General features: G+C 62.5%; 111 protein-coding genes, 1 tRNA gene, 2 pseudogenes and 1 riboswitch (1 of these 115 cut by a window edge). Of the genes and pseudogenes, 64 read left to right on the forward strand and 50 right to left on the reverse strand.

Annotated elements, in window-relative coordinates; translation table 11 throughout:
* The 3 genes from B0E42_RS31345 to metK form a co-directional block, all read left to right on the forward strand.
* A partial coding sequence (locus B0E42_RS31345; RefSeq protein ID WP_139213039.1) for a hypothetical protein occupies window positions 1-232 on the forward strand: 232 nt, incomplete at its 5' end.
* 10 nt (window positions 233-242) lie between these two features.
* Entirely contained in the window at window positions 243-1,238 is a 996-nt protein-coding gene (locus B0E42_RS26535; protein WP_077508414.1) for a metalloregulator ArsR/SmtB family transcription factor, read from the forward strand.
* A 19-nt stretch (window positions 1,239-1,257) separates the two neighbouring features.
* Window positions 1,258-2,448: a methionine adenosyltransferase gene (metK, locus tag B0E42_RS26540; RefSeq protein WP_014340628.1), complete on the forward strand. Its 1,191-nt coding sequence runs from the start codon at window positions 1,258-1,260 to the stop codon at window positions 2,446-2,448.
* A gap of 190 nt (window positions 2,449-2,638) precedes the next feature.
* Here metK and B0E42_RS26545 read toward each other — a convergent pair whose 3' ends face one another.
* Window positions 2,639-3,259, reverse strand: a complete 621-nt coding sequence (locus B0E42_RS26545; protein WP_053182677.1) for a LysE family translocator — start codon at window positions 3,257-3,259, stop codon at window positions 2,639-2,641.
* A 206-nt stretch (window positions 3,260-3,465) separates the two neighbouring features.
* Here B0E42_RS26545 and ligB point away from each other — a divergent pair, with 206 nt between their 5' ends.
* Both ligB and B0E42_RS26555 read left to right on the forward strand, forming a co-directional pair.
* A complete protein-coding gene (ligB, locus tag B0E42_RS26550; protein ID WP_077508416.1) occupies window positions 3,466-5,139 on the forward strand; it encodes an NAD-dependent DNA ligase LigB in 1,674 nt (557 codons plus the stop codon).
* A gap of 90 nt (window positions 5,140-5,229) precedes the next feature.
* The gene (locus B0E42_RS26555) at window positions 5,230-5,625 is read left to right on the forward strand and encodes a DUF1090 domain-containing protein (RefSeq protein ID WP_014340631.1); all 396 of its coding nucleotides are present in this window, start codon (window positions 5,230-5,232) and stop codon (window positions 5,623-5,625) included.
* 85 nt (window positions 5,626-5,710) lie between these two features.
* Here B0E42_RS26555 and B0E42_RS26560 read toward each other — a convergent pair whose 3' ends face one another.
* Window positions 5,711-6,160: a cytochrome c gene (locus B0E42_RS26560; protein WP_077508418.1), complete on the reverse strand. Its 450-nt coding sequence runs from the start codon at window positions 6,158-6,160 to the stop codon at window positions 5,711-5,713.
* A 125-nt stretch (window positions 6,161-6,285) separates the two neighbouring features.
* On the opposite strand from B0E42_RS26560, the gene B0E42_RS26565 reads away from it, so the two are divergent.
* Window positions 6,286-7,473 (forward strand): murein transglycosylase A, encoded by a 1,188-nt coding sequence (locus tag B0E42_RS26565; protein WP_018605044.1) that lies wholly within the window; start codon window positions 6,286-6,288, stop codon window positions 7,471-7,473.
* A 154-nt stretch (window positions 7,474-7,627) separates the two neighbouring features.
* Here the strand turns inward: B0E42_RS26565 and B0E42_RS26570 are convergent, their stop codons facing one another.
* Together B0E42_RS26570 and B0E42_RS26575 are read right to left on the reverse strand one after the other, a co-directional pair.
* The gene (locus B0E42_RS26570; RefSeq protein WP_018605043.1) at window positions 7,628-8,011 is read right to left on the reverse strand and encodes an MAPEG family protein; all 384 of its coding nucleotides are present in this window, start codon (window positions 8,009-8,011) and stop codon (window positions 7,628-7,630) included.
* 52 nt (window positions 8,012-8,063) lie between these two features.
* Window positions 8,064-8,897, reverse strand: coding sequence for an EamA family transporter (locus tag B0E42_RS26575; RefSeq protein WP_018605042.1), 834 nt, complete (start codon window positions 8,895-8,897; stop codon window positions 8,064-8,066).
* 202 nt (window positions 8,898-9,099) lie between these two features.
* On the opposite strand from B0E42_RS26575, the gene B0E42_RS26580 reads away from it, so the two are divergent.
* Window positions 9,100-10,260 carry an MFS transporter gene (locus tag B0E42_RS26580; protein WP_053182689.1) on the forward strand — a complete coding sequence of 387 codons (1,161 nt, stop codon included), beginning with the start codon at window positions 9,100-9,102 and terminating at the stop codon, window positions 10,258-10,260.
* Window positions 10,261-10,667: 407 nt separating this feature from the next.
* Window positions 10,668-12,461 (forward strand): patatin-like phospholipase family protein, encoded by a 1,794-nt coding sequence (locus tag B0E42_RS26585; protein WP_077508420.1) that lies wholly within the window; start codon window positions 10,668-10,670, stop codon window positions 12,459-12,461.
* 4 nt (window positions 12,462-12,465) lie between these two features.
* Here B0E42_RS26585 and B0E42_RS26590 read toward each other — a convergent pair whose 3' ends face one another.
* On the reverse strand, window positions 12,466-13,347 hold the full coding sequence (locus B0E42_RS26590; protein ID WP_077508422.1) for a formate/nitrite transporter family protein: 882 nt from the start codon (window positions 13,345-13,347) through the stop codon (window positions 12,466-12,468).
* 184 nt (window positions 13,348-13,531) lie between these two features.
* Entirely contained in the window at window positions 13,532-13,933 is a 402-nt protein-coding gene (locus B0E42_RS26595) for an acyl-CoA thioesterase (RefSeq protein ID WP_053190006.1), read from the reverse strand.
* Window positions 13,934-14,125: 192 nt separating this feature from the next.
* Window positions 14,126-14,233, forward strand: a riboswitch (S-adenosyl-L-homocysteine riboswitch).
* Window positions 14,234-14,256: 23 nt separating this feature from the next.
* On the opposite strand from B0E42_RS26595, the gene ahcY reads away from it, so the two are divergent.
* The 4 genes and pseudogenes from ahcY (at window position 14,257) to B0E42_RS26615 (ending at window position 19,815) form a co-directional block, all read left to right on the forward strand.
* On the forward strand, window positions 14,257-15,666 hold the full coding sequence (gene ahcY / locus B0E42_RS26600; protein ID WP_053182694.1) for an adenosylhomocysteinase: 1,410 nt from the start codon (window positions 14,257-14,259) through the stop codon (window positions 15,664-15,666).
* Window positions 15,667-15,854: 188 nt separating this feature from the next.
* Window positions 15,855-16,700 carry a methylenetetrahydrofolate reductase [NAD(P)H] gene (gene metF / locus B0E42_RS26605; protein ID WP_018605035.1) on the forward strand — a complete coding sequence of 282 codons (846 nt, stop codon included), beginning with the start codon at window positions 15,855-15,857 and terminating at the stop codon, window positions 16,698-16,700.
* A 201-nt stretch (window positions 16,701-16,901) separates the two neighbouring features.
* Window positions 16,902-17,712 (forward strand): annotated as a pseudogene (locus tag B0E42_RS26610) (substrate-binding periplasmic protein); the annotation flags it as partial.
* 231 nt (window positions 17,713-17,943) lie between these two features.
* Window positions 17,944-19,815 (forward strand): DEAD/DEAH box helicase, encoded by a 1,872-nt coding sequence (locus B0E42_RS26615; protein WP_053190008.1) that lies wholly within the window; start codon window positions 17,944-17,946, stop codon window positions 19,813-19,815.
* Window positions 19,816-20,283: 468 nt separating this feature from the next.
* Here the strand turns inward: B0E42_RS26615 and B0E42_RS26620 are convergent, their stop codons facing one another.
* Together B0E42_RS26620 and B0E42_RS26625 are read right to left on the reverse strand one after the other, a co-directional pair.
* Window positions 20,284-20,880: a YceI family protein gene (locus B0E42_RS26620; protein WP_077508424.1), complete on the reverse strand. Its 597-nt coding sequence runs from the start codon at window positions 20,878-20,880 to the stop codon at window positions 20,284-20,286.
* A gap of 32 nt (window positions 20,881-20,912) precedes the next feature.
* Window positions 20,913-21,464, reverse strand: coding sequence for a cytochrome b (locus tag B0E42_RS26625; RefSeq protein WP_018609573.1), 552 nt, complete (start codon window positions 21,462-21,464; stop codon window positions 20,913-20,915).
* Between the two features lie 258 nt (window positions 21,465-21,722).
* Between B0E42_RS26625 and B0E42_RS26630 the strand changes: the two genes are divergently transcribed.
* Window positions 21,723-22,310 (forward strand): hypothetical protein, encoded by a 588-nt coding sequence (locus B0E42_RS26630; RefSeq protein ID WP_256578361.1) that lies wholly within the window; start codon window positions 21,723-21,725, stop codon window positions 22,308-22,310.
* Between the two features lie 413 nt (window positions 22,311-22,723).
* On the opposite strand, the gene B0E42_RS31225 is transcribed toward B0E42_RS26630, so the two are convergent.
* The 3 genes and pseudogenes from B0E42_RS31225 to B0E42_RS31900 form a co-directional block, all read right to left on the reverse strand.
* The gene (locus tag B0E42_RS31225) at window positions 22,724-23,044 is read right to left on the reverse strand and encodes a hypothetical protein (RefSeq protein WP_168188543.1); all 321 of its coding nucleotides are present in this window, start codon (window positions 23,042-23,044) and stop codon (window positions 22,724-22,726) included.
* A 26-nt stretch (window positions 23,045-23,070) separates the two neighbouring features.
* Window positions 23,071-23,159: transfer RNA gene (locus tag B0E42_RS31230), tRNA-Phe, on the reverse strand.
* A 20-nt stretch (window positions 23,160-23,179) separates the two neighbouring features.
* A pseudogene (locus B0E42_RS31900) lies at window positions 23,180-24,475 on the reverse strand (flavin monoamine oxidase family protein); the annotation flags it as partial.
* A 222-nt stretch (window positions 24,476-24,697) separates the two neighbouring features.
* Between B0E42_RS31900 and B0E42_RS26640 the strand changes: the two are divergent.
* Together B0E42_RS26640 and B0E42_RS26645 are read left to right on the forward strand one after the other, a co-directional pair.
* Entirely contained in the window at window positions 24,698-26,104 is a 1,407-nt protein-coding gene (locus B0E42_RS26640; protein WP_024616435.1) for an adenosylmethionine--8-amino-7-oxononanoate transaminase, read from the forward strand.
* Between the two features lie 130 nt (window positions 26,105-26,234).
* A complete protein-coding gene (locus B0E42_RS26645; RefSeq protein WP_018609565.1) occupies window positions 26,235-26,954 on the forward strand; it encodes a 16S rRNA (uracil(1498)-N(3))-methyltransferase in 720 nt (239 codons plus the stop codon).
* A gap of 169 nt (window positions 26,955-27,123) precedes the next feature.
* On the opposite strand, the gene B0E42_RS26650 is transcribed toward B0E42_RS26645, so the two are convergent.
* The gene (locus tag B0E42_RS26650; protein ID WP_018609564.1) at window positions 27,124-27,741 is read right to left on the reverse strand and encodes a hemolysin III family protein; all 618 of its coding nucleotides are present in this window, start codon (window positions 27,739-27,741) and stop codon (window positions 27,124-27,126) included.
* 287 nt (window positions 27,742-28,028) lie between these two features.
* On the opposite strand from B0E42_RS26650, the gene B0E42_RS26655 reads away from it, so the two are divergent.
* Entirely contained in the window at window positions 28,029-28,943 is a 915-nt protein-coding gene (locus B0E42_RS26655) for a LysR substrate-binding domain-containing protein (protein ID WP_053182711.1), read from the forward strand.
* A 119-nt stretch (window positions 28,944-29,062) separates the two neighbouring features.
* Here B0E42_RS26655 and madM read toward each other — a convergent pair whose 3' ends face one another.
* From madM to B0E42_RS26730, 15 genes are all read right to left on the reverse strand, one after another.
* Window positions 29,063-29,806, reverse strand: coding sequence for a malonate transporter subunit MadM (gene madM / locus B0E42_RS26660; RefSeq protein WP_077508430.1), 744 nt, complete (start codon window positions 29,804-29,806; stop codon window positions 29,063-29,065).
* Between the two features lie 5 nt (window positions 29,807-29,811).
* The gene (gene madL / locus B0E42_RS26665; protein ID WP_014340653.1) at window positions 29,812-30,204 is read right to left on the reverse strand and encodes a malonate transporter subunit MadL; all 393 of its coding nucleotides are present in this window, start codon (window positions 30,202-30,204) and stop codon (window positions 29,812-29,814) included.
* Between the two features lie 67 nt (window positions 30,205-30,271).
* Entirely contained in the window at window positions 30,272-31,192 is a 921-nt protein-coding gene (mdcH, locus tag B0E42_RS26670) for a malonate decarboxylase subunit epsilon (RefSeq protein ID WP_077508432.1), read from the reverse strand.
* Window positions 31,189-31,809 (reverse strand): malonate decarboxylase holo-ACP synthase, encoded by a 621-nt coding sequence (locus B0E42_RS26675; protein WP_077508434.1) that lies wholly within the window; start codon window positions 31,807-31,809, stop codon window positions 31,189-31,191. The genes mdcH and B0E42_RS26675 overlap by 4 nt, the downstream gene beginning before the upstream one ends.
* Window positions 31,806-32,609 carry a biotin-independent malonate decarboxylase subunit gamma gene (gene mdcE / locus B0E42_RS26680; RefSeq protein ID WP_018609553.1) on the reverse strand — a complete coding sequence of 268 codons (804 nt, stop codon included), beginning with the start codon at window positions 32,607-32,609 and terminating at the stop codon, window positions 31,806-31,808. The genes B0E42_RS26675 and mdcE overlap by 4 nt, the downstream gene beginning before the upstream one ends.
* Window positions 32,606-33,457: a biotin-independent malonate decarboxylase subunit beta gene (locus B0E42_RS26685; protein WP_018609551.1), complete on the reverse strand. Its 852-nt coding sequence runs from the start codon at window positions 33,455-33,457 to the stop codon at window positions 32,606-32,608. The genes mdcE and B0E42_RS26685 overlap by 4 nt, the downstream gene beginning before the upstream one ends.
* Window positions 33,450-33,749, reverse strand: a complete 300-nt coding sequence (locus B0E42_RS26690; protein WP_018609549.1) for a malonate decarboxylase subunit delta — start codon at window positions 33,747-33,749, stop codon at window positions 33,450-33,452. Before B0E42_RS26690 ends, B0E42_RS26685 begins: the two co-directional genes overlap by 8 nt.
* Complete coding sequence (locus tag B0E42_RS26695; protein ID WP_077508436.1) at window positions 33,749-34,624, reverse strand: triphosphoribosyl-dephospho-CoA synthase; 876 nt, start codon at window positions 34,622-34,624, stop codon at window positions 33,749-33,751. Before B0E42_RS26695 ends, B0E42_RS26690 begins: the two co-directional genes overlap by 1 nt.
* Complete coding sequence (gene mdcA, locus B0E42_RS26700) at window positions 34,625-36,292, reverse strand: malonate decarboxylase subunit alpha (RefSeq protein WP_077508438.1); 1,668 nt, start codon at window positions 36,290-36,292, stop codon at window positions 34,625-34,627. It lies immediately after the preceding gene.
* A gap of 879 nt (window positions 36,293-37,171) precedes the next feature.
* Window positions 37,172-37,654: a chemotaxis protein CheW gene (locus B0E42_RS26705; protein WP_014340662.1), complete on the reverse strand. Its 483-nt coding sequence runs from the start codon at window positions 37,652-37,654 to the stop codon at window positions 37,172-37,174.
* Entirely contained in the window at window positions 37,647-43,574 is a 5,928-nt protein-coding gene (locus B0E42_RS26710) for an Hpt domain-containing protein (RefSeq protein ID WP_077508440.1), read from the reverse strand. The genes B0E42_RS26705 and B0E42_RS26710 overlap by 8 nt, the downstream gene beginning before the upstream one ends.
* Before the next feature lie 186 nt (window positions 43,575-43,760).
* Window positions 43,761-45,821: a methyl-accepting chemotaxis protein gene (locus B0E42_RS26715; RefSeq protein ID WP_018609538.1), complete on the reverse strand. Its 2,061-nt coding sequence runs from the start codon at window positions 45,819-45,821 to the stop codon at window positions 43,761-43,763.
* 202 nt (window positions 45,822-46,023) lie between these two features.
* Complete coding sequence (locus B0E42_RS26720; RefSeq protein WP_024618834.1) at window positions 46,024-46,563, reverse strand: chemotaxis protein CheW; 540 nt, start codon at window positions 46,561-46,563, stop codon at window positions 46,024-46,026.
* Between the two features lie 10 nt (window positions 46,564-46,573).
* On the reverse strand, window positions 46,574-46,939 hold the full coding sequence (pilH, locus tag B0E42_RS26725) for a twitching motility response regulator PilH (RefSeq protein ID WP_018609535.1): 366 nt from the start codon (window positions 46,937-46,939) through the stop codon (window positions 46,574-46,576).
* A 48-nt stretch (window positions 46,940-46,987) separates the two neighbouring features.
* On the reverse strand, window positions 46,988-47,416 hold the full coding sequence (locus B0E42_RS26730; RefSeq protein ID WP_003206467.1) for a PleD family two-component system response regulator: 429 nt from the start codon (window positions 47,414-47,416) through the stop codon (window positions 46,988-46,990).
* A gap of 224 nt (window positions 47,417-47,640) precedes the next feature.
* Between B0E42_RS26730 and gshB the strand changes: the two genes are divergently transcribed.
* The 7 genes from gshB to B0E42_RS26770 all read left to right on the forward strand — a co-directional run bounded on the left by gshB (window position 47,641) and on the right by B0E42_RS26770 (window position 53,672).
* Window positions 47,641-48,594: a glutathione synthase gene (gene gshB / locus B0E42_RS26735; RefSeq protein WP_018609533.1), complete on the forward strand. Its 954-nt coding sequence runs from the start codon at window positions 47,641-47,643 to the stop codon at window positions 48,592-48,594.
* A 76-nt stretch (window positions 48,595-48,670) separates the two neighbouring features.
* Window positions 48,671-49,567: an energy transducer TonB gene (locus B0E42_RS26740; RefSeq protein ID WP_077508442.1), complete on the forward strand. Its 897-nt coding sequence runs from the start codon at window positions 48,671-48,673 to the stop codon at window positions 49,565-49,567.
* Window positions 49,568-49,777: 210 nt separating this feature from the next.
* A complete protein-coding gene (locus tag B0E42_RS26750; RefSeq protein WP_018609528.1) occupies window positions 49,778-50,347 on the forward strand; it encodes a YqgE/AlgH family protein in 570 nt (189 codons plus the stop codon).
* Window positions 50,347-50,784, forward strand: a complete 438-nt coding sequence (gene ruvX / locus B0E42_RS26755) for a Holliday junction resolvase RuvX (RefSeq protein WP_003177497.1) — start codon at window positions 50,347-50,349, stop codon at window positions 50,782-50,784. Before B0E42_RS26750 ends, ruvX begins: the two co-directional genes overlap by 1 nt.
* A gap of 84 nt (window positions 50,785-50,868) precedes the next feature.
* Window positions 50,869-51,375, forward strand: coding sequence for a bifunctional pyr operon transcriptional regulator/uracil phosphoribosyltransferase PyrR (gene pyrR / locus B0E42_RS26760; RefSeq protein WP_014340669.1), 507 nt, complete (start codon window positions 50,869-50,871; stop codon window positions 51,373-51,375).
* 24 nt (window positions 51,376-51,399) lie between these two features.
* Window positions 51,400-52,404, forward strand: coding sequence for an aspartate carbamoyltransferase catalytic subunit (locus tag B0E42_RS26765; protein WP_003177495.1), 1,005 nt, complete (start codon window positions 51,400-51,402; stop codon window positions 52,402-52,404).
* Window positions 52,401-53,672: a dihydroorotase gene (locus tag B0E42_RS26770; RefSeq protein ID WP_053190019.1), complete on the forward strand. Its 1,272-nt coding sequence runs from the start codon at window positions 52,401-52,403 to the stop codon at window positions 53,670-53,672. Before B0E42_RS26765 ends, B0E42_RS26770 begins: the two co-directional genes overlap by 4 nt.
* Window positions 53,673-53,809: 137 nt before the next feature.
* On the opposite strand, the gene B0E42_RS26775 is transcribed toward B0E42_RS26770, so the two are convergent.
* The gene (locus tag B0E42_RS26775; RefSeq protein ID WP_018609512.1) at window positions 53,810-54,235 is read right to left on the reverse strand and encodes a TM2 domain-containing protein; all 426 of its coding nucleotides are present in this window, start codon (window positions 54,233-54,235) and stop codon (window positions 53,810-53,812) included.
* 249 nt (window positions 54,236-54,484) lie between these two features.
* On the opposite strand from B0E42_RS26775, the gene B0E42_RS26780 reads away from it, so the two are divergent.
* Entirely contained in the window at window positions 54,485-55,096 is a 612-nt protein-coding gene (locus B0E42_RS26780; RefSeq protein ID WP_024618828.1) for a C40 family peptidase, read from the forward strand.
* 171 nt (window positions 55,097-55,267) lie between these two features.
* Here B0E42_RS26780 and B0E42_RS26785 read toward each other — a convergent pair whose 3' ends face one another.
* Window positions 55,268-56,302 carry a type IV pilus twitching motility protein PilT gene (locus B0E42_RS26785; protein ID WP_014340671.1) on the reverse strand — a complete coding sequence of 345 codons (1,035 nt, stop codon included), beginning with the start codon at window positions 56,300-56,302 and terminating at the stop codon, window positions 55,268-55,270.
* Between the two features lie 53 nt (window positions 56,303-56,355).
* On the opposite strand from B0E42_RS26785, the gene B0E42_RS26790 reads away from it, so the two are divergent.
* The 9 genes from B0E42_RS26790 to B0E42_RS26830 all read left to right on the forward strand — a co-directional run bounded on the left by B0E42_RS26790 (window position 56,356) and on the right by B0E42_RS26830 (window position 63,074).
* On the forward strand, window positions 56,356-57,042 hold the full coding sequence (locus B0E42_RS26790; protein ID WP_077508447.1) for a YggS family pyridoxal phosphate-dependent enzyme: 687 nt from the start codon (window positions 56,356-56,358) through the stop codon (window positions 57,040-57,042).
* A gap of 35 nt (window positions 57,043-57,077) precedes the next feature.
* Window positions 57,078-57,896 (forward strand): pyrroline-5-carboxylate reductase, encoded by an 819-nt coding sequence (proC, locus tag B0E42_RS26795; RefSeq protein WP_018609506.1) that lies wholly within the window; start codon window positions 57,078-57,080, stop codon window positions 57,894-57,896.
* 10 nt (window positions 57,897-57,906) lie between these two features.
* Window positions 57,907-58,497, forward strand: coding sequence for a YggT family protein (locus B0E42_RS26800; RefSeq protein ID WP_014340674.1), 591 nt, complete (start codon window positions 57,907-57,909; stop codon window positions 58,495-58,497).
* A 217-nt stretch (window positions 58,498-58,714) separates the two neighbouring features.
* Complete coding sequence (locus tag B0E42_RS26805; protein ID WP_018609504.1) at window positions 58,715-59,854, forward strand: homoserine O-acetyltransferase; 1,140 nt, start codon at window positions 58,715-58,717, stop codon at window positions 59,852-59,854.
* Between the two features lie 7 nt (window positions 59,855-59,861).
* On the forward strand, window positions 59,862-60,482 hold the full coding sequence (gene metW / locus B0E42_RS26810) for a methionine biosynthesis protein MetW (RefSeq protein WP_014340677.1): 621 nt from the start codon (window positions 59,862-59,864) through the stop codon (window positions 60,480-60,482).
* A 26-nt stretch (window positions 60,483-60,508) separates the two neighbouring features.
* Entirely contained in the window at window positions 60,509-60,943 is a 435-nt protein-coding gene (locus tag B0E42_RS26815; RefSeq protein WP_014340678.1) for a DUF4426 domain-containing protein, read from the forward strand.
* On the forward strand, window positions 60,940-61,536 hold the full coding sequence (gene rdgB, locus B0E42_RS26820) for an RdgB/HAM1 family non-canonical purine NTP pyrophosphatase (protein WP_018609500.1): 597 nt from the start codon (window positions 60,940-60,942) through the stop codon (window positions 61,534-61,536). The genes B0E42_RS26815 and rdgB overlap by 4 nt, the downstream gene beginning before the upstream one ends.
* Window positions 61,533-62,732, forward strand: a complete 1,200-nt coding sequence (gene hemW, locus B0E42_RS26825) for a radical SAM family heme chaperone HemW (protein WP_077508449.1) — start codon at window positions 61,533-61,535, stop codon at window positions 62,730-62,732. Before rdgB ends, hemW begins: the two co-directional genes overlap by 4 nt.
* A gap of 18 nt (window positions 62,733-62,750) precedes the next feature.
* Window positions 62,751-63,074, forward strand: coding sequence for a DUF3392 domain-containing protein (locus B0E42_RS26830; RefSeq protein ID WP_014340681.1), 324 nt, complete (start codon window positions 62,751-62,753; stop codon window positions 63,072-63,074).
* Between the two features lie 187 nt (window positions 63,075-63,261).
* Here the strand turns inward: B0E42_RS26830 and trmB are convergent, their stop codons facing one another.
* The 4 genes from trmB to B0E42_RS26850 all read right to left on the reverse strand — a co-directional run bounded on the left by trmB (window position 63,262) and on the right by B0E42_RS26850 (window position 65,508).
* The gene (trmB, locus tag B0E42_RS26835) at window positions 63,262-63,987 is read right to left on the reverse strand and encodes a tRNA (guanosine(46)-N7)-methyltransferase TrmB (protein ID WP_018609495.1); all 726 of its coding nucleotides are present in this window, start codon (window positions 63,985-63,987) and stop codon (window positions 63,262-63,264) included.
* 9 nt (window positions 63,988-63,996) lie between these two features.
* On the reverse strand, window positions 63,997-64,791 hold the full coding sequence (locus B0E42_RS26840) for a thiazole synthase (protein WP_003177480.1): 795 nt from the start codon (window positions 64,789-64,791) through the stop codon (window positions 63,997-63,999).
* A 54-nt stretch (window positions 64,792-64,845) separates the two neighbouring features.
* A complete protein-coding gene (thiS, locus tag B0E42_RS26845; RefSeq protein WP_162493984.1) occupies window positions 64,846-65,046 on the reverse strand; it encodes a sulfur carrier protein ThiS in 201 nt (66 codons plus the stop codon).
* Window positions 65,047-65,136: 90 nt separating this feature from the next.
* A complete protein-coding gene (locus B0E42_RS26850) occupies window positions 65,137-65,508 on the reverse strand; it encodes a DUF423 domain-containing protein (protein ID WP_077508451.1) in 372 nt (123 codons plus the stop codon).
* Between the two features lie 73 nt (window positions 65,509-65,581).
* On the opposite strand from B0E42_RS26850, the gene mtgA reads away from it, so the two are divergent.
* Window positions 65,582-66,304, forward strand: coding sequence for a monofunctional biosynthetic peptidoglycan transglycosylase (gene mtgA, locus B0E42_RS26855; protein WP_018609489.1), 723 nt, complete (start codon window positions 65,582-65,584; stop codon window positions 66,302-66,304).
* A 212-nt stretch (window positions 66,305-66,516) separates the two neighbouring features.
* Here mtgA and rpoH read toward each other — a convergent pair whose 3' ends face one another.
* The 4 genes from rpoH to ftsY all read right to left on the reverse strand — a co-directional run bounded on the left by rpoH (window position 66,517) and on the right by ftsY (window position 70,603).
* The gene (gene rpoH / locus B0E42_RS26865) at window positions 66,517-67,371 is read right to left on the reverse strand and encodes an RNA polymerase sigma factor RpoH (RefSeq protein WP_003177476.1); all 855 of its coding nucleotides are present in this window, start codon (window positions 67,369-67,371) and stop codon (window positions 66,517-66,519) included.
* A gap of 114 nt (window positions 67,372-67,485) precedes the next feature.
* Window positions 67,486-68,508, reverse strand: coding sequence for a permease-like cell division protein FtsX (gene ftsX, locus B0E42_RS26870; RefSeq protein WP_018609487.1), 1,023 nt, complete (start codon window positions 68,506-68,508; stop codon window positions 67,486-67,488).
* Window positions 68,505-69,176 (reverse strand): cell division ATP-binding protein FtsE, encoded by a 672-nt coding sequence (ftsE, locus tag B0E42_RS26875; protein WP_003177474.1) that lies wholly within the window; start codon window positions 69,174-69,176, stop codon window positions 68,505-68,507. The genes ftsX and ftsE overlap by 4 nt, the downstream gene beginning before the upstream one ends.
* Window positions 69,173-70,603, reverse strand: coding sequence for a signal recognition particle-docking protein FtsY (ftsY, locus tag B0E42_RS26880; RefSeq protein ID WP_018609484.1), 1,431 nt, complete (start codon window positions 70,601-70,603; stop codon window positions 69,173-69,175). The genes ftsE and ftsY overlap by 4 nt, the downstream gene beginning before the upstream one ends.
* 344 nt (window positions 70,604-70,947) lie before the next feature.
* On the opposite strand from ftsY, the gene B0E42_RS26885 reads away from it, so the two are divergent.
* From B0E42_RS26885 to B0E42_RS26900, 4 genes are read left to right on the forward strand one after another with little or no spacing between them, the layout of a single operon-like run.
* Window positions 70,948-72,303, forward strand: a complete 1,356-nt coding sequence (locus tag B0E42_RS26885) for a pitrilysin family protein (protein WP_024618821.1) — start codon at window positions 70,948-70,950, stop codon at window positions 72,301-72,303.
* Window positions 72,296-73,786 carry a pitrilysin family protein gene (locus tag B0E42_RS26890; RefSeq protein WP_018609478.1) on the forward strand — a complete coding sequence of 497 codons (1,491 nt, stop codon included), beginning with the start codon at window positions 72,296-72,298 and terminating at the stop codon, window positions 73,784-73,786. The genes B0E42_RS26885 and B0E42_RS26890 overlap by 8 nt, the downstream gene beginning before the upstream one ends.
* Complete coding sequence (rsmD, locus tag B0E42_RS26895) at window positions 73,786-74,397, forward strand: 16S rRNA (guanine(966)-N(2))-methyltransferase RsmD (RefSeq protein ID WP_014340689.1); 612 nt, start codon at window positions 73,786-73,788, stop codon at window positions 74,395-74,397. Before B0E42_RS26890 ends, rsmD begins: the two co-directional genes overlap by 1 nt.
* A gap of 31 nt (window positions 74,398-74,428) precedes the next feature.
* Window positions 74,429-75,427 carry a hydrolase gene (locus B0E42_RS26900; RefSeq protein ID WP_024618819.1) on the forward strand — a complete coding sequence of 333 codons (999 nt, stop codon included), beginning with the start codon at window positions 74,429-74,431 and terminating at the stop codon, window positions 75,425-75,427.
* Window positions 75,428-75,564: 137 nt separating this feature from the next.
* On the opposite strand, the gene B0E42_RS26905 is transcribed toward B0E42_RS26900, so the two are convergent.
* Window positions 75,565-76,419, reverse strand: coding sequence for a sulfurtransferase (locus tag B0E42_RS26905; protein WP_077508455.1), 855 nt, complete (start codon window positions 76,417-76,419; stop codon window positions 75,565-75,567).
* Between the two features lie 33 nt (window positions 76,420-76,452).
* The gene (locus B0E42_RS26910) at window positions 76,453-77,124 is read right to left on the reverse strand and encodes a TetR/AcrR family transcriptional regulator (protein ID WP_003206524.1); all 672 of its coding nucleotides are present in this window, start codon (window positions 77,122-77,124) and stop codon (window positions 76,453-76,455) included.
* A gap of 148 nt (window positions 77,125-77,272) precedes the next feature.
* Here B0E42_RS26910 and B0E42_RS26915 point away from each other — a divergent pair, with 148 nt between their 5' ends.
* From B0E42_RS26915 to B0E42_RS26935, 5 genes are all read left to right on the forward strand, one after another.
* Window positions 77,273-78,703, forward strand: a complete 1,431-nt coding sequence (locus tag B0E42_RS26915) for a coniferyl aldehyde dehydrogenase (protein WP_053190025.1) — start codon at window positions 77,273-77,275, stop codon at window positions 78,701-78,703.
* Between the two features lie 27 nt (window positions 78,704-78,730).
* Complete coding sequence (locus B0E42_RS26920) at window positions 78,731-79,276, forward strand: hypothetical protein (protein ID WP_053182763.1); 546 nt, start codon at window positions 78,731-78,733, stop codon at window positions 79,274-79,276.
* Between the two features lie 150 nt (window positions 79,277-79,426).
* Entirely contained in the window at window positions 79,427-81,022 is a 1,596-nt protein-coding gene (locus tag B0E42_RS26925; protein ID WP_018609459.1) for a GMC family oxidoreductase, read from the forward strand.
* Window positions 81,023-81,137: 115 nt separating this feature from the next.
* A complete protein-coding gene (coaD, locus tag B0E42_RS26930; protein ID WP_003177462.1) occupies window positions 81,138-81,617 on the forward strand; it encodes a pantetheine-phosphate adenylyltransferase in 480 nt (159 codons plus the stop codon).
* Window positions 81,618-81,750: 133 nt separating this feature from the next.
* Window positions 81,751-82,002, forward strand: coding sequence for a YfhL family 4Fe-4S dicluster ferredoxin (locus B0E42_RS26935; RefSeq protein ID WP_003206534.1), 252 nt, complete (start codon window positions 81,751-81,753; stop codon window positions 82,000-82,002).
* Window positions 82,003-82,168: 166 nt separating this feature from the next.
* Here B0E42_RS26935 and B0E42_RS26940 read toward each other — a convergent pair whose 3' ends face one another.
* The 3 genes from B0E42_RS26940 to B0E42_RS26950 are packed head-to-tail and all read right to left on the reverse strand — an operon-like array spanning window position 82,169 to window position 84,192.
* Window positions 82,169-82,489: a hypothetical protein gene (locus tag B0E42_RS26940; protein WP_018609455.1), complete on the reverse strand. Its 321-nt coding sequence runs from the start codon at window positions 82,487-82,489 to the stop codon at window positions 82,169-82,171.
* A 44-nt stretch (window positions 82,490-82,533) separates the two neighbouring features.
* The gene (gene mutM / locus B0E42_RS26945; protein WP_003206537.1) at window positions 82,534-83,346 is read right to left on the reverse strand and encodes a bifunctional DNA-formamidopyrimidine glycosylase/DNA-(apurinic or apyrimidinic site) lyase; all 813 of its coding nucleotides are present in this window, start codon (window positions 83,344-83,346) and stop codon (window positions 82,534-82,536) included.
* 30 nt (window positions 83,347-83,376) lie between these two features.
* The gene (locus B0E42_RS26950) at window positions 83,377-84,192 is read right to left on the reverse strand and encodes an HDOD domain-containing protein (RefSeq protein WP_172681187.1); all 816 of its coding nucleotides are present in this window, start codon (window positions 84,190-84,192) and stop codon (window positions 83,377-83,379) included.
* A 191-nt stretch (window positions 84,193-84,383) separates the two neighbouring features.
* Here B0E42_RS26950 and B0E42_RS26955 point away from each other — a divergent pair, with 191 nt between their 5' ends.
* From B0E42_RS26955 to ilvD, 3 genes are all read left to right on the forward strand, one after another.
* Complete coding sequence (locus B0E42_RS26955; protein WP_003206543.1) at window positions 84,384-85,580, forward strand: class I SAM-dependent rRNA methyltransferase; 1,197 nt, start codon at window positions 84,384-84,386, stop codon at window positions 85,578-85,580.
* Window positions 85,581-85,794: 214 nt separating this feature from the next.
* Window positions 85,795-87,000 carry an MFS transporter gene (locus B0E42_RS26960; RefSeq protein WP_077508457.1) on the forward strand — a complete coding sequence of 402 codons (1,206 nt, stop codon included), beginning with the start codon at window positions 85,795-85,797 and terminating at the stop codon, window positions 86,998-87,000.
* A gap of 268 nt (window positions 87,001-87,268) precedes the next feature.
* The gene (gene ilvD / locus B0E42_RS26965; RefSeq protein WP_018609449.1) at window positions 87,269-89,110 is read left to right on the forward strand and encodes a dihydroxy-acid dehydratase; all 1,842 of its coding nucleotides are present in this window, start codon (window positions 87,269-87,271) and stop codon (window positions 89,108-89,110) included.
* A 154-nt stretch (window positions 89,111-89,264) separates the two neighbouring features.
* On the opposite strand, the gene B0E42_RS26970 is transcribed toward ilvD, so the two are convergent.
* A complete protein-coding gene (locus B0E42_RS26970) occupies window positions 89,265-90,320 on the reverse strand; it encodes a hypothetical protein (RefSeq protein ID WP_018609447.1) in 1,056 nt (351 codons plus the stop codon).
* Between the two features lie 243 nt (window positions 90,321-90,563).
* Here B0E42_RS26970 and B0E42_RS26975 point away from each other — a divergent pair, with 243 nt between their 5' ends.
* Window positions 90,564-91,955 carry an L-cystine transporter gene (locus tag B0E42_RS26975; RefSeq protein ID WP_077508459.1) on the forward strand — a complete coding sequence of 464 codons (1,392 nt, stop codon included), beginning with the start codon at window positions 90,564-90,566 and terminating at the stop codon, window positions 91,953-91,955.
* Between the two features lie 134 nt (window positions 91,956-92,089).
* Here the strand turns inward: B0E42_RS26975 and B0E42_RS26980 are convergent, their stop codons facing one another.
* On the reverse strand, window positions 92,090-92,602 hold the full coding sequence (locus B0E42_RS26980; RefSeq protein ID WP_053182773.1) for a dihydrofolate reductase: 513 nt from the start codon (window positions 92,600-92,602) through the stop codon (window positions 92,090-92,092).
* Between the two features lie 86 nt (window positions 92,603-92,688).
* Between B0E42_RS26980 and B0E42_RS26985 the strand changes: the two genes are divergently transcribed.
* Window positions 92,689-94,056, forward strand: a complete 1,368-nt coding sequence (locus tag B0E42_RS26985) for a DUF2868 domain-containing protein (protein WP_077508461.1) — start codon at window positions 92,689-92,691, stop codon at window positions 94,054-94,056.
* Entirely contained in the window at window positions 94,049-95,422 is a 1,374-nt protein-coding gene (locus B0E42_RS26990) for a GTPase/DUF3482 domain-containing protein (protein ID WP_077508463.1), read from the forward strand. Before B0E42_RS26985 ends, B0E42_RS26990 begins: the two co-directional genes overlap by 8 nt.
* A 143-nt stretch (window positions 95,423-95,565) precedes the next feature.
* Here B0E42_RS26990 and B0E42_RS26995 read toward each other — a convergent pair whose 3' ends face one another.
* Together B0E42_RS26995 and B0E42_RS27000 are read right to left on the reverse strand one after the other, a co-directional pair.
* On the reverse strand, window positions 95,566-96,057 hold the full coding sequence (locus B0E42_RS26995) for a DUF523 domain-containing protein (RefSeq protein ID WP_053182783.1): 492 nt from the start codon (window positions 96,055-96,057) through the stop codon (window positions 95,566-95,568).
* Between the two features lie 2 nt (window positions 96,058-96,059).
* A complete protein-coding gene (locus tag B0E42_RS27000; protein WP_053182786.1) occupies window positions 96,060-96,692 on the reverse strand; it encodes a 2OG-Fe(II) oxygenase in 633 nt (210 codons plus the stop codon).
* A gap of 153 nt (window positions 96,693-96,845) precedes the next feature.
* On the opposite strand from B0E42_RS27000, the gene B0E42_RS27005 reads away from it, so the two are divergent.
* A complete protein-coding gene (locus B0E42_RS27005; protein WP_053182789.1) occupies window positions 96,846-97,589 on the forward strand; it encodes a DUF2059 domain-containing protein in 744 nt (247 codons plus the stop codon).
* A 129-nt stretch (window positions 97,590-97,718) separates the two neighbouring features.
* Here B0E42_RS27005 and B0E42_RS27010 read toward each other — a convergent pair whose 3' ends face one another.
* Entirely contained in the window at window positions 97,719-98,666 is a 948-nt protein-coding gene (locus tag B0E42_RS27010; RefSeq protein ID WP_018610789.1) for an alpha/beta hydrolase, read from the reverse strand.
* Window positions 98,667-98,774: 108 nt separating this feature from the next.
* On the opposite strand from B0E42_RS27010, the gene B0E42_RS27015 reads away from it, so the two are divergent.
* From B0E42_RS27015 to B0E42_RS27090, 14 genes are all read left to right on the forward strand, one after another.
* Entirely contained in the window at window positions 98,775-99,350 is a 576-nt protein-coding gene (locus B0E42_RS27015; RefSeq protein WP_077508465.1) for a DUF6436 domain-containing protein, read from the forward strand.
* Window positions 99,351-99,754: 404 nt separating this feature from the next.
* Window positions 99,755-100,678 carry a sigma 54-interacting transcriptional regulator gene (locus B0E42_RS27020; protein ID WP_018610792.1) on the forward strand — a complete coding sequence of 308 codons (924 nt, stop codon included), beginning with the start codon at window positions 99,755-99,757 and terminating at the stop codon, window positions 100,676-100,678.
* Between the two features lie 93 nt (window positions 100,679-100,771).
* Complete coding sequence (locus tag B0E42_RS27025) at window positions 100,772-100,981, forward strand: hypothetical protein (RefSeq protein ID WP_003206573.1); 210 nt, start codon at window positions 100,772-100,774, stop codon at window positions 100,979-100,981.
* A gap of 181 nt (window positions 100,982-101,162) precedes the next feature.
* Window positions 101,163-101,951, forward strand: a complete 789-nt coding sequence (locus B0E42_RS27030; RefSeq protein WP_253278572.1) for a harpin HrpZ family protein — start codon at window positions 101,163-101,165, stop codon at window positions 101,949-101,951.
* Between the two features lie 52 nt (window positions 101,952-102,003).
* Complete coding sequence (sctI, locus tag B0E42_RS27035) at window positions 102,004-102,378, forward strand: type III secretion system inner rod subunit SctI (RefSeq protein WP_018610797.1); 375 nt, start codon at window positions 102,004-102,006, stop codon at window positions 102,376-102,378.
* Window positions 102,379-102,392: 14 nt separating this feature from the next.
* Window positions 102,393-103,280 carry a type III secretion system inner membrane ring lipoprotein SctJ gene (gene sctJ / locus B0E42_RS27040; protein WP_053182802.1) on the forward strand — a complete coding sequence of 296 codons (888 nt, stop codon included), beginning with the start codon at window positions 102,393-102,395 and terminating at the stop codon, window positions 103,278-103,280.
* Complete coding sequence (locus tag B0E42_RS27045) at window positions 103,277-103,867, forward strand: type III secretion protein (RefSeq protein ID WP_077508469.1); 591 nt, start codon at window positions 103,277-103,279, stop codon at window positions 103,865-103,867. The genes sctJ and B0E42_RS27045 overlap by 4 nt, the downstream gene beginning before the upstream one ends.
* Window positions 103,845-104,438 (forward strand): type III secretion system stator protein SctL, encoded by a 594-nt coding sequence (sctL, locus tag B0E42_RS27050; protein ID WP_018610800.1) that lies wholly within the window; start codon window positions 103,845-103,847, stop codon window positions 104,436-104,438. Before B0E42_RS27045 ends, sctL begins: the two co-directional genes overlap by 23 nt.
* A 975-nt stretch (window positions 104,439-105,413) precedes the next feature.
* Window positions 105,414-105,638: a type III secretion protein gene (locus B0E42_RS27065; protein ID WP_024618899.1), complete on the forward strand. Its 225-nt coding sequence runs from the start codon at window positions 105,414-105,416 to the stop codon at window positions 105,636-105,638.
* Complete coding sequence (locus tag B0E42_RS27070; protein WP_053182811.1) at window positions 105,625-106,062, forward strand: type III secretion system chaperone; 438 nt, start codon at window positions 105,625-105,627, stop codon at window positions 106,060-106,062. The genes B0E42_RS27065 and B0E42_RS27070 overlap by 14 nt, the downstream gene beginning before the upstream one ends.
* Window positions 106,055-108,205: a type III secretion system outer membrane ring subunit SctC gene (gene sctC / locus B0E42_RS27075; protein ID WP_077508471.1), complete on the forward strand. Its 2,151-nt coding sequence runs from the start codon at window positions 106,055-106,057 to the stop codon at window positions 108,203-108,205. Before B0E42_RS27070 ends, sctC begins: the two co-directional genes overlap by 8 nt.
* Window positions 108,202-108,411, forward strand: coding sequence for an HrpT family type III secretion system protein (gene hrpT, locus B0E42_RS27080; RefSeq protein WP_024619913.1), 210 nt, complete (start codon window positions 108,202-108,204; stop codon window positions 108,409-108,411). The genes sctC and hrpT overlap by 4 nt, the downstream gene beginning before the upstream one ends.
* Before the next feature lie 5 nt (window positions 108,412-108,416).
* A complete protein-coding gene (locus tag B0E42_RS27085; RefSeq protein ID WP_014340718.1) occupies window positions 108,417-108,794 on the forward strand; it encodes a hypothetical protein in 378 nt (125 codons plus the stop codon).
* 211 nt (window positions 108,795-109,005) lie between these two features.
* A complete protein-coding gene (locus B0E42_RS27090) occupies window positions 109,006-109,455 on the forward strand; it encodes a type III secretion system chaperone (protein WP_053182816.1) in 450 nt (149 codons plus the stop codon).
* Window positions 109,456-109,629: 174 nt separating this feature from the next.
* Here B0E42_RS27090 and B0E42_RS31285 read toward each other — a convergent pair whose 3' ends face one another.
* The 3 genes from B0E42_RS31285 to sctT all read right to left on the reverse strand — a co-directional run.
* Window positions 109,630-110,148: a type III effector gene (locus B0E42_RS31285; RefSeq protein WP_172681186.1), complete on the reverse strand. Its 519-nt coding sequence runs from the start codon at window positions 110,146-110,148 to the stop codon at window positions 109,630-109,632.
* A gap of 117 nt (window positions 110,149-110,265) precedes the next feature.
* Complete coding sequence (sctU, locus tag B0E42_RS27100; RefSeq protein ID WP_077508473.1) at window positions 110,266-111,366, reverse strand: type III secretion system export apparatus subunit SctU; 1,101 nt, start codon at window positions 111,364-111,366, stop codon at window positions 110,266-110,268.
* A gap of 15 nt (window positions 111,367-111,381) precedes the next feature.
* Window positions 111,382-111,808, reverse strand: the 3' portion of a protein-coding gene (gene sctT, locus B0E42_RS27105) for a type III secretion system export apparatus subunit SctT (RefSeq protein WP_024618601.1). 371 nt of this gene lie beyond the right edge of the window; the window shows 427 of its 798 coding nt (coding positions 372-798); the start codon falls outside the window, past its right edge; it ends in the stop codon at window positions 111,382-111,384.

Here is a 111,808-nt window from a genome sequence, read left to right on the forward strand (position 1 = left end):
AATGAATAAAATGGAACTGAAAAAAGGCGAGCATTTTCCCTCACCCACCCACCCCGGGGCAATGACAGATAGTCATCCTTGGGCGTTTTTCCGGTGGATAAAGCCGCATTCACCAGGTGAAACCTTTCCGCTGATGGTTTGTAGAGTCAAGCACACGTCGGGAAGTGCCATTTATCCACCAATATCAAAACTTTTTGATATTGAACTTGCAGGGTTCCAATCCCCTCACTAGACTGCCGCACATGAACTTACCTGCACCTTCCATTCGCCATGACGACTGCGATGAGCTGGCGGCCCTTTGCAAGGCCGGCGGCGATCCGTTGCGGCTCAATGTATTGCGCGCCCTGGCCAATGACTCGTTCGGCGTGCTGGAGCTGGCGCAGATATTCGGCATCGGTCAGTCCGGGATGAGCCACCACCTCAAGGTCCTGGCCCAGGCGGACCTGGTGGCGACCCGCCGGGAAGGCAACGCCATTTTCTATCGCCGCGCCCTGCCCCACACCGAGCTGCTGGGCGGCAAGCTGCACGCGGCGCTGCTGGACGAAGTGGACGCGCTGAACCTGCCAATCGACGTGCAGGCTCGCATCGCCCAGGTACACGGGCAACGGGCCGCCGCCAGCCAGGACTTCTTCGCCCGGGTCGCCGAGAAATTTCGCGCCCAGCAAGACCTGATCGCCGGCTTGCCGCAATACCGCGAAAGCGTCGTGGCGCTGCTCGACAAACTAAGCTTCCAAGCCACGGCCACGGCGATCGAAGTCGGCCCCGGCGATGGCGCCTTTCTGCCGGAGCTGGCGCGACGCTTCAGCCAGGTGACGGCGCTGGACAACAGCCCGGCCATGCTCGAATTGGCGCGCCAGGTGTGTGAACGCGAGGCCCTGGCTAACGTCAGCCTGCAACTGGCCGACGCCCTGGATGGCATGAGCCTGCAGGCCGACTGCGTAGTATTGAACATGGTGCTTCATCATTTCGCCGCGCCGGCCGATGCACTCAGGCACATGGCCGCCCTGCTGCAACCGGGCGGCAGCCTGCTGGTGACGGAGTTATGCAGTCACAACCAGAGCTGGGCCAGGGAGGCCTGTGGCGATCTCTGGCTCGGCTTCGAACAGGACGACCTGGCCCGCTGGGCCACCGCTGCGGGCCTCGTGCCCGGGGAAAGCCTTTATGTAGGCTTACGTAATGGTTTCCAGATCCAGGTCCGCCACTTTCAGCGGCCGACTGGCGACACTCACCAACGGTAACTTGTAGGAAAACATCGAGATGAGCGAATACTCCCTTTTCACCTCCGAGTCCGTGTCTGAAGGGCATCCGGACAAAATCGCCGACCAGATTTCTGATGCGGTGCTGGACGCCATCATTGCTGAAGACAAGTTCGCCCGCGTGGCGTGCGAGACTCTGGTGAAAACGGGCGTGGCGATCATCGCCGGCGAAGTCACTACTTCGGCCTGGGTCGACCTGGAACAGATCGTCCGCGACGTGATCCTGGGCATTGGCTACAACAGCTCCGACGTCGGCTTCGACGGCGCGACCTGCGGCGTAATGAACATCATTGGCAAGCAGTCCCCCGACATCAACCAAGGCGTTGACCGGGCCAAGCCGGAAGACCAGGGTGCCGGCGACCAGGGCCTGATGTTCGGCTACGCCAGCAACGAGACCGACGTGCTGATGCCGGCCCCGATCACCTTCTCGCACCAGTTGGTTCAACGCCAGGCCGAGGCCCGTAAATCCGGGCTGCTACCTTGGCTGCGCCCGGACGCCAAGTCCCAGGTGACCTGCCGTTACGAAGGCGGCAAGGTGGTCGGTATCGATGCCGTCGTCCTGTCGACCCAGCACAACCCCGATGTGTCCTACAAAGACCTGCGCGAAGGCGTGATGGAACTGATCGTCAAGCACGTGCTGCCTGCCGAGTTGCTGTCCAAGGACACCCAGTTCCACATCAACCCGACCGGCCAGTTCATCATCGGCGGCCCGGTGGGCGACTGCGGCCTGACCGGTCGCAAGATCATCGTCGACAGCTACGGCGGCATGGCCCGTCACGGCGGCGGCGCGTTCTCCGGCAAGGACCCTTCGAAGGTTGACCGTTCGGCGGCCTACGCCGGCCGTTATGTCGCCAAGAACATCGTCGCCGCCGGCCTGGCCGAGCGCTGCGAGATCCAGGTGTCCTACGCCATTGGCGTGGCCCAGCCTACGTCGATCTCGCTGAATACCTTCGGCACCGGCAAGATCGGCGATGACAAGATCATCAACCTGGTCCGTGAAGTGTTCGACCTGCGTCCATACGCCATCACCACCATGCTCGACCTGCTGCACCCGATGTACCAGGACACTGCAGCCTATGGCCACTTCGGTCGTACGCCGCAGATCAAAACCGTGGGTGACGATACCTTCACCACCTTCACCTGGGAAAAAACCGACCGCGCCGACGCCCTGCGCGCCGCTGCCGGCCTGTAACACCGGCGTGTAAAGAAAAGCCCCTGGCGACTGTGTCGTCAGGGGCTTTTTCATGCCTGGCTCTTGAGGCGAGAGAATTTATCTGTGGGAGCAAGGCTTGCCCGCGATGAGGACAACGCGGTCCTTGCGGTAACGAGGCGCCTGCATCGCGGGCAAGCCTTGCTCCCACAAAACTCCCTCGCCATGCCGCTCAAGCCCGTCGTGCCACCAGCAAAAACGAAGCCGCACTGGCCAGCAGCCCAGCACACATCCGATTGAACAGGCGCTTGCCACTGGGCCGGGAAAACAAACGCCGCGCGTAAATACCCATGTAGCAATACAAGCCGATGGCGATGCACTCCAGCGCCAGGAACAAACCACCCAGCACGGCGAATTGTTGGGTGACGGTGCCTGTACGGTCGACGAATTGTGGCAGGAACGCGGTAAACAACAGAATCGCCTTCGGATTGCCGATCGCCACCAGGAACTCCTGGCGCGCCAGGCCGGCCCGGCTCATCGACGCGACCGCGGCTTCGCTGCCGGCCTCGGGCTGGGCCCGCCACAATTGCACCGCCAAATAGAACAGGTAACCGGCACCGACGAGCTTGATCCCCAGGAACAGCAACTCCGAGGTGTGCAGCACCGCAGTGAGCCCTACCGCCGCCAGGGCGATCATGATTGCAAACGCCAGCAACCGACCGATGCCGCCGCTGCACGCCCGGACGAAGCCATAACGCGAGGCATTACTGATGGACAGCAGGTTGTTCGGCCCCGGCGCCATGTTCAGCGCAAAGCAGGCCGGGATGAAAACAGCGAGCGTCGACAGTTCCATCGGGAGCATTCCAGGCAGCGGCGAATCGAAAGCCCATTCTGCGCCGGCCGCTGACGAGGGCAAGGCACAGTTGCGCGGCTAAATCACCTCGCACTGTACCGCCGCGACTTCGCCACCAGGCCCCGCAAAATCCGGTAACGCTCCAGGCCTCGCAACTTCCACGACAGTGGCTAGCCTTCAGTACTCAACCAAGCAAGGATGCTTCGATGCCACCGTTTTTGTATGCACTCGCCTGTCTTGTATTCATTGCCATTCCTGCGATTGCCGCGCCCTGTCCCGATTGGCCCACTGAACGCGCCCGGGCCGAGATCGCCGCGCTGCAACAGCAAATCGACACCTGGGACGACAGTTATCACCGCCTCGGCCAATCCCTGGTGGCCGACGAATTGTATGATCAATCCCGCACACAGTTGGGCCAGTGGCGCCGCTGCTTCAACCTCGCAGCCCCCGAAGATCCGCTGCGTTCAGTGGGCGCAAAGGTGCCGCACCCCGTTATCCATACGGGCCTGGAAAAACTGAAGGATGCCGACGCCGTGGGGGCCTGGCTGCACGGTCGAGAGGACGTCTGGGCCCAACCGAAAGTCGACGGCGTGGCGGTAACCCTGGTCTATCGCAAGGGTCGCCTGCATCAGGCAATCAGCCGTGGCGATGGCGTCCTCGGACATGACTGGACCACCAATGCGCGCAAGATCGGCGCCATCCCGCAACAACTGCGCCAGCCCGTAGACCTGGTCGTCCAGGGCGAGCTGTACTGGCACCTGGAGGCTCATGTCCAAGCCAGCAGCGGCAGCGTGAACGCCCGCGGGACCATGGCAGGCTTGATGGCACGCAGCAATTTGACGGTACACGATGGGGTATCTATCGGCCTGTTTGTCTGGGACTGGCCGGAAGGGCCGGAGACCCTGCCCGAGCGAATGGCCGCGCTGAACGCGTTGGGCTTCGCTGACACCCTCGACTACAACCAACCTGTGCGGACATTGGTCGATGCCGAGCAGTGGCGCGATCACTGGTACCGCACACCGCTGCCATTCGCCAGCGACGGGATCGTCCTGCACCAGAGCCGCCGCCCACCCGCCGACCGCTGGCAAGCCAGGGCGCCATTCTGGAGCGTCGCCTGGAAATACCCGTATGCCCAGGCGCTGGCCGAAGTGCGCAAGGTGCACTTCAAGGTCGGGCGTACCGGGCGCATCACGCCCGTACTGGAGCTTGAACGCATCCGGCTCGACGACCGGTGGATTCGCCGGGTAAGTGTCAGCTCCCTCAAGCGTTGGGAGGAGATGGACATTCGTCCCGGCGACCGGGTCGCCATCAGCTTGGCCGGGCTGACCATCCCACGGCTCGACAGCGTCGTGCTGCGCAGCGTCGAGCGGCAGGACCTCAACGCCCCTGCGGCAGCCGATTATCACTTCTTGAGTTGCTGGCAACCGACAACCGGCTGTGAAAGCCAATTCCTCGCACGACTGGGCTGGCTGAGCGGCAAACACGGGCTTGCCCTGCCCCACGTCGGCCCGGGCACCTGGGAAAAGCTGCTGGCCGCCGGACGAGTCGACGGATTGCTGGATTGGATGACCCTCGATGCCGCCGAGCTTGCTAACATTGCCGGCTTCGGCGAACACAGTAGCGCCCGCCTGCTCGCCAGCCTGGACAGCGCCCGGCAACGCCCTTTCGAGCAATGGCTCAAGGCCCTGGGCCTGCCGCCCGCGGGTGAGGCCCGGCTGGAGGGACCGTGGCGGGTGCTGGCCGAACGCACTACCGAACAATGGCAAGCCGAGGCCGGCATCGGACCGGAACGCGCCGCGCAACTGAGCGCATTTTTTCGCGACCCGCAGGTGCTGGCCTTGAGTGACGAACTACGCTCCGCCGGGGTCGACGGTTTTTAATCCGGGCCCTGTGTGGTTGAACCCAAGGGGCAAGCATGCGTTCCAACAGCGCATCTGTACCGACCGCTCGCGATTTTTTACGGAGTTGCTATGAATTTCCTGTCCCCCGTTGCCCTGCTGGTTTTATGCAGTGCCATGGCCGCCCCTTTGATGGCGGACGAGCAAACCCCGGAGCTCACCGGCTGCGCGGCCAAGCGCCAGGGCATCATCAACCAGATCGAACTGGCCAAGTCCCGTGGCAACCAGGACCAGCAGGCAGGCCTGGAAACCGCGTTGAGTGAAGTCACCAGCCATTGCACCGATGCATCCCTGCGCAAGGAGCGTGAAAACAAGGTGCTTGATGCCAAGCACGAGGTCAGCCGGCGTCAGGCCGACCTGGAAAAGGCCATGAAGAAAGGCGACGCCGAGCGGATCAACAAACGCAAGGACAAGCTGGCGGCCTCCCGCAAGGAACTGCAGGAAGCGGTGGATGAGTTGGATAAGTGAACATTGAAAAGATCGCGGGCTCCTACAGGTTGAATGCGCCCCCCTGTAATTGGAGCTGGCGAAGCCTGCGATCTTTCAAGACATGTCAATGATCCCGAAACTCCTTGTGACAGGCACTGCACGCATCCTCGACCTTTTGCACCGCCGGCCCCAAGTAACTGGCCTTGTAGGGTTGGACGTTGCTGGCAATCACCAACTCACCGGTAGCGGCTTCAAGGTTGCGGGCCAGCGCCTGGAAACGCGCCTGCTTTTGCCAGACATCATCCAGGGCGCTGGTGTGGTCTTGTTCGCGCACCTGCGGGAAGTGTTTCCACGGTTCATGGGAGAGTTGATCCAGTTGCGTCGCTCCCTCGGCGAATCGTGCGCCATCGAACGGGACTCGACCGCGCAACATGCCGCCCAACTCTTCGTTGGTCTTGAGCATCTGCTTGAAGATCGCCTTGCGCTGGCCAAGGGGAGAATTGGGATCGACGCCGCCACAGGCGGACAACATCAGGCAGGCCAGCACGGCCATGGAAAATCGTTTTACAAACATCTTGGCCTCGGGACAGGAAACGGCAGTTAGTATCCTCGGGTCATCGGTAAAGACCAATGCCCCTATCAACAATACGGGTTGTTCGAGCACCTGACAGCGCCCGGATGACTGCAAAGGAAATCTTCATGAACAGCCGCATCAAGACCTGGCACAAAGGCCTGGCATTGACCCTACCGCTGATCGCACTGTTGGCCGGTTGTAATCGCGGAGAAAAGGTCGAAGCACCTCAGACCCACGCCCTCGCCACCTATGTCAGCGCACCGTGGGAGGCACTGCCGTCGGTGTCCGATGCAGACCTGCTGGCCGGTTTCGGCTCCTGGCGCAGTGCCTGCACCCGGCTCAAGGCCGATGCGACCTGGGGCCCGACCTGCGCGGCAGCGGCCAATGTGCCGCAAACCCCACAGGATGTACGCAATTTCCTGAAACAAAACCTGGACGTCTATGGCCTGCGCTCAGGGGACAACAGCCCCAACGGCCTGATTACCGGCTATTACGAGCCGGTCTACCCCGGCAGTCTCACCCAGACCGCCACGGCGAATATCCCGGTCTACGGTGTGCCGGAGGACATGATCGTTGTGTCGCTGGACAGCATTTACCCTGAGCTCAAGGGCAAACGCCTGCGTGGCCGCCTCGAAGGCCGGGTGCTCAAGCCATACGACGACGCGGCCACCATCGAAACCAACGGGGTGAAGGCGCCGGTCATCGCCTGGCTGACCGACCCCATGAACCTGCAATTCCTGCAAATCCAGGGTTCGGGACGTATTCGACTCGCCGATGGCCGCCAACTGCGCATCGGTTATGCCGACCAGAACGGCCACCCTTACCGCCCCATCGGGCGCTGGCTGGTTGAACAGGGCGAGCTGAAGAAAGAAGACGTGACCATGGGCACCATCAGTGCCTGGGCCAAGGCCAACCCGAACCGTATTCCCGAATTGCTGGGCAGCAACCCCAGCTACGTGTTCTTCAACCGTAACCCCGACAGCAACGAAGGCCCGCGAGGCTCGCTGAATGTACCGCTGACAGCCGGCTACAGCGTGGCGGTGGACCGCAAGGTGATTCCGCTGGGCAGCCTGCTGTGGCTATCCACCACGCGCCCTGACGGCAGCACCTTGAACCGGCCCGTCGCCGCCCAGGACACTGGTGGTGCAATTGCCGGTGAAGTGCGGGCGGACCTGTTCTGGGGCACGGGCGAGGCGGCCGGGCAACTGGCCGGGGACATGAAGCAACAGGGCCAGATCTGGATGCTCTGGCCCAAGGGCATGGCGTTGCCGCAAGTACCGCAGGTGGCAAATGCGGTGACCGCCAACCCCTAAAGAGATGCGTTGATTGTCCCGGCCCCATCGCGAGCAAGCCCGCTCCCACAGTTGATATCAGTGAATACATATTTTGTGTACACACCAGATCCATTGTGGGAGCGAGCCTGCTCGCGATGGGGCCAGCACAGACACCGAAAATCAAAAACCAGGCTCAGACCGAAACAAAGAAGAAACTCAAGACCAACCCCACCCCCACGAACCACACCAGCGAACGCAGGATCGCCCAGTCCGCCAGATAGCAAATGATGTAGAGCAGGCGACTGGTGATGAACAGCACCGCCAGCACATTGATGGTCACCAGCTCGGCATTGCCGGCCAGGTGCGCGACGATCACGGCGGCGGCGAAAAACGGGCTGATTTCAAAGCTGTTCAGTTGCGCAGCGAAAGCGCGCCGGGGAGCACCTTCGAGTGAGTCGAGAAAATCCCGAGGGTCGTGGTTATCCCGTAACCGGTATCTGCCACCGGCCTTGGCGATCCCGACACACAGGTAAGGCAGGAGAAAGGCAATCAAAATACACCACAGGGCAACCGTCATTGACGCAGTTCCTTCTTTGAGTTTTATAGAAAATCGCGAGTCCGGACACTGGTCAGAACTTCATCACCAGCATGCCAACCAACACCAGCCCGCAGGCTAAGAGCCGCGGCAAGCCAAAAGGTTCTTTCAGGTAACGCATGCCGAACAGCACCACCAGGATCACGCTGATCTCCCGCAGCGCCGCCGCTTCGGCGATCGAGCCCAGTTGCATGGCCCACAGCACCAGAGCGTAGCTGAACAATACGCAGAATCCGACCGCCAACCCCAACCGCCACTGCTCACGCCAGAACCGCATGAAGGCCGGCCGCTTGCTCACCAGCGCCAGCAACGGGAACGGCCAGGCACTGAGCAGCGTGACCCAGACCAGGTAATCCAGCGGATGGGACCAGCGCCGCAGAGCGTGACCGTCGATATAGGTGTAGCAACCGATGCACAGGCCAATCAGCGCCACCACCGGCAGCATCGACCAGGGCAGCCGCTCGCCACCGCCGCCCTGCCACAACAGGCAAAGCATGCCGAACGGGATCAGCAAAATGCCGATGACCTGCTGGGTCGTCAGCGCTTCACCGGCGAACATAAATGTCAGCGCCAGCACCACCAGCGGCGACAGGCCGCGCATCAGCGGATAGACCAGCCCCAGGTCACCGACCCGATACGCCTGGATCAGCAAATAGCGATAGAGCAGCTCGAACGCCGCCGACGCCAGGATCCACGGCCAGATCTCCAACGGCGGCAAGGCCACGAAACCCAGTGCCAGCGCGACGAACAGCAAGGCGACGCTGTCCATGCACGCCACCACCAGCAAACGCTCGCCACTGAACTTGATCAGCGTATTCCACGCCGCATGCAACAGCGCTGCTACCAACACCAAGGCCGTCGCAAGCACGGCACGCTCCTTGTCCCCGATCCTACGATCATCGGGCTCATGAATTGATTCGCTATCGTTTATACTGCAAACCGACCACGCCGCACTCAGTTGCGCATACACCTATTCCAATAATCTCGCTGTTGCCCCGCTCATTCGAAGGGGGGCGCCGGCATGCGTATGCCTGATCAGAGCGTCAAGACTACAGACAGAGACCTTGCGCATGCCACTCGCCTTGCTTGCTTTGGCCGTTGCCGCTTTCGGCATCGGCACGACTGAATTCGTCATCATGGGCCTGTTGCCCGATGTCGCCCGGGACCTGGCCGTAAGCATCCCCCAGGCCGGCCTGCTGATCACTGGCTACGCCCTGGGTGTGGTCTTTGGCGCACCGATCCTGGCGATTGGCACCGCCAACATGCCGCGCAAGGCCACGCTGCTGGGCATGACCCTGATGTTCATCCTCGGCAACGTGCTCTGCGCCCTGGCGCCGAACTACGCCACGCTGATGGCCGCCCGGGTCATTACTGCGCTGTGCCACGGAGCGTTCTTTGGCATCGGTTCGGTGGTGGCGGCCGGGTTGGTGGCGCCGAACAAACGGGCCCAGGCGATTGCCATGATGTTCACCGGCCTGACCCTGGCCAACGTGCTGGGCGTACCGTTGGGCACGGCCCTGGGGCAATACGCCGGCTGGCGTTCGACGTTCTGGGCGGTATCGGTGATCGGCGTGATCGCCGCCATCGCCCAATGGGTCTGGCTACCCAAGGAAATCCCCATGGACAAAGCCAACCTGGCCAGCGAGTTCAAGGTGCTGGGCAAGGTCAACGTGTTGCTGGCTCTGGGCATGAGCGTACTGGCCTCCACCAGTTTGTTCAGCGTGTTCACCTACATCGCGCCGATCCTGCAGGACATCACCGGGGTCAGCCCCCACGGCATCACCGTCATGCTGCTGTTGTTCGGTGTCGGCCTGACGGCGGGCAGCTTCCTTGGCGGACGCCTGGCGGACCGGCGCCTGCTGCCTGCGCTGGTGGGCATGGCCCTGGCCGTGGTGCTGGTGCTGGCCGCGTTCAGCCAGACCAGCCGGTCGGTGATCCCGGCGGCAATTACCCTGGTGCTGTGGGGCGTCTTCGCCTTCGCCCTGTGCCCGATCCTGCAATTGCTGATCATCGACCAAGCCCACGAAGCACCGAACCTCGGCTCGACCCTGAACCAGAGTGCCTTCAACCTCGGCAACGCAGCCGGGGCGTGGATGGGTGGGTTGGTCGTCGCCAGTGGTGCCGACCTGGCGGATTTGCCGTGGACCGGGGCATTCGTCAGCGGCCTCACGGTATTGACCGCCTTGTTCTTTATCCAACGACAGCGACGCTTGGCGGCCGTCGTTGTTTGAGTGCCTGGGAAATCGGCCCTGCTCCTGAGCGAATGGGCGACGCTTTCAGTAAGAATGTTTCCCCATTCGTGCGGGCTGTTTTTACCTGTCGTCCAGAAGCCTTGTTCCAGAGCGCCTGCCATTAAAATCCGCCGAGGGCTGTTCGCAGCCGGCGGATGTTTGTCCAATTAAGTCGCAACGCAATCAGCCTGCAGATTTTGCTTAGAGTTCGGCCCCCACACTCGGTACAAGGACGAACCAGAATGCCAGGCCCAATCTCGCAACAATCCCTCCCCCCTAGCTCTCTCAAGAACAGCGACCAGACCGTAAAACAGGCGAATCCCGGAAATGCCTGCCTACTGGTAGACCGCGCTACAGACCGGTCTATATCCATCATTCGATATGGCGACGGTAGCGTCGAAGTCACTATGGATCGCCCCACCATTAGCGACCTGATCCTCAGTGGTGGTGGCGCCAAGGGAGCGGCCTATTCCGGACTCCTCAAAACCCTCGAAGCCAACGGCCTCATGGACAATATCAGAACGATTTCAGGCTCTTCTGCAGGGGCCATATCGGCCGCCGTACTCGCAAGCGGCATGAGTCACGCGCGTTTCGACCAGATTCTTGACGATATTCCCCTCACGTCGTTGCTCGACAGCACCAACGTTATCGTTAAAGCACTCCAGAATGTCTCGTCGAAGCTGGGCGAAAAACTGAAAAACCTTCCGCTGGCGCAATTGCTGTGTGATCTGTTGCCACGCCTGGGTTCCAAGGGGATGCCGCTGGAGAACTTGATCCGGGAGGAATCCTGCAAGGCGCTTCTACAACGCTGCAAAGATCACCCGGAACCTCTTTCCGAAAAAGCGCAACAAGCCGTTGCCAATGTGAGACGGAACGAATACGTCACCTTCGCCGACCTGGCCGTCCTGAGCAAAGAAATCCCACCGATCAAGACCGTGGAAATCACCGGCACCGCCATGTTCGAGGAAGACACGCAATTGCTGGTGTTCAGCGAGAAGACCACGCCTGACATGGACATTGCCGTGGCAGCGCTTATCTCCGCGTCGCTGCCGGTGGTGTTCAGCAAGCTGACCCAGCAAGGACTACCCTTCCAACAGAATGATGAGAAACGCACTGAAACCACGGCGTTTGCCGATGGCGGCATCCTGAACAACACACCGGTACCTGACATCTATAATCCGGCGACCTCCATGAGCCCGATCCCGGACAGAGAGTCTTTGATCCTGATATTCGAGGCGGAAGAATCGAACCAGGAAAACCAGCGAGGCACGGGCATCACGGCCCTGATCGACAAATTTCTCAATGCACCCCATACGGCCAGCTCTGTATGGAATGCCGAACAACTGAAGCGCTTTGCTGACCAGACCGTCGTGGTGCCGCTGAAATCCAATAAAGGTGATTACCGCGGCCTGTTGAGCGGGACAGTCAACTTCAGCATGTCCAAGGAGATCAAGGATCATCTCCAGGAAGAACTGCGCAAGAAAGTCCAAACCCATCTGGACGAGCACAACGCCACTCGACAAACCTTTTGGTTTGACTCAATCGAGGATGCGCTGTTGGCGTTGGGTGACAAGGCATTCGAGCAACTGAGCATAGAACTGGAAGACGACGAAACCTGCGCCGAGGCGATCACCTTCAGGCACCACGCACAACGGGCGTTGACGCAATTGAAGGAAGCGATCCAAGAGGCCGACAAGGCATCCACCAAACTTGAACCCACCCCACCGATGCACATGGCCATCTGGACCCTCGATCAGCTTGCGGACCAGCCCGGCAGGCTGGAATGGCTGGCAAAACGCCTCAATCACGGCAATGACCCGGACTTCATGCAGTTCCTCCAGGCCGCCGCCGAGTGGGACAGAGGCGCGCCGAATGCAACTTCCGAGGTGACCGGCCACGCCGTCGAGAAAATGCACCTGCAGGACATTGCCACCCGTATATCTAACGTCGTGCAACATGTGCTGAATCCCGCATGCTTTCTCGGCGGCCAACCCGACGCGAACATCAAGTTGATAAAAGGAGTCATCCGGGACCTGCTGGAACTGCAAGATCCAAAAGCATCCAAAAATTCGCTGGAGCAGAAGATCACATTCAGCAATTCACTTGAACGGGTTATCGCGAATTACAGGTCGCGCTACACCGGGATGCTTGATCCAAAGTCAACAACCCTCAAGATCTTGCGTAACATGCTATTCAAATAACCGCCTACTCCGAGTCAATGCGCTGCGCAGGCTTATCTGGGCGCTTATCTTTGGGCAGGCCCACTTCACTGCGGATCTGCGCATGGCTGATCAACGCGAAGATAAAGCTCCCGCCAACGATATTGCCCGACAACGTCGGCCCGGCAAACACCATCCAGAAATCCTCCCAGGACAACTGGCCGGCAAACACCAGGTAGGACACTTCGGCCGAGCCGACGACGATGTGGGTGAAATCCCCGAGCGCCATGAGGTAGGTGATCAGAATGATGATCCACATCTTGGCGCTTTCCATGGACGGGATCATCCAGACCATGGTGGCGATCATCCAGCCGGAAATGATGCCCTTGGCGAACATCTGGCCGGTGTCGTTCTCCATGACCTTGCGGCCGATTTCCAGGAAAGCCTGGTCGGTGCGCTGATCGAAGATCGGCAAGTGCAACATCACGTAGGCCACCAGCAAGGTGCCGCACAGGTTGCCCACCAGCACCACGCCCCAGAGCCGCAACAGCCGGCCGAAGTTGCCCAGCGTGGGTTTGCTCATGATCGGCAGCACGGCGGTCAGGGTGTTTTCGGTGAACAGTTGCTGGCGGGCCAGGATCACCGCGAGAAAGCCGGCGCAGTAACCGAAACTGGCGATCACCTTGAAGCCTTCGTGGTCCGGCAGCCGGGAGTTGAGCAAGCCCATCGCCATCAGCGACAGGCCCATGGTCAACCCCGCCGCCAGGGCCGACCACCAGAGCGCGGCGATACTGCGCTCCAGCTCCTGATTGCCCTGGGTGCGGATGATTTCGTGCAGCACCGCAGCCCGCGGTGGCTGGTTGCGGTCGACTTCGTGCTGTTCCTGAGCCGAAAGGTCAGGGGTCTTGCCTTCTTCATGAGTGTCCATACAGCTCCTGAACCGGTGGCGTGATGTACCTACGACACGCGGCGATCAGCGCTGTTCAGTGCGGTCTTAAACCGCCATCGCGAGCAGGCTCGCTCCCACAGTTGATCTTCAGCAAACGCACATTTTGCGCTCAACAGAAACCAGTGTGGGAGCGAGCCTGCTCGCGATAGGGGCACCGCCGATCTCACTCGACCACATCGTCCTTGAACTGATCCTTGACGTATGTGATCTCGGTCCGCCCATGAGGCGCGGGCAAGCCATCTTCGCCGAGGTTGACGAAGACCATCTTCTCCACAGTCAGGATGCTCTTGCGGGTGATTTTGTTGCGCACCTCGCAGGTCAGCGTGATGGAAGTACGACCAAACTCGATGGCGGTGATGCCCAGCTCGATGATGTCACCCTGGCGCGAAGCGCTGACGAAATTGATTTCCGAGATGTATTTGGTGACCACGCGCTGGTTGCCGAGCTGGACGATGGCATAGATCGCCGCCTCCTCGTCGATCCAGCGCAACAGGCTGCCGCCGAACAGCGTGCCGTTGGGGTTGAGGTCTTCGGGCTTGACCCATTTGCGGGTGTGGAAATTCATGATCACTCCTGAGTGTCTGGCCGTTGGATTGCTGCATCATGGCAGACCGCACGGCCAGGCTCTACGTCGTGGGCCCTATGACGGTCATCGGCAATTTCGATTTGCCGACAGAAACCCTTTTGGAAGATCCGATTAGCCCGTTATAATCGCCACCGTTTTACCTCGGTCCACGCTTTGGACCGTTCCCGCCACCTGTCCGAGGGGCGCTGCAGCAGGCTCGACCTGTCAGGCTCGGATGGGGCGTTGTTTGTACGGGGGCTCCCCGCACGGACACTAAACGCACAACGGCGCCCATTCGCATACATTACGAATGGAGACTCTTCATGAGCGCTGTTATCACGCCTGCCGATTTTACCGACTACAAAGTCGCCGACATGTCCCTGGCTGCCTGGGGCCGTCGCGAAATCATCATCGCCGAATCCGAAATGCCAGCCCTGATGGGCCTGCGCCGCAAGTACTCTGGCGAACAGCCATTGAAGGGCGCAAAAATCCTCGGCTGCATCCACATGACCATCCAGACCGCCGTGCTGATCGAAACCCTGGTTGCCCTGGGTGCCGAAGTGCGTTGGTCGTCCTGCAACATCTTCTCGACCCAGGACCAGGCCGCTGCCGCCATCGCTGCCGCTGGCATCCCGGTATTCGCCTGGAAAGGCGAGACCGAGCAAGAGTACGAGTGGTGCCTGGAGCAGACCATCCTCAAGGATGGCCAGCCGTGGGACACCAACATGATCCTCGACGACGGCGGCGACCTGACCGAGCTGCTGCACAAGAAGTACGCAGCCGTGCTGGAAAACGTCCACGGCGTGACCGAAGAGACCACCACTGGCGTGCACCGCCTGCTGGACATGCTGGCCAAGGGTGAACTGAAAATCCCGGCCATCAACGTCAACGACTCGGTGACCAAGAGCAAGAACGACAACAAGTACGGCTGCCGTCACAGCCTCAACGACGCCATCAAGCGCGGCACCGACCACCTGTTGTCGGGCAAGCAGGCGCTGGTGATCGGCTACGGTGACGTGGGCAAGGGTTCGGCCCAGTCCCTGCGTCAGGAAGGCATGATCGTCAAGGTCTCCGAAGTCGATCCGATCTGTGCCATGCAGGCCTGCATGGACGGTTTCGAGCTGGTTTCGCCGTTCATCGACGGGATCAACGACGGCTCCGAAGCCAGCATCGACAAGGCCCTGCTGGGCAAGATCGACCTGATCGTGACCACCACCGGCAACGTCAATGTCTGCGATGCCAACATGCTCAAGGCCCTGAAGAAGCGCGCCGTGGTCTGCAACATCGGTCACTTCGACAATGAAATCGACACCGCCTTCATGCGCAAGAACTGGGCATGGGAAGAAGTGAAGCCGCAGGTCCACAAGGTGCACCGCACCGGCACTGGCAGCTTCGACCCACAGAACGACGACTACCTGATCCTGCTGGCCGAAGGCCGCCTGGTTAACCTGGGTAACGCCACTGGCCACCCAAGCCGCATCATGGACGGTTCGTTCGCCAACCAGGTCCTGGCCCAGATCTTCCTGTTCGGCCAGAAATACGCCGACCTGTCGCCAGCCCAGAAAGCCGAGCGCCTGACCGTGGAAGTACTGCCCAAGAAACTCGACGAAGAAGTGGCCCTGGAAATGGTCCGCGGCTTCGGCGGCGTGGTCACCCAACTGACCAAGCAACAGGCTGACTACATCGGCGTCACCGTCGAAGGCCCGTTCAAGCCGCACGCTTACCGCTACTGATCGGCGCTATTGCCTGCTCTCCCTGTGGGAGCGGGCTGTGTGGGAGCAAGGCTTGCCCGCGATGAAAACGCCGCGGTCTCTCGAGGACCGCAGCGCCTGGATCGCGAGCAAGCTTTGCTCCCACACAGCCCACTCCCACATTGTGATGCGCAAGGCGTCCAGGCTTACGAGTTTCCAAGGATATGACCATGTCCCAAGACCGTCGCTACAGCTTCGAGTTCTTCCCGACGAAGACCGATGCTGGGCATGAAAAACTGATCGCCACTGCCCGTCAGCTGGCCAGCTACAACCCCGACTTCTTCTCCTGCACCTATGGCGCTGGCGGTTCGACCCGTGACCGCACCCTGAACACCGTGTTGCAGCTCGAAAGCGAAGTCAAAGTCCCGGCCGCCCCTCACCTGTCCTGCGTGGGTGATAGCAAGGACGACCTGCGAAGCCTGCTGACCCAGTACAAGGCCGCCGGCATCAAGCGCATCGTTGCCCTGCGCGGCGACCTGCCGTCAGGCATGGGCATGGCCAGCGGCGAGCTGCGCCACGCCAACGAACTGGTTGAATTCATTCGTGAAGAAACCGGCGATCACTTCCACATCGAAGTGGCTGCGTATCCGGAAATGCACCCCCAGGCGCGCAATTTCGAAGACGATCTGCGCAACTTCGTGCGCAAGGCCAACGCTGGCGCCAGCAGCGCGATCACCCAGTACTTCTTCAACGCCGACAGTTACTTCTACTTCGTCGAGCGCATACGCCAGTTGGGCGTCGACATTCCTGTCGTACCGGGAATCATGCCGATCACCAACTACAGCAAGCTGGCGCGCTTCTCCGACGCGTGCGGTGCAGAAATCCCACGCTGGATCCGCAAGCAACTGGAAGCCTACGGCGACGACTCCTCCAGCATCCAAAGCTTCGGCGAGGAAGTCATCACGCAAATGTGTGAGCGTCTGCTGCAAGGCGGTGCACCGGGGCTGCATTTCTATACCCTAAACCAGGCCGAACCCAGCCTTGCGGTATGGAACAACCTCAAGCTGCCGCGCTGAATGACTTAATGCGGTGGTACAAAGAGGCCTTGGCGAACACCAAGGCCTTTTTCATTCAGTGATCGAGCCTTACCCTGCAATGCGCTTGCATCGGTGATTGCCGCCGAGCCATCCATGAACACCGCAGGCAGGCAAAGGGCGACTGAGGCGCAGGCCAGAGCCCTCTAGCTATTTGATGAGCTCTCGTCGTAACCTCAGGCCATGCCCGTCATTGTCCAACTGCTGACCGCCCTTCTTTTCCTGTGCCTGAGCATGACTGCCCGGGCCGAAAAGTTGCGCATTGTCACCGAACCCTGGGCCCCGTACGTCTACGAAGAGAACGGCAAGATGCTCGGCCTGGACTACGAAACCACGGCCATTGTGTTCAAGCGCCTGGGTATCGATGTGGAATGGCAGTTCCTGCCGTGGAAGCGCTGCCTGGCGATGCTGGAGCAAGGGTTGGCGGACGGTGCGCTGGACATTTTCCACAGCAATGAACGCGATTCCACGCTGCTTTACCCCAGCGAACCGCTGTCGGACGTGGAGTTCGTGATGTTCTACGCCAATGCCCGACCCCACCCGTTCCGCACGCTCGATGACCTGGACGGCCTGACCGTCGGCACCTCGCCCGGCTATCTGTACAGCCAGGCCTTCAGTGAGTCGACGCTGTTCGCCCGTGAAACCGCGCCCACCCACGAAGCCAATTTCGGCAAGCTGCAACTGGGTCGGATCGACCTGCTTATCACCGACCGCAGGGTCGGCCGACATGTGCTCGAACAAATGCAGTTGGGCGACCAGATCACCGAAAACCCGATGGTCGTGAGTCGTCAAAGCCAATATCTGGCGGTTCGGCGCAGTGCCGGGATGGATTTGCTGGTGCAACGCTTCAGCGCCGAACTCAAGCGCTTCAAGCGCGAACCGGCCTATGCCGAACTGAGCGCTCGCTACGGCGCCGGCCCGACGGCCAAGGTCACCTCGCCCGGCCAGATCAACGTTGAAATAAACCGTTGAGCAGCAGGAAAGCGGCGCGCGGCGTTTGCTCTGTTATACTCCGGCCTTCCCGCCAGGCTCACGCCCGGACGCCCGGTCTTGCAAAAGGCATCCCGACACCGCTACAGCGCCGCCTACAGCCCGCGCGAGCCTTGTCCGGACCCGCCTTCGAGGCCCGGCAGGACCGGACGGGATGACGTCTTTTGGTTGAACGTCATTCGCGCCCGGCAAGACTATCCCATTGGGCCAGGCCCTCACTAAAACAGGATTACTCATGTCCTTTGCTTCCCTCGGTCTCTCCGAGGCTTTAGTCGGCGCCATCGAAGCCGCCGGCTATACCCAGCCTACCCCGGTGCAACAGCGGGCCATTCCCGCCGTGTTGCAAGGTCGCGACCTGATGGTCGCGGCGCAGACAGGTACTGGTAAAACCGGCGGTTTCGCCCTTCCGATCCTGGAGCGGTTGTTTCCCAACGGTCACCCAGACAAATCCCAGCGTCATGGCCCGCGCCAACCGCGCGTACTGGTCTTGACCCCTACCCGCGAACTGGCGGCCCAGGTTCACGAGAGCTTCAAGGTCTACGCTCGCGACCTGAAGTTCGTCAGCGCCTGCATTTTTGGCGGCGTGGGCATGAACCCCCAAGTCCAGGCCATGTCCCGTGGCGTCGATGTACTGGTCGCCTGCCCCGGTCGCCTGCTGGACCTGGCCGGCCAGGGCAGCGTCGACTTGTCCCACGTTGAAATCCTCGTGCTGGACGAAGCCGACCGCATGCTCGACATGGGCTTTGTCCATGACGTGAAGAAAGTCCTCGCCCGTCTGCCCGCCAAGCGTCAGAACCTGCTGTTTTCGGCGACGTTCTCCAAGGACATCACCGACCTGGCCGGCAAGCTGCTGCACAACCCGGAGCGCATCGAAGTCACGCCACCGAACACCACGGTCGAGCGCATCGAGCAACGCGTGTTCCGCCTGGCGGCTAGCCACAAGCGTGCCCTGCTCGCTCACCTGATTACCGCCGGTGCCTGGGAACAGGTCCTGGTGTTCACCCGCACCAAGCACGGCGCCAACCGCCTGGCCGAGTACCTGGACAAGCACGGCCTGCCGGCTGTGGCGATCCACGGCAACAAGAGCCAGAACGCCCGCACCAAGGCCCTCGCCGACTTCAAGGCCGGCGAAGTACGCATCCTGGTGGCCACTGATATCGCCGCCCGTGGCCTGGACATCGACCAGTTGCCTCACGTGGTCAACTTCGAGCTGCCAAACGTCGATGAAGACTACGTGCACCGTATCGGCCGTACTGGCCGGGCCGGTCGTTCGGGCGAAGCGATCTCGCTGGTCGCGCCGGACGAAGAAAAGCTGCTCAAAAGCATCGAGCGCATGACCAAGCAGAAAATTGCCGACGGCGACCTGATGGGCTTCGATGCCAGCACCATCGAGGCCGAGAAGCCTGAAGTACGCGAACGTCCGGACGTGCGCAATCCGCGCAATGCCCGCGGCCCACGCGGCGACGGTCCGAATGGCGGCGGTGGTGGTGGCGGCGGCCGCAAAGACAAAGGCAAGGACAAGGGCAAGGAAAAAACGGCCAGCAACAGCAATGGCCGCGGCGAACGCCCTGCCCGCGAGCAGAAGCCTCGCGAAGGCACACCCGCTCGTGAACAGCAGCGTCCAGCCCCACGCGCCGCAGCCGATCGTGCCCCGGATGAGTTCCTGGACGACGACGTCGACAACTTCGGTAACCGCGTCGACTACGTGCCGCAGCAGAAACCGGCCCAGGGTCGTGGTCGTCGCCCGGGTGCCCCCGCACAGGGTGCAGCTGCAGGCGCGCCGCGCAGTGGCCAGCCACAAGGCCGCCAGAACGGCCCGCGCAACAGCAACGGCTCGTCCACCGGTACGCCACCGGCCAAGCGCAGCGGCCCACGCAACGGTGCCCCGCGTGACGGCCAGGCTCGTCGCGATGACACCCGCCCGCGCCGCCCGGCCCATGACGACCAGCCTCGCCAGGAACCCGCCGTGCAGAACCCGCGCGGCAGCCAGCCGAAGATCATGCACAAGGAGTCGAAAGCCGATCGCTTCCCGACGCCTGAGCAACTGGATCAACTGCCAAGCCGTCCACGGGGCGAAAAACCGGCATTGCTGACGCGCAATCGCTGAGTTTTTCCAAGCTGTAAAAAATGCCCCGGGTCTCGCGACCCGGGGCATTTTTTTGGCCCAACACAATTCCAAAGGTGGGAGCGAGCTTGCTCGCGATAGCGGTGTATCAGTCAACATTGAAGTCGGCTGGTATGACGCCATCGCGAGCAGGCTCGCTCCCACATTGGATCTTCAGCAGCCACAAAATCCATGTGCACCTAGCCCCCCCTGTGGGAGCGAGCCTGCTCGCGATGGCGGCCTGAGGGCCAACTTCAAATTGCTGGCCGACCACAAATTCGTGGCGAGGGAGCTTGCTCCCGCTGGGGCGCGAAGCGGCCCCAACAGCAACGACTCCATCCATCTTGACGCACCGAGGTATCAGATTTAGGGGCTGCCCGCACCCACAGTTTTTTGTATCGCCGGAATCCGCGCAATAAAAAACGCCCCTGATCGCAAGACCAGGGGCGTTTTTTTTGTCAGGCGCGAAAGTTACTTCGCTTTGACACCTTCAAACGAGACATACAGTTCGACCGCGTCGGAGGTTGGGCCCAGGTCTTTCTGCTTGCCGAAGTCCGAACGCTTGATGCTGGTGGTGCCTTCGAAACCAGCACGGTAGCCGCCCCATGGATCCTTGCCTTCACCCAGGAAGGTGGCCTTGACCACCACCGGCTTGGTCACGCCCAGCAGGGTCAGGTCACCGGCCACATCGGCGGTTTCCTTGCCATCGGCATTTTTGCCGGTGGATTTGACGCTGGTGGAAACGAAGGTGGCCTTGCCGAATTTGCCCACGTTCAGGAAATCAGCGCTGGCGATGTGCTTGTCGCGCTCGGCGTGGTTGGTGAACACGCTGGCGGTGTTGACGTTGAACTCGATCTTGCTGGCTTCAGGCTTGGCGGCGTCGAAGCTGAACTTGCCGTCGATGTCCTTGAAGGTACCGGTGATGTAGCTATAGCCCAGGTGACTGATCTTGAAGTCGACGAAGGCGTGCTGGCCTTCCTTGTCGACCACGTAGTCGGCGGCCATGGCCTGGCCAGCGGACAGCAGGGCAGAACCGATTGCCAGGGCGGCGAGCGTCTTTTTCAACATGCTTTCTATTCCTTTGGAGTCGAGGTTGAACATCAGGCTTGGCGCCCCAGCATTCGCTTGAGGGTCGCGTCACGGTCGATAAAGTGGTGTTTCAATGCTGCCAACGCATGAAGGCCGGAGAAAATTACCAACGCCCACGCCAGGTAGAGGTGAATCTGGCCAGCGACGTCTGCCTGATCGGGCAGTCCGGACACCAGCGCGGGTACTTCAAACAGGCCAAACACCGGGATCCCGACACCGTCTGCGGTGGAAATCAGGTAACCGGCAATCATCACGGCGAACAACCCGAGATACAGTGCGCTATGGCCGAGCTTGGCGCCGACGCGGGTCAGGCGACCATAGGTTTGCAGGGTCGGTGGCGGCGGGCTGACAACGCGCCAGATCACCCGTAGCAACATGACCGCCAGCAGCACCAGGCCAATGCTCTTGTGCAGGTCCGGTGCGTCTTTTCGCCAGGTGCTGTAGTAATCCAGGCCAACCATCCACAGGCCCAGGGCAAACAGCCCGTAGACCGCCAGCGCAACGCCCCAGTGCACAGCGATACTGACCCAGCCATAGCGAGAAGAAGAGTTGCGTAGCTGCATTGCTCATTTCCTGTAAAAACTGCGATCAAGACTAGCGAGTTATCTATCGATTTAAAGCGGAAAATTTCGCTTTGAAATATCGAGAAATACGATCATCAGTCTGGAGGGGGTGGGTTAAGGAAAGATTAAAGGGGAAAAGATGGGTGATGGCGAGGGGGGCAGGCAGCCTTTAAGGGCCTGCATGGACCTCATCGCGAGCAGGCTCGCTCCCACAGGAGACCGCGCAGGGGCTGTCACCGCCGCCCAACTATTTTTGCCATGCAATATATATGTATCGCCATTTCTGTCTCCCCTCTTGATCAAATGAGCGCTCAACAACTCATTGAACAAGGTAAAAACATGGCTGTTCCTTACACTCCATTTCGAACCAGTGGCTCGCCGTTGCTGCCACCCAATCAAACAATGTCGCCAGGGCAGTACCTTCAGTCTCCAAACGGGCGATTTCGATTGATATTGCAGGCTGATGGGAATTTGATCATCAAGGATGGTGAGGCTGTCATCTGGATTGCAGATAGCAAACAACGTTATAGTGCGACCTTGCATCCAAAAAGAATGCGGGAACCTCTGCAGTTTGTAATTGCCAACAGTGGTTTTCTTTATGACCCGTCCAGAAGACGTGTATGGATCGCTGAAAGCACTCATAGTAGAGATAAATCACTTTGGTACAACGCCTGCCTGGCGATCCAAGACGATGGCAACCTGGTGATCTACGACAGACGGACAGGAAATCTATGCTGGGCCCGCTTTGGATTCGCTCCAGGACGCTTTTCAAAGCCAAAGCGGGTCAAGATCCTGTTTGAGGAGGTACCGATATACACGTACCATTTTTCATTAGGCCCCCTCTGACTTCATTTCTTAAATTAAGGAGCCATGACGGTTTGAGTTACTAATTCACCGAGCACTCGGGTTTATATGGATCCATCGTGCACTTATATGCCAATTGAGGATCTCTTTTTGGAATCATTGGGATTTCCATAGGGTCGCGACACCCACCATACACACATCCATAAATTGAAACCAACACGCCTATTGCAATTAGCATTTTCATAAACGCTCCTTTTTTTGAGGAGCCTAAACTTATGACATGGAGGGTTCTATCGCCTGCTTCCTATTGACTAGTGGGAAGTTTCCGATAAATCGCCGAGGTGTGTAGGACGTCAGCACTTCATTGCGCAACGCAGAGCGCTGAGCGTCGAAGCCAATGCTCCTGATGCTGAAAAAAAGCGCGGCCCTTGAGCCGCGCTTTTTTCTTCTGGAGGTTACTGAGCTTTGGTTTCAGTAGTCGCCGCCGGCTTGGCGGCGGGTTTCTTCACCGGTTCAGCCTTTTTCACCGGAGCCTTGGCTGGCGCTTTTTTAGCCGGTGCCTTGGCGGCTGGTTTTTTCGCCGCTGGTTTGGCTGCTGCTTTCTTGGCGGGCTCAACCTTCGCCGGGGCTGGTGCGGGTGGTTCCACCGGCGCCGGCGCAGGAGCGGGTGCTGGAGCAGGCGCTACCGGTTCCGGTGCCTTGGCCGGCTCTGGCTTCTTGTCATCGTCCGAGCCACCAAACAGGTTGCTGAAGAAGTTGCCCTTCTTCGCCGCCACTGCACCAGCAGCCGCCGCCGTTGCAGCAGGCGCGACCTTAGGAGGTTCGAACGACTTGCCCGCCGCCAGGTCTTCAACCTGACTGGCCGCGCGCTGACCACTGCGCAACGCGCCTTCCAGGGTACCTGGGTACAGGGTGTCGGTGTGTTCACCGGCAAAGGCTACGCGTTGCAATGGCTTTTCCCACAGGCGCCAGTACTTGCTGATCTGGCCCGGGCCAAAGGCCAGGTACGCGCCGCCCATGGACGGGTCGGTGCTATAGCGGCGGATTTCATAGCCGGTGAACGCGCCACGGGCCTGTGGATAAAACGCGTGCAGACGGATCAGTACCTGATCGACCATCTGCTTGTCGCCGAAAGCCTGCATCACCCGGGCGTTGTCGCCGGACAGGTTGATGACCACGTTGGCACCGCCCTTCAAGGCCGGTTCGATCCACATCATGCCCAGGCCGGCGTTGCTGTAGATCTCGCCCGACATGCGCGCCTTGCTGTCCCAGACCGGGGTCTTGAACTTGAGCATGATCTGGTCGCGCCAGCCGTAATTGGTGCTCTTGATCGCGCCTTGATGCTGGGCGTCCAGGGCCGGGGTCAACTGGATCTTGTTCAGCGCCCGCAACGGCACCGCCAGCACCACGTAATCCGCCTGGTAGCCAACGGCGCCAACTTTGACGGTTACACCGTCCTTGTCTTGGGAGATGGCCGACACAGGCGAACTGGTCTTGATGGTTTTCAGTTGCTTGACGAACGCCTGGGCCAGTACCGGACTGCCACCGAGCAGGCGCGAGGCCCGCCGGTCGCGGTCGGAGACGCCGCGATAGACGCGATTCTGCTGGGCAAAATACAGCAGCGACAGGCGCGAAGGTTCGTCATACCGGGTGCGAATCTCCTGGTTCACCAACTGCCGCGCCGTGGCCGGCAGTTGCAGGCGGTCGAGCCAGTTGGACACGGTGATCTGGTCCAGCGCATGCAGCGTGCTGGTCGCCGCCGGGTTCAGCGGGTCTTCGATGGAGCGCGCCAGGTCGTCCAGGGTGGTTTCGTAGCGCTTGAGGGCTTCGGCGGTGGCCGGCTGTTTGCTCGCCAGGTCCGCGGCGGTGAAGTAGATGCCGTCGATCAGGTAGCTGGGGGTGCGCACGAACTCCGGGGCCGGCGTGGTGCTCAGCTTGAAGGTGGAGACGTACTTGTTCAGCACTGGCTGCGTCTTCTCGTTGCCGATCCACTCGCTGGTGGCCATGCCCGAACGACCGCCCAGGCTCGGTTTGGCTTCCAGCAGCGTCACGGCCCAGCCTTTGTTCTGCAATTCATAGGCCGCCGTGAGCCCCGCCAGGCCGCCGCCGATGACGATGGCCGTCGGTTGTTTGTCCTTGGCCAGCGCCGAAACGCTGAACAGCCCTATCATCACCAGCGCACAGGCGCGCAGCCAACCAGCAGACATTCAACGAACTCCGGATTAAACGTAGGAAATTTCAGCTTTCGAGCCAGCCGGCTCAGGGAACGGCGAAGAATACGTCAGCCATCAAAACGCCGCCAGCGACGTCTATCGCCTCGTTCAAAGTAGTGGGAATGACACAATGGGTTGTCCGCCGGGCCGCCATTGCATAGGCTTGCGCGATTGTTTTGCCCGCGCCCGCCGCGAGCCGCCTCGAGGAGACTGTACATGGGCCTGAATAACCAGTGGATGCAACGCGACCTTGCGGTGCTATGGCACCCCTGCACCCAGATGAAAGACCACGAACAGCTGCCGCTGATCCCCATCAAGCGCGGTGAAGGCGTGTGGCTGGAAGATTTCGAAGGCAAGCGCTATCTCGATGCCGTCAGCTCCTGGTGGGTCAACGTATTCGGCCACGCCAACCCGCGCATCAACCAGCGCATCAAGGACCAGGTCGATCAGTTGGAGCATGTGATCCTCGCCGGTTTCAGCCACCAGCCGGTGATCGAGCTGTCCGAGCGCCTGGTGAAGATGACGCCCGAAGGCCTGACCCGGTGCTTCTACTCCGATAACGGCTCGTCCTGCATCGAAGTGGCGATGAAGATGAGCTTCCACTACTGGATCAATCGCGGCCGGCCGGACAAAAAACGCTTCGTCACCCTGAGCAACAGTTACCACGGCGAAACCATCGCGGCGATGTCGGTGGGCGATGTACCGTTGTTCACTGAAACCTACAAGGCGTTGCTGCTGGACACCATCAAGGTGCCGAGCCCCGACTGCTACCACCGCCCTGAAGGCATGGATTGGGAAGAACATTCGCGCAACATGTTCGCGGCCATGGAACAGACCTTGGCCGAGCACCACGACACGGTGGCGGCAGTGATCGTCGAACCGTTGATCCAGGGCGCCGGCGGCATGCGCATGTACCACCCGGTGTACCTGAAGTTGCTGCGCGAGGCCTGCGACCGCTACGGCGTACACCTGATCCACGACGAAATCGCCGTTGGCTTCGGCCGTACCGGGACGATGTTCGCCTGTGAGCAGGCCGGCATCACGCCGGATTTCCTCTGCCTGTCCAAGGCCCTGACCGGCGGTTACCTGCCGCTGGCCGCGTGCGTGACCACCGATGAGGTCTACAGCGCGTTCTACGACGACTACCCGACCCTGCGCGCCTTCCTGCATTCCCACAGCTACACCGGCAACCCGCTGGCCTGCGCGGCGGCCCTGGCAACGCTGGATATCTTCGAAGAAGACAACGTCATCGAGAACAACAAGGCCCTGGCCCAACGCATGGCGAGCGCCACCGCGCACCTGGCCGACCACCCGAACGTGGCCGAAGTACGCCAGACCGGCATGGTGCTGGCCATCGAGATGGTCAAGGACAAGGCCAGCAAAACCGCTTATCCGTGGCAGGAACGGCGTGGCCTGAGTGTGTTCCAGCATGCCTTGGAGCGAGGTGCCTTGCTGCGTCCGCTGGGCAGCGTGGTGTATTTCCTGCCGCCGTATGTCATCACCCCGGAGCAGATCGATTTCCTCGCCGAAGTGGCCAGCGAAGGCATCGACATCGCCACCCGGGACAAGGTCAGCGTGGCGGTGCCGAAGGACTTCCACCCGGGTTATCGCGATCCGGGCTGAGCCTGGGCCACCGCCATCGCGGGCAAGCCTTGCTCCCACAGAGAAATGCGAACCCACTGTGGGAGCAAGGCTTGCCCGCGATGAGGCCGCGAGCTTCAACCACGATCATTTTTTCTTGCAGAGACTCCACATGAGACTGTCCCGCTTCTTCATCGACGCGCCCCTGAGCCTCGGCGACCACGAACTGCCTGAAGCCCAGGCCCATTACATCGGCCGTGTGCTGCGCATGGCCGAAGGCGATGCCGTGCAGGTGTTCGACGGCTCGGGCCAGGAGTTTCGCGGCACCCTGGCCGAGGTCGGCAAGAAACGCGTGCGGGTGCAATTGGACGAGCAGTTCGCCGGGCAAGCTGAATCGCCGCTGCGCATCCACCTCGGCCAGGGCCTGTCCCGGGGCGAGCGCATGGATTGGGCGATCCAGAAAGCCACGGAGCTGGGCGTCAGTGAGATCACGCCGATTTTCAGCGAACGCTGCGAAGTACGCCTCAAGGACGAGCGCGCCGACAAGCGCCTGCTGCACTGGCGCCAGGTGGCAATCAGCGCCTGCGAGCAGTGCGGGCGCTCAAGCGTGCCGGTGATCCACCCACCGCTGCTGCTGGCTGACTGGCTGAAACAGACCGAGGCCGAGCTGAAGCTGGTGCTGCATCCGGTGGCCGAGCCGCTGGTCAGCCATGACAAACCGTCGACGTTGGCGTTCCTGATTGGTCCCGAAGGCGGGTTGTCGGATGCCGAGGTCGAACAGGCCAAGTCCGCCGGCTACCACGCCGCCCGCCTTGGCCCCCGCGTGCTGCGCACCGAAACCGCGCCGGTTGTGGCACTGGCGGTGGCGCAGCAGCTATGGGGGGATTTCTAATCCCCTGCGGCCACTGAAGATCAATTGTGGGAGCGGCGGTGCGGCGATCCGACTTGCTCGCGAAAGCGGTGTATCAGTCAATATTGTGCTGGCTGACACACCGCTTTCGCGAGCAAGCCCGCTCCCACAGTAGATCAGTGGTGTTCAGAACTCGGTGCGGGGTCATGGATTAGAGCACGTAGAACAGAATCGCCACGAAGTGCAGCAAACTGCCGGCGATGACAAACAGGTGCCAGATGCCATGGGCGTGGCGCAGCCGGTGGTCGAGGGCGAAAAAGATAATGCCCACGGTGTACAACACGCCGCCCGAGGCCAGCCAGGCAAACCCGGCGCTGCCCAGGGCCGCCAGCAGCGGCTTGACAGCCACCAGCACGATCCAGCCCATCACCGCGTAGATCACAATCGACAGGATCCGCGCTTCGGAGCGCGGCTTGATCTCCTGCAGTATCCCGATCAGCGCCAGCCCCCAGACGATCCCGAACAACGTCCAGCCCCACGGCCCGCGCAGGGTCACCAGGCAGAACGGGGTATAACTGCCGGCGATCAACAGGTAGATCGAAAAATGATCGACCTTCTGCATGATTGCTTTTTTGCGCCCGCGCACGCTGTGGTAAACCGTCGACGCGCTGTACAGCACCAGCAGGGTGAACCCGTAGATCGCCACGCTGACGATCTTCCACGGATCGCCCGCCATCCCGGCAATCACCAGCAACCACACCGCCCCGATAAAAGCCGCCACCGCCCCGACCAAGTGCGTCCAGGCGTTGAGTCGTTCCCCGTGATACATCCAGTCCCACCTCACATTCCAGAACAGACGCCAAGGCTCAGGCCTGGCGCTTTAAAGTGCAATGTTTTGCTTTTAAACCTGGAGACATACCTTGTGGCGAGGGGATTTATCCCCGCTGGGCTGCGAAGCAGCCCCAATGCAGCTAAGTGCGATCAGCCTGACACGACGAGATGACAGGATTTGGGGCCGCTTCGCTGCCCAGCGGGGCGGTGCGACGTTTCGCTAAATCCCCTCGCCACAAAGGCTTCTTGGGGCACAATCGGGCGATACGAATAAGAGTCCGCCCCATGCTGATCGACGAAGAATTGACCCTGAAGAAACTCGAGGTGTTCCTGGCCTTCATGCGCACCGGCAACCTGGCGCGGGCGGCGGCCGAGTTGCAGACCAGCAACGTCAGTGTGCACCGGGCCATTCACTCGCTGGAAAGCGCCCTGCGCTGCCCGTTGTTCAAGCACGAAGGCCGCAACCTCACGCCGCTGGAAAGTGCCTATGTGCTGGAAGAGCGGGCGCAGAAGCTGATCCAGGACGTGGTCGAAAGCGTACGCCTGACCCGCGAAGCCGCCGGCTTCTCCGCCGAACGCTTCAAGCTCGGTTCGTTGTATTCGTTGACGGTCAAGACCGTGCCGCAACTGATCATGGGCCTGAAAATCCGTCGCAGCGAGCTCAACATCGACCTGATCCTGGGCTCGAACATCGACCTGCTGTACAAGCTCAAAAACATGGAAGTGGACGCGATCCTGATCTCCCTGGACGACAGCGTGAACGACCCGGACTGCGAGCATATCGAGCTGTTCTCCGACGACATCTTCCTCGCCACGCCGGCCGACTCACCCTTTGCCCAACGCAGCGAGGTCGATCTGGCCGAGGTGCGCGACGAGACGTTCATCACCCTGACCCAGGGTTTTGCCACGCACCAGGACGGCATCCGGGTGTTCAAGCAGGCGGGGTTCGAGCCGAAGGTGGCGATGCAGGTCAACGACATCTTCACCCTGCTGAGCATGGTCAGCTCCGGGGTGGGTTATGCCTTGCTGCCGGGCAGGATCGCGGCGGTGTATGAGAACCGGGTGAAACTGATCCCGTTGCAGGAAAGGTATCGGCTACAACAGCGCATTGGCGTGGTGTTCCTGAAAGCCAAGGAGCGTGATCCGAACCTGCTGGCGCTGTTGGCTGAGTGCCGGATGTATGCCAATCGTCAGAGCTGAAACCGAGTCGCCCTTATCGCGAGCAGGCTCGCTCCCACATTGGATCGGTGTTCACAAATCCCCTGTGGGAGCGAGCCTGCTCGCGATGAGGACAGCCCTCTCAGCGCAAATTCAAAGCCCTACCCCATCAACCCCCGCATGATCAAAAACAACAACGAAGGCCCCAACAAGCACCCAAGCGCCGTATAGAACGCCGCCGTCAGGCAGCCATACGGCACCAGCTTCGGATCGGTGGCCGCCAGCCCCCCGGCCACGCCGCTGGAGGTGCCCATCAAGCCACCGAAGATCACCGCACTGCGTGGATTATTCAGGCCAATCATCGGTGCCACGAACGGCGTCGCCACCATCACCAGGATCGCCTTGATCAACCCGGCGGCAATGGACAGCGCCATCACTTCGGAACTGGCACCAATCGCCGCCCCGGTCACCGCCCCGGCGCCAATGGTGGTCAGGCTCACCACATCGGTGTAACCGAACGCCATCGCCACGCCCACGCCAGCAATGAACGACGTCCCGACCCCGACGAACAGCGCCAGCACCCCAACGAAACCGGCGCGCTTGAGTTCTTCGATACTCACGCCAAACGCCGTGGCGACGATGGCAAAGTCCCGCAGCATCGCACCGCCGAGCAAGCCGATCCCGGACAGCAGTGGAATGTCCACCACGCCCTTCTGCCCACCGGTCATTGCCCCGCCGATGTAGGAGAGCACCAGTCCCAGGAGAATGGCGATGGCCGAGCCATGCAGGCGGCCTTTAGTGAAGGTGTTGCTGATCCAGTAGGACACCCACATGGTGATGCCGACAATCGCAAAACCACTGATCAGGCCGTAGCCGGTGATGACTTTCATCATGGATTCGTACATGGCAATCACCCGACCGTCTTAACGGAAACGTCGCCCTGGGGCCCTTTGTTGCCAATGCGCACCAGCACGGGCACCAACGCAAAGGCAATCACCACCGCCAGGGTCCCGGCCAGGATCGCCATTGGCCCGCCCTTGAGCGCGCCGTAGACGTTTTGCTGCGCCGCCATCGCGACCACGATGGGGATGTAGACCGCGCTCCAGAATTCCACGCCGGCCTCGGATTTGCCCTTGAACAGGCCACGCTTGCTCAGGTAACTGCCCAGGCCGATCAACAGCAGCATCGCAATGCCGACGCCGCCGACGTTGGCCGGCACGCCGATCAATTTGCCCAGCAGCTCACCGATAAAAATACCCGCCAGGGTACAAAAGGCCAAAAATGCCACACCGTAGATAATCATTGTCGTATTCCTCAAAGTGCATCGTCGAAGTTGTTGTTTTTGTGCTTCGCCAGCTTGAGTCGGTGGTTTAGGGTTGGCGGTTTCCCTCCTCACGCAACAGCGCCTGCAAGGTGTCGAGCCGGGCGCCGTCGAAAGCCATGACAGTGCCCTGCTCGAATACCCGACGCGCCAGGGCGGTCAGCACCGCACCGGGCGGCAGTTCGATCTGTAGTCGCACGCCGCGCTCGTAGGCGCTTTGCACGGTGCCGCGCCAATCCACCACGCGGCACATGTTGAACGCCAGGTCGTCGCGCAAGGCCTCGGTGTTGATCAGCGGTCGCGCGCGGCTACCGCTGAGATAACCCAAGGCCGGTGCTTTCAACGGCACGTCGGCAAATGCCTGGGCCAATGCCCGGGCCGGTGTTTCCAGCAACGGGCAATGAGACGGCACGCTTACCGCCAGCCGACAGGCCTTCCCGGCACCCAGGCTTCGCGCTAGTTTGGCAACGTTGCTCATGGCCGCGTCACTGCCGGCGATGACCACCTGGTTATCCGCGTTGATGTTGGCCAGGTAGACCGGTGTGCGGTCGCCGTGCACTTGCGCCAGCAACGCTTCCACTGCCGCGAGCTCCAAGCCGATGATCGCGGTCATGCCGTAGCCTTGCGGATACGCCCGCTGCATCAATTCGCCCCGCAGGCTGACCAACCGTAAAGCATCCTCGAACCCCAGCGCCCCAGCCACCACCGCCGCGGGATAAGCACCGATGGACAGCCCCGCCACGTAGTCCGGGGCAGGTGCCTGCTCCAACAGTTGCCGGGACGCCGCCACGCCGGCGATCAACAGGCACAGTTGTACCGCGCGGGTCGATTGCAGCGCCTCGGCATTGTCCAACTGCAAGACGTCCTCACCAAGCACGTCACCCGCCTCGTCGAGGATTTTTGGCGCCAGGCCATGGAGCATGCCCACGCGCTGCGCACCCTGGCCGGGAAAGACGAAGAGGCTGCTCACGCGACTTGCTCCAATGAAGGCTGCCAAGGATCGCTCACCAGCCGTGCCTGAACATCATCCTTGAGCAAGACCCGCCGCGACGCCCCCGCCCACTCGCGCAAGGCGACGGCACCGCAGGGCGTTTGCAATTGCATATCCACGGCGCAAACCGAGGCATCCAGTTGCGCCAGCAAATCCCTGGCCTGGAGACGATCGAGAAAATGCGGCACCCGCAGAATCAAATCCAGGTCGCTGCGTTCATGCAGCGCCTCGATACCCGTGGCGAGCTCAAAGCCGGCGCTGCCGCTGACGCCCCAGGCCCAGCCACTGGCATCGAGCAGCGGACGCAGGCGGGACAGCGCTTGCAGGGCTGGCAAGTCGCGGGTCGACGGGACGTGACAAAGGTCTTCCGGCCTGACGCGACGGGAAATCGCCATAACCGCCATCGACGTTGCATAACGTTGCTCGCGCAAGCGTCCACGCACTCCGACCGCGATGTGATCGGGTGCCGTCAGCGAGCGCCGAACCACCACCGGTTGACCGGCGTTGATCGCGTCGGCCACCCACACCGGCGCATCCGCCGGCAACTGTTGTGGGGTCAGCCCCCACAGCAGGTCATGGACCAGATACGTACTCACCACTGCTCTCTCAGCAGTTGGCGAACCCGGCTCGACGCGATGCGGTTGAACGCACCCAGACGACTGCTCAGATCACGCGGCCCCGCCGCTACAGCTTCAATCGCCTGGAGCAGACACTCATTCACCCGCGCCAGATCCTCCGCCAACGGCTGTTCAACCTGTTCCACTGACAAGGTTTCCCACAGCAGACCCAGGCTGGCAAAGCTGTCGATGTCATAGGCCATCGGTGGCACGCTGGCGGCCAACGCCTCAAGCTCCTCGACGCTGCGCAAGGTCACCCGCGCCGCCGAGGCCTTGCCCATGGCGTGAACCATCACGCCCGGGTCGCGCAGGGCAATCAGCCGGTTGGCCTGGTAGCCGTGGGCCAGGAACGCCCCCGACATGGCCTTGCCCACCAGCAAACCGATCACCGGATGCCCGGCCAGTCGCGCACGGGCATAGCTGTCCGCCGCACCGGCCAAGGCCTGATGAATGCCCAGGGCTTCTTCGCGCCGGCCGTAGGCCTGGCTCGGTACATCGACAATGGCGATCAGCGCACGCTTGTTGACTGCATCCCGGTCGGCGTCGATGGCGTCGTCCACCGCTTTAGCCAAGCCCCAGCCTTCCAGCAATCCGACTTCGCCGTTGCGCGCCCGCGGGAAACGGTTGTCGGGATCGGCCACCACCGCCAGCAGGCGCACGGTTTGCTCGCCCAGCCTGGTGTCAGCGACTTTCAACGAAGCCGGCAGGCCTTCCAGCGGTTTGGCGTCGCCAGCCAAGGCTTCGAACCAGCGCAAGCCTCTCAATGAATAGGCACTCATGAGCGTTCTCCCTGATACAGCTGGCGAACCGTGGCCGGTTCGATTTGCACGTCAGTGTCCAAGCGAGCCAGGCGTTGCAGGAACAGCTCGGCCTGGCCGCTGCGGTGTTGCGCGGGAACGCCCAGGTGCAACAACTGGCCGACCTGTTGGCGGATCTGCGTCACATCGTCGGCCACATAACGGTCCACCAATCCCGTGGCGAACCGCTGTTCACCGCCGGTCAGGCTCCAGATGAACGGCCGGTCGCGGGAGTCGTATTCGTCGATCCCGGCCTCCTGTTCGATCACTTGTGGGCCGTTCAGGCCCAGCCGCGCTTCCTGGGTCACCAGCAGATAACTGCACAGCCCGGCGGCGATGGACATGCCACCAAAACAGCCGACGCTGCCGGCCACCACACCGACCACCGGTTGGTATTGGCGCAGGTCGACAATCGCCGAATGAATCTCGGCGATCGCCGCGAGCCCGAGGTTGGCCTCCTGCAACCGCACGCCACCGGTTTCCAGCAGCAGCACGGCGCGGGTCGGGATGCCCTTGCGGTTGTCCTCGGCGGCCAGTTCCAACGCACCGGCAATCTTCGCCCCGCCGACTTCGCCGAGGCTACCGCCCTGGAACGCGCCTTCGATGGCGGCGATCACCACGGGCAGGCCATCGAGCGTGCCCTTGGCGATCACCACGCCGTCGTCGCTTTGCGGCACCACGCCCTGGCGCAACAGCCACGGCGACATGATCCGCTGGAACGGGTCGAGCAGTTCACGGAAAGTGCCCTCATCGAGTAAGGCCTTGGCCCGCTGCCGGGCGCCGAGTTCGACGAAGCTGTGCTTGTTGAGCAACGCTGCACTGTCAGTCATGGCCGATCTCCTCGAAGCCTTGCTCCAGGCGCAAACGCACCACGCCGGGGGTGGCGCCGAAATCGTGGATGTCGATAGACAAGGCCGGCGGTGTCTGGCCGTCGAACAGGCGGGCGAACAGGTGCTGCCAGCGTTGTTCACTGCCGTTGACCGAGGTCTGCACCTGGATGGTCAACTTGCCCGCCAGACCGGGTTCGATCAGCACTTCCAGGTCGCCCGAGCCGACACAGCCCACCAGCGCCCGGCCCCGTGGCGGCTGCCCGGCGGGGAATTCAAAGGATAAGGTTTCCATCAGCACACTCCAGGGAAGAGGCCATCGCCGCGTTCGATTCGATCGAGGAACAGGCAGGCGGCGAGCAGGTCGGCAGCGCCGCCGGGCGAGGCGTTCAAGGCAATCAGTTGTTGATCCAGCGCGTGCAAGTGGCGGCGACCGCCCAGGCTCGCACTGCCACCGGCATCGAGCACCGCCTTGGCGCCCTGTTGCATGGCCTGCAAACCCGGCTCGCCGGCGCGATAGAGCACGCAGGTATCGGCCAGGGTGGTCATGATCGCCAGCAAGGCATCAAGCCGAGCGTTCTGCTCGCCCACCCCCGCCGCGCGACTGCGCTTGAGTTGCGGCAGGCCGAGGCCGGTCACCGCCGGGAACGCCAGTTGCGCTTCTTCCCGGGCACCGCGCACACCGTAGCGCTGGGCGACCTGGGCGCCATGGCTCAAGGGTTGGGGCGCATAGCGGTCGTTGAGCAAGGCCAGGCGGGCCGCACGTAAAGTCACGGCACCAGCGACGCTGGATTCAGGTTCCAACGCTGCCGCAGCGACCAACAGGCCCAAGGCCCAGATCGCCCCGCGATGGGTATTCACCCCACCGGTGGTGGCGAGCATCGAGGCTTCCCCCTCACGGCCGATGCGCCCGAGGGCTTCGCGTAGCGGCAAGCCGATCTCGCCACAGTCGAGGGCGGCTTCGGCCATTTCCTTGAACGCCGGCCACAGCGACAGTGCCGAAGCATGCATCAGGCCCAGGTGCAGATCGGTGTGGGCGCCATTGCCACGACGGTCCACCAAGGCCGGTTTAGGCGACAGGTCGGCTTCGTCGATCAGCGCGTCCACCGCCATATCCGCCAGGCGCTCGGCCAAGGACAGTTTTTTCGGTTGCAGGTTGAAGGCGTGCATTTACCAGCTCCTGAACTTGGCGGGCGGGTTGTAGAGGCCACCGGACCACTCCACCAGATCGGCCACGCTCTTGGCCGCGAGCAACTCGCGGGTGGCGTCGGTGCGACGGATCCCGAGGTCTTCGGGCAAGGCGATCAGCCCTTCGCGGCGCATGCGCGCGGTGTCTTTCGGGTCATGGCGCAGGCCAATGGCAGTGACGCCGGCCACGGCGGCGATCATCGCCTGGCGCTCTTCCAGGGAACGGGCCTTGTACAGGTAGGCGATGCCCTCTTCGGTCAGCAGGTGGGTGACGTCGTCGCCGTAGATCATGATCGGCGCCAGGGGCATGCCGGCTTTCTTCGCCACATCCACCGCGTCGAGGGTGTCGACGAAGGTCGGTTTGCCGCCCTCCTGGAACGTCTCGACCATTTGCACCACCAGCTTCTTGCCGCGTTCGAGCAACGGCGCCTCGCCATCGCCATGGCGCATGTCGAGCCAAGCCGGCGTGCCGTGACGACGACCACGCGGGTCGTGGCCCATATTCGGCGCCCCACCGAAGCCGGCCAAGCGGCCACGGGTCACGGTGGAGGAATGGCCATCGCCGTCCACTTGCAGGGTGGCGCCGATGAACAGGTCCACCGCGTACTGCCCGGCCAGTTGGCAGACCATGCGGTTGGAGCGCAGCGAGCCGTCGTGGCCGGTGAAGAACACGTCCGGCCGGGCGGCGATGTAGTTTTCCATGCCCAGCTCGGTGCCAAAGCAATGCACGCTCTCGACCCAGCCGCTTTCGATGGCCGGGATCAGGGTCGGGTGCGGATTGAGCGTCCAGTTGCGGCAGATCTTGCCCTTCAGGCCGAGGGATTCGCCGTAGGTCGGCAAGATCAACTCAATCGCGGCGGTGTTGAAACCGATGCCGTGATTGAGGGATTGGACGTTGTGTTTCTCGTAGATCCCGCGGATCGCCATCATCGCCATCAGCACATGCACAGGCTTGATGTGGCGCGGGTCGCGGGTGAACAGCGGCTCGATGTAGAACGGCTTGTCGGCCACCACCACGAAATCGACCCAGGACGCCGGGATGTCGACGCGCGGCAGGTCGCTGACGTCATCCACCAACTGGTTGACCTGGACAATGACGATGCCGTCACTGAACGCCGCCGGCTCGATCAGCGCCGGTGTGTCTTCGGTGCTGGGGCCGGTGTAGATATTGCCGGCGCGGTCGGCCATGAAACCGGCCGAGAGCACCACATTGGGGATCAGGTCCACCACCAACCGGGCATAGAGTTCGATGTAGGTGTGGATCGCGCCGATTTCCAGCAGGCCGTCTTCGAGCAACTGGCTGATGCGCAGGCTCTGGGTGCCGGCGAAGGAGAAGTCGAGCTTGCGGGCGATGCCGCGTTCGAACAGGTCCAGGTGCTCGGACCGCCCGACGCTGGGCATGATCATGTGCAAATCGTGCAACTTCGAAGGGTCGACTTTCGCCAGGGAGCGGGAAAGGAAGTCCGCCTGCTTCTGGTTATTGCCCTCAAGCACCACACGGTCGCCGGGCAGGATCAACGCCTCCAGCGCAGCAACGATCTTGTCGGTGGGCAGCACCACACCGTCGGCAAGCCCCTTCACCAGCCCGAGACGCCGCTGCTTTTCGCTGCGCCGCCGCGTCCAGCGCGAGTCGGGGGATATTGTTGTCATGACCACTCCACGGGTTTGCTGTCGTGGGGGTCACCTTAGGAGTGTTGTGGCGGGGGCATCAATCAAGCTCAACGACGGATCGTTACGGTTGGAGTAATGGTTGAACGCCATCCTTGTGGGAGCGAGCTTGCTCGCGATAGTGGTGGGTCAGCCAAAGGAGATGTCGAATGTGCTGCCGCCATCGCGAGCAAGCTCGCTCCCACACAGGTCGTTTATAAGATCAGTGCCCACCGCTAATCCTGTGGGAGCCAAGCTTGCTCGCGATAGCGATGGGTCAGATTGCAAATGCAGAATGTGCCGCCTTCGCGAGCAAGCCCGCACACAATAGGATTGGGGTACACCTGCCAATAGCAGGTCGGCTGTCAGGCCGCCTCGCGAGCAAGCTTTGCTCCCACAGGTTCTGCTCACACAAGTCTGGTTGGGGTACAGCTGCATGAGCCAGGTCGGCTGTCAGGCCGCCTCGTTTTTGATCTTGATCTTGATCTTGATCTGGGGCGCCCCGTTAACCACGCTGGCCGAACGCAGGCATTGTGGAGTGGGCAACCCGGCATGGATGCCGGGTTAGCCGCGCTGGGCCATGGATGGCCCTTCGCGGCGGCCCACGGAGCAATGCCGGAGTGAGGGCATGCCGAGCCTAAGCGAGGCACCGAGTGGTGGGGCAAAGCCTTTTTGGTTACTTTTTTGGCGTCTGAAAAAAGTGACCCGCCGTAAGGGCGGAACCCTAAGCCGCCGTTACCGCAGCAATGGATATGTACCCGTTCAACAAAATCCTGGCCCGCTGTCAGGCAGCCATCGCGAGCAAGCTCCCTCCCACAGTTTGATCGAAGTACAACCGGGAGAAACAGCTCGGCTCGCTCCCACATCGGAACTTCGTATGCCTCAGGTGTTGTAGGGTTGAATCAGGCCCGCAGCCATCACCAACTCCTCCAGCGCCAACAGATCCGGCACTTTCGCCACGTGCTCCCCAACTTGCACTGCAGCCTGTTCCAACCCGCACAGCGGCACGTCGACGTAGCTCAATTGGCTGTCGAGCTTGTAGGAGCGCGGGATGCCTTGCACCAGCAGGGCAATGAAACGCAGCTCCGGCCGCCCGCCGAGGGCGTTGAGCACGACGATGCGCACGCGCTCGCCAATCACGGTCTTCTGGCCGCAGGCCGACTCGAAGCTCAGCAATGGGATTTGCCGTTCGCGCCAGCTCACCCAGCCCAGGAACCACGGCGGGGTGTCCATATCGAATACGCTGCTCTGGTAGTCGATCAGTTCGGCCACGGCCACGTTGGGTAACACCAGGTGCCGGTCGGCCAATGGCAACAGCAGGCCGGTGAGCGGGCTGGTGCGCGAGTGAAGATGCAGGTCATGCATGGGTTTTGCTCCAGTACGCGATGCTGTCCAGCAGCACCGATTCCTGGTACGGCTTGCCCAGGTAGTCATTGACGCCGATGGCCATGGCGCGGTCGCGGTGTTTCTGGCCGGTGCGGGAAGTGATCATGATGATCGGCAAGTGCGCCAGGCGCGGGTCGTTGCGCACTTGGGTGGCCACTTCGAAGCCGTCCATGCGCGGCATCTCGATGTCCAGCAGCATCAGATCAGGCGCATGTTCGGCCAGCAGCGCCATGGCGTCCACGCCATCCTTGGCGGTCAGGACGTGCATGCCATGGCGCTCCAACAAGCGGCTGGTAACCTTGCGCACCGTCACCGAGTCGTCCACCACCAGCACCAGCAACGGCCGTTGCGGTTCGCCCTCGCCTTCAGCCAGCACCTGGCGCCGCGGGACCTGATGGGGCAAAGCGCGGATCGGCGCCAGCAGGTCGAGAATCAACACCACCCGGCCGTCCCCCAGGATCGTCGCCCCGGACAGGCCCTGTACCGCCGAGAACTGCGGGCCGAGGCTCTTGACCACGATCTCCCGGGTCCCGACGGTAGCGTCCACCTGCACCGCGACATGCCGCTCGTTGCACTGCACCAGCAGCACCGGCAAGGGTTGGCTCTGGCCCAGCAGTTTCGGCCGGGCGCCGGTTTTCAATAGCTCACCGAGGTAGCACAACTCGTAACGCTGCCCGGCGTAGGTGTAGGTCGGCGGATCGAGCTGGTAATAGCCGTCCAGTTCGGCGGGCAACACCCGGACAATGCTCTCGATGGTGTTCAGCGGGATCGCATACTGGTCTTCATGACAGTGCACCATCAACGCCCGGTTCACCGCCACGGTAAACGGCAGGCGAATGCGGAAATGCACGCCCTGCCCCGGCGTGGAATCGATGACCATGCTGCCGCCCAATTGCCGCACTTCTTCGTGGACCACGTCCATGCCGACGCCGCGCCCGGAGATCTGGGTGATTTTCTCGGCCGTGGAAAAGCCTGGTTGCAAGATGAACTGCAGCACGTCGCGGTCGCTGATGTCGCTGTCCGGCGCCAGCAAGCCACGCTTGATCGCCTTGTTCCGCACCGCCTCCAGCGGCACGCCGGCGCCGTCGTCGCGGATGTCGAAAATGATGTCGCCGCCTTCCCGGGACAGGTCGAGGCTGATACGTCCTCGTGCCGGCTTGCCGGCGGCAATGCGCACGTCGGCCGGCTCCAGGCCGTGGTCGACGGCGTTGCGCAGCATATGTTCAAGCGGTGCAGCCATGCGCTCCAGGACGTTACGGTCCATTTCGCCGTCGGCATTGCCGACCAGGAATTCCACATCCTTGCCCAGTTCCTGCGCCACTTGCCGGACGATGCGTTTGAGCCGTGGCAGCATGCGCTCGAACGGCACCATGCGCGTACGCATCAGGCCTTCCTGGAGCGCGGTGTTGATCCGCCCCTGCTGTTGCAGCAGGACCTCGGCATCGTGATTGCTGCGATCAAGGGTTTCCTTGAGCTCGAGCAAGTCCGAGGCGGACTCGAACAGTGCCCGGGACAACTGCTGCAACTGGGAATGGCGGTCCATCTCCAGCGGGTCGAACTCTTCATAGCCCAGGCGCTCGGCCTCGACCTGTTGCCGGCTGAGAATCCGCCCCTGGGTTTCGGTATCCAGGCGTCGCAACTGATCGCGCATGCGCTCGATGGTGGTTTCCATTTCGCCCAGGGCCACGTGCGCGTCGTTGACCTGCTGTTCGATGCGCCCACGGAAGATCGACGTTTCGCCCGCCAGGTTCACCAGGTCGTCGAGCAATTCGGCGGAGACCTTGACCATGTCCGCACCGTCGCCCGGAGCACTGGGATCGGGTCTTGCGGGCGCCGTTGGCGGTGCCACGACGGGCACCGGTTCCGGCGCCGATTCAGCCTGCGGCGCAGCGTTCTCCTGGGGATGATTCACCGCCTGGATCTGTGCGATCAGCCGGTCCGCCAGCGGGCACGGGTGGCCGGCGCGCACGGCGTCGAGCATCTGCGCCAGCCGGTCATGGCTGCTTTGCAACAAGGTGAACAGCGCCGGGGTCGGTTGAAGCAGACCAGCCGACAGGCCTTCATAGAGGTTTTCCAACTCGTGGGCCAGGTCGCCGATGGGGACGATTTCCACCATGCGCGCACCACCCTTGAGGGTGTGCAAGTCCCGCAGCAAGGTTTCCACGGCCTGGCGATTCGACGGTTCTTCCTGCCAGCGCAGCAGCGCCGCGCCCGAGCTGTCGAGGATGTCGAAGCCTTCCTCAAGGAAGATCTCCAGCAACTCGGGATCATGGCCGGCGCCGTCGGCCTGGGCCGCTGCGCTCGTCTCGATGGCGTTCGGCTTGTCCTGGCGAAACCTTCGAATGGCGTCGATCAGCGCAACCGGATCGCCCAACGGCTGGCCCTGTTGCAACTGCCCGAGCAACAGGTCGAGGCGTTCATGGCTGCTGGCGAGCAGTTGTGCCAGTTCCTCGCTGTAGCTGTAGCGCCGGTCTACCAACCCTTCGTAAAGGTTTTCCAGCTCCTGGGCCAGGTCGCTCACCGGCCGGATGTCGGCCATTCGCGCACCGCCCTTGAGGGTGTGCAAGTCACGTTGCAGCGAGGACAGCGGCGCACCGTTGTCCGGATCGGCCAACCAGCGCTGCAAGGCCTGGGCGGCGCTTTCGAGGATGTCCTGGGCTTCTTCGAGGAAAATCGCCGCGAGGTCATCTTCCATCGAGGTATCGACGGGCGCGTCACGCTCCATTTCCGCCGTCGCGTGGCCCAGTTCGCGGATGCTCAGGGTGCGGCTGCCGTCGCTGCGGATCAGGCCGGTGGCCGACGGATCGAGGCTCTCCTGGAGCAGGCGGCGCAAGGCTTGTACCCGCTCGGGCTGCGGATGCACATGCTGTCCGGCCGCCAGCTCATCGAGCATGTCGATCAGCGCTTCATGGGCGCGCTGGGCTTCCTGGAAAAATTCGTCGCTGACCGCCAGGCTGCTTTCCTCTACCGCACCGTAGAGGTCGAGCAAGGCTTCGCAGAGTTCGTCCACCGGGTGCAAGTCGGCCAGGTGCGCGCCTTCGCCCAGGGTGGTCAGCTCATCGAGCAGCGCACTCAGTTCCTGGCCTTCGCCGGGGTGCTGCTGCCAGCGCTGCAAGAGGCTTTCGGCGTCCAGCAGGATGTCCATGCCCTGGGCGAGGAAGTTGTTGATCAGTTGCGGGTCGCGCTTGGTCCGCAGCGCTTTGTCCGGCGCACTGTTGGCGGCGTGCAGGCGCTCGGCCAGCAGGGCCTGGGCGCGCAGGATCAGATCCTCAGCCCCGGGGATCGCTGCCAGCGGCTCGCTGTGCAACTGGCGCAAGCCACGGCGCAGCAGCCCTTCGGCTTCCAGCAGCAATTCGACCTCATCCAGGTCGAGGGCAATCAGATGCGCCCGGTATTCCCGGGCCAGCTCATCCATCGCCCCGGCCAGTTCGGCGATCGGCAACACGCCGGCCATCGACGCGCTCCCCTTGAGCGTATGCAAGGCCCGCTGCAATTCATCACTGGCCTGCAACGGCAGGTGGTCGGCCGACTGATCGAGAAAACGATTGAGGCTGGCGAGGTGACCCTGGGCTTCGTTGTCGAAGATCTTCAACAGCAGCGGATCGAGAGCGGCCACGTCCTGTTCGTCTTCATCGTCCTCGTCGCCGCCCTTGGCCAGGACATGGGCGCGGGCGGCCAAGCGGTCGACGTCGTCGCGCTGGCGCTGGTGATTGGCCGCGAATTCGGCCACCAGGGCCGGCAACAACTGCACCGTGTCTTCGATCAACTGGCGGACCGAGGCCTGCGGCTCGACGCTGCGCTCCAGCACCCGGTTGAGCAGGTTTTCCACGGCCCAGGCCAGTTCACCCAGCACCAGCGCCCGGACCATCCGGCCACTGCCCTTGAGGGTGTGGAAGGCCCGGCGCAGTTCGCTCAGGGCGCCGTGATCGTCAGGATGCGCACTCCAGCGCGGCAGGTATTCACGCAGGACGTCCAGCACCTCGCCGGTTTCCTCGAGGAAGACTTCGCGTAACTCGTCGTCCACCGGACTTTCATCCACCGGTGGCGGCAACAGGCTGCCCGGGGTGCTCCTGGCCGGCGGATTGACCGCCGAGATCGGGCTGGCCAGCACCTCGGCCAAGGATTGCACCGTCTGCGGGTCGTCCAGTTCCTGCAAGTCCTGCATGACCTGGGCTTCGTTGGGGCTCAACACATCGTCGAGCACCGGCACCCGCGCTTCGTCAGGGAAATAACCGAGCGCAGCCAGGCTCCGCTCGACCCCATCGAGCAACGGCTCGCCAGGGGTTTGCGGGTCCTCGCTCAAGCGCTCCAGGTAGTATTCGAGGCCGGTGATCACGTCGGCCAAGTGGTCGAGTTCTTCCCAACCCGGCTGGGCCTGGTCCAGCAGCAGATGCTCGCGGATGAAACCGTTGCAGGCCTCCACCAGGCTGGCGGCACGGCTCAGGGGAATCATCGCCAGCGCGCCGCGCACTTGGGTCAGCAGCGCGGGCAAGGGCTGCAGTTGTTCGCTGTTCCAGTCCGCGTCGATGTAGTCGACGATCATGTCCTTGGCCTGTTGCAGGCAGGTGTGGGCTTCCTTGATGACGATCTGGTGGATCTGGGTCAGGTCGGTGGTGGGCAGGTGGGTGTCTTCGCGGCTCTCGGGCTCGACGGTGCCGACCATGCCGGCCAGGGTCGCCTCGACGTAGAGCAAGGCCCCGGCGACGTCCATGAGGGTCGCGTCATCCGGCTCGCGCTGGCCCTGGGCGAGGCTCAGGACCACCGCCAGTTGATCGATGATGACCTTGCGCGGCTGGCCGAAACCGAGCACCGCCAGGGTGTCGGCGATCTGCCGCAGCGGCGCCAACAGGCTGTCCAGTTCCGAGGCGTGCTGGCGATCGCTGCGCACGAACAGGTCCAGGCGCTCCTTGACCCGTACCAGTTCCTCGCACAGCGCGGCGAGCACCGAGCGCATGGCATCGCGGTCGGGCCCGGCCAGGCGCGCGCGTTCTTCGTCGACCATGGCGCTGTCGGGCAGCGCGTCGTCCAGTGAGTAGCGTTCTTTCATGATCTGCATCTGCCCGCTGGGATGTTCGGCCTTGGCAATATAGAACAACAAACTCTTGAGCAGGTGGGGCGGTGCCGGCTGATTGATGCCAGGCATGCCTTGCTCCAGCAGGCGCTTGAGTTCCTTCTCGGCTTCCTTGAACAGGCTGCGCAGCGCCGGGCTGTTGGTGATACGCCCGTCACGCATGCCTTCGACCAGCGCCGAGGCCACCTGCCATAACGCATTGAGCGGCGCCCCAGTACACAAGGTTTCCAGGCGATGGAAGACCTTGGCCAGGTAACCGAGGTGGGTCGCGTCATCCTGTTCGCGCAGCAGGCCCACCAGGGCCATTTGCAGGGTCTGGCGCAATTTGCGCAAGGTGTTTGGCAGGTCAGCGGGTTCGAGGCGCTGCAAGTCCTGGTCGCTGAGCGGCGCAATATCGGGCAACTCGGGGCTGAACAGGCTGGTTTCCGACAACAGGCTCTCGCCCCGGGCACTGCGCAGGTCGTTGATCAGGGGCAGCACCACCAGCGGCAGGTCGCGACGGGCACCTTGTACGCGGTCCAGGTAGATCGGCAACTGCCCCAGGGCCTGGCTCAACAGGCTGATGGCTTCGTCGCGATGGGTGACGCGGTTGTCCTGCAGGGCGGCGCACAGCTGCTCCATCTCCTCGGCCAGCAACGCCGCACCGTAGAATTCGACCATCTGCAGGCCGCCGTGGACCTGGTGAATACAGGCCAGGCATTGCCCGAGGGCATCCGACGCCTGCGGATCGTCCACCAGGCGGTTGAGGGCCAGATGAGCCTGCTTCAGCGTTTCGGCAATCTCGCCCTTGACCCATTCCAGGGCCACGTAGTCGTGCCGATCACCCATAACCACTCCAATCAGGAGAACACAACACGCCTGCGGGGAAGGGATTTACCTGTGGGAGCAAAGCTTGCTCGCGATGCAAACACCTCGGTGCCCGAAGTACCGCGTTATCTTCATCGCGGGCAAGCCTTGCTCCCACAAAAACCTCCTCGCCACAAAAAGTCTTTTCCAACGGATGAATCCGGTTGGTCACGCTTTTTCCTCATCGTCAGCCGCTGCCGTCGGCAACGTGAACCCCGACACCGAACGACGCAGCTGGCTGGCCATTTTCGCCAGGTTGCCAATGCTCTCGGCGGTAGCGGTGGAACCGGACGAGGTCTGCGAGGTGATCTGCTGGATCACGTTCATGGTCAAGGAAATCTGCCCAGCCGAGGTGGTCTGTTGTTGCGCCGCGTTGGAAATGCTCTGGATCAGCGCCGCCAGGGTCTTGGACACGCCTTCGATTTCCTCCAGGGCGACACCGGCGTCCTGGGCCAGTCGCGCACCGCGCACCACTTCGGTGGTGGTCTGCTCCATGGAAATCACCGCCTCGTTGGTGTCGGCCTGGATCGCCCGCACCAGGGTCTCGATTTGCCGGGTCGCCGCCGAAGAGCGCTCGGCCAGGCGCTGCACTTCATCGGCCACCACCGCGAACCCGCGCCCGGCATCACCGGCCATGGACGCCTGGATGGCGGCGTTGAGGGCCAGGATGTTGGTCTGGTCGGCGATGTCGTCGATCAGGCTGACAATGTCGCCAATTTCCTGGGATGACTCACCCAGGCGCTTGATGCGCTTGGCGGTGTCCTGGATCTGCTCGCGAATGTTGTCCATGCCATGAATGGTGTTGTGCACCACCTCATTACCCTTGTTGGCAATCTCCACCGACCGCTCGGCCACCGCCGACGACTCGGCGGCATTGGCCGACACCTGGTCGATGGACTGGGCCATTTCATTAATTGAAGTCGAAGCTTCGGAAATTTGCTGGGCCTGGTGCTCGGAGGCCTGGGCCAGGTGCATCGCCGTGGCCTGGGTTTCCTGCACCGCAGCGGCGACCTGGCCGGCGGTGAGGTTGATGGTCGCCACCAGGTCGCGCAGTTGGTCCACCGAGTAATTGATGGAGTCGGCGATGGTGCCGGTGAAGTCCTCGGTGACCGAGGCCGTGACGGTCAGGTCGCCATCGGCCAGGTCTTCGATCTCATCCAGCAACCGCATGATCGCGTTCTGGTTGCGCTCGTTCTTTTGTGCGGTTTCGTGCAACTGGCGATTGGTTTCGCGGACCATCACCAAGCCAATCAGGATGATCGACATCAGCGCCAGCAAACCCAGCACATAGCCGCCGATGGTATTGATGGAACGCCCACCGGCGAGGTTTTCGAAGGCCGTGGCCAGGTGCGAAGCCTCATCAAGCAGGGTCTGCGACAGGTTGAAGATGTTGCCGGCCGATTCGCGGACCTTGAACAGCTCCGGGGAGGTCTCGAGGATTTCGTCCACCGAACCGGAGACGAACTCGAAGAGCTCGCTGATTTCGCTCAGGCGTGCCCGGGCATCGCGGTCCTGGACCTGGGATATCTTCAGGGCCGGATCACCTTGCAACATGCCATTGAGCACCTGGCCAAAACGCGCGGCGTCGCGACCGAAGGTGTCGGCGGCCTGGCTGGCGTTTTCGTCCCCCGCCAGCACGGTATTCACCGCGCCGAGGATCCGTTCGGCCAGCAACGACTGGCGCTGGGCCATGGCCACCTGGGCGGCCGGCGCACCGCGTTGCAGCAGGATCTCGACGACTTTTTCGTACTCGACCTGCAACTGCGGCACGGTTTCGGCCAGGGTCGCCGCCACCTGGTGCAGTGACAACACGGTCTGTTCGCTGGAGAGGATGGCATCGGTGTTCTTGAGCAGGCGCTCCCAATCCAGCTGCACGGCGCGCATCTGCGGACGCAGGGTGGCCGGAGCAGGGGGCAGGCCGGTCACCGGGTCGCCCTGTTTCAGGGAGCCCCAGCGCTGAGCGAAGTCATTGCGCGCATCGCTCAGCAGCTTGAACGCCGCGGGCTTGCCGGCGGCGGCCTCGGTGGCGTTCTTGGCGATGCGCTGGGACAGCACCCGCAGCTCACCGGCATGGCCGATGTACTGTTTGTCATAGGTGGATTGGGTGTTGAGGTAGGCGAAGTTGGCGAACAGCAGCATGATGAAGACGATCAGCGCGACGAACAGCACGATGATCTGCGAACGACTGCGCGACGCTTCCAGTGGCTTGCCTGTTTTTGCTTTGATCATCGGTTCTCGCCTGTACTGCCCAATCCAACTTACTGCCATTAACTGTAGTGTTGTGCAGTCTGCTCAATCAGTGTGGCTCTGTGGGAGCAAGGCTTGCCCGCGATGAGAACGACACAGTTTTTTCGTCAACCGAGGCGCCGCCATCGCGAGCAAGCTTTGCTCCCACAGGTTTGCTCCCACAAGGGGCCTGCGCTGCATCTCGTTAAATCGCCACATCCATGAACCCCGGCGACCGCGCCAGGGCAAACGGGCTGAACACTTGCCACTCGCGCTCGCCGCCAAACCGGCCCTTGACGAAGGCCGCTTCCGGGCCGTCGAGGTCGTCCACCAGCGTCGGTTCCAGGCTGTCCTGGGAGAAATGCTGCAGCCCAAGGACCTCGTCCACCAACAACCCGGCGAACACCTCGTCGTGGTCCACCACCAGCACGCGCCGCTGCTTGCGCACGCTCGACAGCTCATGGCCGAAGAACCCGCACAAGTCCATCAACGGCAACAAACGCCCGCGCAGGTTAGCTACGCCACGCACCCACGGCTTGACCCCGGGCAAATGCGTGTGTCGTGGTTCGTGCAGCACTTCACTGACTTCGCCCATCGGTGCCACGTACCAGTGCTCGCCCAAGCGAAAGCCGATGCCGCTCCAACCGGCGCGATGGGTCGGCTGGGAGGGCAGGTCCGCCCCCAGCAACCGGCAGCGCCGGTCGATCTGCAGCAGCAGTTCGAATGCGGTCAGGGATTGGCTCATGGCCGCGCCGTCAGCCCGCCAGCACTTTGTTCAGGGTCGCGATCAGGGTTTCTTCGTCCACCGGCTTGGTCAGGTAGTCCTTCGCCCCTTGGCGCGTGCCCCAGACCTTGTCGGTGTCCTGGTCCTTGGTGGTGATGATGATCACGGGGATGTGGCCGGTGTCCGGGTCCTTGGTCAGCTGGCGCGTGGCCTGGAAACCGTTGAGGCCGGGCATGACGATGTCCATCAGCACCGCATCGGGTTTTTCCTGGCGGGCCAGGGCCACGCCATCGGCGCCATTCTCGGCCTTCAGGACCTCGTGGCCGTGCTTTTCCAGCATGCCGGTCAGTTTGTACATTTCAGTCGGCGAATCATCGACGATCAGAACTCGTGCCATGGTGTTCCCCATTTTCTTGTTGACCCCAGGCCCGTTGGCCAAGTGTCATTAATGTGCCTGGTGCGGCTGGACAGCGGCAAAGCCCGGAACATGGGCCTGTATCGCGCCCAGCAGTTCTTCCTTGCTGAACGGCTTGGTCAAAAACTGATCGGAACCGACGATGCGTCCCTTGGCCTTGTCGAACAACCCGTCGCGGGACGACAGCATGATCACCGGCGTGGCCTTGAACGCACTGTTGTTCTTGATCAGGGCACAGGTCTGGTAGCCATCCAGGCGCGGCATCATGATGTCGACAAAAATGATGCCCGGATGATGGTCGGCGATCTTGGCCAGGGCATCGAAGCCATCGACGGCCGTGATCACCTCGCAGCCCACGTTGCGCAGCAAGGTTTCGGCGGTGCGGCGGATGGTCTTCGAGTCGTCGATGACCATGACCTTCAAGGCGCTGGGTTGCTGCTGCGTGAGATGCTCTGCCATTGCCACTGCGAACCGGTTTTTAACGCGTAAGTGTGATCGACAGCGCAAACCCTTGATGTTCAAGGCCCGCACGTCACATGGCAGCCTTTTTAGCACAGTCTCCATCGCCGATCTATCGGCCGCTCGGCGCGGTGGTTTTTCCTTGACCGCCAATCTTCCGGGCGCCACTCTGACGCCACTTTTTCGCACCAATATGTGCCCATCACATTTCGAGGAACCAAGCCATGAGCGTACGCGTCGGCATTGTCATGGACCCTATCGCCAGCATTTCCTATAAAAAGGATAGCTCGCTGGCCATGCTGCTGGCCGCTCAGAAGCGCGGCTGGGAACTGTTCTACATGGAGCAGCGCGACCTCTACCAGGCCGAAGGCCAGGCTCGGGCGCGGATGAAACCGCTGAAAGTCTTCGCCAACCCCGAGAAGTGGTTTGAGCTGGGCACCGAAAGCGATGCACTGCTGAGCGACCTTGACGTGATCCTGATGCGCAAGGATCCGCCGTTTGACATGGAGTTTGTGTACTCCACCTACCTGCTGGAACAGGCTGAAAACGCCGGCGTGCTGGTGGTCAACAAGCCCCAGAGCCTGCGCGACTGCAACGAAAAGCTGTTCGCCACGCTGTTCCCGCAGTGCACGCCGCCGACCATCGTCAGCCGTCGCCCGGACGTGTTGCGCGCATTTGCCGACCATCACGGCGACGTGATCCTCAAGCCCCTGGACGGCATGGGCGGCTCCTCGATCTTCCGGCACACCGCCGGCCACCCGAACCTCTCGGTGATCCTGGAAACCCTGACCTTGCACGGCAAGCAGCAGATCATGATCCAGGGTTACCTGCCGGCCATCGTCGATGGCGACAAACGCATCCTGATGATCGACGGCGAACCGGTGGACTATTGCCTGGCACGCATCCCGGCAGCCGGCGAAACCCGCGGCAACCTGGCGGCTGGCGGGCGTGGCGAGGCGCGTCCGTTGACTGACAAGGATCGCTGGATCGCCGCCCAGGTCGGCCCGACCCTGCGCGAAAAAGGCCTGCTGTTCGTGGGCCTGGACGTGATCGGCGAGCACCTGACGGAAATCAACGTCACCAGCCCGACCTGCATCCGCGAGATCGACAATGCCTTTGGCACCGACATCGGCGGCATGCTGATGGATGCCATCGATCAGAAGCTCAAGGCTCGTTGATCCAGATCTGCTGAAGGAAACCCACATTGCGTTATCATGCCCGGCCTGAAAAAAACGCGATGTTGGTTTCCTTGCCATGACACTCCCGTCCGATCTGCCCCAAGAGCTCGCCCATCGTGGCGTGCGCCCGGCTGATCGCCTCGGTTTTACCCTGTTCCTGGCGGCGCTGATCCACTTGGCCCTGCTGCTGGGCGTCGGTTTTGCCACGGTCGAGCCCAAGCAGATCAGCCAGACCCTGGAAATCACCCTGGCCACCTTCAAGAGCGAGACCAAGCCCAAGAAGGCCGACTTCCTCGCCCAGGAAAACCAGCAAGGCAGCGGCACCCTGGAAAAAAAGGCGATCCCCAAGACCACCGAGATCGCGCCGTTCCAGGATACCAAGGTACAAAAAGTCACCCCGCCGCCAGCCGCCAAGCCCGAGGTGCAGGAGACGGCGCCCAAGGCAGCCGTGACCACCGTGGCGCCGAAGCCGAAAAAGGCCCCGGTCAAGGAAGAGGTCAAGCCTGATCCCAAGCCCAGGGCCCCCGAACCCACCTTCGACAGCTCGCAGTTGTCCAGCGACATCGCCAGCCTGGAAGCCGAACTGGCCCAGGAGCAACAGCTCTATGCCAAGCGCCCGCGTATCCACCGCCTGAGCGCCGCCTCGACCATGCGCGACAAGGGCGCCTGGTACAAGGACGAATGGCGCAAGAAGGTCGAGCGCATCGGCAATCTCAACTATCCCGACGAAGCGCGGCGCAAACAGATCTACGGCAACCTGCGGCTAATGGTCTCGATCAACCGTGACGGCTCGCTGTATGAAGTGCTGGTGCTCGAATCCTCCGGTCAGCCGCTTTTGGACCAGGCCGCCCAACGGATCGTGCGCCTGGCCGCACCGTTCGCGCCGTTTACCGGGGACCTGTCGGACATCGACCGGCTGGAAATCATCCGCACCTGGAAGTTCGCCCGGGGTGATCGGCTTTCCAGTAACTGAGCCGCATCGATGATGGCAGGGACTTGTGGGAGCGGGCTGTGTGGGAGCAAGGCTTGCCCGCGATGAAAACGCCGCGGTCTCTTGAGGACCGCAGCGCCTGGATCGCGAGCAAGCTTTGCTCCCACAAAGCTCGCTCCCACAGGGGATTGGTGACAGTCTCAGGTATTTCCTGGCTTGTCAGTTCGGCCCTGCGCCGCCACACTAGCGCCTATGAAAAACGTCAGCCCCACCTACCTCAAGCATCACTTCCTGATTGCCATGCCGCACATGGCAGATCCGAATTTTGCCCACACCTTGACCTACATCGTCGAGCACACGGCCAATGGGGCCATGGGGCTGGTAATCAATCGCCCGCAGGAATTGAACCTGGCGGACATCCTGGAGCAGTTGCGCCCCGACGTGGAACCGCCACTCTTGTGCCAGCACGTGCCGATTTTCATCGGCGGCCCGGTGCAGACCGACCGCGGTTTCGTGCTCCATCCGTCGGGCCCCAAATACCAGGCCACTGTGGATCTGGACGGGGTATCACTGTCCACCTCCCAGGACGTGCTGTTCGCCATCGCCGACGGCGTCGGCCCGGAGAAAAGCCTGATCGCCCTCGGCTATGCCGGTTGGGAACCCGGGCAACTGGAAGCCGAGCTGGCCGACAACGCCTGGCTGACCTGTCCGTTCGACGCCGACATCCTGTTCAACACCAGCAGCGAACTGCGCCTGGAAGCGGCGGCCAGCCGGTTGGGGGTCAACCTCAGCCTGCTCACCAGCCAGGCAGGACACGCCTGATGGCCCTGCGCTTGCTGCTGGGCTTCGATTACGGCACCAAACAGATCGGCGTAGCGGTCGGCCAGGTCATTACCGGCCAGGCCCGCGAGTTGTGCACCTTGAAGGCGCAGAATGGCGTTCCGGACTGGAACCAGGTCGAAGCGCTGATCAAGGAATGGAAACCCGATGCCGTGGTGGTCGGCCTGCCGCTGAACATGGACGGCACGCCCAGTGACATGTGCCTGCGTGCCGAAAAGTTCGCCCGCCGTCTCAATGGCCGCTACAACCTGCCCTTCTATACCCATGACGAGCGCCTGACCACTTTCGAGGCCAAGGGCGAGCGCCTGGTGCGCGGCGGGCAGAAAGGCAGTTACCGCGACAACCCGGTGGACGCCATCGCCGCTGCCCTGCTGCTGCAAGGCTGGCTCGACGCCAACGCTGCCCTGTTCGAAACCTGATTTTTTGAAAGCGCCGCCAAGGCGCTTTCTCTTAGCGATAGACCGCGCCATTCACCACCGGCCCGGGAACCTGAAGGAGCCAGCATGAGCCTGCCCAATCCTGCCGAACTGATCAGCCAGATGGCGATTCGTCTCAAGGCACACCTGGAACACCGCGGCATCAGCGAGCCGCGCTACATCGGTATTCGCACCGGTGGCGTCTGGGTCGCCCAGGCCTTGCTCGAAGCACTGGGCAGCCAATCGCCACTGGGCACCCTGGACGTGTCCTTCTACCGCGACGACTTCAGCCAGAACGGCCTGCACCCGCAAGTGCGCCCCTCGGCCCTGCCATTCGAGATCGAAGGCCAGCACCTGGTGCTGATCGACGACGTGCTGATGAGTGGCCGGACCATCCGCGCCGCCATGAACGAACTGTTCGACTACGGCCGCCCGGCCAGCGTGACGCTGGTGTGCCTGTTGGACCTGGACGCCGCCGAGCTGCCGATCCGGCCGAACGTGGTCGGTGCGACGCTGACGTTGGCTGCCCACGAGCGGGTCAAGCTCTCCGGCCCGTCGCCGCTGCAACTCGAACTGCAAGACCTTGCCCTTTAACTGCCCTTGTAAGAGTCCATCGCGATGACGCCTCTCGAAACCAAGCGCCCGCTGCAGCTCAACGATCAGGGCCAGCTGCGGCACTTCCTGTCCCTCGACGGCCTGCGCCGCGAGCTGCTGACGGAAATCCTCGACACTGCCGACTCGTTCCTCGAAGTCGGTGCCCGGGCGGTGAAGAAAGTCCCGTTGCTGCGCGGCAAGACCGTGTGCAACGTGTTCTTCGAAAACTCCACCCGCACCCGCACCACCTTCGAACTGGCGGCCCAGCGGCTGTCGGCGGACGTGATCACCCTCAACGTGTCCACGTCCTCGGCGAGCAAGGGTGAAACCCTGCTCGACACCCTGCGCAACCTCGAAGCCATGGCCGCCGACATGTTCGTCGTGCGCCACGGCGACTCCGGCGCGGCGCACTTCATTGCCGAACACGTCTGCCCGCAAGTGGCGATCATCAACGGCGGTGACGGCCGTCACGCCCACCCGACCCAGGGCATGCTGGACATGCTGACCATCCGTCGGCACAAGGGCAGCTTCGAAAACCTGTCGGTGGCCATCGTCGGCGACATCCTGCACTCGCGGGTGGCCCGCTCCAACATGCTGGCCCTCAAGACCCTCGGCTGCCCGGACATTCGCGTGATCGCACCGAAAACCCTGCTGCCCATCGGCGTCGAGCAATACGGCGTGAAGGTCTACACCGACATGACCGAAGGCCTCAAGGATGTGGACGTGGTGATCATGCTGCGCCTGCAACGCGAGCGCATGACCGGCGGCCTGCTGCCCAGCGAAGGCGAGTTCTACCGCCTGTTCGGCCTGACCACCGCACGCCTGGCCGGGGCCAAGCCGGACGCCATCGTCATGCACCCGGGGCCGATCAACCGCGGCGTGGAGATCGAGTCGGCGGTGGCCGACGGGCCGCACTCGGTGATTCTCAACCAGGTGACCTACGGCATCGCTATCCGCATGGCCGTGCTGTCCATGGCCATGAGCGGGCAAACGGCCCAGCGCCAATTCGACCAGGAGAACGCCCAGTGAAGCTCAGCATTCTCGGCGCACGCGTGATCGATCCAGCCAGTGGCCTGGATCAAGTGACTGATATCCATATCGATGCCTGCAAGATCGTCGCCCTTGGCGCGGCGCCAGCGGGTTTCGTCGCGGTCGAGACCCTCGACGCCCAAGGCCTGGTGGCCGCTCCCGGCCTGGTGGACCTGAACGTCGCCCTGCGCGAACCGGGCTACAGCCGCAAAGGCAGCATCGTCAGCGAAACCCGGGCCGCCGCTGCCGGTGGCGTGACCAGCCTGTGCTGCCCACCGCAGACCAAACCGGTGCTGGACACCTCGGCCGTGGCCGAACTGATCCTCGACCGCGCCCGCGAGGCCGGCAATACCAAGGTCTTCCCGATTGGCGCACTGAGCAAGGGCCTGGACGGCGAGCAACTGGCCGAGCTCATCGCCCTGCGTGACGCCGGTTGCGTGGCGTTCGGCAACGGCCTGAACAGTTTCCGCAACACCCGCACCCTGTGCCGTGCCCTGGAATACGCGGCGACCTTCGGCCTGACGGTGATCTTCAACTCCCAGGACCACGACCTGGCCGAAGGCGGCCTGGCCCACGAAGGCCCGACCGCCAGTTTCCTCGGCCTGCCGGGCATCCCGGAAACCGCCGAGACCGTGGCCCTGGCCCGGGACCTGCTGTTGGTGGAGCAAAGCGGCGTGCGCGCCCACTTCAGCCAGTTGACCAGTGCTCGCGGTGCGGCACTGATCGCCCAGGCCCAGGCCCGCGGCTTACCGGTGACCGCCGATGTGGCGCTGTACCAGTTGATCCTGACCGACGAAGCGCTGATCGATTTCAACAGCGTCTACCACGTCCAGCCACCACTGCGCACCCGCGCCGACCGCGATGGCCTGCGCGCGGCGCTGAAGTCCGGGGTGATCTCGGCCATTTCCAGCCATCACCAACCCCATGAGCGCGATGCCAAGCTGGCGCCGTTCGGCGCCACCGAGCCGGGCATCAGCAGCGTCGAACTGCTGCTGCCGCTGGCCCTGACGCTGGTGGAAGACGGCTTGCTGGACCTGCCGACCTTGCTGGCACGCCTGAGCGCCGGCCCGGCCCAGGCGCTGCAACTGCCGGCGGGGAAACTCGCGGTTGGCGCCGCGGCGGACCTAGTGTTGTTCGACCCTGCCGCCTCCACCGTGGCCGGTGAAGCCTGGCGCTCCAAGGGTGACAACTGCCCGTTCCTCGGCCATAGCCTGCCGGGTGTGGTGCGTTACACCCTGATGGATGGGCGGATTACTCACCAGGCCTGAAAAACTGCGTCGCCTGCTTCGCGAGCAGGCTCGCTCCCACATTGGATTTGAGGTGTTCACAAAATAATGTGTTCACTGAAGATCCCTGTGGGAGCGGGCTTGCTCGCGAATGCAGGCGACTCGATCTGCCGGTCTTACTAAAAAGCCCCACGCTTCTGCGCATTACGAATCGACACCTGATCATTCAGCGTCCAGAAGTCATACAGCACCCCCAGGAAAAACACCCCGCCAGTCAGCAGGTAAAGGATCCCGCTGAGCCATTTGCCCTGGTACATGCGGTGTACGCCCAGCACCCCGAGAAACGTCAGCAGAATCCACGCCACGCTGTATTCGATAGGCCCCGGAGTGAAACGCAGGTCCGCTTCACGATCCATGGCCGGAATCAGGAACAAGTCGATCAGCCAACCAATGCCCAGCAGGCCGAAGGTGAAGAACCAGATCGTGCCCGTGACCGGCTTGCCGTAATAGAAACGATGGGCCCCGGTGAACCCGAAAATCCACAGCAGATACCCAATGACCTTGCTGTGAGTATCGCGGATTGCATCCTGCTGATAGCTGTTCATGAATGGCCTCTTTTGCCTCGATAGATAAATTTTTTCTGACTTTGTGTGACTTTTTCGTGTCTGCCCGACAAGCGGTCCTGGGCGCCACGAACCGACGAAAGCCCCGTAGCATAGGGGTTCTGTCGGACAATCAGGTCAAGTTGTCGCATTTTGCTGGGTTTCGCGCTGCGTTTCGAATCGACAAACGGCCTCGGAAACGCAAAAAAAGCTGTTATAAAGTTGCGCGCCAACCTTTAAGAGCCTTGCCTAATGCGTCCATTTTTCAAGACATGGCTAACCATCTGCCTATTATTGCCACTGGCTGCCCACGCCACCAATCGTGAGCAACGTCTTCCCAACGTCAACGGCTATACCCCGAAATCCCATGTTTCTGCTTCCTTGAGCAAGAACAAGCCAAGCGTCCAGCGCGTGAGCACAGCCAACAGCAAGCTGGTCCCGCCGATGGCGACCAAAGCGAGCAGCAACGTGTTGAGTCGCGCCGTGAATGTACTTGGCACACCTTATCGTTGGGGCGGCAGTAGCCCAAGTAAAGGGTTCGATTGCAGCGGGTTGGTGAAATACGCCTTCAACGACGCCACCTTCGATCTGCCGCGCACCTCCAACGCCATGGCCGCCGGTCATGGCGAGAAAGTCGAGCGCAAGGACCTCAAGCCCGGTGACCTGATCTTCTTCAAGCTCAAGAGCCGCCGGGTCAACCACGTGGCCATCTACCTGGGCAACGACCGCTTCATCCACGCCCCGCGCCGTGGCAAGTCGGTGAGCATCGACACCCTGAACAAACCGTACTGGAACAGTCACTACGTGGTCGCCAAGCGCGTGCTGCCGAAAGAGCCGGGCGCGATGCGCGTGGTTCAGCGCTGATCACCGGCCTCTGTGGCGAGGGGATTTATCCCCGCTGGGGCGCGAAGCGCCCCCCCCCAACAATGCAGAGGCCCACACCTCTATTTCGAGCTAGCCATTTTGGGGCTGCTTCGCAGCCCAGCGGGGATAAATCCCCTCGCCACAAGGCTTGCACCAACCTCCCCGCCCCCTCTAGAAGTTATCCGGCGTACGCGCCCGCTCCCGCGCATGTTCGCGGCTGATCAGCCCCTTGCTCACCAAGTCCTTCAGGCACATGTCCAGCGTCTGCATCCCCAGCGAACCGCCGGTCTGGATCGCCGAGTACATCTGCGCCACCTTGTCTTCGCGGATCAGGTTCCGAATAGCCGAGGTGCCCAGCATGATTTCATGCGCCGCGATCCGGCCGCCGCCGATTTTCTTGACCAGGGTCTGGGAAATGACCGCCTGCAACGATTCCGACAACATCGAGCGAACCATGGACTTCTCGTCACCGGGGAACACGTCCACCACCCGGTCAATGGTCTTGGCCGCCGACGTGGTGTGCAGGGTGCCGAACACCAGGTGCCCGGTTTCCGCGGCGGTCAGCGCCAGGCGGATGGTTTCCAGGTCGCGCATCTCGCCCACCAGGATCACGTCCGGGTCTTCCCGCAGGGCCGAACGCAGGGCCGTGGAGAAACCCTGGGTGTCGCGGTGCACCTCACGCTGGTTGATCAGGCATTTGCGCGGTTCGTGAACGAATTCGATAGGGTCTTCGATGGTGAGGATGTGATGGTGCTTGTGGCTGTTCAAGTAATCGATCATGGCCGCCAGGGTGGTGGACTTGCCTGAACCGGTCGGCCCGGTCACCAACACCAGCCCGCGCGGCGATTCGGTCACTTTGCGAAACACCTCGCCCATCCCCAGGTCTTCCATGGTCAGGACTTTCGACGGAATGGTCCGAAACACCGCCCCCGCACCGCGATTCTGGTTGAAGGCGTTGACCCGGAACCGTGCGACGCCCGGCACATCGAAGGAAAAATCGGTCTCCAGAAACTTTTCGTAATCTACTCGTTGCCGGTCGTTCATGATGTCGTAGATCAGTTCATGAACCTGCTTGTGGTCCAGCGCTGGCAGGTTGATGCGCCTGACATCGCCATCGACACGGATCATCGGTGGCAGCCCGGCGGACAGGTGCAGGTCCGACGCGCCCTGCTTGGCGCTGAACGCCAGTAACTCAGTGATATCCATAGCGCTCCTCAATTCCAGTAGAATGCCGCGAACCTCACCGCTGGCGCTTCTTTATGTCCACGATAGCAGACAACATCGCTCAGGTTAGTTCGCGCATCCGTGCTGCGGAGCAGGCCGCCCAGCGTGCCGAACACAGTGTCAAACTGCTGGCCGTGAGCAAGACCAAACCCGTCCAGGCCTTGCGCGAAGCCTATGCCGCCGGCCTGCGGGACTTCGGCGAGAACTACCTGCAAGAAGCCTTGGGCAAACAGCTCGAACTGACCGACCTGCCCTTGATCTGGCACTTCATCGGCCCCATTCAATCGAACAAGACGCGCGCTATCGCCGAACACTTCGACTGGGTGCATTCCGTGGATCGCTTGAAAATTGCACAGCGTCTGTCCGAGCAGCGTCCGGCCGACTTGCCACCGCTGAACATCTGCATCCAGGTCAACGTCAGCGGTGAAGCCAGCAAATCCGGCTGCACCCCGGCGGACCTGCCCGCCCTGGCCAGCGCCATCAGCGCCCTGCCCCGCCTGAAACTGCGCGGGTTGATGGCGATTCCCGAACCCACCGAAGACCGCGCCGCCCAGGATGCTGCCTTTGCCGCTGTCCAACGCTTGCAAGCCAGCCTCGCACTACCGTTGGACACCCTTTCCATGGGCATGAGCCACGACCTTGAGTCAGCCATCGCCCAAGGCGCCACTTGGGTACGCATCGGTACGGCCCTGTTTGGCGCCCGCGACTACGGTCAATCCTGAAACATGGCCGACTCATCTTTTTATAAGGACCTGTCATGAGCAACACGCGTATTGCCTTCATCGGCGCCGGCAACATGGCCGCCAGCCTGATCGGCGGCCTGCGGGCCAAGGGTCTGGACGCTTCTTTGATCCGCGCCAGCGATCCGGGTGAAGAGACCCGCACCCGGGTGAGCAGCGAACACGGCATCGAAACCTTCGCCGACAACGCCCAGGCCATCGACGGCGCGGACGTCATCGTGCTGGCGGTCAAGCCGCAGGCGATGAAAACCGTCTGCGAAGCCCTGCGCCCAAGCCTCAAGCCTCATCAACTGGTGGTGTCGATTGCCGCCGGCATCACGTGCGCCAGCATGAACAACTGGCTCGGCGAGCAGCCGATCGTACGCTGCATGCCCAATACCCCGGCACTGCTGCGCCAGGGCGTCAGCGGCCTGTTCGCCATTTCCCAAGTGTCCGCCGCACAACGCCAGCAGGCCGAGGAACTGCTGTCGGCTGTCGGCCTGGCACTGTGGCTGGACACCGAACAGCAACTGGACGCCGTTACCGCCGTCTCCGGCTCGGGCCCGGCGTACTTCTTCCTGCTGATCGAAGCCATGACCGCCGCCGGCGAGAAACTCGGCCTGCCCCGGGAAACCGCCGCCAGGCTGACCTTGCAGACCGCCCTCGGTGCCGCGCACATGGCGGTGTCCAGCGACGTCGATGCGGCCGAGCTGCGTCGTCGCGTCACCTCGCCGGCCGGCACCACTGAAGCGGCCATCAAATCGTTCCAGGCCGGGGGCTTCGAAGCCCTGGTGGAAAAAGCACTCGGCGCCGCCGCGCACCGCTCGGCCGAAATGGCCGAACAACTGGGCCAATAAGGAGTTATTCATGATTGGATTGAACACTGCAGCGGTCTACGTGCTGCAAACCCTCGGCAGCCTGTACCTGCTGATCGTGCTGCTGCGCTTCGTGCTGCAACTGGTGCGCGCCAACTTCTACAACCCACTGTGCCAGTTCATCGTCAAGGCCACCCAGCCGCTGCTCAAGCCCCTGCGCCGGATCATCCCGAGCCTGTTCGGCCTGGACATGTCATCGCTGGTCCTGGCGATCCTCGTGCAACTGGCGCTGATGGCCCTGACCCTGCTGCTGACCTACGGCACCACCGGCAACCCGCTGCAACTGCTGATCTGGTCGCTCATTGGCGTGACCGCGCTGTTCCTGAAGATTTTCTTCTTCGCCATGATCATCAGCGTGATCCTGTCGTGGGTTGCGCCGGGCAGCCATAACCCGGGCGCCGAGCTGGTGAACCAGATCTGCGAGCCGGCCCTGGCGCCGTTCCGCCGCATCCTGCCGAACCTTGGCGGCCTGGATATTTCGCCGATCCTGGCGTTCATGGTGCTCAAGCTGATCGACATGCTGGTGATCAATAACCTGGCGGCGATGACCATGATGCCGGAAATCCTGCGGTTGCTGATCTGACCCGATACCGGTCTGATCAGTCAGCACCTCTCTCTGTGGGAGCAAAGCTTGCTCGCGAAACAGGCACCTCGGTCCCCAAAAGACCGCATCGTCCCCATCGCGGGCAAGCCTTGCTCCCACAGGGTTTACGTCCACCGAAGAATCAGCGCCGCCCTTTGCTTGCCGCCTACCCCAGCGGTCTTTAGACTTACGCCTCATTTCAACGCGAGCAGGGTCGATGCCAGCTGCCTTTCCCCCCGATTCCGTTGGTCTGGTGACGCCGCAAACGGCGCATTTCAGCGAGCCCCTGGCCCTGGCCTGCGGCCGTTCGTTGCCAGCCTATGACCTGATCTACGAAACCTACGGCACCCTCAATGCCACGGCGAGCAATGCCGTGCTGATTTGCCACGCCTTGTCGGGGCATCACCACGCCGCCGGCTACCACAGCGTCGACGACCGCAAGCCCGGTTGGTGGGATAGCTGCATCGGCCCGGGCAAGCCCATCGACACCAGCAAGTTCTTCGTGGTCAGCCTGAACAACCTGGGCGGCTGCAACGGCTCCACTGGCCCCAGCAGCCTCAACCCGGACACCGGCAAACCTTTCGGCGCCGATTTCCCGGTGCTGACCGTGGAAGACTGGGTTCACAGCCAGGCACGCCTGGCCGATCGCCTCGGGGTCGGCCAGTGGGCCGCCGTGATCGGTGGCAGCCTGGGGGGCATGCAGGCCCTGCAATGGACCATCACCTACCCGGACCGCGTGCGCCACTGCCTGGCAATCGCCTCGGCGCCCAAGCTGTCGGCGCAGAACATCGCCTTCAACGAAGTGGCACGCCAGGCGATCCTCACCGACCCGGAATTCCACGGCGGCTCGTTCCAGGAGCACGGCGTGATCCCCAAGCGCGGGCTGATGCTGGCGCGGATGGTCGGGCACATCACCTACCTGTCCGACGACTCCATGGGCGAGAAATTCGGCCGTGGCCTCAAGAGCGAAAAGCTCAACTACGACTTCCACAGCGTCGAGTTCCAGGTCGAGAGCTACCTGCGTTATCAGGGTGAAGAGTTCTCCGGGCGCTTTGACGCCAACACGTACCTGTTGATGACCAAGGCACTGGACTACTTCGATCCGGCAGCGAACTTCGACGATAACCTGGCGAAAACCTTCGCCAACGCCACCGCCAAGTTCTGCGTGATGTCGTTCACCACCGACTGGCGCTTCTCCCCGGCGCGCTCGCGGGAGCTGGTGGACGCGCTGATGGCCGCGCGCAAGGACGTCTGCTACCTGGAAATCGACGCGCCCCAGGGCCACGACGCCTTTTTGATCCCGATCCCGCGTTACCTGCAGGCGTTCGGCAACTACATGAACCGTATAACGCTGTGAGGACGCCATGAGAGCCGATCTGGACATCATCCAGGAATGGATCCCCGCCGGCAGCCGCGTGCTCGACCTGGGCTGCGGCAACGGCGAACTGCTGACCTGGCTGCGAGACAACAAGCAAGTCAGCGGCTACGGCCTGGAAAACGACCCGGACAACATCGCCGAGTGCGTCGCCAAGGGCATCAACGTCATCGAGCAGGACTTGGACAAGGGCCTGGGCAACTTCGCCAGCAACAGCTTCGACGTCGTGGTCATGACCCAGGCCCTGCAAGCGGTGCACTACCCGGACAAGATCCTCGACGAAATGCTGCGGGTCGGTCGCCAGTGCATCATCACCTTCCCCAACTTCGGCCACTGGCGTTGCCGCTGGTACCTGGCGAGCAAGGGCCGCATGCCGGTCTCGGATTTCCTGCCCTACACCTGGTACAACACGCCGAACATCCACTTCTGCACCTTCGAGGATTTCGAAGCGCTGTGCCGCGAACGCGAAGCCAAGGTCATCGATCGCCTGGCCGTCGACCAGCAACACCGCCACGGGTGGGCCAGCAAGCTATGGCCTAATCTGTTAGGTGAGATAGGCATCTATCGGGTCAGCAGCCCAGGCCTTACCGATCATCAGGTCGCGGTGTGAGCCCCCGACCTCACCAGGAGCACGACATGAACCGTCTAGCGTTGTTTCTCATCACCGCTTGCCTGAGCGTTGGCGCCATGGCCGCCGACGCGATCAAGGGCGAGCGCAAGGAAGTGTTCGGTGATATCACCGTGCACTACAACACCTTCAACTCCACCTTCCTGACACCGGACATCGCCAAGGGCGCCGAGCTGATTCGCAGCAAGCAACAAGGTGTGATCAACGTCTCGGTGCTCAAGGATGGCAAGCCCTTGATGGCCCAGGTCAGCGGCACGGTGAAAGACCTCACCAGCCAGAGCGTCCCGCTGCAATTCAAGCAGGTGACCGAGCAAGGCGCGATCTACTACATCGCCCAGTATCCGGTGCCCCAGCAGGAAACCCGCACCTTCGAGATCAAGGTGCAGACCGGCGACAAGATCAACACCATCAACTTCAACCAGGAACTGTTCCCGGGCCAATGATCAATTTCACCCAACTCGTACTGGCCAGCCACAACGCCGGCAAACTCAAGGAACTGCAAGCCATGCTCGGCGGGTCGGTGCAGTTGCACTCGATTGGCGAGTTCAGCCAGGTGGAGCCGGAAGAGACCGGCCTGTCGTTTGTCGAGAACGCCATCCTCAAGGCCCGCAATGCCGCGCGCATCTCAGGCCTGCCGGCGCTGGCCGACGATTCCGGGCTGGCCGTGGACTTCCTCGGCGGTGCGCCGGGCATTTACTCGGCCCGTTACGCTGACGGCAAAGGTGACGCGGCGAACAACGCCAAGCTGCTCGACGCCCTCAAGGACGTGCCCGAAGCCGAGCGCGGCGCGCAGTTCGTGTGTGTGCTGGCCCTGGTCCGCCATGCCGATGATCCGCTGCCGATCCTCTGCGAAGGCCTGTGGCACGGGCGCATTCTCACCGAAGCCAGCGGCGAGCACGGTTTTGGCTATGACCCGTTGTTCTGGGTGCCGGAGCGCAATTGCTCCAGCGCCGAGCTGGGGCCGGTGGAAAAGAACCAACTGAGCCACCGCGCCCGCGCCATGGCCCTGCTGCGTCAACGCCTGGGCCTGCAATGATCGACGACGCTCCCGCACCGCTGATTCATGGCGGTGTACAAACGCCTCGGGCACCGCTGCCGGTGCTGCCGCCCCTGGCGTTGTACGTCCACATCCCGTGGTGCGTGCGCAAATGCCCGTATTGCGACTTCAACTCCCACACCGCCAGCCCACAGTTGCCGGAAGAGGAATACGTCGACGCCTTGCTGGCCGACCTCGACCAGGACTTGCACGCGGTTTATGGTCGCCCGTTGAGTTCGATCTTTTTCGGCGGCGGCACCCCGAGCCTGTTCAGCGCCCAAGCCCTGGGCCGATTGCTCAAGGGCGTGGAAGCGCGGATACCGTTCGCCCAGGACATTGAAATCACCCTGGAAGCCAACCCCGGCACCTTCGAGCAAGAAAAGTTCGTCGCTTACCGGGCCTTGGGCATCAATCGCCTGTCCATCGGTATCCAGAGTTTCCAGCAGGCCAAGCTCGAAGCCCTGGGCCGGATCCACAACGGCGACGAGGCGGTGCGCGCCGCTGGCATGGCCCGTCAGGCCGGTTTCGACAATTTCAACCTGGACCTGATGCATGGGCTGCCCGACCAGTCCCTGGAAGACGCTTTGAGCGACCTGCGCCAGGCCATCGCCTTGAAGCCGACCCATTTGTCCTGGTACCAGCTGACGCTGGAGCCGAACACGGTGTTCTGGAACCAGCCGCCGACATTGCCCGAAGACGACACGCTGTGGGACATTCAGGAAGCCGGGCAAGCCTTGCTGGCCGAACACGGCTACGCCCAATACGAGGTTTCAGCCTACGCCCAACCCGGTCGGGCGGCGCGGCATAACCTCAATTACTGGAGCTTCGGCGACTTCATCGGCATCGGTGCCGGCGCCCACGGCAAGCTCAGCCATCCGGACGGGCGCATCGTGCGCACCTGGAAGACCCGCCTGCCCAAGGACTACCTCAACCCGGCCAAAAGCTTCCAGGCTGGCGAGAAAACCCTGGCCAATGAAGAGCTGCCGTTCGAGTTCCTGATGAACGCCCTGCGCCTGACCGCAGGCGTGGAAGCGCGGCTGTACCCGGAGCGCACCGGGCTGTCCTTGCAAAGCCTGGCCGAAGGCCGGCGCGAGGCCGAACAAAGCGGGCTGTTGCAGGTCGAATCGACACGTCTGGCGGCCACCGAGCGCGGACAGCTGTTTCTCAACGACTTGCTGCAGACATTTCTGAGCTGATCAACACAAGGAAATCGAATGGATCTGGTACTCGACCTGCTGGCCACCGTGTCCCGCTGGAGCCGCAGCAACCTGTCGGAAATCTCCCTGGCATTGGTAGGCTGCCTGCTGGTGCTGTTTGGTGCCGATATCAAGGGCTGGGTCGAACAACGCCTGGGCAGCATCGCCGGCGCCTTGCGCGTCCCGCTGATCGCCCTGCTGTGCATGATCGGCAGCGGTGCGGCACTGATTTACGCCACGCCGTGGATCGTCAGGGGCTTGAGCCAGTTCAACAACTACAGCCTGGCGCCGGTGTTGTTGGTGGTGCTGGTGTTGATAGGTGTAGTCGCGGATCGACGCTGATCCGGTCACCTAAAACAACGGTGGGAGCGAGCTTCTGTGGGAGCAAAGCTTGCTCGCGATGCAGGCAACTCGGGTTCAAGTGGTACCGAGGTGTTGCTGTCGCGAGCAAGCTTTGCTCCCACAAGGTCTTGCTCCCACAGAAGCTCGCTCCCACAGGGGATCCCCTTTCAGCAGGGATTTCTGGTGTTTAAGCCAGCTTCTCGAACTTCAAATCCCAAACCCCATGCCCAAGCCGTTCGCCACGGCGCTCGAACTTGGTGATCGGCCGTTCAGCCGGGCGCGGTACGCACTTGCCGTCTTCGGCCAGGTTGCGATAGCCCGGGGCGACGTTCATCACTTCCAGCATGTATTCGGCGTAGGGTTCCCAGTCGGTGGCCATGTGCAGCACACCGCCGACCTTCAACTTGCTGCGCACCAGTTCAGCGAACGACGCCTGGACGATACGGCGCTTGTGGTGGCGGCTTTTGTGCCAAGGGTCCGGGAAGAACAGCATCAGCCGGTCGAGGCTGTTGTCGGCCACGCAGCGGTTGAGCACTTCGATGGCGTCGCAATCGTAGACCCGCAGGTTGGTCAGCCCTTGGGTCAGCACGCCGTTGAGCAGCGCACCGACGCCGGGACGGTGGACTTCCACACCAATGAAATCCTGTTCCGGCGAAGCGGCAGCCATTTCCAGCAACGAGTGGCCCATGCCGAAGCCAATTTCCAGCGAGCGCGGGGCCGAGCGGCCGAAGACCTGGTCAAAATCCACCGGGGCATCGGCAAGTGGCAGGACAAACAGCGGCGCGCCCTGCTCCAGGCCGCGCTGCTGGCCTTCAGTCATGCGCCCGGCGCGCATCACGAAACTCTTGATGCGGCGGTGCTGGCGCTCTTCGCCTTCTTCCGGCAGGACCGGCGTGTCGTTCGATTCAGTCATCAATGGCTCTTACTTGATCAGACCATCCAGCGGCGAGGAGGCGCTGGCGTAAAGTTTTTTCGGCATGCGGCCAGCCAGGTACGCCAGGCGACCGGCGACGATGGCGTGCTTCATGGCTTCGGCCATCAGGATCGGCTGCTGGGCGTGGGCGATGGCCGAGTTCATCAGCACCGCTTCGCAACCCAGTTCCATGGCGATAGTGGCGTCGGAAGCGGTACCGACACCGGCATCCACCAACACCGGGATCTTGGCTTCTTCCAGGATGATCTGCAGGTTGTACGGGTTGCAGATCCCCAGGCCGGTGCCAATCAGGCCGGCCAGCGGCATGACCGCGATGCAGCCGATTTCCGCCAATTGACGGGCGATGATCGGGTCATCGCTGGTGTAGACCATCACGTCGAAGCCTTCCTTGACCAGGGTTTCAGCGGCCTTGAGGGTTTCGATCACGTTGGGGAACAGGGTTTTCTGGTCCGCCAGCACTTCCAGCTTCACCAGGTTGTGGCCGTCGAGCAGCTCACGGGCCAGGCGGCAGGTGCGCACGGCCTCGATAGCGTCGAAGCAACCGGCGGTGTTCGGCAGGATGGTGTAGCGGTCCGGCGGCAGGATATCCAGCAGGTTCGGTTCGCCCGGGTTCTGGCCGATGTTGGTCCGGCGCACGGCGACGGTCACGATTTCGGCGCCCGAGGCCTCGATGGCCAGACGGGTTTCTTCCATGTCGCGATATTTGCCGGTACCTACCAGCAAACGCGACTGGTAGGTACGACCGGCCAGGACGAAGGGCTTGTCGCTACGAACGATGCTCATGGGAAATCCTCTGTTGGGGTGAGGTTCTTGCGAAATGCTGCGAAACCGAGGCGACTAGCCGCCGCCGATGGCGTGGACCACTTCGATGCTGTCGCCATCGTTCAACGTGGTTTCGGCGTGCTGGCTGCGCGGGACGATATCCAGATTGAGCTCCACCGCGACGCGGCGTCCGGTGAGTTCCAGACGGGTCAGCAGGGCCGCAACGGTTTCACCGTCGGGCAATTCAAGGGGGTCGCCGTTCAACTGAATGCGCATGCCGGATGCCGCCATCATTTTTAGGGGCTGGCATTCTAGCCCGATCAGTCTGGGTGACCCAAGCCATTCGTCATGAAATGGACCGCCCGGTCAGCCCAGCCGCCAGGCGGCAAGCCCCAGGCACACCCAACCGATCAGGAACGCCACGCCGCCCACCGGGGTGATGATGCCCAGCTTGCTGATGCCCGTGAGGGTCAGCAGGTACAGGCTGCCGGAGAACAACAGGATGCCAACCACAAATGAAACCCCGGCCCAGGTGACGATGCGACCGGGAATGTGCGTGGCCAGCAGCGCAACACCCAGCAACGCCAGGGTGTGCACCAGTTGGTAGGTGACGCCGGTGTGGAAAATCGCCAGGTAGTCGGCGCTCAGGCGGCCTTTCAGGCCATGGGCGGCAAACGCCCCCAGTGCCACGCCCGTGAAGCCGAAAAAAGCAGCCAGCATCAGAAAGCTACGCAGCATGAGAACTCCAGTCAGACTCGGGGGACAGGGTCTGTATAATGGCCCGCTCGACGGGTTCGGCCAAGCCATCTCTATGCTGCGTTTATTATTTCGACGATTCCTTAAAGCCCTGCTCTGGTTCGCCGTTGGCAGCGTTGTGCTCGTGCTGTTGTTTCGCGTGGTGCCGCCGCCGTTCACGGCGCTGATGATCGAGCGCAAGGTTGAATCCTGGTTCGGCGGCGAACCCATCGACCTGCAACGCACCTGGCAGCCTTGGGACCAGATCTCCGACAGCCTGAAAGTCGCAGTGATCGCTGGCGAAGATCAGAAATTTCCCGAGCACTGGGGCTTCGACATCGGCGCGATCCAGGCCGCGTTCGCCCACAATGGGCGTGGCGGTTCGATTCGCGGCGCCAGCACCCTCAGCCAGCAAGTGTCCAAGAACCTGTTCCTGTGGTCGGGCCGCAGCTGGCTGCGCAAGGGGCTGGAGGCTTGGTTCACCGCACTGATCGAAGTGCTCTGGCCCAAGCAGCGGATCCTCGAGGTGTACCTCAACAGCGTCGAGTGGGATGACGGCGTGTTCGGGGCCGAAGCCGCAGCACGGCATCATTTTCGTATCAGCGCCGACGCCTTGTCCCGGCAACAGGCCAGCCTGTTGGCGGCGGTACTGCCCAACCCGCGGAAATGGAGCGCCAGCCGGCCCAGCCCCTATGTGCTACGGCGGGCGGGCTGGATTCGCCAGCAGATGAGCCAGTTGGGGGGCGACAGTTATTTGCTGGAACTCAATAATTCGCGGCGAGCGCCTTGGGCGCAGTAGCCGGACGCTGAAGCCTCTCCCTGCATGATCGTTCCCACGCTCTGCGTGGAAATGCAGCACGGGACGCTCCGCGTCCCAAAGCGTGACGCGGAGCGTCACAGGATGCGTTTCCACGCAGAGCGTGGGAACGATCACAGCAGGGGATTGCATCGCACAAACAAAAACGCCCCGATCATCACTGATCGGGGCGTTTTTTATGGCCGCTATCGCAGTCAGGCAGCAATCGACACCTTGAGCTTGTTCATCGCGCTCTTCTCAAGCTGGCGAATCCGCTCGGCCGACACGTTGTACTTCTGCGCCAGGTCGTGCAGCGTGGCTTTTTCCTCGGCCAGCCAGCGCTGGTAGAGGATGTCGCGGCTGCGCTCGTCCAGCACTTCCAGGGCTTCGTGCAGGTTGGTGTTGGAGTTGTCGCTCCAGTCGGCGTCTTCCAGTTGACGCGCCGGGTCGTACCGGTGGTCTTCCAGGTAGTTGGCCGGCGATTGGAAAGCGCTGTCGTCGTCCGCTTCGGCGGCCGGGTCGAAGGCCATGTCATGGCCGGTCAGGCGGCTTTCCATCTCGCGCACTTCCCGCGGCTCTACGCCCAGGCTTTCGGCGACACGATGGACTTCTTCGTTGTTCAGCCAGGCCAGACGCTTCTTCTGGCTGCGCAGGTTGAAGAACAGCTTGCGCTGGGCCTTGGTGGTCGCGACTTTCACGATGCGCCAGTTGCGCAGGATGAACTCGTGGATTTCCGCCTTGATCCAGTGCACCGCAAACGACACCAGGCGCACGCCCATTTCCGGGTTGAAACGCTTGACCGCCTTCATCAGGCCGACGTTGCCTTCCTGGATCAGGTCGGCCTGGGCCAGCCCGTAGCCGGAATAGCTGCGGGCGATATGTACGACAAAACGCAGGTGGGCGAGCACCATCTGCCGAGCCGCCTCAAGATCCTGCTCATAATAGAGACTCTCGGCCAGTTCACGCTCCTGCTCGGGGGTCAGCAAGGGAATGCTGTTGACCGTGTGCACATAGGCCTCCAGGTTCGCACCCGGGACCAGAGCATAAGCAGGTTGCAAAGAAGTGGTCATACGAAAAAACCTCCGACTCACATAACTCGTGCAGTTCAGCACTGCGAAAATTGACCGGGAACCCTAGGACAAGTTCCCACAAAAATTGAAAGGTCAATACACGCAAAAAAACACTTATTTTGGCGCAAGCTCACGCAAGTGGCGTGCGACCGCAATCCATGCACCGATATAACCCAACAGCACCGCGCCAAGCAAGAGCGACAGACCGTCGGCGGCTGGCACACCGGCCAGCGAGAAATCACTGCCGTACAAACCGGCCAACCCTGTTACCGCATCGTTCAGCCAGTCCAGGCCGAACGCCAATACACCCCAGGACAGAATCCCGGCACCGAAGCCATACAGCGCGCCCATATAAAGGAAGGGCCTGCGTACATAGCTGTCCGTACCGCCGACGAGTTTAATCACTTCTATCTCGGTGCGGCGGTTTTCAATATGAAGACGAATGGTATTGCCTATCACCAAAAGTAATGCAGAAACCAGCAGCACCGTCAGGCCGAAGACAAACCGGTCGCCGAGCTTGAGGATCGCCGCAAGACGCTCGACCCAGACTAGATCAAGTTGCGCCTGTTGTACCTTCGGCAACTCGGAAAGTCTTTGTCTTAATGCTTCAAGGGTCGGCTTGTCGACTTCGTTTGGCGTCACCAGCACCACGCCCGGCAGCGGGTTCTCCGGCAGTTCCTTGAGGGCTTCGCCCAAGCCGGACTGCTGCTGGAACTCCTCAAGCGCCTGCTCGCGCCCGATGTATTCGGCATCGGCCACGCCCGGCATGGCCTTGATCTGCTCGCGCAACGCCTGGCCTTCGCCGGGGCTCGCGTCCATCTGCAGGTACAGGGAAATCTGCGCCGCGCGCTGCCAGGAACCGCCCAGGCGCTCCACATTATTCAGCAATAATGACAGCCCCATGGGCAGGCTCAAGGCAACCGCCATCACCATGCAGGTAAAGAAGCTGCCGATGGGTTGCTTGCCCAGGCGCCGCAGGCTGTCCAGCAGGCTGGCGCGATGGCTTTCGATCCAGGCGCGCAGCAGCGTGGCGAAGTCCGGGCCGTCGTCATCGTCGCGTTTTTTCTTTTGCGGCTGCGGATCGGAGGCCTTCGGGGCCACGCGTTCGGCCACTTTCGGGCTGCGAGTAGCACTCATACGCCAGCCTCCCCGTCACCAATCAGGCGTCCGCGCTGCAACGTGAGCATGCGGTGACGCATGCGCGCGATCAACGCCAGGTCGTGACTGGCAATCAGCACGCTGGTGCCCAGGCGGTTGATGTCTTCGAATACGCCCATGATCTCCGCCGCCAGGCGCGGGTCGAGGTTACCGGTGGGTTCGTCCGCCAGCAGCAAGGCCGGGCGATGGACGATGGCACGGGCGATGCCGACGCGCTGTTGCTGACCGGTGGACAGGTCGCCCGGGTACAGGTCGGTCTTGTCCGACAGGGCCACACGCTCCAGGGCCGAGTCCACGCGCTTGATGATCTCGGCCTTGGACAGGCCCAGGATCTGCAACGGCAACGCCACGTTGTTGAACACCGTGCGGTCGAACAGCAATTGGTGATTCTGGAACACCACGCCGATCTGCCGTCGCAGGTAGGGAATCTGGGCATTGCTGATGGTGCTCAGGTCCTGGCCGGCCAGCAGCAGTTTGCCGGTGGAGGGCCGCTCCATCGCCAGCAGCAGGCGCAGCAAGGTACTTTTACCGGCGCCGGAATGGCCGGTGACAAACAGAAACTCGCCCCGACGGACCCGAAAGCTCAGCTCATGCAAGCCGACGTGACCGTTCGGATAGCGTTTACCGACCTGTTCGAAACGAATCATGCATGCTCCCGTTCGGCAAACAGTGCCTGGACAAAGGGCTCGGCTTCAAAGGCGCGCAAGTCGTCGATGCCTTCACCCACGCCGATATAGCGGATGGGCAGGCCGAACTGCTTGGCCAGGGCGAAAATCACCCCGCCCTTGGCGGTGCCGTCGAGCTTGGTCAGGGCCAGCCCGGTCAGTTCGACAGTCTGGTTGAATTGCTTGGCCTGGTTGATGGCGTTTTGGCCGGTACCGGCGTCCAGCACCAGCAGCACTTCGTGGGGTGCGTCGGCGTCGAGCTTGCCGATCACCCGGCGCACCTTCTTCAATTCTTCCATCAGGTTGTCTTTGGTGTGCAGGCGACCGGCCGTGTCGGCGATCAACACATCGATGCCACGGGCCTTGGCGGCCTGCACGGCGTCGAAGATCACCGAAGCGGAGTCGGCGCCGGTGTGCTGGGCGATCACTGGGATCTTGTTACGCTCGCCCCACACTTGCAGCTGTTCGACCGCGGCGGCGCGAAAGGTGTCGCCCGCCGCCAGCATGACTTTCTTGCCTTCGAGCTGCAGCTTCTTGGCCAGCTTGCCGATGGTGGTGGTCTTGCCTGCACCGTTGACGCCGACGACCAGGATCACGAACGGCTTGTTCTGCGAGGCGATCACCAGCGGTTTTTCCACCGGCTTGAGCAGGCTGGTCAGCTCGCCTTGCAGGGATTTGTACAGTGCATCGGCGTCGGTCAGCTGCTTGCGCGCGACCTTCTGGGTCAGGCTCTGGATAATCACCGAGGTGGCCTCGACACCGACGTCGGCGGTCAGCAGGCGGGTCTCGATGTCTTCCAGCAATTCGTCGTCGATGACTTTCTTGCCCAGGAACAGGCTGGCCATGCCTTCGCCGATGCTGGCGCTGGTCTTGGACAGGCCTTGCTTGAGGCGGGCGAAGAAACCGACCTTGTTTTCCTCGGCGCTACGGACGGGCTCGACGGGGGCAATGGTTTCCAACAGGGCAGGTGCCGGTTCGGGCGCGACTTGCGCAACCACGGGCGCAACGACGACCGGCGGCTCAATGACAGCGTCGACGACTGGCGCCTCGACAACCTGCGTCGGCGCGGGAATCGGCGGGGTGATATGGGGCGCCGCTTCCTCGACCAGCGCGACCGGCTCTTCCGCCACCGGCAAGGTCAGCCAGGGGGTTTGCTCGACGGGCGGGGTCAGCGGCTGCTCGGCCACCGGCTCTACAACGGTCTCAGCCTCGACCGGCTGCAGCACCGGCTCGGCAATCGGCAGGACGATGGGCGCAGTTGCTTCGGCCACGGCCTCGGCGGCGGGCTCAGGCAGCGGTTGTGGCTGTTCGACGACGGTTTCCTGCGGCTTCTTGCGCAGCCATCCGAACAGGCCTTTTTTCTCGCCAGCCGCAGCTGGGGTCTTCTTGTCGTCGTTGGAACCAAACATGGAGGACGGCTATCTCACGGTAGCGACGCGCCACAAGGGCGCCTCGGTGATAAATATTCAATGCTGAACAGACTGCGTTTCATCCAGCTTGTTCACGCGCAACATTTTGTCGAGGCGTCCCGAGGACACCCCAAAGTCGATTTTTTCGAAGGACTGGTACGGCATCATCGGCGAAAACGCCGGGATCAACGAGCAAACCCGATGTTTCTCCGGGGAACCCAGACAACCCCGGGCCGATAAAAGGCCCGATAGGCGTGGCCGCCAGTAAAACGGATCAGTATCCTAGCACCTCCTCGCCTGCTGAGGCTAAGGCCAAGCAGGCAACCCAACAGGTTTAAACACGAATGAATGCTCTTGCCCGCCGCGCCGCAGGCCTGCTGCTCAGCACAGTTTGTCTGCCCTTTTCAGCCTTGGCTGCCGACCCACAACCCACCCACGAATTTACCCTCGACAACGGCCTGAAGGTCGTCGTGCGCGAAGACCATCGTGCGCCGGTGGTGGTCTCCCAGGTCTGGTACAAGGTTGGCTCCAGCTACGAAACGCCAGGCCAGACCGGTTTGTCCCACGCCCTTGAGCACATGATGTTCAAGGGCAGTGAAAAAGTCGGTCCCGGCGAAGCGTCGCTGATCCTGCGCGACCTCGGTGCCGAAGAGAACGCCTTCACCAGCGATGACTTCACCGCCTATTACCAGGTCCTGGCCCGCGACCGCCTGGGCGTGGCCTTCGAACTGGAAGCCGACCGCATGGCCAGCCTGCGCCTGCCACCGGAGGAGTTCAGCCGCGAGATCGAGGTGATCAAGGAAGAGCGCCGCATGCGCACCGACGACAAGCCCATGTCCAAGGCCTACGAGCGCTTCAAGGCCATGGCTTACCCGGCCAGCGGCTACCACACGCCGACCATCGGCTGGATGGCCGACCTGGACCGGATGACCGTCGAGGAGCTGCGGCACTGGTACGAATCCTGGTACACCCCGAACAACGCGACCCTGGTGGTGGTCGGCGACGTGACGCCGGACGAGGTCAAGTCCCTGGCCCAGCGCTATTTCGGCCCGATTGCCCGGCGCGCGGTGCCGGTGGCGAAAATCCCCCTGGAGCTGGCCGAACCCGGCGAGCGCCAGATCACCCTGCATGTGCAGACCCAACTGCCCAGCGTGATGCTGGCCTTCAATGTGCCGAGCATCGCCACCGCGACGGACAAGGGCTCAGTCAACGCGCTGCGGCTGATCTCGGCCCTGCTGGACGGCGGCTACAGCGGCCGGATCCCAACCCAGCTGGAACGCGGCGAAGAGCTGGTGTCCGGCGGTTCGTCGAGCTACGACGCCTTCACCCGCGGCGACACGCTGTTCACCTTGTCGGCGACACCCAACACGCAGAAAAACAAAACCCTCGCCCAGGCCGAGGCCGGCTTGTGGCGCTTGCTTGAGCAGTTGAAAACCACCGCCCCGACCGCCGACGAACTGGAACGCGTGCGCGCCCAGGTCATTGCCGGCCTGGTGTATGAGCGCGACTCGATCACCAGCCAGGCCACCGCCATTGGCCAGTTGGAGACCGTCGGTTTGTCCTGGAAGCTGATGGACACCGAACTCGCCGAACTGCAAAGCGTGACCCCGCAAGATATCCAGAAGGCAGCCCAGCTGTATTTCACCCGCTCGCGCCTGAGCGTTGCGCATGTCCTGCCCGAGGAGAAAGCTCATGAGTGAGCGCAAATCACGGCGCCCGGTGCTGATCGGCCTGGCGCTGATCGCCCTGGCCGGCTCCCTGGCGTTCTATCTGTCGCCGACCACCGACGTCACCGCCAGCCAGGCATTGGATAACGCCAAGTCCGGCAACAAGCTGCAATCGTTGACCGAACTGAATGACAAGGCGCCCAGCCGGCGCCAACTCGACGTGCAAACCTGGACAACCGCTGACGGCGCCAAGGTGCTGTTCGTCGAAGCCCGGGAATTGCCGATGTTCGACCTGCGCCTGACCTTCGCTGCCGGCAGCAGCCAGGACGGCAATGCCCCCGGCCTCGCCCTGCTGACCAACGCCATGCTCAACGAAGGCGTGGCCGGCAAGGACGTCAGCGCCATTGCCCAAGGGTTCGAAAGCCTCGGCGCGGACTTCGGCAACGGTGCCTATCGGGACATGGCCGTGGCGTCCCTGCGCAGCCTCAGCGCAGCCGACAAGCGTGAGCCGGCATTGAAGCTGTACGCCGAAGTCGTCGGCAAACCGACCTTCCCCGCCGACTCCTTCGCCCGGATCAAGAACCAGATGCTCGCCGGTTTCGAATACCAGAAACAGAACCCAGGCAAACTGGCGGGCCTGGAACTGATGAAGCGCCTGTACGGCGAGCATCCTTATGCCCATTCCAGCGACGGCACCGCCGACAGCATTCCACCAATCACCCTGGCCCAGGCCCGGGCTTTCCACGCCAAGGCCTACGCCGCCGGCAACGCCGTGATCGCGCTGGTGGGGGATTTGTCCCGCGCCGAAGCCGAAGCGGTTGCCAACCAGGTATCCGCCGCGCTGCCCAAAGGCCCGGCCCTGGCGAAAACCCCGCCACCGGTGGAGCCCAAGGCGAGCATCGGCCACATCGAATTCCCGTCCAAACAGACCAACCTGATGCTCGCGCAACTGGGCATCGATCGCGACGATCCGGACTATGCCGCCGTGTCCCTGGGCAACCAGATCCTCGGCGGTGGTGGCTTCGGCACGCGACTGATGACCGAGGTCCGGGAAAAACGCGGCCTGACCTACGGCGTGTACTCCGGCTTCACGGCGATGCAATCCCGCGGCCCCTTCATGATCAACCTGCAGACCCGTGCGGAAATGAGCGAAGGCACCTTGAAACTGGTGCAGGACGTGTTCGCCGACTACCTCAAGAACGGTCCCACCCAGAAAGAACTCGACGACGCCAAGCGTGAGTTGGCCGGCAGTTTCCCGCTGTCCACCGCCAGCAATGCCGACATCGTCGGCCAGCTCGGTGCCATGGGGTTCTATGACTTGCCGCTGAGCTACCTGGAAGATTTCATGCGCCAGTCCCAGGAACTGACGGTCGAGCAGGTCAAGGCCGCGCTGAACAAACACCTGAGCACCGACAAAATGGTCATCGTCACCGCCGGCCCGAGCGTGCCGCAAAAGCCGTTGCCGCCCCCCACTGACAAACCTGCCGAGCAGCCGCTCGGGGTTCCGGAGCACTAATGGCCCGTCCATCGAATTCCAGCAAGAAACCCGTGCACAACGGTGTGAACCAGTTGCGCATCATCGGCGGCGAATGGCGCAGCCGGCGCCTGAGCTTCCCGGATGCCCCGGGCCTGCGCCCCACTCCCGACCGCGTGCGCGAAACCCTGTTCAACTGGCTCGCACCCTATGTGGCAGGTGCCCGGGTGCTCGACCCGTTCGCCGGCAGCGGCGCGCTGTTTCTCGAGGCCCTGTCCCGTGGCGCCGCCATGGGCCAGGCGCTGGACGCCAGCAACCTGGCGGTCTCCAGCCTGAAAGAACACCTGGGCACGCTGCGCTGCACCGTCGGCCAGGTGCAGACCGCCGACGCCCTGCGCTACCTGGACAGCCAACCGGCGACGCCTTTCGACCTGGTGTTCCTCGACCCGCCTTTCAACCAGAACCTGTTGCCGACGGTCTGCGCGCTACTTGAGGACCGTCAGTGGTTGGCCGAGGATTCCTGGGTCTACACTGAAAGCGAGACCGCCCCGTCCACTCTGGGCTTGCCGGGCAATTGGCGCTTGCATCGCGAGCAGAAATCCGGACGGGTGTATTACGCGTTGTGGCAGCGTTCGGCAAAGGACATTGGCTGAACGGCTGACCAGTGCATCGAGAATAATAATGATGTCCGCCGCATCCGAACGTTTCGTCCCTGCCCCGGGCCTTGGCAACCCGCATTTGCAAACGCTATGGGGCCCGTTGTGGCGCCAGACCACCCACATCGAGCGCCAACGCGAGCGTTTGTGGCTGGAAGACGGTGATTTCCTCGACCTTGACTGGCACGGCCCCCACAGCGCCGAGGCACCACTGGTGCTGGTGCTTCACGGGCTGACCGGCTCTTCCAACTCGCCTTACGTGGCCGGCCTGCAACAGGCTCTCGGTCGCCAGGGCTGGGCCAGTGCGGCCTTGAACTGGCGTGGCTGCTCGGGTGAGCCGAACCTGTTGCCCCGCAGCTACCACTCGGGCGTCAGCGAAGACCTGGCCGCCGCCATCACCCACTTGCGCGCCCGACGGCCCTTGGCGCCGTTGTTTGCGGTGGGTTATTCGCTGGGCGGCAATGTGTTGCTCAAACACTTGGGGGAAGCCGGCCGCGACAGCCAGTTGCAAGGGGCGGTGGCGGTCTCGGTGCCGTTTCGCCTCGACCAGTGCGCCGATCGCATCGGCCAGGGATTTTCCAGGTTCTACCAGGCGCATTTCATGCGCCAGCTCGTGGCCTATGTGCGCAACAAGCAACGCCAGTTCCAGCACGACGGACGCCACGAGGGCCTGGCGACCCTGGCGGCGCTTGGCCCTTTGGAAAACATGCGCACCTTCTGGGACTTTGACGGCCGGGTGACGGCGCCGCTGCACGGGTTCTCCGATGCCGCGGATTACTACCGCCGCGCCTCCAGCCGTTATTTCATGGCGGGCATCAGCACGCCGACCCTGGTCATCCAGGCCGCCGACGATCCCTTTGTGTTTCCTCACAGCCTGCCCGAACCGCGCGAATTATCCGCTTCGACCCGGATTGAACTGCACGCCCGGGGCGGGCATGTGGGGTTTGTCGACGGAACCCTGCGGCGCCCGGGGTACTACCTGGAGCGGCGGATTCCCGATTGGCTGGCCAGCCTGGGCCACGGCTGAGCATGATGGTTCATGACCAACACACATCCCCTGTGGGAGCGGGCTTGCTCGCGAAAGCGGTGGGTCAGCGACATTGAAGTTGACTGACACACCGTCTTCGCGAGCAAGCCCGCTCCCACATTGGTTCCGGGTGTTTGTTATTCGCCCGTTGCCACGCCCCGCTGGGGATCATTGATCCACTCACTCCACGAGCCAGCGTACAGCCGCCCCAGCGGATACCCTGCCAGGCACAAGGCAAACAGGTTATGACACGCCGTCACGCCGGAGCCGCAATAGGCCACCAGGTCGGTGGGCGAGCGCTCGCCCAGTTTTTCGGCGAAGCGCTGCTTGAGCTGGTCGACCGGCAGGAAGCGCCCATCGGCGCCAAGGTTTTCAGTGAACGCCGCGCACTGTGCGCCTGGGATATGCCCGGCTATCGGGTCGATGGGCTCGACTTCCCCTTTGAATCGCGGCAACGCCCGGGCATCCAGCAGGGTCATGTCCGATTGGCCAAGGCGTTGTTGCAGCGCTTGAGCACTGAGCACCACGCTCGCATCCGGCGCCCCGCTGAAGGTCCCGCGAGTGTTCTGCGGCGGATCCAGGCTCAAGGGCAAGCCAGCGGCATGCCAGGCCTTGAGCCCACCGTCGAGGATATACACGTCCTCGCGCTTGCCCAGCCAGGCCAGCAACCACCAGGCCCGCGCGGCATAGGCGCCGGGACCGTCGTCGTACAGCACGACATCGCTGTCGTTATCGATCCCCCAGGCCTTGAGGCGCTCGATCAACGCCTCGGGCTCCGGCAGCGGATGACGCCCGGTCACGCCTTTGGTCACCAGCCCACTCAGGTCGCGTTCAAGGTCCGCGAACGATGCACCGGCGATGTGGCCCTCGGCATAACTGCGCTGGCCATAATCCGGGTCTTCCAGGGCAAAACGGCAATCGAGAATGACCAGCCCGGGTTGTGATCGCCGCTCTTCGAGGGCGTGAGGGCTGATGAGTTGCGCAATGGGCATGGTGAACTCCTGTGGCTAAGTCGGGGGTCGGTCCTACTGCCCTTCCTCCAGGGTCTGGGCCAGGGGGACGTAATACTCTTTGAACAGTGCATCCACCTCTTCGCGGGCCTGATCGGTCACGAAACCGGCCTCCAACACCAGTACCTGATACACGCCTCGCTTGATGGCCTGCTCGCTCAGGTGGCTGAAGTTTTCCCGCGTGGTGCAAAGGAACCGCACCCAGGACGTGAGAATGATCCAGGCATTGAGGGTCAGGGACTCGATCTGCACCCGGTCCATCTTCAGGATGCCGGCGGCAACGAAGCCTTCATAAATAGCGGTACCGTGGATCAGGCTGCGCTGGGAAAACCGTCGATAGCGCGCCGCAAGGTCCGGGTCGCTGTCGAGCAGATGCTCCAGGTCCCGGTGCAGGAAACGGTAGCGCCACATGGCCGCCAGCAGCTCCTGCAAATAGAAGCGTTTGTCCTCCACCGTGGCCGCACGACCCTGGGGCGGGCGCAAGAAACTGTCCACCAGGTTCTCGTACTCACTGAACAACACGGCGATGATCGCCTGCTTGTTGGGGAAGTGGTAATAGAGGTTGCCCGGGGACATGTCCATGTGGGCGGCAATGTGGTTGGTGCTGACGCTGCGCTCGCCTTGCTGGTTGAACAGCTCGAGGCTGTTTTGCACGATGCGCTCGCTGGTTTTCATTCGTGGGGCCATGGTTTGGGCTTTAATTCGACGAAGGCATTGATCGGCATCTTACGACCTATCGGTCACAGGAAAAACCCATCGCCGTTACGGATGCCATTGACTTTATAGAGTATAAGCTCTAGAAAACACCCACTCTAATAATATCCGGTGCCCGACGATGCCTGCCGACGTTGCCTACCTGCACGAGTCGCAACAACAACTGGACGAGCTGCGGTCGCTCTTCGATGCCCAACGCCAGGCCTACGCGGCCCATCCGATGCCACCGGCCGAACAGCGCCAACAATGGCTCAAGGCACTGCGCGAGGTATTGAGCAACGAACGCCAAGCCTTGATCGACGCCATCAGCCAGGACTTCAGCCACCGCAGCGCCGACGAAACACTGCTGGCCGAGTTGATGCCGAGCCTGCACGGTATCCATTACGCCAGCCGGCATCTCCAGGGTTGGATGAAACCCTCCCGGCGCAAAGTGGGCATGGCCTTTCAACCGGCATCGGCCAAAGTGATCTATCAACCGCTGGGCGTGGTCGGCGTCATCGTGCCGTGGAACTACCCGCTGTTCCTGGCCATCGGGCCGCTGGTCGGGGCTTTGGCGGCGGGCAACCGGGTGATGCTCAAGCTCAGCGAATCGACACCGGCAACCGGCTTGCTGCTCAAGCAATTGCTGGCCCGGGTCTTCCCCCAGGACCTCGTCTGCGTGGTGCTTGGCGAGGCGGAAATCGGCATGGCGTTTTCCAAGCTGCCCTTCGATCACCTGTTGTTCACCGGCGCCACCAGCATCGGCAAGCATGTCATGCGTGCCGCTGCCGAAAACCTGACGCCGGTCACCCTTGAGCTGGGTGGGAAATCACCGGCCATCGTGTCGGTCGATGTACCGATCAAGGACGCCGCCGAACGCATTGCCTTCGGCAAGACCCTGAATGCCGGGCAAACCTGTGTCGCCCCGGACTACGTGCTGGTGCCGCAGAACCGCGTCGGCGAGTTCGTCGAGGCGTATCGCGAGGCGGTTCGCGGGTTTTATCCGACCCTGGCGGACAACCCGGACTACACCGCCGTCATCAACGAACGACAACTGGCGCGGCTCAACGGCTACATCAGCGACGCCACCAGCAAAGGCGCGTTGCTGATCGAGTTGTTCGAGCAAGGCCAGGGCCGTCGCATGGCCCACAGCCTGCTGCTCAACGTCAGCGATGAGATGACCGTGATGCAGGACGAGATTTTCGGCCCGCTGCTGCCCATCGTGCCCTATGACAATCTGGACCAGGCGTTTGCCTACATCAATCAGCGACCCCGCCCGCTGGCGCTCTACTACTTTGGCTACAACAAGGCCGAACAGAATCGCGTGCTCCACGAAACCCATTCCGGCGGCGTCTGCTTGAACGACACGCTGCTGCATGTCGCCCAGGACGACTTGCCGTTCGGCGGCATCGGCCCCTCGGGAATGGGGCATTACCACGGGCACGAGGGTTTCCTGACCTTCAGCAAGGCCAAGGGCGTGCTGACCAAACAGCGATTCAACGTCGCGAAGCTGATTTATCCCCCTTACGGCAAGCCTTTGCAGAAACTGATCCAGAAGCTGTTTGTCCGCTGACGCGTCTCTTCCCGGGTAATAACAATAATGAACCCAAGCCTCACCGATACACCCGCGTTGTCACGGCGCGGCCTGTTGAAGTTCAGCCTCGGCGCCAGCGCCTTCCTGGCCACCGTCGGCCTGGGCGCCAGCCTGAGCGGTTGCTCGCCAAGCCAACCGGCCAACGGCCTGGCGGCCCTGCGCGACAGCGACCTGCCATTTTTACGCAGCGTCATTCCCGTGATGCTGGACGGCGCAGTGGCCGTCGGACAGATCCCCGCCGCCACTGACGCAACCCTGCGAAGCCTGGACAGCAGCCTGGCCCACCTGTCCCCCGCCATGCTCAAGCTCACGCGCCAGCTGTTCGACGTGCTCACGCTGGGCATTACCCGCGGGCCGCTGACCGGGGTCTGGGGCCCGTGGGAAAACGCCAGCGCCGATGACATCCGCCTGTTCCTCGGACGGTGGGAAAACAGCTCGCTGGACCTGTTGCGACAAGGCCATTGCTCATTGCTGCAATTGGTGATGATGGCCTGGTACAGCCGACCCGAGGCCTGGGCGCATTGTGGATATCCAGGACCGCCCAAGATTTGAAAGCCAGGCCCAACTCCTGTGGGAGCGGGCTTGCTCGCGAAGGCGGTGTGTCAGCTTGCATAAATGTTGAATGTACAGCCGCCTTCGCGAGCAAGCCCGCTCCCACAGGGTTCTTCATCGTCCATCCATAACAATAAGAGAGCCCTGAACATGCCCGTACCCGATCCCTTCCGCGAAGGCCTGGCCCGTGGCTGGACCACCTACAACGGCGCGCAGTTGTCCCAGGACCTGACCCTGGAAGCGGACGTGGCCATCGTTGGCAGCGGTGCTGGCGGCGGCACCACGGCGGAAATTCTCAGCGCCGCCGGCTACCGCGTGTTGCTGATCGAGGAAGGTCCGCTCAAGACCAGTCATGACTTCACGCTGCTCGAAGACCAGGCCTACAGCAGCCTGTATCAGGAAGGCCTCGGGCGCATGAGCAAGGACGGCGCCATCACCATTCTCCAGGGCCGGGCCGTCGGTGGCACGACGCTGATCAATTGGACCTCCAGCTTCCGCACGCCCGATCAGACCCTCGACCACTGGGCCGCCGAGCACAACGTAAAAGGCCACGGCCGCGCTGAAATGGTGCCCTGGTTTGCGCAGATGGAACAACGCCTGGGCGTGGCACCGTGGCTGGTTCCGCCCAATGCCAACAACGACGTAATCCGCAAAGGCTGTGAACAATTGGGCTACGCCTGGCACGTCATCCCGCGCAACGTACGCGGCTGCTGGAACCTGGGCTATTGCGGCATGGGCTGTCCGACCAACGCCAAGCAATCGATGCTGGTTACCACCATCCCGGCCACGCTGGACAAGGGCGGCGCGCTGCTTTACCTGGCGCGGGCCGAGCGTCTGACGATCAAAAACGATGCCGTCATCGCCCTCGAGTGCCAAGCCATGGATGAACGTTGCGTGGCGCCGACCGGGCGGCGCATCACCGTCAAGGCGCGGCATTACGTGCTGGCGGGCGGCGGCATCAATAGTCCCGGGTTGCTGCTGCGCTCCGATGCGCCAGACCCGCATGAACGTGTGGGCAAGCGCACCTTCCTGCACTTGGTAAACATGTCCGCCGGGCAATTCGACGAGGTCATCAACCCGTTCTACGGCGCACCGCAATCGATTTATTCGGATCATTTCCAATGGCAGGACGGCACCACCGGCAAAATGTCCTACAAGCTTGAAGTCCCGCCCTTGCACCCGGCCCTGGCCGCCACGCTATTGGGCGGGTTCGGCCCCGAGAACGCTTTGCACATGTCCCGACTGCCCCATACCCACGCCATGCTGGCGCTGTTGCGCGACGGTTTTCATCCGGACAGCCCCGGCGGCAGCGTCGAGTTGCGCAGCGACGGCACGCCCGTGCTCGATTATCCCGTTACGCCGTATGCCTGGGATGGCTTGCGCCGGGCCTTCCACAGCATGGCCGAGATCCAGTTTGCCGGTGGCGCCAAGGCAGTCATGCCTTTGCACAGCGATGCCCGCTACGTAACGACCCTGGCCGAAGCCCGCACACTGATCGACGGACTCGACCTGGCTTTGTACCGCACACGCCTGGGCAGCGCCCACGTAATGGGCGGTTGCGCCATGGGTGAAGACCCGAAAACCGCCGTCACCGACAGCCTTGGCCGCCATCATCAACTGGGCAACCTGTCGATCCATGACGGCTCGCTGTTCCCCACCAGCATCGGCGCCAACCCGCAGTTATCGGTGTACGGACTGACCGCGCAATTGGCGACGGCCCTGGCCGAACGCCTGAAAAATCCATGAATAGCCGGATTATTCGCAGCGTCTATAGTGCTTTCTTACGCAACAGCCGACTTGGCCGACCGAGAAGGCTGCGATACCATCCGACTCCCCAACGGACTCCCGCCAGGACGACGCGATGAACCGAGTGTTGTACCCAGGTACCTTCGACCCTATTACCAAGGGCCATGGCGATCTGGTCGAACGCGCCGCGCGCCTGTTCGACCATGTGATCATTGCCGTCGCCGCCAGCCCGAAGAAAAACCCGCTGTTCCCGCTGGAACAACGTGTAGAACTGGCCCGCGAGGTCACCAAGCACCTGCCCAACGTGGAAGTGGTCGGTTTCTCGACGCTTTTGGCACACTTTGCCAAGGAAAAGAACGCCAATGTGTTCCTGCGTGGCCTGCGGGCGGTCTCGGACTTCGAGTACGAATTCCAACTGGCCAACATGAACCGCCAACTGGCACCGGACGTCGAGAGCCTGTTCCTGACGCCGTCGGAGCGCTATTCCTTCATTTCCTCGACGCTGGTCCGGGAAATCGCGGCGTTGGGCGGAGATATCACCAAGTTCGTCCACCCGGCCGTGGCCGATGCGCTGACCCTACGCTTCAAGAAATAACCGGCTGGCGCTGCGAGCCACCTCGCAGCGCGGCGCAGTCCATCGCGCCCGCGTGCACTGCGCTCGCCAATGCGGCACAATTGCGCCCATACGTTTTCATATGCCCGGGCCCAACGCCCCGGCAGGAGCCTGCATGTCCCTGATCATCACCGACGACTGCATCAATTGCGACGTCTGCGAACCTGAATGCCCGAACGAGGCCATTTCCCAAGGCGAGGAAATCTACGTCATCGACCCGAACTTGTGCACCCAGTGCGTCGGCCATTACGACGAACCCCAGTGCCAGCAGGTTTGCCCGGTGGATTGCATTCCGCTGGACGAGGCCCATCCGGAAACTGAAGAACAGTTGATGGCGAAATATCGCAAGATTACTGGCAAGGCATGAGCCAGGTGGTTTTGTAGCGTCTGTACCGGCCTATCGCGAGCAGGCTCGCTCCCACAGGGAATCTACTGAGTTCACATAATCTGTGTCCTGAGCAAATTTCTTGTGGGAGCGAGCCTGCTCGCGATAGGGCCATCAGCCACACCACAAATGTACATGCCTTGACGCCTCACTCCTGCCGCTCAAACCCCTCCCCAATACACCCCAGGCACCGCACAAACGTGGCCTTCGCCGGGTCCACCACCAACGCCTTCCCCGCATCACCGACCCCGCCGCCCAGCGCGGTAAAGGGCAACGACACCACGAATGCCCCGGCGCCAATCACTGTGGCGGCGAGCAGCAGTGGACGGGCAATCAGCAGGTCGCCGATCATGGCGAAGGCCGGCGGGTTCTGGATGGTGTAGCGCGGGTCGCCGCTGCCGTCGCTTGCCAGGGCAGGCAAACCGACACTCAGCAGCAGCGCTAGAACGACAGGTCGAAGCAGTTTCATGGGCGATCCTTCGGCTAAATACTGACTATAGACCGTAGGACAAATCAGCTCTGACAGCGTGGACACCAGACGCTGGCGCGCTGGCCGAGGCGGATTTCCCGCAGCCCCGTACCACACACCTTGCACAACTCCCCGCCCCGGCCGTAGACGAACAGTTCCTGCTGGAAATAGCCGGGTTGGCCATCCCCGCCGATAAAGTCCCGCAGCGTGGTGCCACCGCGCTCGATGGCATGGGCGAGGATGCGCTTGATCTCGATCGCCAGCTTCAGGTAACGCGCCCGGGAAATGCCCCCGGCGGCCCGGCGCGGGTCGATGCCGGCGGCGAACAGGGCCTCGGTCGCGTAGATATTGCCCACGCCCACCACCACCGCGTTATCCATGATGAACGGCTTGACCGCCATGGACCGCCCCCGCGAGAGCTGGAACAACCGTTCGCCATCGAACAGGTCGGTCAACGGCTCGGGACCCAGGCGAATCAACAGCTCGTGATTGAACGGGTCGAGGCTCCAGAGCATCGCGCCAAAGCGGCGCGGGTCGGTGTAGCGCAAGGCCAGGCCGGACTCCAGCTCGATGTCCACGTGCTCGTGCTTGGCGGCCGGCATGCCGACTTCCACCAAGCGCAGGTTCCCGGACATGCCCAGGTGGCTGATCAACGTGCCGACCTCGGCATTGATCAACAGGTACTTGGCCCGCCGCTCTACCTGCACGATGCGCTGGCCCGACAGCCGCACGTCGAGATCTTCCGGGATCGGCCAGCGCAGGCGGCGGTCGCGGACCACCACGCGGCTGACCCGCTGGCCTTCAAGATGGGGCGCGATTCCGCGACGGGTGGTTTCGACTTCCGGCAGTTCTGGCATGAGGCTCTCGAGTCAGGCGAAGCCCCGCACTCAACGAGTGGCGAGGTCGCGAATTTCCTGTTTCTGGGTCTGGAAGTCGTATTCCGACAACCCGATGTAATCGAGCACAAGGCTCCCGACGCAATCCCACTCGTGGTCTTCGGCCTGATTGCCGAGCACCCGGTGGGACGCACAGATGTTCTCGGACATTTTCAGGATCGCCAGCAGGTTCTTCAACGGGCTGTTGTTGCGTGAAGACTCGTCGCTGAAGATCGCCAGGGCATTGTGGTGGTTGGCGATGGCCTGGCTGACGTGATCCGGCAGGCGCCAGGATTTGGAAGTGTAGTAACCGACCACCGCATGGTTGGTGTTGAACTCACGGTTCTCGGTGTCCACTACCCGGCACTCGGCGCTGGCATTGGCGTAGGCCTCTTCCAGCACGCCCATGTAGCTGGGGAACTGCTTGAGCATCAACGGCACGCCGCAATCGTGGAACAACCCCAGCGCATAGGCTTCGTCACCGTTCTCCAGGCCGACGCGCTTGGCCAGGGTCAGGCAGGTCATCGCCACGTCCTGGGCGGTATCCCAGAAGCGGTTCAAGGTGACGATAGCGTCGTCGTGCAACTCGCCCTTGATCGACAGCGCATTGATCAGGTTGATGATCGAACGGCTGCCCAGCAGGTTCACCGCGCGCTGGATCGAGGTGATCTTGTTGCGCAGGCCGTAATACGGCGAATTGACGATCTTGAGCAGGGCCCCCGAGAGGCCCGGGTCTTGGGAGATCAACTTGGCGATGGTCTCCAGGTCCGGATCGGGCATGTACTGCTCCATCTGCAGATCCACCATGATCTGCGGCTGGGGCGGCACACTGATGCCTTGCAGGGACTGTTGGATCTGTTCAGCGGAAAGTTCTTTGGACATGCGTACACACTCCAGGTCAGGCGGGGATTCTAACCCTTAAAGATGGATCCGATACACCGCCGGGCCACCGATCGTCCTTCAAGCCCGTCAACCCTTGCAACACGGTATACTCCCGCTCTTTTTTCCGGAGCGACGTCATGTCCCTGCCTAGCCTGCGCCTCAAAGCCAACGCCGACCGTCGCCTGCGCGCCGGCCACCTGTGGGTCTACAGTAACGAAATCGATGTAGCCGCCACCCCGCTGCACGGCTTCAAGGCCGGCGACCAGGCCATCCTCGAAGCCGCCGGCGGCAAGCCGCTGGGCATCGTTGCGATGAGCCCCAACAACCTGATCTGCGCCCGGCTGCTGTCCCGCGACGTGAAGCTGCCGCTGGACAAATCCCTGCTGGTGCATCGCCTCAACGTGGCGTTGTCCCTGCGCGAGCGGCTGTTCGACAAGCCGTTCTATCGCCTGGTCTACGGTGACTCCGACCTGTTGCCAGGCCTGGTGGTCGACCGTTTCGGCGACATCCTGGTGGTGCAGATCGCCTCGGCCACCATGGAAGCCCACAAGGACGACGTGATCGCCGCCCTGACCCAGGTGCTCAAGCCCAGCGGCATCCTGTTCAAGAACGACTCCGCGGCCCGTGACGCCGAAGGCCTGAACCGCTACGTCGAGACCGTGTTCGGCCTGGTGCCGGAATGGGTCGCCCTGGAAGAGAACGGTGTGAAGTTCGAAGCGCCGGTCATGGAAGGCCAGAAAACCGGCTGGTTCTACGACCACCGCATGAACCGCGCACGCCTGGCCCCGTACGCCAAGGGCAAGCGTGTACTGGACCTGTTCAGCTACATCGGCGGCTGGGGCGTGCAAGCCGCCGCGTTCGGCGCCAGTGAAGTGTTCTGCGTCGATGCCTCGGCCTTCGCCCTCGACGGTGTCGAGCGCAACGCCGCGCTGAACGGCTTCGCCGAGAAGCTGACCTGCATCGAAGGCGACGTGTTCGAAGCCCTGAAGGAGCTCAAGGCCAGCGAAGAACGTTTCGACGTGATCGTGGCCGACCCGCCCGCTTTCATCAAGCGCAAGAAAGACCTGAAAAACGGTGAAGGCGCCTATCGCCGCCTCAACGAGCAAGCCATGCGCCTGCTCAGCAAGGACGGCATCCTGGTCAGCGCGTCGTGCTCGATGCACCTGCCCGAAGACGATCTGCAAAACATCCTGCTGACCAGCGCCCGTCACCTGGACCGCAACATTCAACTGCTCGAACGCGGCGGCCAGGGGCCAGACCATCCGGTACACCCGGCCATCGCCGAAACCCGCTACATCAAGAGCATCACCTGCCGGTTGTTGCCCAACAGCTGAGGCCGGGCGGGGCCAGTGCCGTAGCGCTGCGCCCCGCACACTCCAATTGCATGCTGATCGCGGCCTTGGCTGCGATTTTTTTTGCGCGTCTGAATAAGTCTGTAGGAGAACCCCCACGCAATTACCAGAGCCGTCCTACTCAATCTCCCCGTGACGGGCGGACATGACGCATTAGGATTGAAAGCGACCCCTCAGGGACGCCCTGGAACGCCTCATGACTGATCCGCAAAACCGCCTGGCTACCCGCAAACCGGCCACCGTCGGCTTGTTGCTGATGCTGACATTGCTCGGCGTCTTTCCAATCGATGTGGTGCTGCCCTCGTTCCCTGCACTGTCCGAGCATTTTCAGAGCCCATCCTCCGATATCGCCCTGTCTGTCAGCCTGTTCGCAGTGGGTATCGCCCTTTCGCAACTGCTGATCGGTCCGCTTTCCGACGTCATGGGGCGAAAAAATCTACTGCTGATCGGGATCACCGTTGCAGCCATCGGAGCAACAGGTTGCGTGTTCGCCGACAGCTACTGGACCTTTCTCTTCTTCCGTGTCGTCCAGGCCTTGGGGTGCGGTTGTTTCGTGCTGTCCCAGGCGCTGATCCAAGACCTGTTCACTGGCCGGGAACAGCAGCGACTGCGGCTTTTCCTGGTCACCTGCGGGGGGATTTTCATTTCCGTTTCACCCCTGGCCGGCACCGGGCTGCAAAGCTGGATGGGCTGGCGTGGCAGCTTCCTGGTGTTCATTGCCCTGGCCATGGGTGTATTCGCAAGCGCCTGTCTTTTACTTGAACGCTCCACGGCAGGTAGCCATCCCAGGCGCCTGAATTTCATCGCAGCCTATCGAACGGTCTGCGCGGACTTCAGCTTCATGGCCTATTGGCTAACCTCGGCGCTGGCTTTTTCCTGCCACTTTTCGTTCATTGTCATTTCACCGTTGGTCCTGATCGACCAGTTGCACCTCTCCTCCGAGGCTTTTTCACTGGCGCTGCTGGGCTATGGGCTGGCCTATATTGGCGGGGGCGCGGTGGCGTCCGTGCTGAGCAATCGCATCGACTCGCAGACGCAAATCATCACCGGCCTGGTCCTGATCCTCTCGGCGGGAGTCCTGATGCTGGGGCTCTCCAGCCACCTGGGCTTGTCAGTCACCACCCTGTTGCTGCCCATGATCGTGTGCACCGCCGGAACGACCATCGCCCGCGCAGCCGCCCACACCCAAGCCATGAACAGATTTCCCGAGCGGGCCGGCACATCGGCCTCGGCCGGTAGCGTGTTGATCTTCATCCTCGGCGGGCTGACCAGCGCCGCGATCAGCCTCACCCCGCTGGACTTGCAGCTCACCCTGGCCCTCTGCCTGGTCCTGCTCAGCCTGCTGGGGCTGGCAATCAATGCCCTGGTCCGGCATCGCTACAAGGGGTTGCTGGCCGACTGAACCCTGCCAGTCGTCATCCCGCGCACGACATTGGCGCCCGATCGGCGCTTTGCGTCATTTCATCCTGGCTCCAGCGGTGTAGAATCGCGTCATTCATCGCCATTCATCCCCGGCGGGTTTATGAGCTCATGCTGAGGCGCGCAGTGATCCTGCAAAGTCATCAGCCACTTGCGGACACACGGCCAAACCCGGGTGCTCCAGACGTCGACAGAAGCTCACTTCCCCATTGATACCTGATAAGTACCTGATTAGCCGCCCGGAGTGCTCCATGCCTGATTACCGCTCGAAAACATCCACCCATGGCCGCAACATGGCCGGCGCCCGTGCCTTGTGGCGCGCCACGGGGATGAAGGATGACGACTTCAAGAAGCCGATCATCGCCATTGCCAACTCCTTCACCCAGTTCGTACCGGGCCACGTCCACCTCAAGGACCTCGGTCAGCTGGTTGCCCGGGAAATCGAGCGCGCTGGCGGCGTTGCCAAGGAATTCAACACCATCGCCGTGGACGACGGCATCGCCATGGGCCACGACGGCATGCTCTATTCGCTGCCGAGCCGCGAGATCATCGCCGACTCCGTCGAGTACATGGTCAACGCCCATTGCGCCGACGCCATCGTGTGCATCTCCAACTGCGACAAGATCACCCCGGGCATGCTCATGGCCGCCCTGCGCCTGAACATCCCGGTGATCTTCGTCTCCGGCGGCCCGATGGAAGCCGGCAAGACCAAGCTCGCCAGCCACGGCCTCGACCTGGTCGACGCCATGGTCATCGCCGCCGACTCCAGCGCCTCTGACGAGAAGGTCGCCGAGTACGAGCGCAGCGCCTGCCCGACCTGCGGTTCGTGCTCCGGCATGTTCACCGCCAACTCGATGAACTGCCTGACCGAAGCCCTGGGCCTGGCCCTGCCGGGCAACGGTTCGACCCTGGCCACCCACAGCGATCGCGAACAGCTGTTCCTGCAGGCCGGCCGGACCATCGTCGAGCTGTGCAAGCGCTACTACGGTGAGAACGACGAGTCGGTGTTGCCACGCAACATCGCCAACTTCAAGGCGTTCGAAAACGCCATGACCCTGGACATCGCCATGGGCGGTTCCACCAACACCATCCTGCACTTGCTGGCCGCTGCCCAGGAAGCCGAGATCGATTTCGACCTGCGCGACATCGACCGCCTGTCCCGTCACGTGCCGCAACTGTGCAAGGTCGCGCCGAACATCCAGAAGTACCACATGGAAGACGTGCACCGTGCCGGCGGGATCTTCAGCATCCTCGGTTCCCTGGCCCGTGGCGGCCTGTTGCACACCGACCTGCCGACCGTGCACAGCAAGACCATGGCCGAAGGCATCGCCAAGTGGGACATCACCCAGACCACCGACGAGGCCGTGCATCACTTCTTCAAGGCCGGCCCGGCGGGCATCCCGACGCAAACCGCGTTCAGCCAGTCGACCCGTTGGGAAACCCTGGACGACGACCGTGAAAACGGCTGCATCCGCAGCGTCGAGCACGCGTACTCCCAAGAGGGCGGCCTGGCCGTGCTGTACGGCAACATCGCCCTGGATGGCTGCGTGGTGAAAACCGCCGGCGTCGATGAGTCGATCCATGTGTTCGAAGGCAACGCGAAGATTTTCGAAAGCCAGGACAGCGCCGTGCGCGGCATCCTCGCTGACGAAGTGAAGGCCGGCGACATCGTGATCATTCGCTACGAAGGTCCGAAAGGCGGCCCGGGCATGCAGGAAATGCTCTACCCAACCTCCTACCTGAAGTCCAAGGGCCTGGGCAAAGCCTGCGCCCTGCTGACCGATGGCCGGTTCTCCGGCGGTACCTCGGGCCTGTCCATCGGCCACGCTTCGCCGGAGGCTGCGGCGGGCGGCGCCATCGGCCTGGTGCGCGATGGCGACAAGGTCCTGATCGACATTCCGAACCGCTCGATCAACCTGTTGGTCAGCGACGAAGAACTGGCCGGGCGCCGCGTCGAACAGGACAACAAGGGCTGGAAACCGGTGGAAGTACGTCCACGCAAAGTCACCACGGCCCTCAAGGCCTACGCCCTGCTCGCCACCAGCGCCGACAAGGGCGCGGTGCGGAACAAGGCGATGCTTGACGGCTTGTAAGCGCTGCAACCGCCCATAAAAAAGCCCCGCCAAGTGCGGGGCTGATCGTTCCCACGCTCTGCGTGGGGATGCCGCAAGGGACGCTCTGCGTCCAGTGACGCGGAGCGTCACGGTATGCATTCCCACGCAGAGCGTGGGAACGATCATTACCGGCTTACTGGATGTCTTCAGGCTTGACGATCACCCAGTTCTTGTCCGCCGTCACCGGCAGTCCTTCCTTGGCCTGGGCCGCGGCGTGCTTGGCCATCATGCCGTTAATCTGGGTCATGTACTTGTCCTTGCGGTTGACCCACAGGTGGATACCGCCCTTGGCCACGTCCACATCGTGGAACAGCATGTAGCCGTCACTGGTCGGCGTGTCACCCGCCACCAACACCGGTTTTTTCCATTCGTCGATGTACGTCAGGATCGCCGCGTGCTTGCCGGCCATCCAGGTCGCCGGGGTCCACAGGTAAGGCGTGTACTCCAGGCCGAGGTTGGCCTTCTCGTCATATTTGCCGTTGGTGATCTGCTTGCGCGCGGTGGTCAGTTCGCCGGTCTTGCGGTCCTTGAGCAGCGTGGTCACGCCGATCACGTTCTGCGGCTTGAGGTTGTAGCCGTACTTCGGATCGGAAGCGACCATGCGCACCAGCTCTTCGGAAGCGGCGGTCATGACATAGACCTCAATGCCGTTTTCCATCAGCTTGTTGTACAGCTCAGCCTGGCCGGTGAAGACTTTCGGTGGGTTGACGTTGTACTGGACCACCTTGTCGCCGTCGTAATACGTGGTCGGCACTGGCTTGCCGGACGCCATCAGCTCGTCGACATAGCCCTTGAGCTCCTTGAGGGTAAAGCCGGAGAACACCTGGGCCACCCATGGGTAGCAGACCATGTCATCCACTTCGCACAGGCGGTAGTAGTAGCTGAACAGGCTTTCCTTGTGGTCGGCGGTGTCCTTGAACGGCATCAGCTTCAAGGATGGGTCCAGGGTTTCCCGGGTGATGAGGCCCTTGTTCTCCATGAACGGCAGCAACGACTCTTCCAGATCGTAGCGGTAACTGGTGTTGTCCATGTCGAACACCGCGTAGTTACCCTTGTTGGCGTTGGCCGCGATCATCGTCTCCAGGGCCTTGGCTTGTTCTGCCGGCCAGTGTTTGAGATCGGTGGCGAGTGCCTGGCCAGCGAGACCAAGACTCAAGGCGACAGCGAGAAAACGAGGTGCGAGTTTCATCGGCATTTCTCCCGGGTTCAAAAGAACTCGACGCTAACAAATGCTTGTGACAGTCCTCGCCTACCCGCGACCGCTTGCGTCTTGATAGCGCCAGCGACATATCCGTAAACGCCGCTGCCATATTCCATAAACGACAATCTACATGCGTTTTTAGTATTAATTCATTAGTTATCAGGCTGTTAGGCTTCCCGACTCACAGTCGCGGCTTCGGGCGACTGGCACGTCTTATCGGAGTCTCTTTTGATGAATCTGCCGCTGTTCCTCAATCTTCTGGTGTTCCTCGCCTTGCTGTTCGGCCTGGCACAAACCCGTCACCGCACCTGGAGCCTGGCCAAGAAAGTGCTGCTGGCATTGGTACTGGGCGTGGTGTTCGGTCTCGCCCTGCACACGATTTATGGCGCCGGCAACCCGGTGCTCAAGGCCTCGATCGGCTGGTTCGACCTGGTGGGCAACGGCTACGTGCAGTTACTGCAAATGATCGTGATCCCGCTGGTCTTTGCCTCGATCCTCAGCGCCGTGGCCCGCCTGCATAACGCCTCGTCCCTGGGCAAGATCAGCTTCCTGACCATCGGCACGCTGCTGTTCACCACTGCCATCGCCGCGCTGATCGGCATTGGCCTGACCAACCTGTTCGGCCTCACCGCCGAAGGCCTGGTGGCCGGCACCCAGGAACTGGCGCGCCTGCAAGTGATCCAGAACGACTACGCCGGCAAGGTCGCCGACCTGAACATCCCGCAATTACTGCTTTCGTTCATCCCACAGAACCCCTTTGCCGACCTGGCCCGGGCCAAGCCGACCTCGATCATCAGCGTGGTGATTTTCGCCGCGTTCCTCGGGGTCGCGGCGTTGCAGTTGCTCAAGGACGACGTGGAGAAAGGCCAGAAAGTGATCAACGCCATCGACACCCTGCAAAGCTGGGTGACGCGCCTGGTGCGCCTGGTGATGAAGCTGACGCCGTACGGTGTACTGGCGCTGATGACCAAGGTGGTGGCCGGTTCCAACCTGCAGGACATCATCAAGCTCGGCAGTTTTGTCGTGGTGTCGTACCTGGGGCTGGGCCTGATGTTCGTGGTCCATGGCCTGCTGGTGTCCGCTGCCGGGATCAACCCGTTGCGCTTTTTCCGCAAGATCTGGCCGGTGCTGACCTTCGCCTTCACCAGCCGCTCCAGCGCGGCCACCATCCCATTGAGCATCGAAGCCCAGACCAGCCGCCTCGGCATTCCACGGGCGATTGCCAGCTTCAGCGCCTCGTTCGGCGCCACCATCGGCCAGAACGGTTGTGCCGGCCTTTATCCGGCCATGCTGGCGGTGATGGTCGCGCCGACGGTGGGCATCAACCCGCTGGATCCGGTGTGGATCGCGACGCTGGTGGCGATCGTGACGTTGAGTTCGGCCGGGGTGGCCGGGGTCGGTGGCGGTGCGACGTTCGCCGCGCTGATCGTGCTGCCGGCCATGGGCTTGCCGGTCTCGCTGGTCGCCTTGCTGATTTCCGTCGAACCGCTGATCGACATGGGCCGTACGGCGTTGAACGTCAGCGGCTCGATCACCGCCGGGGCGATTACCAGCCAGGTGATGCAGCAGACTGACAAGGCGTTGCTCGATGCGCAGGAGCATGGGGAGCTGGTGCACGCTTGATTGCCCTGATACCTGTGGGAGCAAAGCTTGTGGGAGCAAGGCTTGCCCGCGATGAAAGCGACGCGGTATTCCATGGATCGAGGCGCCCGGATCGCGGGCAAGCCTTGCTCCCACAGGCATTGCTCCCACAGGGCTTACAGCTTCTCCCACACCTCAAAGCTGTAGGCCGGCTTGTCCCCTTCAGCCGGGTTCGGCTGGTTCGAAACCAGCGTCCACTGGCTCGAATCGAACTCAGGAAACCACGCGTCACCCTCAGGGCTCAGCGCCACGCGGGTCAGGTACAGTCGATCCGCCTGCCCCAGGGCCTGGGCGTACAGTTGGGCGCCGCCGATCAACATCAACTCGTCGACGCCCTGCTCCAGTGCCCACGCCTCGGCCCGCACCACCGCAGCCTCCAGGGTGGAAAACACTTCTGCGCCCTCCAGCACCAGGCCCGACTGGCGACTGACCACGATGTTCAGGCGTCCCGGCAGCGGTCGACCGAGGGAATCCCAGGTCTTGCGCCCCATGATGATCGGCTTGCCCAGGGTGGTGGCCTTGAAGTATTTGAAATCCCCCGGCAGGTGCCAGGGCATGCTGTTGTCGACGCCGATCACACGGTTTTCACCGAGGGCTGCGATCAGGCTTAAGGGGAGAGTTTTGTTCATGGCCGCGAGGATACCAGAGGCTCGGCGTACCCCGACAGGCATCACAGCGGTTATGCTCAACCCTCATTCGAGCAACGGAAGCACTCGTGACAGTACTGCAGAACCTCTGGTTGACCGAGACAATACGCCTGCGTGAAGAACACGCCGGCCCGCTCGAGGACCAGGAAGCCAATCGCCTGGCCCGTGGGGCCGGCGGCGACTTGGCCACGCGCATCCGCCACCGCGCCCGCTGGCTGGCCGAACGCGATGGCCTCACCGAGGCCCTGCACCATTGGCTGCAAGGGGCGCGCCTGGCGCTGGTCGCATTGGCGTTGCTCGCTATCATCAGCGGCGCCGGCCTGGGCTTTGCCGCACTCGGCGACGGGCAAACGCCGGTCAATGTCTTCTGGGCCTTGGGCAGTCTGTTGGGGCTGAACCTGATCCTGCTCATCGGCTGGGCCCTGGGCCTGATGTTCGCTGGCGAGCAAGGTGCCACGCTGGGACGCCTGTGGCTGTGGCTCAGCGAAAAACTCGCCCGCGACGCCAAGGCCGCCCAACTGGCACCGGCCCTGCTGCTGTTGCTGCAACGGCACAAACTCAATCGCTGGGCCCTCGGCGTGTTGGTCAATGGTCTGTGGCTGCTGGCGATGCTCAGTGCGCTGGTCATCGTCCTGCTGCTGATGGCGACCCGGCGCTATGGCTTCGTCTGGGAAACCACCCTCCTGGGCGGCGAGACCTTCGTCGCCATGACCCAGGCCCTCGGCGCGCTGCCGGCGCTGCTGGGCTTCAGCGTGCCAACGGTGGACATGATCCGCGCCAGTGGCGACGCCGCGCTGAACATCGAAAGCGCCCGCCAGGCCTGGGCCACCTGGCTGGTCGGCGTGCTGCTGGTCTATGGCCTGTTGCCGCGCCTGGGCCTGGCGCTGCTGTGCCTGTGGCGCTGGCGGCGCGGCCGCGCCTCCCTGCGCCTGGACTTGAACCTGCCGGGCTACGCCCAATTGCGTGAACGGCTGATGCCCAGCAGCGAGCGACTGGGCGTCAACGACGCCGCCCCCGCGCAATTGCATCCCATCGAAAATACTGTCAGTGCAATGGACAGCGACGGTGCGCTGCTGGTGGCAATCGAACTGGACGATCGACCCTGGCCGCCCAAGCTGCCCGAAACCGTGAAAAGCGCCGGCATCCTCGACAGCCGCGAGTCGCGCCACAAACTCCTCGAACAACTGTCGCGCTTTCCGCCGGCACGCCTGGCGATTGCCTGCGACCCACGCCGTTCACCGGACCGCGGCAGCCTGGCACTGATCGCCGAACTGGCCCGCAGCGCCAGTGCCACCCGCATCTGGCTGTTGCAGGCGCCGCCCGGCGAAGCGCTGGACGCCGAGCGCCTGGGCGACTGGCACACCGCGCTGCAACAGTTGCAGTTGCCCTTCGCCGACTGCATGCCCTTGAACTGGCTGGAGACCGGCCATGACTGAACCCATCAAGCCGCTGAAGCTGGCGGTGGTCGGCCACACCAATGTCGGCAAGACCTCGCTGCTGCGTACCTTGACCCGCGACGTCGGCTTCGGCGAAGTGTCCCATCGCCCGAGCACCACCCGGCATGTCGAGGGTGCGCGCCTGTCGGTGGATGGCGAAGCGCTGCTGGAGCTGTACGACACGCCGGGCCTGGAGGACGCCATCGCCCTGCTCGATTACCTCGAGCGCCTGGAGCGTCCGGGCGAACGCCTGGACGGCCCGGCGCGCCTGGCCCGTTTCCTTGAGGGCAGCGAGGCGCGGCAACGCTTCGAACAAGAAGCCAAAGTGCTGCGGCAACTGCTCGCCAGCGACGCCGGGCTGTATGTGATCGATGCCCGGGAGCCGGTGCTGGCCAAATACCGCGATGAATTGGAAGTCCTCGCCAGTTGTGGCAAGCCGCTGCTGCCAGTGTTGAATTTCGTCAGCAGCGCCCACCATCGCGAACCCGACTGGCGCGAAGCCCTGGCGCGATTGGGGCTGCACGCCCTGGTACGTTTTGACAGCGTGGCTCCGCCCGAGGACGGCGAGCGACGTCTGTATGAGAGCCTCGCGCTGTTGCTGGAAAGCGCCCGTGGGCAACTGGAACGGCTGGTCGCCGATCAACAGGCCCAACGCCTGGCCCGCCAGCAGAGCGCGGCGCGCTTGATCGCCGAACTGCTGATCGACTGCGCCGCCTGCCGACGCAGCGTCGCCAGCGACACCGAACTGGAACGCGAGGCCATCAGTGAACTGCGCAGCGCGGTGCGTCAGCGCGAGCAGCGCTGCGTCGAGGCCCTGCTCAAGCTCTACGCGTTCCGTCCCCAGGACGCCGCCGCCAGCGATCTACCGCTGCTCGACGGGCGTTGGGGCGATGACCTGTTCAACCCCGAGACCCTCAAGCAACTGGGCGTACGCGTCGGCGGCGGGATCGCGGCGGGCGCAGCGGCCGGGGCCGGCGTGGATTTGCTGGTGGGCGGCCTGACCCTTGGCGCCGCCGCCCTGGCCGGGGCCATTGTCGGTGGCACCCTGCAAACCGCCCGCAGCTACGGCAGCCGGCTGATGGGCAAGCTCAAGGGGCAACGGGAGTTGACGGTGGACGACAGCGTGCTGCGCCTGTTGGCCCTGCGCCAACGCCAACTGCTGCAAGCCCTCAACCAGCGCGGCCATGCGGCGCTGGACAGCATCCGCATCGCCACGCCCCAGGACAAGACCTGGCGCGAGGGCAAGCTGCCCGAAGCCTTGAACAAGGCGCGGGCGCACCCGCAATGGTCATCCCTGAATACTCAACCGCGATTGAGCCAGGCAGAACGCCAGGAGCTGATTGAGCAGTTGGCTGAGCAGCTATAACCCCTGCAACAAGAGACTTTGTGGGAGCAAGGCTTGCCCGCGATGAAATCGATGCGGTCCTTCAGAGACCGAGGCGCCTGTATCGCGGGCAAGCCTTGCTCCCACAGAGAGTTCCTTGCCGCTGAGAACTGCGCGGCTCAAGGTTACTCGCTGTTCAAGGCCTTGAGGGCCGCCGCCGCTTCAGGCAACTCCAGCTCACTGAACACCTTCACGCCATGGCGCTTGAGCAACGCCGCCGTCACGCCTTCGCCGCTGACCTTCACACCGCTGAACGTTCCGTCATAGGTCAACAGGTTGCCGCACGACGGGCTGTTGGCCTTGAGCACGGCGATGCGGATGCCGTGTTCACGCACCCGTTCCAGCGCTTGATAGGCGCCTGACAGGAACTGCGCACTCACCTCTTCGCCATCGGTGGTGATGACCGCTGCCTGGCCGTCGAGCACTTGCCCGCCCTGCCCGCCAGGAATCTCCGCCGCCGCCCGAGGCGTAGGCAAGCCGCCGGCGACTTCCGGGCACAGCGGCACGATCCGGCCTTCGTCGAGCCACTGCTGAAGTTGATCGAACGGCCCGCTGGCACCGCCGTCGTAACGCACGCGATGCCCGAGCAGGCAGCGACTGACCAGGATCTTTTCCATCGTCAGAACAACTCGTTGCCGCGACGGCGGAACCAACCGGTCAAGGACAGGCGATCTCGCGTGGCCGGCAGTACTTCGTGGGGGATGTCCCCCGACAGGAACACCACCAGGCAACCGCCAATGGGCACCACGTCCTGCTCCAGGTTTTCGTCCAGGTACATGCGCAACTGGCCGCCGTGTTCCGGCAACCAGTCGTCATTAAGGTAGAGCACCGCCGACACCATGCGGCGGTCGTCATCGCGGAAGCGGTCGACGTGCTTGAGGTAAAACGCGCCGGGTGGGTAGAGGGCAAAGTGACTTTCGAAGTCTTCCAGGCCCAGGAACAACCCGCGATTCATCGCTTCGCGCAGGCTGTCCATCAGCCCCAGGTAATGGTCGCAGGCTTGCGCCTGGCCGGCTTCGATCCACTGGATGTGATCACCCCGGATCCCTTCGCGGATCTCCGAGAACGGCCCGCGCCCGACCGCTGCCGGGGCCAGTTCGCCCTCGGCGGCGCGCTGGCGGCATTCGGCCGCCAAGGCGCGGGTCAGCGCCTCCGGCAGGAAGAGGTTCTGCTGCGACCAGCCGCGCTCGGCCAAGTCGTCGACGATACGTAACAGCAGCGGGTGATCAGAAGGTATTTGCATGGCGCGCATAGTATGCCTGTGCCTGCAAAACCGACAGCGCCACGCAGCGGGTTCGCTGTGTCGATTCGCTGCGTCAAATTGCACCGCCGTACGAACTTGATACGAATTCTCGACAAGACCCCACACCCCACGGAGAATAGTCGGCTGCTGACAGGAGTCCCTATGCGCCGTTTGCTTTTCTCACTGTTGATGTTCTGCGTTTTGCCCGCCTGGGCAGACAGCTACGACCAGTTGTACAAGGTCGCCGGCTGGCCGGAACAGCGCGCGCATTTCAGTGATGCCTTGAGCGCCGCCCAGCAGCGCTATCAGAGCAGCCTGCCGCCGGCGGTGTTCCAGGCGCTGGTGAACAACAGCAATCAACGTTTCGCCCCCCGGGCCATGGACCAGCGGGCCGAGGCGCAAATGCGCAAGAATCTGCGTGACCCTCAGCCGGCCCTGAGCTTCTTCCAATCGCCTTTGGGCCGCAAAGTCGTGGCAGCTGAGTTGCTGGCGACCCGGCGTGATCAATTGGCGAAAAACGCCAAGGGCCTGCCGAAGATGCCAGCCAGCGACAACCGCCTGTTGATCATCGGCCACCTGGCCCAGGCCCTGCCCGCCCGCGAGGCCGGCGCCGAGGTCAGCCTGGCGATCGCTGGCGTGGCGGCCGACAGCCTGAGTTCGATGATCCCGGGGCTCTTGGGGGCCGGCCAGGCCCAGGGCATGTTGAATGGACAACGCCAACGGTTAATGGAACAGATCGGCGCGGACCTGAACAACACGCTGTTGTACGTCTACCGTGACCTCACGGATACCGAGCTGGAAGAATTCGCCACCTTCGCCGAATCGACCGAGGGCCAGGCTTATTATCAAGCGGCCCTGGCGGCGATTCGGGCGGGGTTGGCGGTGGGGCAGAATCTCGGGCAGTAGCTCTTCAGTGTCCTTGAGACCGCTATCGCGAGCAGGCTCGCTCCCACAGGGTATTTGGATGAACTCAGGTTTTGTGATCGATTAAGATCCAGTGTGGGAGCGAGCCTGCTCGCGATAGCAATAGCCCAGTCACCGCCGGATCCTGCTCATCCGCTTGGTCAAGAACCCAAACATCTCCTGCCGCATCGCCAGCGCCTCGTTCGCCAGGTGATGCCGCCCTTCAGGCAACATCAACACCTGCGGCCGGTCGAACTTGCTGCGCAGCACTTGCAGATTGTGCGCCCAATCCACCGTCATGTCCGCCTGTCCCTGCACGATCAATGGCTGGCGCGGGCTGCTCGGGGCGGCTTCGATACGCTTGATCCATTGCCCCAGCGCGCCCACCCACGCGGTGGGCAGGCGCAGCGGTTGCAACGGATCGGCTTGCAGGAATGACAGGAATTGCGGGTCGGTAGAGTTCTCGCTGAAACGCCGGGCAATACCGGTCACGAAGGGCTTGAGCAGGTAATAACTCAAGCGCGACCAGCCCCAGGCCCGCGGCCGCACCAACGGTGACAGCAGGATGACCTGCCCCTGGGCCGGGCTCTGCGCGCCCTGGTTGAGCACGTGATCGACGACGATCGCCCCGCCGGTGCTTTGCCCACACAGATGCCAGGGTTGCGGCAGGTCCAGCGTCCCGGCCTCGGCCAACAGGCCTTGCAGCGCGGCCTGGTATTCGGCGAAATCCTCGATGCTGGCGCGTTCGCCACTGGACAGGCCATGGCCCGGCAGGTCACAGGCGATCACCGCGAATTTCTGCTCCAGGGCCCATTCGATCAAGTGCCGGTACAGCCCCATGTGATCGTAGTAGCCGTGGAACACAAACAAGGTCGCCACGGCTTTTTCCGGCCACCAGACCTGGCTGACCAACTCATACCCACCCACCTCGAAACGCCCCAATCCCTTGCGCACGCTGCGCTGGGGAAAGTCCAGGCCATAGAACCGCTGGTAGGCCTGGGCTTGCTCGGACAGGGCTTGCCACTGGGCCAGCGGTTGCAGGCTGGCACGCAGGAGATCGGGGTCGAAAGTGGCAGGCATCAAGATTTCCAGGCATAGGCGCATCGCGCGAAACAGACTTTGTAGGCCTGCGATATTCATCTGTCGCGGCAGGCATGGCAAGCTACGCGGCCTCAGAGGATCGACTCCATGCGCCCGTCCCACCGCACGACCTTGCTCGCCAGCCTGCTCGCCCTCGGATGCGCCGTCGTATTGTGGATGGCCTATGACTGGTTCCAAGGCCGTTTCCTGCGGGCTTTCAGCCAACACACCGTGGTGTTTTCCGGCGACCCGCTGCGCCTGCCTGCCGATCTGGCCGGCCCCGGCGCCATTCGCCTGGTGCATTTCTGGGACCCGGCGTGCCCGTGCAACGTCGGCAACCAACAACACCTTGCCGAGCTGGTCGATAAATATGTGCCGCAAGGCGTCGAGTTTTATGCGGTACAAAAAGCCGGCAGCCAAGGTCGGCTGCCGGCCACGTTGAGCCACTTGAAAAGCCTCCCGACGCTCCCCGGCTCGAGCCAGATTCCCGCCAGCCCGGCCGTGGCGATCTGGGATCGCAGCGGCAAACTGGCGTACTTCGGCCCCTACAGCGAAGGCCTGACCTGCAACTCGAGCAACAGCTTCATCGAGCCGATTCTCGAGGCATTGAGTGCCGGCCGGGAAGTTGATGCGACTCACACATTAGCGGTGGGCTGTTATTGCCCATGGTCGGTTTCAAACTGACGAATTAACTACAACACGTATTGCCAACCGCCTCTAGGCTGATGCCGCTAAGTTATGCCGAGTGTTTGCTTTTAGAGTTCTTGCTCAAAGTAAGGGCCTGGGCTGAACCGTTTGTCGGATCCAATTTTTCCAAACGACGCCATTACCGATCCTTTTCGGCCTGCGCCCCATGCCAGACGGCTTGTGCAGGGCATTTGAGCCCGGCTGACCGTTTAGCTGAATCGATTAACAGCGGCGGTGCCAGCATGAACTTTTTTTTAATCTCTTCTCTAAACCTCGTGACCAGCAAAATGTTCATTACCCGTGCAGTCGCGCGGCGGCGCTAACTAGAGGAAGTGTCACACGCCTTTTCATCGTTCAACTTGTCGACCCTTCTAACCAAACAAGAAATGGAATCGTCAGTGATGCAAAAGCTGCTATGCGCTGCACTTTCCAATCCCTATAAAGAAGATGCCCTCAACCTCGAGGCGTTCGTCCAAAGCGTCGCTCCGCTGATGATCGACGTGTTGCTGCGCGGCGAGACGGGTACCGGTAAAGACACGCTGGCAGAAAAGATCCATCGCATGTCCGGCTGCTCCGGCAAGTTCGTTGCCATCAACTGCGCAGCCATTCCCGAAAGCCTCGCCGAGAGCCAGCTTTTCGGGGCCAACACCGGCGCGTTTACCGGGGCCAGCCAAAATCGCGCGGGGTTCGTCGAAGCCGCGCATAACGGCACGCTGTACCTGGACGAAATCGACAGCATGCCGTTGACTCTGCAAGCCAAACTGCTGCGGGTCCTGGAATCCAGGACGGTCCAGCGCCTGGGCTCGACCCAGAACATCCCGGTGAACATGCGGGTGATCGCCTCCGCCCAGTGCCCGCTGGGAGAAATGGTCGAACGTGGCGAGTTTCGCAGGGACCTTTATTTTCGCCTGAACATCATCAGCCTCAAGCTGCCCCCACTGCGCAGCCGCAAGGAGCGCATCGTGCCGCTGTTCCAGTCGCTGGTGCGCCGGGAGGCCCAGGCACTCGACCGGCCCTACGTCGCGCCGTCGCCAGCACTGTTGCGCCAACTGCTCGGCTACGCCTGGCCTGGCAACATCCGCGAACTGCAGTCCGCCGCCAAGCGATACGTGCTCGGCTTGCCGGCACTGCCCCGCGCCGAGCAACTGGAACACAACAGCTCGACGCTCAAGTTGAAAGAACACCTGCAGCAGTTCGAAAAAATCCTCATCGAGGACTGCATGCGCCGCCACCATCACTGCATCGACAAGGTCATCGCCGAACTGGGTATCGCCCGGCGCACGCTGTATTACCGGATGAAGTGCCTGCAAATATCGACGAGTTGAGTGGGATTGGTGGAACCGTTTACACAACGGTCGCCACTTAACCATCGAGACGTTCACGATCGTCTCGCCATTCCACAACCCGGAGATACGACTATGAGTTTTGGTGGAGCTTCTCTCGCCGCTTCCACGGCTGCCATGCAGCAGATGGACGCGACCTCGGCTGCGATGACAACCATGAAATCCCAATTCGACCAGAAAAAACTGGTCGCCGACACCATGAACGCAATCGCGGCAGGGTCGATGGACACCGCAACCAAAGCCATTACCGCCATGGGGGAAGCCTCGAAAAACATACGATTCTGACCTCTCGCTGCAGCCCCGCTCCGGCGGGGTAACCTCAAGCGCGATGCGAGGAGGCCCAATGCACATCGACTTGCCAGACAGCCTTCGAGCTCTCAGAGACCTGTCCCATGACGAGCCCACGCTGCGTCCTGCACCGACTCCACCAGGCCTGCACTTGGCGCTGCATGGAGCCGGCGACCGGTTGAGGGAGTCGCTCGTCCAGTGGGGCAACGAAAAGGGTTCGACGGGCGGACAGTCCCAGTCTGGCTGGCCGAGCCCCCAGGACAGATTTGCCGCAGAGACCGAAGACCCTTTGCGCCTGGTACTGGAAGACATCCTGGAAGAGATCAACAGCGGCACCGGCTCCAATCTCGACGTCGATATCGATGACGCCTATTCCAACGAAGACCTGTTCAACGATCTGGCGCAGATGTTCGCCCATCGTCGGCAGCCCATCGGTGACAACGATGTCGACAGCCAAAGCGATTTCGGCAGCGCCAACAACCCCTTCTGTGGCGCGCTGTTCGGCGCCTGGGAGATGGAGGGTGACCACGCCACGCGGCGCAGTCGTCATGACGCGAGCCTGTCGCTGCTGCTCAAGATCATCGCGGTCCTGGGCCGCAGGAAACTGCTGACGCTGCTGGACATCGACGAAGGCGACGGGCAGGCGCGGTATGAACCAGACGACCAGGACCTGTTGTTCGAGATCGCCGCCTTCATGGACCAGCACCCGGCGCGCTATCCCCCACCGGCGACCCTCGACGCAGAACGCTGGACATGGACCGAACGCATTGCCCGCGGCACAGCGCTGGATGCTCGCGAAACCCGGTTGTTCCAGCTTGCCCTGGAAGAGCTGGACTTCGCCCTCGCCCGCCTGGCCGGCCAGCAGCCCCCGCTGCGCCAGCGTGCCCGGCGCAACCGGGAGGAAATCGAGTTTCACCTGAGCGTCACCGGTAGCGCTCGCAACGTCTTGAGGCTGATGTGCGCCTGAAGGCACCCGACCTTTGAGTTTTCAAACCAACCTTTGAAACAGGAGACATTCCGTGGACATACATGCCATCGACCCCAGCAACCTCGCCTCCACGTCCGCCAAAACGAGCGCCAGGCCACAAGCGAGCGCCGAGACCAGTGATGTCAGTTGGTTCAACGCACAAATGCGCGAAAAAGCCCCCGCCCCGGACAGCGAAAACAACGTCGCGGCACGCATCATTGACTCGCTGTCGAGCCGCTCCGGTGAACTGCAGCGCCTGGACGACCGCGCCAACCGGGACATGCTCAAGGCCATCCGCACCGCCGACCCGCAGGACATGTTGCAGTCGAACCGCTCACTGTCATCCTTCCACCTGGAAAGCCTGATGACCGCGAAAGTGGTCAGCAAAGGCTCCCAGGCCATCGAGAAGCTCACCAATCTTCAGTAAAGGGAAGGCCGGTCATGTCCATGCGCGCGTTCTCAACACTGTTGCTGTGCCTGCTGCTCACCGGTTGCGACGAACGGACGGCGTTGCACAGCCATCTTTCCGAGCAGGATGCCAACGAAGTGATCGCCGAGCTGGCGAACAAGAACGTGGAGGCGAGCAAGCAAGTCGACAAAGAGGGGCTGACCGTGCTGGTCGAGCCTGCCGACATGAACAGCGCCGTCCAGGTACTCGAAGCCGCTGGCCTGCCGCGTCGCTCACGTTCCAGCCTGGGGGAGATCTTCCGCAAGGAAGGGGTCATTTCCACGCCGATGGAAGAGCGTGCCCGCTACATCTATGCGCTGTCCCAGGAGCTCGAATCGACGCTGTCACAAATAGATGGCGTGGTGCTCGCCCGGGTCCATGTGGTCCTGCCGGAACGGGTGGCCCCGGGAGAGCCGGTCCAGCCCGCATCGGCCTCGGTGTTTATCAAGCACACCAATGCCCTGGACCCCGACAGCATTACCCCGCGCGTGCGCAATCTGGTCGCCAGTGGGATTCCCGGCATGGCCGATGCCACCCAGAACCCGACCAAGTTATCGGTGGTCTTCGTTCCCGCCGCGCCGTATCAGGAACGGCGCAAGATGGCGTATTTCGGACCGTTCCTCATGCAGGCCGATGACATCGGCTATTGGCGAGCGGTGACCGTGACGGCAAGCATCACCTTGCTCGCCATCCTGATGGGCGTCTTGTATGGCCTCTACCGACTATGGCGTCAGGGCGTGTTGGTGCTGCCACGTTTTCTCGACCACTCGCTCGCCAAGCCAGCCGGGGCGCCGACCGCCCCCCAAAGCAGCGCGACACCTGGGCTGTTCGCCGTGAAAAACCCAGGGACCAAACCCGACAGTAACGGGACCGCCGCATGACGGCGGAGATTGCATGGGTTCGCTGGTGGAGCCTCGCGTGGCGCGAAGCAGACCGGGGCTGGTATTCGTCGGCGCTTTGCCTGCTGACTGCGCCACAGATCGACACCCTCGCCCGGGGGCAGCATGCCGCGCTTGCCCGCAGCTTCGGGATGACGCCGTGCACGCCACCCCAACCCAGCCCGACGCTGCAATCGCTGTTCTGCGGCACGCCCCGGACCTTGGCCCTTGCCTGCGAATTGGTGGCGAGTACTTGCGCGCCGTTAACGGCAACACAGGCACTCTCGGCGCAGGACCGGGCCTGGTGCGAGCGCACCGCCAAAGCCCTGCGCCCAGGGCACTGGCTCGAACAAGACCAGGACCCACTCGCGCTGCTGCACTCCTGGTTGGGCGAACGGGCTTGGGAACGGGCGCGCCTGGCGTTCCCACGCGACAGAATCATCGCCATCGAATCAGCACCCGCCCCTCAACCGCCAGCCGCCAAGCTGAACACGCTTTGGCAGTCCGCCTGCTGGAAGGCTGAGCAAAGCCTGGCACCCTCGGCCCCTATCCAAACGGAGAGACACGATGCTCGCTCGGCGTTCGCTTGAACTGCGCCCCGATGGCCAAGGCCTGTCGCAGCCCTACATCGCGCGCGAAACCCTGGTTGATTGTGCCCGCGCACAGGTCATCCTCGAACAGGCCCAGGTGCAAGCTGCACAATTGCTTGAACGCGCCAGCGCAGAGGCGGACGCGACCGTGCTCGAGGCTCAAGCACAATTTTGGGAAAAGGCCGAAACCTTGCTCGCCGCGTGGGAAACCCAGCGTCAAGCCATGTGGGAGCGCATCGAGACGAGTGCTGCACACGTGGTCAACGAGGCCCTGGGGACGCTGTTGAACGAGGTCCCGGAGCAGGCACGCATCGATGCACTCGTCCGCCAACTGGCGTCGCGCCAGGACGACCCGGTCAGCGCCACCCTTCACTGTCATCCTGAAGACCTGGCAAACCTGACCCAGAGCCTGGGCACCGACAGCCGACGCCCCTGGACGCCGGTGGCCGATGCCGACATGGAGCGACATCAACTGAAGCTGGAAACGCCAGGCGGCACATACCTGCTCGACTGGCCCACCGCCGTCGAAGCCCTACGCCTGCCCGAACCACAACACATCACCGCAAGCTGACCCACCGCTTTCGCGAGCAAGCCCGCTCCCACAAATGGATCGAAGTACGACCAGAAGAACTAGGTCGGCTGTCAGGCCGCCTCGCGAGCAAGCTTTGCTCCCACAGGTCCTGCTCAAACATATCTGATGGGTGTACGACCGGGAGAGCCAGGTCGGCTACTAGGCCGCCTCGCGAGCAAGCTTTGCTCCCACAGGTCCTGCTCAAACAGATCTGATGGGTGTAGGACCGGGAGAGCCAGGTCGGCTACTAGGCCGCCTCGCGAGCAAGCTTTGCTCCCACAGGTCCTGCTCAAACAGATCTGATGGGTGTAGGACCGGGAGAGCCAGGTCGGCTACTAGGCCGCCTCGCGAGCAAGCTTTGCTCCCACAGGTCCTGCTCAAACAGATCTGATGGGTGTACGACCGGGAGAGCCAGGTCGGCTACTAGGCCGCCTCGCGAGCAAGCTTTGCTCCCACAGGTCCTGCTCAAACAGATCTGATGGGTGTACGACCGGGAGAGCCAGGTCGGCTACTAGGCCGCCTCGCGGTGGACGTTGATCTCGGGCGCCCCGTTAACCACGATGGCCGAACGCAGGCATTGTGGAGTGGGCAACCCGGCATGGATGCCGGGTTAGCCGCGCTGGGCCATGGATGGCCCTTCGCGGCGGCCCACGGAGCAATGCCGGAGTGAGGGCACACCGAGCCTAAGCGAGGTGCCAAGTGGTGGGGCAAAGCGCTTTTGCTTACTTTTGGCGCTCTTCCAAAAGTAAGCCGCTGTAAGAGCGGAACCCTAAGTAGCCGTTACCGCAGCAATGGATATGTACCCGGTCAACAACATCCTGGCCGGCTGTCAGGCCGCCATCGCGAGCAGGCTCGCTCCCACAGGAGAAACGCGCCCCACATCCCGACGCCCATTTTTTTCCTCATTTACGCGGAACCGCCAACGGCATAACCACCACTCACATCGTGAATATACCCAGCCCAGAGGAACCGCCCATGTCTTCCACCGATGCCGTCCAGCGCCGCCTCGACACCTACTTCCAACGCGCGACCGACAACGTCAACAACGCTGCGATGAACGCGGCAGAAAGTCAGTCGCTCGACGACATGCACTCCTTCGTGACCAGCATGAACGGCATGTCCGTCGCGGTGAACGCCGCCACTCAACAGACCACCGCCCATCACAACCTCGCCAAGGCGATCATCGATGCAATGCCATGAGCTGCGCACACAGCTCACCCGCTGGAACGCCGACGTCGATGGTCCGGAGCACTTCACCGTTGTCATCGACGACGGCGAAGCAACGTTCAGCAAGCTCGACGAAGGCCTGCTGGCATCGGTCGAGCTGACGGTTCCGGTGACCCATGAGGTGGCCCTGGAAGACCTGCTTCGGCTGGCGCACCCAAGCCTCTCGCGATTTCCCGGTGCGCTGGCCCGTTCGCCACAAGACGGGCGGTTGTGGCTGCTGGCGCAAGTGCCGCTGGACGGGCACATCGACGACTTGATCGAGGTGCTCGAAGCACTGCTCAACCAGCGTGACACCTGGCAATCCATTCTCAATAAAAACCAACGTGCCGTTGCCGCGCCCGTGGCGCGACGCCTCTCGCACGCTCACTTGCTCGGAACAGGAATCCGTCATGCCTAACAGGTGGCTCACACCGTACCGCTTGATGACCGCAGGCAAGGTACACCTTCGCCAGTTGATCGAACGCCGCTGGGCGAAACCTTCGCTGGTCGCACTGGCATTGGCCGGCGCGCTTGGCGCTGGCATGCCGGCAGAGGCGGCCATACCGACCGACTGGAAGAATACGCCTTACGCCTACGACGCCCAGAGCACACCGCTGGCCAAGGTACTCGGCGACTTTGCCAATACCTTTGCGGTGCAGCTGGTGATCGACGGCACGGTGAAAGGCACCGTCGACGGGCGGATGCGCGCCGAAAGTCCCCAGGCGTTCCTCGACAGGCTTGGTCTGGAAAATCGCTTCCAGTGGTTCATGTACGGCAACACCTTGTACGTCAGCCCCTTGCAGAACCAGGACTCCACGCGCCTGGAAGTGTCCGCCGATGCCGTGCCGGACATGAAGCAGGCCTTGACCGACATCGGCCTGCTGGATCCGCGTTTCGGCTGGGGCGAGTTACCCGACGAAGGCGTGGTCCTGGTCTCCGGCCCGGAGCGCTACGTGCGCCTGGTGGCGCAATTTGCCGAAGTGCGCAAGACCCCCGAAGAGAAGCAGGAGGTGATCAGTTTCCCGCTGCGCTATGCCACCGCCGCCGACCGCAACGTCAAGTACCGCGGCGAAACACTGGTCATTCCCGGGGTCGCCAGCATCCTGAAAGGTTTGCTGGAGAGCCGCAGCGCCGTGTCCGGGGGCATGCAAACGGCCTCGCCCCAGGCATCGTTCCAGAACATGCAGAACCAGCAATCCATGACCATGGGTAACATCGAGCAGTTGGCACTCAACGGCATGGGTCGACCGAATACCAGCCGTGTACCGTCCGGCGCGAACAGCGGTGCAGGCGGCCGGGGCAAGATCCGCGTCGAAGCCGATGTGCGCAACAACGCGGTGCTCATCTACGACGCGCCCAAGCGGCGGGAAATCTACACGCCGCTGATTCGCGATGTGGACGTACCGCGCAAGCTGGTGGAAATCGATGCGATCATCCTCGACATCGACCGCACGCAACTGGCCGAGCTGGCCTCGAACTGGAACGTCGAGAGCGGCGATCTGATCGGTGGTGCGTCGATGATTCGCCCCGGCGCCAGCTCGACGGTGTTCATTCAGGACTACGGTGATTTTTCCGCACAACTGCGGGCCCTGGAGGGCCGAGGCCTGGCCTCGGTGGTGGCGAACCCATCGGTACTGACCCTGGAGAACCAGCCGGCGGTCATCGACTTCAGCCGGACCGAGTACATCTCGGCCATCGGCGAGCGCGTAGCCACCATCGAGCCCATCACGGCAGGCACCAGCTTGCAGGTCGTGCCCCATGCCATCGAGACCGGGGGTCGCAATCAGATCCAGATGTCCCTGGACATTGAAGACGGCCGCATCGAACCCTCAGAGGTCGGCCAGCAGACGCCCAGCGTGCGCCGTGGCGTGGTCAGCACTCAGGCCGTCGTGGGGGAAAGCCGGTCGTTGGTGGTAGGCGGTTTTCATACCGAAGAGACCGGCGATAACCTCGAACGGGTGCCGTGGCTGGGTCGCATCCCGCTGATCGGGCCGCTGCTGTTTTCCTCGACCACGCGCGAGACCAGTCGCCGCGAACGGGTCTTCATCCTGACGCCTCGCCTGATCGGTGACCAGGTCGACCCGGCCCGCTACATCTCCGCCCTTGACCGCGAACAGGTCGACAGCGCCATGGCCCGCCTGGAAGAGCGTCGCAACGGCACCCGCCCCGTCGGTCGTGTCGAGGTCAGCGACGTGCTCGCCCAACTCGCCGACGGCAACATTCCGGCCACGTTCAAGCAAGCCGCGTCGATTCCTTATTCGCCCGACACATTGTGCGCGTTGCAACCCGGGCTATCGCTGGACGCTGCCCGGGCCCAATGGTTCGCCGGCCCCGATTACGGCATCGCCGTGGGCGTGGTACGCAACGATGGCCAGCAGAGGTTGCGCTTCGACGAAGCGAGCTGCGGCAGCCGCTGGGCCCTGGCCACCTCCGCCTGGCCGAAGGTGTGGCTTGAGCCCGGTGAGGAAACGGAAGTGTTCGTGGTCATGAAACAACCCACGCGCACGCCAGGCGGCGAGCGCCCTTCTCTTCTGCAAACCAGCGCGAGGACCCTGCCATGAGTCGTACGCCACTGCTGCTCGTTTTATTGCTGAGCCTGCCGGTGTTCGCCGGCTGCGCGAACCGCTCGGGCTGCCAGGGCGATGCCTGCAGCCGCGCCGAACCGGACAACGGTCGGCTGGTGATCTGGTGGTCACCCGGCATGCGCGGCGGCCTTGGCTCCCCCGAACACCCACTGGACCATACGGTCGTCCCATTGGAGAACTGAACGCTATGTCTTTTTCAGTACACAGCGTAAGCACTCGCCAGGCCTTCCAGAAGAACATCATCGCCGGCATCGCGACGTATTGGGAAATAGCCCCAGGCATTGAGTTCTGTCTGCGACGCGAGCCTCACAGCGTGGGGCTCGCCTTACAAATACAAAGCCAGGCGCTGCGCGCAAACCAGATCCAGCATGCCCTCGAACGGCGTTTCGCCCAGCCGACCGACTACGCGCAGCTGTTCGTATTTCTCGATCCGCAGCGAGCACTCGTGGTCTGGCAGGCGCTGCCCGACGCGCCGCTATCCACTGAACTGCTCGATGAAATCCAGTCCCGTCAGCTATCGCTGCTGGGCCTGGAAGACCTCGACGATTACTCGGCCACGTATTGAGCGAAACACAACGAACTGTTTGGACCGGGAACATGGTGAACCTGTGGCGAGGGGATTTATCCCCGTTGGGCTGCGTAGCAGCCCCAAAGAACTGATCACATCAACCTGATACAACACGGTGGCGGATTTCAGGGCTGCTACGCAGCCCAACGGGGATAAATCCCCTCGCCACAATGACTCATGAACTCTTTTGTATCGAGGGAGGTTTTCCATGACCGTCGCACCGCTTGCCCAGCGCTTGATCTCGGCCCTCGCGGAACATTTGCATGCGCACTTGCAGTTGGAAGGTGGCGTGTGCGCGCTGTATGACGCGAGCAACCGCGAAGCCGTGATCATCGAGCTGCCCGATCACGGCGATGTCGCCATCCTCCATAGCTCGATCGATGTGCCTGCCCACGCGCCCGGCTTGCACAAGCGCTTGCTGGAACTCAACTTTCGACTGGATCTGCTCGGCGGCAGCTGGTTGGCGCTGGACGATAAGGGCAGCGTTCGCCTGTGTGCCCATTGTCCGTTGTCGATGCTCGATGAGGTGCGGTTCTGCCATTGGATCGTCGGTTTCATCGCCCAGGTCGGCGACGTTCGAGCGCGCTTGGCGGTGCCCGCAACGCCGGGCAGCCCTCGTCCGACCTCGCTCAACGCAAGCCGGACCCGATTGGGATAGGCACCCGCGGCCTGGAATTACTACTGCGGGACTCTGTAGGAGCTGGCGAAGCCTGCGATCTTTTGATCTTTTGATCTTTCGCTTGAGATTCAAGTGGCTGGGGAAAGATCGCAGCCTCGTTGCACTCGACAGCTCCTACACAGCTCCTACACAGGTTGATGCAGGCTCATCGCTTTATCGAAGCTTCATCGCCTCGCCACCCTCCTGCATGACTTTCCTCGCGCTGTCCATGAAGCCCTTGGTGACCTCCGTCACCGTATCGCTCATCAACTTGGCCATGTCGGCGGAGCTTTTGATCAGCATCATAGTGCTCTGGCGCTCTTCCATGCCCATTTGTATGTTGAACTGCTTTTCCATCAACTGCTTTTGACGGGTTTCCATCTCGCTCATGAAAGAGTCCGGAGTGCGAGATTCCGAAGTGGGGCTGGACGTTTGTGCGTCATCCAGCGGTTGCGTGTCATTCGACGTCGCCGCGTGGTTGGCGTCCCGCGTTCGGGCGCGGCCACGCTGATGCACCGCCGGTGGCGTCGACGAGGAGCGTCCCCGGTCATGCAGGCTTTGGGTGCCTTGGCGCTGCTGCGCCTCACGGGGTCGTTGGCTCAGCGAGGGTGAGCGCGATGGCGACAAGCTGTCGGTGCCGTGCAGGGCACCTGTGCCCCTCAAGGGGCTCGTCAGGGGTCTGGGTTCGGGCATGGGAATCCTCCACGAGTCGATGTCTGTGTGGTGGGCACTGTCGGCAGGCCGGGATCCTCCGGACGAGCCTGGCTCACTCCCTGAGTGGCAGCCGCGTGTGCATCGGTTCCATCGACCTCAACGCTGGTTCAATTCCGGAATCTCGATCACCTCGCCCTTGGCCTCGTCATCCAGTTCGCGCAACACCCGATAAATATGCGCAACCGCCTGGAGCGTCTCCCGGGGGATATAACCACCGACGTCTTCACGGTAGATCGTGCGCGCCAGCCAGATGCACTGGATGACCGGAACCCGCGCCGCCTTCGCCCGCTCGATCAGCGCCCGGGCCTCGGCATCGACGCCTTTGACGATCAACTGCGGCAGCGGCGTTTCCTCGGGGCGATACGACAGCGCGACGGCAAAGTGGGTAGGGTTGACCACCAACATGTCGGCGTCTTCCACCGGTTTGGTCTCTTTGCTGACAGGCTGGTCGACCAATTGCCGGGCCAGGCTGCGGCGATGCATTTTTACATGGGGGTCGCCTTCCATTTCCTTGAACTCCTTGCGCACCTCCTCCTCGCTCATGCGCAGGCGCTTGGCGAAGAAATATTTCTGCAGGCCGAAGTCGAGAATCGCCAGCACCAGCAGTACACCCAGGCAAATGTGCATGATGTGCCGAAACAGGCTGGCCAAGCCGCGCCAATAGCTGTGCAGGTCGCCGTTGACCAGATTGATCAACGAGCCGAGTGCCGGCAGGGTCACCAGATAGATCACGGTGCCGATAAACACGGCCTTGACCAGCCCCATGAACAGGTTGATCAGCGCCTGGCCGGAGAACATCTGCTTGGCCTGGTTCATCGGGTTCAGGCGGTTCGGGTCCGGCTGCAGGGCCTCGGGGGCGAACAGGAAACCGAACTGTATCCAGCCGGCCACCAAGCGAGTGACGATCGCCAGCCCAACGGTCATCAAGGTGAAATTGAGCAGCACGCCACCGGCATGGGCCAAGGTTTCCTCAAAGGCCCGCACGAAGTCGACATCCAGCCGACGCAGCGGGAATGTCACCATGTCTCCCAAGGCCTGCATGCTGTCGTCGGCCTGGGTCAATGCCACTTCGGTGATCGCCGCAAGCACCAGCAGGCTGCTCAAGTCCTGGCTTTGGCCGACCTGGCCCTTGTTGCGCGCGTCGCGAATCTTCTTCGGCGTCGCCCGTTTGGTCTTTTCTCCACTGTCTTCGCTCATGCCCGAAGCCCTCCTTCAGGGTGACGGCAACAACAGGTGCAGCAGATGCCGGATTTCGCCATAGCGACCAAGACGGCCGGTCATCGCGTCCCACAGCGTGGGCAGGTAGAACAGCAGGAAGCCCAGGCCGATCAGACTCTTGGCCGGCATGGCGAGGACGAACACCTGCAATTGCGGGCTGTACAGGCTGAGCAGCGCCAGGCTGAACTCCACCAGCAACAGCAAGCCGATAAAGGGCGCCGCGTAGAGCATCATGTGCATGAACATTTCGCCGAGCAGCCCGAGAAACACGCCGAAGCCATCCGCGCCAGGCAATGGAAACCAAACGGTGGGCGACCACACCAGGTAGCTGTCCCAGATCACTTGGGTCAACGTGCCAATGCCCAGAGTGGTGACCAGCAGCAAGATCGTCATCTCCTTGAACAAGAGGCCCAGGGGCGTG

Origin of the sequence: Pseudomonas sp. A25(2017) (assembly GCF_002001065.1) — a bacterium.
Taxonomy (GTDB): Bacteria; Pseudomonadota; Gammaproteobacteria; order Pseudomonadales; family Pseudomonadaceae; genus Aquipseudomonas; species Aquipseudomonas kilonensis.

Excerpts from the sequence above, each read along its gene's own strand:
- B0E42_RS26535 (WP_077508414.1), top strand. The coding sequence starts at position 243 with ATGAACTTACCTGCACCTTCCATTCGCCATGACGACTGCGATGAGCTG.
- metK (WP_014340628.1), top strand. The coding sequence starts at position 1,258 with ATGAGCGAATACTCCCTTTTCACCTCCGAGTCCGTGTCTGAAGGGCAT.
- B0E42_RS26545 (WP_053182677.1), bottom strand. The coding sequence starts at position 3,259 with ATGGAACTGTCGACGCTCGCTGTTTTCATCCCGGCCTGCTTTGCGCTG.
- ligB (WP_077508416.1), top strand. The coding sequence starts at position 3,466 with ATGCCACCGTTTTTGTATGCACTCGCCTGTCTTGTATTCATTGCCATT.
- B0E42_RS26555 (WP_014340631.1), top strand. The coding sequence starts at position 5,230 with ATGAATTTCCTGTCCCCCGTTGCCCTGCTGGTTTTATGCAGTGCCATG.
- B0E42_RS26560 (WP_077508418.1), bottom strand. The coding sequence starts at position 6,160 with ATGTTTGTAAAACGATTTTCCATGGCCGTGCTGGCCTGCCTGATGTTG.
- B0E42_RS26565 (WP_018605044.1), top strand. The coding sequence starts at position 6,286 with ATGAACAGCCGCATCAAGACCTGGCACAAAGGCCTGGCATTGACCCTA.
- B0E42_RS26570 (WP_018605043.1), bottom strand. The coding sequence starts at position 8,011 with ATGACGGTTGCCCTGTGGTGTATTTTGATTGCCTTTCTCCTGCCTTAC.
- B0E42_RS26580 (WP_053182689.1), top strand. The coding sequence starts at position 9,100 with ATGCCACTCGCCTTGCTTGCTTTGGCCGTTGCCGCTTTCGGCATCGGC.
- B0E42_RS26585 (WP_077508420.1), top strand. The coding sequence starts at position 10,668 with ATGGATCGCCCCACCATTAGCGACCTGATCCTCAGTGGTGGTGGCGCC.
- B0E42_RS26590 (WP_077508422.1), bottom strand. The coding sequence starts at position 13,347 with ATGGACACTCATGAAGAAGGCAAGACCCCTGACCTTTCGGCTCAGGAA.
- B0E42_RS26595 (WP_053190006.1), bottom strand. The coding sequence starts at position 13,933 with ATGAATTTCCACACCCGCAAATGGGTCAAGCCCGAAGACCTCAACCCC.
- ahcY (WP_053182694.1), top strand. The coding sequence starts at position 14,257 with ATGAGCGCTGTTATCACGCCTGCCGATTTTACCGACTACAAAGTCGCC.
- metF (WP_018605035.1), top strand. The coding sequence starts at position 15,855 with ATGTCCCAAGACCGTCGCTACAGCTTCGAGTTCTTCCCGACGAAGACC.
- B0E42_RS26615 (WP_053190008.1), top strand. The coding sequence starts at position 17,944 with ATGTCCTTTGCTTCCCTCGGTCTCTCCGAGGCTTTAGTCGGCGCCATC.
- B0E42_RS26620 (WP_077508424.1), bottom strand. The coding sequence starts at position 20,880 with ATGTTGAAAAAGACGCTCGCCGCCCTGGCAATCGGTTCTGCCCTGCTG.
- B0E42_RS26625 (WP_018609573.1), bottom strand. The coding sequence starts at position 21,464 with ATGCAGCTACGCAACTCTTCTTCTCGCTATGGCTGGGTCAGTATCGCT.
- B0E42_RS26630 (WP_256578361.1), top strand. The coding sequence starts at position 21,723 with ATGCAATATATATGTATCGCCATTTCTGTCTCCCCTCTTGATCAAATG.
- B0E42_RS26640 (WP_024616435.1), top strand. The coding sequence starts at position 24,698 with ATGGGCCTGAATAACCAGTGGATGCAACGCGACCTTGCGGTGCTATGG.
- B0E42_RS26645 (WP_018609565.1), top strand. The coding sequence starts at position 26,235 with ATGAGACTGTCCCGCTTCTTCATCGACGCGCCCCTGAGCCTCGGCGAC.
- B0E42_RS26650 (WP_018609564.1), bottom strand. The coding sequence starts at position 27,741 with ATGTATCACGGGGAACGACTCAACGCCTGGACGCACTTGGTCGGGGCG.
- B0E42_RS26655 (WP_053182711.1), top strand. The coding sequence starts at position 28,029 with ATGCTGATCGACGAAGAATTGACCCTGAAGAAACTCGAGGTGTTCCTG.
- madM (WP_077508430.1), bottom strand. The coding sequence starts at position 29,806 with ATGTACGAATCCATGATGAAAGTCATCACCGGCTACGGCCTGATCAGT.
- madL (WP_014340653.1), bottom strand. The coding sequence starts at position 30,204 with ATGATTATCTACGGTGTGGCATTTTTGGCCTTTTGTACCCTGGCGGGT.
- mdcE (WP_018609553.1), bottom strand. The coding sequence starts at position 32,609 with ATGAGTGCCTATTCATTGAGAGGCTTGCGCTGGTTCGAAGCCTTGGCT.
- B0E42_RS26685 (WP_018609551.1), bottom strand. The coding sequence starts at position 33,457 with ATGACTGACAGTGCAGCGTTGCTCAACAAGCACAGCTTCGTCGAACTC.
- B0E42_RS26690 (WP_018609549.1), bottom strand. The coding sequence starts at position 33,749 with ATGGAAACCTTATCCTTTGAATTCCCCGCCGGGCAGCCGCCACGGGGC.
- B0E42_RS26695 (WP_077508436.1), bottom strand. The coding sequence starts at position 34,624 with ATGCACGCCTTCAACCTGCAACCGAAAAAACTGTCCTTGGCCGAGCGC.
- mdcA (WP_077508438.1), bottom strand. The coding sequence starts at position 36,292 with ATGACAACAATATCCCCCGACTCGCGCTGGACGCGGCGGCGCAGCGAA.
- B0E42_RS26705 (WP_014340662.1), bottom strand. The coding sequence starts at position 37,654 with ATGCATGACCTGCATCTTCACTCGCGCACCAGCCCGCTCACCGGCCTG.
- B0E42_RS26710 (WP_077508440.1), bottom strand. The coding sequence starts at position 43,574 with ATGGGTGATCGGCACGACTACGTGGCCCTGGAATGGGTCAAGGGCGAG.
- B0E42_RS26715 (WP_018609538.1), bottom strand. The coding sequence starts at position 45,821 with ATGATCAAAGCAAAAACAGGCAAGCCACTGGAAGCGTCGCGCAGTCGT.
- B0E42_RS26720 (WP_024618834.1), bottom strand. The coding sequence starts at position 46,563 with ATGAGCCAATCCCTGACCGCATTCGAACTGCTGCTGCAGATCGACCGG.
- pilH (WP_018609535.1), bottom strand. The coding sequence starts at position 46,939 with ATGGCACGAGTTCTGATCGTCGATGATTCGCCGACTGAAATGTACAAA.
- B0E42_RS26730 (WP_003206467.1), bottom strand. The coding sequence starts at position 47,416 with ATGGCAGAGCATCTCACGCAGCAGCAACCCAGCGCCTTGAAGGTCATG.
- gshB (WP_018609533.1), top strand. The coding sequence starts at position 47,641 with ATGAGCGTACGCGTCGGCATTGTCATGGACCCTATCGCCAGCATTTCC.
- B0E42_RS26740 (WP_077508442.1), top strand. The coding sequence starts at position 48,671 with ATGACACTCCCGTCCGATCTGCCCCAAGAGCTCGCCCATCGTGGCGTG.
- B0E42_RS26750 (WP_018609528.1), top strand. The coding sequence starts at position 49,778 with ATGAAAAACGTCAGCCCCACCTACCTCAAGCATCACTTCCTGATTGCC.
- ruvX (WP_003177497.1), top strand. The coding sequence starts at position 50,347 with ATGGCCCTGCGCTTGCTGCTGGGCTTCGATTACGGCACCAAACAGATC.
- pyrR (WP_014340669.1), top strand. The coding sequence starts at position 50,869 with ATGAGCCTGCCCAATCCTGCCGAACTGATCAGCCAGATGGCGATTCGT.
- B0E42_RS26765 (WP_003177495.1), top strand. The coding sequence starts at position 51,400 with ATGACGCCTCTCGAAACCAAGCGCCCGCTGCAGCTCAACGATCAGGGC.
- B0E42_RS26775 (WP_018609512.1), bottom strand. The coding sequence starts at position 54,235 with ATGAACAGCTATCAGCAGGATGCAATCCGCGATACTCACAGCAAGGTC.
- B0E42_RS26780 (WP_024618828.1), top strand. The coding sequence starts at position 54,485 with ATGCGTCCATTTTTCAAGACATGGCTAACCATCTGCCTATTATTGCCA.
- B0E42_RS26785 (WP_014340671.1), bottom strand. The coding sequence starts at position 56,302 with ATGGATATCACTGAGTTACTGGCGTTCAGCGCCAAGCAGGGCGCGTCG.
- B0E42_RS26790 (WP_077508447.1), top strand. The coding sequence starts at position 56,356 with ATGTCCACGATAGCAGACAACATCGCTCAGGTTAGTTCGCGCATCCGT.
- proC (WP_018609506.1), top strand. The coding sequence starts at position 57,078 with ATGAGCAACACGCGTATTGCCTTCATCGGCGCCGGCAACATGGCCGCC.
- B0E42_RS26800 (WP_014340674.1), top strand. The coding sequence starts at position 57,907 with ATGATTGGATTGAACACTGCAGCGGTCTACGTGCTGCAAACCCTCGGC.
- B0E42_RS26805 (WP_018609504.1), top strand. The coding sequence starts at position 58,715 with ATGCCAGCTGCCTTTCCCCCCGATTCCGTTGGTCTGGTGACGCCGCAA.
- metW (WP_014340677.1), top strand. The coding sequence starts at position 59,862 with ATGAGAGCCGATCTGGACATCATCCAGGAATGGATCCCCGCCGGCAGC.
- B0E42_RS26815 (WP_014340678.1), top strand. The coding sequence starts at position 60,509 with ATGAACCGTCTAGCGTTGTTTCTCATCACCGCTTGCCTGAGCGTTGGC.
- rdgB (WP_018609500.1), top strand. The coding sequence starts at position 60,940 with ATGATCAATTTCACCCAACTCGTACTGGCCAGCCACAACGCCGGCAAA.
- hemW (WP_077508449.1), top strand. The coding sequence starts at position 61,533 with ATGATCGACGACGCTCCCGCACCGCTGATTCATGGCGGTGTACAAACG.
- B0E42_RS26830 (WP_014340681.1), top strand. The coding sequence starts at position 62,751 with ATGGATCTGGTACTCGACCTGCTGGCCACCGTGTCCCGCTGGAGCCGC.
- trmB (WP_018609495.1), bottom strand. The coding sequence starts at position 63,987 with ATGACTGAATCGAACGACACGCCGGTCCTGCCGGAAGAAGGCGAAGAG.
- B0E42_RS26840 (WP_003177480.1), bottom strand. The coding sequence starts at position 64,791 with ATGAGCATCGTTCGTAGCGACAAGCCCTTCGTCCTGGCCGGTCGTACC.
- thiS (WP_162493984.1), bottom strand. The coding sequence starts at position 65,046 with ATGCGCATTCAGTTGAACGGCGACCCCCTTGAATTGCCCGACGGTGAA.
- B0E42_RS26850 (WP_077508451.1), bottom strand. The coding sequence starts at position 65,508 with ATGCTGCGTAGCTTTCTGATGCTGGCTGCTTTTTTCGGCTTCACGGGC.
- mtgA (WP_018609489.1), top strand. The coding sequence starts at position 65,582 with ATGCTGCGTTTATTATTTCGACGATTCCTTAAAGCCCTGCTCTGGTTC.
- rpoH (WP_003177476.1), bottom strand. The coding sequence starts at position 67,371 with ATGACCACTTCTTTGCAACCTGCTTATGCTCTGGTCCCGGGTGCGAAC.
- ftsX (WP_018609487.1), bottom strand. The coding sequence starts at position 68,508 with ATGAGTGCTACTCGCAGCCCGAAAGTGGCCGAACGCGTGGCCCCGAAG.
- ftsE (WP_003177474.1), bottom strand. The coding sequence starts at position 69,176 with ATGATTCGTTTCGAACAGGTCGGTAAACGCTATCCGAACGGTCACGTC.
- ftsY (WP_018609484.1), bottom strand. The coding sequence starts at position 70,603 with ATGTTTGGTTCCAACGACGACAAGAAGACCCCAGCTGCGGCTGGCGAG.
- B0E42_RS26885 (WP_024618821.1), top strand. The coding sequence starts at position 70,948 with ATGAATGCTCTTGCCCGCCGCGCCGCAGGCCTGCTGCTCAGCACAGTT.
- B0E42_RS26890 (WP_018609478.1), top strand. The coding sequence starts at position 72,296 with ATGAGTGAGCGCAAATCACGGCGCCCGGTGCTGATCGGCCTGGCGCTG.
- rsmD (WP_014340689.1), top strand. The coding sequence starts at position 73,786 with ATGGCCCGTCCATCGAATTCCAGCAAGAAACCCGTGCACAACGGTGTG.
- B0E42_RS26900 (WP_024618819.1), top strand. The coding sequence starts at position 74,429 with ATGTCCGCCGCATCCGAACGTTTCGTCCCTGCCCCGGGCCTTGGCAAC.
- B0E42_RS26905 (WP_077508455.1), bottom strand. The coding sequence starts at position 76,419 with ATGCCCATTGCGCAACTCATCAGCCCTCACGCCCTCGAAGAGCGGCGA.
- B0E42_RS26910 (WP_003206524.1), bottom strand. The coding sequence starts at position 77,124 with ATGGCCCCACGAATGAAAACCAGCGAGCGCATCGTGCAAAACAGCCTC.
- B0E42_RS26915 (WP_053190025.1), top strand. The coding sequence starts at position 77,273 with ATGCCTGCCGACGTTGCCTACCTGCACGAGTCGCAACAACAACTGGAC.
- B0E42_RS26920 (WP_053182763.1), top strand. The coding sequence starts at position 78,731 with ATGAACCCAAGCCTCACCGATACACCCGCGTTGTCACGGCGCGGCCTG.
- B0E42_RS26925 (WP_018609459.1), top strand. The coding sequence starts at position 79,427 with ATGCCCGTACCCGATCCCTTCCGCGAAGGCCTGGCCCGTGGCTGGACC.
- coaD (WP_003177462.1), top strand. The coding sequence starts at position 81,138 with ATGAACCGAGTGTTGTACCCAGGTACCTTCGACCCTATTACCAAGGGC.
- B0E42_RS26935 (WP_003206534.1), top strand. The coding sequence starts at position 81,751 with ATGTCCCTGATCATCACCGACGACTGCATCAATTGCGACGTCTGCGAA.
- B0E42_RS26940 (WP_018609455.1), bottom strand. The coding sequence starts at position 82,489 with ATGAAACTGCTTCGACCTGTCGTTCTAGCGCTGCTGCTGAGTGTCGGT.
- mutM (WP_003206537.1), bottom strand. The coding sequence starts at position 83,346 with ATGCCAGAACTGCCGGAAGTCGAAACCACCCGTCGCGGAATCGCGCCC.
- B0E42_RS26955 (WP_003206543.1), top strand. The coding sequence starts at position 84,384 with ATGTCCCTGCCTAGCCTGCGCCTCAAAGCCAACGCCGACCGTCGCCTG.
- B0E42_RS26960 (WP_077508457.1), top strand. The coding sequence starts at position 85,795 with ATGACTGATCCGCAAAACCGCCTGGCTACCCGCAAACCGGCCACCGTC.
- ilvD (WP_018609449.1), top strand. The coding sequence starts at position 87,269 with ATGCCTGATTACCGCTCGAAAACATCCACCCATGGCCGCAACATGGCC.
- B0E42_RS26970 (WP_018609447.1), bottom strand. The coding sequence starts at position 90,320 with ATGAAACTCGCACCTCGTTTTCTCGCTGTCGCCTTGAGTCTTGGTCTC.
- B0E42_RS26975 (WP_077508459.1), top strand. The coding sequence starts at position 90,564 with ATGAATCTGCCGCTGTTCCTCAATCTTCTGGTGTTCCTCGCCTTGCTG.
- B0E42_RS26980 (WP_053182773.1), bottom strand. The coding sequence starts at position 92,602 with ATGAACAAAACTCTCCCCTTAAGCCTGATCGCAGCCCTCGGTGAAAAC.
- B0E42_RS26990 (WP_077508463.1), top strand. The coding sequence starts at position 94,049 with ATGACTGAACCCATCAAGCCGCTGAAGCTGGCGGTGGTCGGCCACACC.
- B0E42_RS26995 (WP_053182783.1), bottom strand. The coding sequence starts at position 96,057 with ATGGAAAAGATCCTGGTCAGTCGCTGCCTGCTCGGGCATCGCGTGCGT.
- B0E42_RS27000 (WP_053182786.1), bottom strand. The coding sequence starts at position 96,692 with ATGCGCGCCATGCAAATACCTTCTGATCACCCGCTGCTGTTACGTATC.
- B0E42_RS27005 (WP_053182789.1), top strand. The coding sequence starts at position 96,846 with ATGCGCCGTTTGCTTTTCTCACTGTTGATGTTCTGCGTTTTGCCCGCC.
- B0E42_RS27010 (WP_018610789.1), bottom strand. The coding sequence starts at position 98,666 with ATGCCTGCCACTTTCGACCCCGATCTCCTGCGTGCCAGCCTGCAACCG.
- B0E42_RS27015 (WP_077508465.1), top strand. The coding sequence starts at position 98,775 with ATGCGCCCGTCCCACCGCACGACCTTGCTCGCCAGCCTGCTCGCCCTC.
- B0E42_RS27020 (WP_018610792.1), top strand. The coding sequence starts at position 99,755 with ATGCAAAAGCTGCTATGCGCTGCACTTTCCAATCCCTATAAAGAAGAT.
- B0E42_RS27025 (WP_003206573.1), top strand. The coding sequence starts at position 100,772 with ATGAGTTTTGGTGGAGCTTCTCTCGCCGCTTCCACGGCTGCCATGCAG.
- sctJ (WP_053182802.1), top strand. The coding sequence starts at position 102,393 with ATGTCCATGCGCGCGTTCTCAACACTGTTGCTGTGCCTGCTGCTCACC.
- B0E42_RS27045 (WP_077508469.1), top strand. The coding sequence starts at position 103,277 with ATGACGGCGGAGATTGCATGGGTTCGCTGGTGGAGCCTCGCGTGGCGC.
- sctL (WP_018610800.1), top strand. The coding sequence starts at position 103,845 with ATGCTCGCTCGGCGTTCGCTTGAACTGCGCCCCGATGGCCAAGGCCTG.
- B0E42_RS27065 (WP_024618899.1), top strand. The coding sequence starts at position 105,414 with ATGTCTTCCACCGATGCCGTCCAGCGCCGCCTCGACACCTACTTCCAA.
- B0E42_RS27070 (WP_053182811.1), top strand. The coding sequence starts at position 105,625 with ATGCAATGCCATGAGCTGCGCACACAGCTCACCCGCTGGAACGCCGAC.
- sctC (WP_077508471.1), top strand. The coding sequence starts at position 106,055 with ATGCCTAACAGGTGGCTCACACCGTACCGCTTGATGACCGCAGGCAAG.
- hrpT (WP_024619913.1), top strand. The coding sequence starts at position 108,202 with ATGAGTCGTACGCCACTGCTGCTCGTTTTATTGCTGAGCCTGCCGGTG.
- B0E42_RS27085 (WP_014340718.1), top strand. The coding sequence starts at position 108,417 with ATGTCTTTTTCAGTACACAGCGTAAGCACTCGCCAGGCCTTCCAGAAG.
- B0E42_RS27090 (WP_053182816.1), top strand. The coding sequence starts at position 109,006 with ATGACCGTCGCACCGCTTGCCCAGCGCTTGATCTCGGCCCTCGCGGAA.
- B0E42_RS31285 (WP_172681186.1), bottom strand. The coding sequence starts at position 110,148 with ATGCCCGAACCCAGACCCCTGACGAGCCCCTTGAGGGGCACAGGTGCC.
- sctU (WP_077508473.1), bottom strand. The coding sequence starts at position 111,366 with ATGAGCGAAGACAGTGGAGAAAAGACCAAACGGGCGACGCCGAAGAAG.